Consider the following 92,342-nt stretch of genomic DNA (forward strand, 5'->3'; position numbering starts at 1 on the left):
TGCGGGCGGTTTACGCAGCAGGACCCGATAGGGCTGGCGGGGGGAATAAACCTTTACCAGTATGCGCCGAATGCGCTGGGGTGGGTGGATCCGTGGGGGTTGTCGAGATGTAAAGCACCGAACGGATATAAAACTGGTGATGTTGATCCACATGGTAATCTTTCGCCTGGTGTAAACAGAGCATCGGGTCATACAAATAGTAAAAATGATGGGTTTGTACAAAGTCACCACCCAATACAGGACGCTTGGGCTAAGAAAAGAATAAACGGTTACCAGAGAAATACTGCACCTGCTACGTTACTTAAGTCCGCATCAGGCAGTCCGCACGCGAATATAAGTTCTGCTCAACGAACTCGTAGAGCTTTGCCGGGAGGTTGGGATACAACATTGAAACAAGAGTTTCATATCAGTTACAAAGAAATGATTGATGCAGGTGTTCCAAAGCAGCAGGCTAGGAAATCGATAAGTGACTCTTATAAATATTTTGACCAGTTAAGAGAGTTAAATAGTAGTAATGTTTATTTTGATATATAACTTATTAATCTATAGGTAATCCGATATGGAAAAACAAGATTTAATCGATCAGTTAAATGAAATTGAAAAATTCATGCACATGCCTTTACCTTCTAAATATAAGCGCTTTATGATTGAGAACGTCAAGGACACTGACTCGTATGAAATTCAACGAGCGAATGGTGATCAGCTTTATGTTTTCAATTGTTTTGGTTTACTTGAAAGAAATAATACCTATGCAATTCAAGAAGTTGAGCCCGACGTTTTATTGATTGGTCAAGATGGTGATCTTGGGTACTTCTTAAATTTGCGCAAAGGTTCTGATGAGATTTATTCTTTAGATCTTGGAGCGTTAGGAAGCCTAGACATGGATAAAGAAAGTGATTGCATATTTATGCTATAATGTTTTTTTTAAACTAGATCAATGTTTTGGGAAAATCCACACCAAATCGTGAATATTTTCTTTCAAAAGAAATTAAACATAAAAAGAAGTTCATCATATTGCAATTTTTAATGATGTAATCTTTACATTCCGCCCCAGCACTGCGCCGCTGGTCTCTCCGCTCGCATTACGACTACCGCAACAACCTGGTGCGGGAAGAGCGGGACGATAACCCCTTCAGCTGGTACCGCTGGCAGTACGACAGCGCCGGGCGCCTGCTCGTTCAGGACGGCACGCTGCCCGGTCAGGAGCAGTGGCGCTGGGACGCTGCCGGTAACCCGCTCGAAGGTTCCGCTGAGAAGGTCACGCACAACCGCCTGACGCAGCTGAACGGCATTCGCTGGCGCTATGACATCCACGGCCGCACCGTGGAAAAAGATAACGGCCAGACCCGCTGGCACTACCGCTACGACGGTGAACACCGCCTGACGGAAGTCATCAGCCAGCCGCGGGACGGCAACAAGCCGCAGACGCAGGTCAGCTTCCGCTACGATCCGCTCGGGCGACGCATCAGCAAAACGCGACGCCAGATACTGGGCGGACAGCCAACCGGCAAGCCGGTCACCACCCGGTTTGTCTGGGAAGGGTTCCGTCTGCTGCAGGAGGTGCAAGGGGATGTGCCGCTGACCTACGTCTACAGCGAACAGGACAGCTACGATCCGCTGGCGCGTATCGATGGCGTTGATTCCCCGGAGATTTTCTGGTTCCACTGCCAGCCCAACGGCACGCCGGAGCGGATGACGGATATCGAAGGGCAGGTGCGCTGGGAAGGGGTGAACAGCGCCTGGGGCAAGCTGCTGCGGGAAAGCGAGACGCAGGTATCAGGATATTCTCAGAACCTGCGCATGCAGGGGCAATACCTGGACCGTGAGACAGGCCTGCACTACAATCTCTTCCGGTATTACGACCCGGACTGCGGGCGGTTTACGCAGCAGGACCCGATAGGGCTGGCGGGGGGAATAAACCTTTACCAGTATGCGCCGAATGCGCTGGGGTGGGTGGATCCGTGGGGGCTATCTAATAGCGGTATATTAGATAAAGCTATGGCTGGTAAAGTTGGTGATAGACTTTCTGCTCACCATGTTATACCCGTTGAGGTGTGGAAAGAGAACCAATCATTCTTCAATAATATTGGTATCGGAAAAGACATGAACTCTGCATTTAATGGTATTCATGTTCCAGGTAGTGCATCAGCGATGAAACAAGATGCAGGGAAAGGTATGGATGTTTTCCATAGTAGTAATCATCATAACTATAGTGACATTGTCCGTCAGCGCATTGCTCGTGTTGAGCAACGATATAATTCTGGAAGATTGGATGCTAAAGGGGCGAGGATAGCTATAAGGCGGATCCAGATTGATATGAAGAATAAAATTTGGATGGGTCATGTTCCCACAACAAAATGCAGGAGAATGAATTAATGTCCTATTATGTGATCATGAATGACTTTGAATCATCACTCATGCCAAGAAATTTACAGGGCATGGTTGATGAAAGATTACAGATCAATGAAAACTGGGAAATAGAAGGCTCTGCATTTTCCTTCCCTTATCGAATAACAGACGATGCATGCCCAGACCGTATTTATTTGTTGTGCAATAAAAATGTTGGGGCTTTGAAATTTGACTATTATAAAAAAGACTTTGGACACTTGATGGATAAGTCTTTATTTTCAATTTTTGAAAATTATAAGCACAATGTTTTTTTTGGCCGAGATTTAACACCAGTTTCGATTGGGAATGGTCAAGTTCTTCGGGATGATTTTAAATATGTATATTTTCCAGGCGGCGATGTTATAGATGAGGATAAATCTATTCTCGAAGAGGATAAGTTCGGAGATATCATACCTTTTAAAATTGAATTCAATGATTATGCGCTTGAATATGATATACTTTCGTTGAACGACACATTGTTAGGTTGTTTTATCATTGTTAAACAAGAGGTCAAGGAAGTTATAGAAAGTAAAGGCTTCCGGGGGTTGAAACTTGTTCCACTGGAAAATGCTTTAGACGTTTTCTGTGAAGATTATTTCTACGAAATAGACTCAAATCGTAAAAGAAAGGGCAATAAACTACCTTAATATTAAAGGATGTCGTTCCATTATTGATTCTTTGTTTTTCTTTTTTAATGGCGCGAAGAAGTTCTTTGGATTATGGGTACATTTTTCAACTATGGGTCTTAGTAATTTTAAGAGTAGCCAATAATGTTAACTCTTAAAGAGGAATAATGCATATAAAAAATACTATCCAAGACTTTGTTAACAAATTCAAAATGAATGATTTAAATATGGGAGAGATAGACTATACAGACGATGAAAATGAAACTTCTTTTCCAGTGAGTTTAAATGGCGAAATTCGTTTTTTTTATAGCCATTTGATTTTAAATGACCACCCAACATTTGATGGTACTTTCTTTATACAGATTGTTGAGCCCCAAGAGCTTAATGAAATGTTATCAGGCTGGCGAGTTCAAAATGACACGACCTGGCGCGATGAATATATAATCTTTGCTGAAAGAAATGGAGATGTTCTTTTTTGTGATACCCAAAATATTACATCTCCTGTTTATGGTAGTATTCAAAAAAGAAATTTCATTATTTCCAATTCGTTAGCAGACTTTTTGGATGCTTTTTGTTCTGCCATTGAGATAGAACAAAGTAAATATGATGGTGATGCTACAGATGATGATTTTAATTTCAGAGAGGACTTTCTGGAAGATATCGATTTAATGCTAAAAAGCAAGCTTAAGGATGTTGAGGCAGAAGCTTTTAAATATTTCTTTTTTGGTTAGTAACAATAAAAACTTACTCTTTTAGAGACCTCCATGCTTCTGAAGGCATTTATTGCTTATATCCCTTTTATATAGGCAAGGAGGTCTCTTTTCGAATGATAATGAATAAATATATGAAAAACGTATGCTATAAATTCGATGAAAAAAGAGTTACATCTCTTGTAGAAAAAGGAAACGAGTTTCACGACAACCAAAAATACGCCGAAGCTTTAGAGCAATACCAAAAAGCCTGGCAAGCTCTTCCTGAGCCAAAGTTTGAATCGGAATTTGCTAACTGGATCGCTGCGTGCATGTACAGCGCTTACTTTGATCTTGAGGATTACGATGAGGCGAAGAAATGGGGAGAGACGACTTTGCGCACACGTGGATCGGATATAGACACCGCACCATCAATCGACCTCGGCATGGTCTGTTACGAGTTGAATCAATTCGATGAAGCATATAAATATTTCAACGATGCTTATAACTACGGCAAAGAGCGTGCGTTTCAGGATAGACCTAAAAAATACCTTGAGTTCTATCTGCGCAAGAAGGCGTAAAATCGGTAATTTATGAAAAAAAATCCACGCCAAAGCGTGGATTTTTTTCATTCAAAACAACTCAAACGTTAAACAAGAAGTTCATCACATCGCCATCTTTAACGATGTAATCTTTCCCTTCTGCACGCATCTTGCCTGCTTCTTTCGCGCCTTGCTCACCCTTGTAGGTGATAAAGTCTTCAAACGCGATAGTCTGCGCACGAATAAAGCCTTTCTCGAAGTCGGTATGGATTTTACCGGCCGCCTGAGGCGCAGTCGCACCCACAGGGATGGTCCAGGCACGCACTTCCTTCACGCCAGCGGTGAAGTAGGTCTGCAGGTTCAGCAGCTCATAGCCCGCGCGGATCACGCGGTTCAGGCCCGGCTCTTCCAGACCCAGCTCGGCCATGAACTCTTCACGGTCGGCATCGTCCAGCTCGGCGATGTCGGATTCAACGGCAGCGCACACGGCAACAACCACAGAACCTTCCGCCGCGGCGATTTCACGCACTTTGTCGAGGTAAGGGTTGTTCTCGAAACCGTCTTCGTTAACGTTGGCGATGTACATGGTTGGCTTCAGGGTCAGGAAGCTCAGGTATTTGATCGCCGCTTTGTCTTCGTCAGTCAGGTTTTTCAGCGCGCGCAGCATGCCGGCGTTTTCCAGCTGTGGCAGACATTTTTCCAGCGCAGCCAGTTCCGCTTTCGCGTCCTTGTCGCCGCCTTTGGCTTTCTTCTGCACGCGGTGAATCGCGCGTTCGCAGGTGTCGAGGTCAGAGAGCGCCAGCTCGGTGTTGATGACGTCGATGTCGTCAGCCGGATCCACTTTGTTGTTAACGTGGATGATATTGTCGTTCTCGAAGCAGCGCACAACGTGGCCGATCGCTTCGGTTTCACGAATGTTGGTCAGAAACTGGTTACCCAGGCCTTCACCTTTGGACGCGCCTTTTACCAGGCCCGCGATGTCCACGAATTCCATGGTGGTTGGCAGAATGCGCTGCGGCTTCACGATTTCCGCAAGCTGGTCCAGACGCGGGTCCGGCATTGGCACAACGCCGGTGTTTGGTTCGATGGTACAGAACGGGAAGTTCGCCGCTTCGATACCCGCTTTGGTAAGCGCGTTAAACAGGGTGGATTTGCCCACGTTTGGCAGACCGACGATACCGCATTTGAATCCCATTTCTAAATCACCTTAATATCTTGATAATCAATCCGTTAACGATAACCGACTGATGAAAAGTAAATAACTACGCCTATTATACACGTAACCCGCATGACGCGCGGTAAAAAAGCCGGATCGGGCGGATTATTGCGCTTTGAAAGCGTGTAAGCGGTTTGTCGCTTTGGTTAACCCATCTTTCAGCCAGATTTCGGTGCAGCGCGCCGCTTCGTCTACCGCCTCGTCAATCAGTTTCTGTTCGGAAACCGGGGGCTTACCGAGCACGAAACCGACAACTTTGTTTTTATCGCCCGGATGGCCGATTCCCACGCGCAAACGGTGGAAATTCGTGTTATTGCCCAGCTTGCTGATGATGTCTTTAAGGCCGTTGTGACCGCCGTGCCCGCCGCCCAGCTTGAATTTTGCCACGCCGGGCGGGAGATCCAGCTCATCGTGTGCGACCAGAATTTCATCCGGATTGATGCGATAAAACGTTGCCATTGCTGCCACCGCTTTACCGCTCAGGTTCATAAAGGTGGTGGGCACCAGTAAGCGAACATCCGCGCCAGCAAGGTTGATACGTGAGGTATACCCGAAGAATTTAGGTTCTTCACGCAGGGGAGCACGTAACCGCTCGGCCAGCAGATCGACGTACCATGCCCCGGCGTTATGGCGGGTGGCCGCATATTCTGCGCCCGGGTTGGCGAGGCCGACAATTAGTTTAATCGTCACGATTCAATTCCTAATGGGTTCCAGATCTGGCGCGTAGTTTACTGTCTGGCGCGCCGCTTGACAAAATTCTGCGATCTTCTCAGCGAAATACGAATAATTTCTGATTTGAACAATTAGAATTTCAAGCTGTTCAAAGCCTTATTTGTAAACTTTTGTTTGGGACTTATCTGTAATTGTGATCATTCACGCAACTCATAAAAGAGGCGTTGTCTATACTTTACACACAAGGATTAGGGGCTTTTCTCCTGACAACCCAAAGTTCCGGAGGTGACACATGAAACGCAAAAACGCTTCGTTACTCGGTAACGTGCTGATGGGGTTGGGGCTGTTCGTGATGGTAGCCGGCGTAGGTTATTCCATTTTAAACCAGTTACCTCAGATTGACCTCCCGCAATACTTCGCGCACGGCGCGATATTGAGCATCTTCGTTGGTGCGGTATTGTGGCTCGCCGGGGCGCGCGTGAGCGGACATGAGGAGGTCTGCGATAAATACTGGTGGGTGCGCCACTACGACAAACGCTGTCGTCGCGATCAGCATAAGCACAGCTAGTGCCTGATAAAGAACGCCGAAACGGCTCCCGTGGGAGTCGTTTTTTTTTGCATCAAGGGTTGACCCTCACGTAACGTAAGGCTCCAGAGTGGCGCCACTGGCAAAGAAAAAGGAGCAGTTATGTTGATTCAGGTGGGTGAGCTGGCGAAACGCGCCGGGATCACCGTGCGGACATTGCACCACTATGAGCAAACAGGGTTGTTGCTGCCTTCAGCCAGAAGCGCGGCAGGTTACCGGCTTTACAACCTGGCGGATGTCCAGCGTCTGCACATGATCCAGACGCTGGCAAAAGCGGGGCTGGAACTTGCTGAAATCAGGGATTTCCTGGAACAGGAGTCGCTGTCGTTAACCGAGCTACTCGATGCGCAAATCACGCTGCTGGATAAACAGCTGCGCAGCATACATACGCTGCGCGACCGGCTGGTGGATCTGCGGACCGGGCTTCTCGACGATGCGACGCCGGATCTGGAATCCTGGCTACAGACTCTGGAGTTAATGAATATGTACGATCGCTGGTTTAGCAAAGAAGAGTTACAGCAGCTGCCGTTTGCGGTGCAGAAGGATGCGCTGGCGGCTATCTGGTCAGGGCTGGTTGCAGAGGCTAAGACGCTTCTGGAGCAACATATACCCGCGACTGACGCGCGGGCGATGGATCTGGCGACGCGCTGGATGGAACGCCTGGAGCAGGACACGGCGGGCAAGCCGGAGTTTCTCACCCGGCTGAACGAGATGCACAGCGTTGAACCGCAGATGCAGGCGCAGACCGGCATCACGCCGGAGATGACGGATTACATCACGCGCGCGTTTGCTGAGTCTAAGCTCTGCATATGGGAGAAGTATCTCACTGCCGAAGAGATGGCCTTTACCCGGGCACACTACTTTGACCGCATGATGGAGTGGCCGCCGCTGGTGGCGAAACTGCATCAGGCGCAGCGGGAAAATATCGATCCGGCCTCGGAGGAGGCGCAAAAGCTGGCTGAAAACTGGCTGGCATTGTTCCAGTCTTACGCGGGCACCAGCCCGGAAACTCAGCAAAAGTTTCGCGCAGCCATGCAGCAGGAGCCGCACCTGATGAAAGGAACCTGGATGACGCCTGCCGTGCTTGCATGGCTCCAGCAGGCGATCGGGGTGATGATGCAGAGACGTTTCTCTGCATCATGAGACTCACAGATCCGCTAACGCGGCTTCACGGTTAGGGTAGAAGGAGAGTCGGCCAGGGATAGGCTGCACGCCCGCGCGCGCCATGGTGCGCAGCGGCTGAAACTCCAGGTTACTCACCCGCAGCTCACAGCCTTCCGGCAGACGTGCCACAAAGCGCTGGAAGGCATCCAGGCCGCCTGCATCCAGCACCGGTACGGCATCCCATTTCAGCACCACAACCCGTTTGCCCGCGATGCGGGACTCCAGATCGCTGAACAGACCTTCCGCCGCGGCGAAGAACAGCGGGCCAATCACGCGCAGCACCAGCACATCGTCAGGCACCTCGACGTTAACCGGGGAAAGGCGCGTCATCTGCGCAATACGGCGCATAAACAGCAGGGAAGCCAGCACGATCCCGACGCTGATGGCGATAACCATATCGAACAGCACGGTCAGCGACATACAGATCAGCATCACGATGATGTCGTCTTTCGGCGCGCGACGAAGCAGGTTCACCACCTTGTGCGCCTCGCTCATGTTCCATGCCACCATCAGCAGCAGGGCGGCCATGGCGGAAAGCGGTAGCCAGGAGAGCAGCGGGGCGAGGATCAGCAGGGCGAGGATCACCAGCACGGAGTGGATAACCGCCGAAACCGGTGAGGTTGCACCCGCGCGCACGTTGGCCGCAGAACGGGCGATGGCTGCCGTTGCGGTAATACCGCCGAAGAACGGCGCGACGAGGTTGCCTAATCCCTGACCAACCAGCTCGCTGTTGGCTTTGTGTTTGGTGCCGGTCATGCCGTCCAGAACGACGGCGCAGAGCAGGGATTCAATCGCCCCCAGCATTGCCATAGAGAACGCGGCGGGAAGCAGGGCTCGCAGGGAATCCCAGCTTAGGGTGAAGCTGGAGCCGGGCATGTCCCACGGCAGCACCAGCTGCGGTAGCAGTTGCGGAATACCGCTACCCTGTGAACCGTCCGCCAGAACATAGTGGAACTGCGAGCCGATAGTCGCGACGTGACCACCGAGCATATTGACGATCGCCATCACCGCGCAGCCCAGCAGCAGCGCGGGCAGATGGCCCGGCAGACGAATACCGAGGCGAGGCCAGACGATCAGCGTGCCCAGCGTCACAATCCCGATGGCGGCGTCGCCCAGATTGGCCGTCGGCAGCGCCATAAACAGCGCCCCCACTTTTTGCAGATAGTGCTCCGGTACGTGGGGCATCTGCAGGCCGAGGAAATCTTTGATCTGCATGGTTCCGATGGTAATACCAATCCCCGAGGTGAACCCCAGCGTCACGGAAAGGGGAATATATTCAATCAGGCGACCAAAGCGGGCCAGACCAAACAAAATCAAAAATACGCCCGACATCAGGGTGGCTACCAGCAGGCCTGCCAGACCAAACTGCTGCGAAACCGGGTAGAGGATCACCACGAAGGCGGCGGTCGGGCCGGAGACGCTGAAGCGCGAACCGCCCGTCAGGGCAATGACGATCCCGGCAACGGCCGAGGTGTACAGACCGTACTGCGGCGCAACGCCGCTGCCAATCGCCAGCGCCATCGCCAGCGGGATGGCGATGATGCCGACGGTGATCCCGGCAATCAGGTCACGGACAAAGCGTGACGAGGTGTACTTCTCTTTCCAGCAGGCGTCGATGAGGGCGCGAAAGGGCAGAACATGTGAGGAGGCTACGTTTTTCACAATTATCTATCATCCGTATGCGCATCATCTGTCATATGAATGGCAGGTGAAGGAGGCATTAATCATACAAATAAAACCCGGAGACAAAAAAACCCGCCGCAGCGGGTTTTTCGGCCGTGTTCGATTAGTGTTCGAACATTGCTGAGATGGATTCTTCGTTGCTGATACGACGAATCGCTTCGGCCAGCATCCCGGACAGGGTCAACGTACGCACGTTTGGCAGTGCTTTGATCTCGTCGCTCAGTGGGATGGTATCGCATACCACCACTTCGTCAATGACGGAGTTGCGCAGGTTGTTTACCGCATTACCGGAGAAGATCGGGTGAGTCGCGTAAGCGAACACGCGCTTGGCACCACGCTCTTTCAGCGCTTCAGCTGCTTTACACAGCGTACCGCCGGTATCGATCATGTCGTCAACCAGCACGCAGTCTCGGCCAGCAACGTCACCGATGATGTGCATCACCTGAGAAACGTTTGCGCGCGGACGGCGTTTGTCGATGATCGCCATGTCGGTATCGTTCAGCAGCTTAGCGATAGCACGGGCACGTACCACGCCGCCGATGTCCGGAGAAACCACGATTGGGTTATCCAGGTTCAGCTGCAGCATGTCTTCCAGCAGGATTGGGCTGCCGAATACGTTATCAACCGGAACGTCGAAGAAGCCCTGGATCTGCTCTGCGTGCAGGTCAACAGTCAGTACGCGGTCAACGCCGACGCTGGACAGGAAGTCAGCGACAACTTTAGCGGTAATTGGCACACGCGCGGAACGGACGCGACGGTCCTGACGGGCATAGCCGAAGTAAGGGATTACAGCAGTGATACGGCCTGCGGAAGCGCGACGCAGGGCGTCGACCATAACAACCAGTTCCATCAGGTTGTCGTTCGTTGGAGCACAGGTGGACTGGATGATGAAAATATCACCACCGCGTACATTTTCGTTAATTTGTACGCTGACTTCGCCGTCGCTAAAGCGACCTACGGCGGCGTCGCCGAGGGAAGTGTACAGGCGGTTGGCAATACGTTGTGCTAGTTCCGGGGTGGCGTTACCAGCAAAAAGCTTCATATCAGGCACGAGAAGAACCTCAGGCATGCGTCCAGTGGTGGATAGCGTTCGCCGCAAACTGTGCGGGCCAGGCGAAGGCTATCCAGGCGGTGTATTAAAGAGCGCGATGCAACGTCTGGAACAGGGTGACGTTGTCACCGAAACTCAGTCTGCGCCAGAATGGTCTGCTGTAGGGGGGAGGTGTTCATCCCACGTGCTACAAAACCATGCAGCCAAACCGGCGCTTGCTCAAGCACCTGACGAGCGGCGGATTCGGTGTCAAATTCAGCAAAGACACAGGCCCCTGTACCAGTCAGGCGCGACGGCGCGTATTCTAACAGCCAGGAAAGCACCGCATCAACCTCGCGAAAACGTTTTCTTGCGATATCCTCGCAATCGTTGCTGAATTCACAATTTAATAAGGTTTCTATTGACCGAACCGGGGTATTCCTTTTCAGGTCAGGATCTTTAAAGATGACCGGGGTCGGAATACTCACGCCAGGGTGGGCAACCAGATACCACTTCTCCGGCGGTTCAGCCGGGGAGAGAATCTCACCCACGCCTTCAGCAAAGGCCGCATGACCGCGCACAAACACCGGGACATCCGCCCCCAGCGCCAGGCCCAGGACTGCCAGTTCGTCCTTTGACAGCCCGCAGCCCCAGAGGTGATTCAGCGCAACCAGCACGGTGGCGGCGTTGGATGATCCACCGCCCAGACCGCCGCCCATCGGCAGGCGTTTTTCGATACGGATATCCGCACCGCTTCCCGCGGGCAGACGGCCCGATTCCGCCGCGGCTTTCATCAGCAGACGCGCGGCGCGCACGATCAGGTTGTCCTCATGCGCCACGCCTTCGACCGGCGTTAGCAGGCAAATCTGCCCGTCCTGGCGCAGTTCAATGGAGATCGTGTCGCCATAGTCAATAAACTGAAACAGCGTCTGCAGGGTGTGGTACCCGTCAGCACGCTGGCCGGTAATGTATAAAAACAGGTTCAGCTTTGCCGGAGAGGGCCAGTGGGTCATCATTTAACGATCCAGTTGTCCATTTTCAGCTTGATACGCTGGCTGCCCTGGGTCAGTTCCATGTTTGATGGCAGCGACGGTTTACTCTTGCTGTCATAGGCGCTGTACACCACTTTCCAGGTTTTGCCGTTCTGGGTGTAGTTCACCTGGCTCAGACGGTACTGGTCGTCAAGGGTGTAGTCAGTTGCCTCACCCGGCAGGCCAAGGATCCACTGGCGCAGGCTGTTGAGCGGGATTGGCATCCCTGTCAGCTTGCCAATCATCTCTTCGGCATCGGTCGCGGTATAGTGCTGGCCTTTGTTATCGGTGATCTGCGCTTCGCCCGGCTTGGCGATAAGCTCCAGCTCGGTGCTGCCCAGCGGGTTCAGCAGCAGCAGGCGGTAGTTGTCCTGCCCCGTCTGCTGCCAGAAGAAGCGGGCATAAACCTTTTGTTCGTCAGAGAGATAAGCGAAAGCGCCGCGGGTCTGGTACTGGTTCAAATTACGGACGTCCTGCTGGTGCTGACGCCACTGCGGTGAATCAGGGCTTTTGCCCGGGCCTTTTGGTTGGGTGACGGTACACGCGGTCAGAACCAGTGCTGCCAGCGGCAGCAGGCGAATCAGTCGGGTCATAATGAGGACAAATCCTTGAGATACGTTGCAGTTATAACTGTTAATGCTAGCGTCGAAGGGGGCTACCGTCTACGTTCAAATTATCTCAAAGGGTTGTGTAACCTATTACTCCGAAAGGGGGCAGTCCCTTTTATTGATCTCGCGCATCCTGTATGATGCGTTCTGCTAACCTTATTAACGCTGGTACTACTCCCGCTCAACATGACCCTATTAGCACTCGGCATCAACCACAAAACGGCTCCGGTTTCGCTGCGAGAACGCGTGACGTTTTCGCCGGATACGCTTGACCTGGCGCTGGACAGCCTGCTTGCACAGCCTATGGTGCAGGGTGGCGTGGTGCTCTCGACGTGCAACCGTACCGAGCTGTATTTAAGCGTGGAAGAGCAGGACAACCTGCACGAAGCGCTGATCCGCTGGCTATGCGACTACCACAATCTCAATGAAGACGAGCTGCGCAACAGCCTGTACTGGCATCAGGACAACGATGCCGTCAGCCATCTGATGCGCGTCGCCAGCGGGCTGGATTCACTGGTGCTGGGCGAGCCGCAAATTCTGGGACAGGTGAAAAAAGCGTTTGCGGATTCGCAAAAAGGGCATCTGAAGGCCAGCGAGCTGGAGCGCATGTTCCAGAAGTCGTTCTCCGTGGCGAAGCGTGTGCGAACCGAAACCGACATTGGTGCCAGTGCGGTTTCTGTTGCTTTCGCGGCCTGCACCCTTGCACGCCAAATCTTTGAATCCCTGTCTACCGTCACCGTGATGCTGGTGGGCGCGGGCGAAACCATCGAACTTGTGGCGCGCCATCTGCGCGAGCATAAAGTGAAAAAGATGATTATCGCAAACCGCACCCGCGAACGCGCGCAGGTGCTGGCGGATGAAGTGGGTGCAGAGGTGGTTGCCCTGAGCGACATCGATGAACGCCTGAAAGAGGCGGACATTATCATCAGCTCAACCGCCAGCCCGCTGCCGATTATCGGAAAAGGGATGGTGGAGCGTGCGCTGAAGTCCCGCCGTAATCAGCCGATGCTGCTGGTGGATATCGCCGTCCCGCGCGATGTTGAGCCGGAAGTGGGTAAGCTGCCTAACGCCTATCTCTACAGTGTGGATGACCTGCAAAGCATCATTTCGCACAACCTTGCCCAGCGTAAAGCGGCGGCGGTTCAGGCGGAAACCATCGTCGAGCAGGAAACCAGTGAGTTTATGGCCTGGCTGCGCGCGCAAAGCGCCAGCGAGACCATCCGCGAGTACCGCGGGCAGGCGGAGCAGGTGCGTGATGACCTGACTGCCAAAGCGTTAGCGGCCCTTGAACAGGGCGGCGACGCAAATGCGATTATGCAGGATCTGGCGTGGAAACTGACCAACCGCCTGATCCATGCACCAACCAAATCTCTTCAGCAGGCTGCCCGTGACGGGGATGATGAACGCCTGACTATTCTGCGCAACAGCCTCGGGCTGGAATAGCGCCCTATACCCATTTTCTAAGACAAGGTGCACTTACGCCTATGAAGCCTTCTATCGTCGCTAAACTGGAAGCTCTGCACGAGCGCCATGAAGAAGTACAGGCGCTGCTCGGGGATGCCGGGACCATTGCGGACCAGGAACGTTTTCGCGCGCTCTCGCGTGAATACGCGCAGTTAAGTGATGTTTCTAAATGCTTTACCGACTGGCGACAGGTTCAGGAAGATATCGAAACCGCGCAGATGATGCTCGACGATCCTGAAATGCGCGAGATGGCGCAGGAAGAGTTGCAGGATGCGAAAGCGCGTTCTGAAGAGATGGAGCAGCAGCTTCAGGTGCTTCTGCTGCCGAAAGATCCGGACGATGAGCGTAACGCGTTTGTGGAAGTGCGCGCCGGTACCGGCGGTGACGAAGCGGCTCTGTTTGCCGGGGATCTGTTCCGCATGTACAGCCGCTACGCCGAATCGCGTCGCTGGCGAGTGGAGATCATGAGCGCCAACGAAGGCGAACATGGGGGCTACAAAGAGGTTATCGCCAAGATCAGCGGCGACGGCGTGTACGGTCGTCTCAAGTTTGAATCCGGCGGTCACCGCGTGCAGCGCGTACCGGCCACCGAATCTCAGGGCCGCATTCACACCTCCGCCTGTACGGTTGCGGTGATGCCGGAGCTGCCGGAGGCTGAACTGCCGGATATCAATCCGGCGGACCTGCGTATTGATACGTTCCGCTCCTCTGGCGCGGGCGGTCAGCACGTTAACACCACCGATTCCGCCATCCGTATTACCCACCTGCCGACCGGCATCGTCGTTGAATGTCAGGACGAGCGTTCACAGCACAAAAACAAAGCCAAAGCGTTGTCCGTGCTGGGCGCGCGTATCCACGCAGCCGAAATGGCGAAACGCCAGCAGGCGGAAGCCTCTACGCGCCGTAACCTTCTGGGCAGCGGCGATCGCAGCGACCGTAACCGCACCTATAACTTCCCTCAGGGGCGCGTAACCGACCACCGCATCAACCTGACGCTGTACCGTCTGGACGAGGTGATGGAAGGGAAGCTGGATATGCTGATCGAGCCTATCGTGCAGGAATACCAGGCCGACCAGCTGGCGGCGCTGTCCGAGCAGGAATAATGGATTTTCAGCGCTGGTTACGTGAGGCTGCCGGTGAGCTTTCAGAAAGCGAAAGCCCGAAACGCGACGCCGAAATTTTGCTTGAGCATGTGACGGGTAAAGCCCGCACGTATCTGCTGGCTTTTGGCGAAACCGAACTGACCGCGGAACAGGAAGCGCAGCTCGCCGCGCTGCTTGCCCGCCGTAAAACCGGCGAGCCGGTGGCGCACCTTGTCGGTGAGCGTGAGTTCTGGTCGTTACCGCTTTACGTCTCGGCGGCGACGCTGATCCCGCGTCCGGACACCGAGTGTCTTGTAGAGCAGGCGCTGGCGCGTTTACCGGCGGCGGCCTGCAGCATTCTCGATCTCGGTACCGGGACAGGGGCTATCGCGCTGGCGCTCGCTACCGAGCGGCGCGACTGCGCGGTGACGGCGGTGGATGTAATGCCCGATGCGGTGGCGCTGGCGCAGCGTAACGTGGAACGTCACGGGCTTCGCAACGTGACGGTGCTGCAAAGCAGCTGGTTTGAGGCGCTGGAGAATCGCTCATTTGCTATGGTTGTCAGCAATCCTCCCTACATCGACGAACATGACCCGCACCTTGCGCAGGGAGACGTGCGCTTCGAACCGCTGACGGCGCTCGTGGCCGGCAACGCGGGATTAGCCGATCTCGATCACATTGTGACAACGTCACGAAAACATTTGCTTTCCGGCGGCTGGCTGCTCGTGGAACATGGCTGGACGCAGGGAGAGGACGTTCGGGCACTGTTTACGCAAGCTGGCTACGCCGCTGTCGAAACCTGCCGCGACTACGGCGGCAACGAACGTCTGACGCTGGGGCAGTGGCTATGAGCCTCTTTACCGTGCTCATTACCGTCCACCTCATTTCCGTTGCGCTGACCATCAGCTTTTTCATCGTCCGTTACTGGTGGCGCTACAGCAACAATCCGCTGACGGATGCCCGCTGGGTGCGTATCGCGCCGCACTGCATCGACACGCTATTGCTCCTTTCCGGTGCCGGGCTCATGTGGAAGACCGGCTATCTGCCATTTACTGATAAAGGTGCATGGCTGACTGAAAAGCTGTTTGGCGTTATCATCTACATCGTTTTGGGTTTTATCGCGCTTGGGCGTCGTCGTCCGCGCAGCCAGCAGGTCGGGTTTATCGCCTTTCTGCTGGGTCTGGTGGTGCTGTACATCATCATTAAACTCGCCACCACAAGAATACCGTTACTGGGGTAAGTCATGAGGTCCTTAGCCGATTTCGAATTTAATAAAGTGCCGCTTTGCGATGGCATGATCCTGATTTCTGAGATGATTCGCGACGATTTTACGTCGCAGTTTGTCTACGATGAGCTGGAGAATCTGGTCAGCCTGGCGCGTGAAGAGATTAATCAGGCTCGCCCGCAAGACTGGCAATTAGAGAAGCTGCTGGAGCTTTTCTACGGCGAATGGGGTTTCTGCGACACGCGGGGCGTGTATCGCCTGTCTGACGCATTATGGCTGGACCAGGTCTTAAAAAATCGTCAGGGCAGCGCCGTGGCGCTGGGTTCTATTTTGCTGTGGGTCGCGCACCGTCTGGATATTCCGCTAGTCCCGGTCATTTTCCCGACGCAGATGATCCTGCGCGCTGAGTGGCTGGACGGTGAAATGTGGCTCATTAATCCCTTCAACGGCGACACGCTGGATGAACATACGCTGGACGTGTGGCTGAAAGGCAATATCAGCCCGGTGGCTGAACTCTTCAACGAAGATCTCGACGAGGCGGATAACGCAGAAGTGATCCGCAAGCTGCTGGATACGCTGAAGTCTGCGTTAATGGAAGAGCGTCAGATGGAGCTGGCGTTGCGAGCCAGCGAAGTGCTGCTGCAGTTCAACCCGGAAGATCCGTACGAAATTCGCGATCGCGGGCTGATCTACGCGCAGCTCGACTGTGAACACGTGGCGCTGAATGATTTGAATTATTTCGTCGAGCAGTGTCCGGAAGACCCCATTAGCGAAATGATTCGTGCGCAGATCAACGCGATCTCGCACAAACAAATTACACTGCATTAATCTTAATTCCGATTCACACCTGAATAAGGCGATCCTATGAAACAAAAAGTGGTTAGCATTGGTGATATCAAGGTAGCAAACGACCTGCCGTTCGTACTGTTTGGCGGCATGAACGTGCTGGAATCCCGCGATCTCGCCATGCGTATCTGCGAACACTACGTGACCGTGACCCAGAAGCTGGGTATCCCGTACGTGTTTAAGGCCTCTTTTGACAAAGCCAACCGCTCCTCCATCAACTCTTACCGTGGCCCGGGCCTGGAAGAGGGAATGAAAATTTTCCAGGAGCTGAAGCAGACCTTTGGCGTAAAAGTGATCACCGACGTGCATGAAGCCTCTCAGGCGCAGCCGGTGGCAGACGTGGTGGATGTGATTCAGCTCCCGGCATTCCTGGCTCGCCAGACCGACCTGGTTGCGGCGATGGCGAAAACCGGTGCCGTTATCAACGTGAAGAAACCACAGTTCGTCAGCCCTGGGCAGATGGGCAATATCGTCGATAAATTTATCGAAGGCGGCAACGATCAGGTCATTCTGTGTGACCGTGGCGCAAACTTCGGCTACGACAACCTGGTTGTCGACATGCTGGGCTTCAGCGTGATGAAAAATGTCTCCGGCCAGTCTCCGGTGATTTTCGACGTGACCCACGCCCTGCAGTGCCGCGACCCGTTCGGCGCCGCGTCCGGCGGCCGTCGTGCCCAGGTGACCGAGCTGGCGCGCGCCGGCATGGCAACCGGTCTGGCCGGCCTGTTCATTGAAGCGCACCCGGATCCGGATAACGCAAAATGCGACGGCCCATCCGCGCTGCCGCTGGACAAGCTGGAGCCGTTCCTGAAGCAGATCAAAGCGATTGACGATCTGGTGAAGAGCTTCGACGAGCTGGATACCAGCAAATAATAAAAAAACCCGCTTCGGCGGGTTTTTTTTATGCTTTCTCCCTCTCCCTGGGGAGAGGGTTGGGGTGAGGGCATCAGCCCGCACCGGATAAAATTACGCAAATATCGTCATCAGATACGCAATAAACAAGGCCATATGCGCCGCGCCGTTCAGCACGTTGGTACGCCCGGTTGAGAACGAAATCTGGCACAGCAGCAACGAGGCGACCATCACAATCATCTCCGGCGCGCCCAGCGCAAACTGCAGCTCGTTACCGGTCATAAAGGCAATCAGCGTCACCACCGGTACGGTGAGTGAAATCGTCGCCAGTACGGAGCCGAAGAACAGGTTCATTGCGCGCTGCACCTGATTATTCAACACCGCTTTCAGCGCGCCCAGCCCTTCCGGCGACAGGATCAGCAGCGCCACCAGGAAGCCGGTAAACGCCACCGGCGCGTTCAGCTCGGTTAACAGCGTCTCCAGCGGGTTAGCGTTCATCTTGGTGACGGCAATCACCGCAATCAGATGCACGATCAGCCAAACCGTATGCCACGCGCTGCTGTGGGCAGACGGCTTGCCGTGGTGCGGGTCATCATCGTCTCCGTCATCTTCATGCTCGTACACAAACAGGCTCTGGTGCGTTTTGGTCTGAATCAACAGGAACACGCCGTACATGGCGGCGGAAATCAGTGCGACCAGCAGCGCCTGCCCGGTGGAAAAATTTGCGCCCGGCAGCGCCATCGGGAAGACCAGCACGATAATCGCCAGCGGGAAGAGGGCGATCAAATACTGTTTAATGCCGAACAGGTTCATATACTGGGTCGCAAATTTGCGCCCGCCCAGCAGCAGAGAGAAGCCTACCAGGCCGCCCGTCACTATCATAATGATCGAATAGAGCGTGTCGCGCATCAGCGTCGGCGCGGCATCGCCGGTCGCCATAAGAGCGGAAATCAGGCTGACTTCGAGAATAACAACGGAAAGGCTGAGAATTAACGATCCGTAAGGCTCGCCCAGACGGTGGGCCAGTACGTCCGCATGGCGAACAACGCTAAATGCGCTGGTTAAGATGCCGACGAGGGCAAGAATATTGATACCAACCACCACTGGCAGTGACTGACTGCTTCCCCAGAAGAGCAGCACAGCCAGTGCCAGAACCGGGAAAATGAGTGACGTCTCCTTGTGGCGGGTCTTTACCGCCTCGTGTGTTGCTGTCATGTGCTTCTCCATCAATGCAGGTGCTTGTAATTATAGATAGATTTTTGAGGTCATTAAATTAACAGAACTCTGTTAAATACCCTTTGTTTTTTACTTAATTTTACCCTTTTTCATTATTTGCATTTCTGATGTCCATAATGCCGTGTTTTTGTCGAATACTCATTAAATAACAGTCAATTAAAAATATAATGCAGTCATAAATTATTGTCGGGTGGCACCATGGCATATCGTCGTCCACACTTATCTCTTTAACCAAAAGAGAGGTTAGTGATGCCCTATAAAGCGAAACGTGAATTACCGGATAACGTGCAAAACGTGCTGCCCGCCCACGCGCAGGATATCTACAAAGAGGCGTTCAACAGCGCCTGGGATCAGTACAAAGACAAGGACGATCGCCGGGATGATGCCAGCCGTGAAGAGACGGCCCACAAAGTCGCCTGGGCCGCAGTAAAACATGAATATGAGAAAGGAGACGACGATAAATGGCATAAAAAGAAATAGTCGTGAAATGATTCGCTGCCTTCATTTTGACTTTTCAGGCGGTTGAACTTCCGTTGTATTGCAACTGGTCCGCTAATTGCTTATCGTTATTCGACTGCTGGCAAAATGACCAGCACAGAATGCCGGGAAGGCGAATTACAGATGTCGCAAGGAAGCATGCAGTGGCGGAGGTGGAAAGTGTTAACGCGTGATTTCTTAATGAAGGCAGATTGTAAGACGGCATTTGGTGCTATTGAGGAATCGCTTCTCTGGTCAGCTGAACAACGTGCGGCGTCACTCGCTGCCACGCTTGCCTGCCGCCCGGATGATGGCCCGGTATGGATTTTTGGCTACGGCTCCCTGATGTGGAACCCGGCTCTGGAATTTGTCGAATCGGCAACGGGAACGCTGCCTGGCTGGCATCGCGCGTTTTGCCTGCGCCTGACGGCCGGACGCGGCAGCGCGTGCCAGCCCGGGCGCATGCTTGCACTGAAAGAGGGCGGGCGCACCACGGGCGTGGCGTATCGCCTGCCGGATGCCACGCTGGAAGAGGAGCTCACGCTGCTCTGGAAGCGCGAGATGATCACCGGCTGCTATATGCCGAGCTGGTGCAAGCTGGAACTGGACGACGGACGCACCGTCAACGCGCTGGTGTTTATTATGGATCCGCGCCATCCGCTGTATGAAGCGGATACCCGCACGCAGGTGATTGCCCCGTTGATTGCCGCCGCCAGCGGGCCGCTGGGCACCAACGCGCAGTATCTGTTCTCCCTCGATCAGGAGCTGACACGCCTCGGCATGAAGGACGATTGTCTGAATGAGCTGGTGGTGAAGGTGAAGGCGCTGCTGGAAGGGAACCCGCTCAACAGCACGCTGCGACAGGGTTTTGCCTGACAATACGCCCGGCTTGCCGGGCGTTTAAACTTATGCTGCCACGTAGCTGACGGAATGCTCCAGCGACTGGCTGTGGCTATCGATCAGCACATCCCACGTGCCGGTGTACGGCACGGTAAGCCAGGCCTTATCGTCCTGTACGGTGAGAATATCCGCCTGGGACTGTTTTTGTGCTTTCGAACTCATCAGATGAATACGACAGCGTTCTGAGCAACGCACCACTACCGTATCCCCGCCAAACAGTTTCAAACTTGTTTTTACCAGTGCCATTTTTTTACCCCGTAGTCTTAAACAACGCTCTCCCTGCTGCCATATCCGAGCGTGATGTTGTTCACAATTCACTCATGGCATAACACCAAAGGGGAGGGGGTGGGATGCTGATTTTGATCAAAAAATGGCATAACGATTAAACAAAAATGACAAAATTCCTCAAAATTTAGGCTGGCGCGCGTTTTACCCGCTAAACGCGCTCCGGAAGAAGATTAAATGCGGAAATGCCCGGCTGTTTCAGCAAGGTCGCCCGCCTGGCTCTGCAGGGCACCCGCGGCGGCGGCGGATTCCACCACCAGTTCGGCGTTCTGCTGAACCATTCTGTCGAGATGGGTCACCGCGTGGTTTATCTCATGAATCCCTTTCATCTGCTCGCTGGTGGCGATGGAGATTTCGCGCATGATGCCAGAGACGCTGCCGATGCTGGAGCGGATCTCATCCATGCTTTCCCCCGCCAGATGTACGTAGCGGGAGCCTGTTGCCACGCTGTCGGTGGTGGAGTCAATCAGGGATTTGATCTCTTTCGCCGCCTGAGCGCTACGGCTCGCCAGGTTACGCACTTCGCCTGCTACGACGGCAAACCCGCGCCCCTGCTCACCCGCACGCGCCGCCTCGACGGAGGCGTTCAGCGCCAGAATGTTGGTCTGGAAAGCAATGCCGTCAATCACGCTGGTGATATCGCCAATTTTTGCCGACGCGACTTCAATAGACTGCATGGTGCTGATCGCCTGCGATACCACCTCGCCGCCGCGCGCCGCGGCCGCTGAGGCCTTGCTCGCCTGATCGTTCGCTTCTGCCGCCGATTCATTCGACTGCGTCACGGAGGCGGTGATCTGCTCCACGGCGCTGGCCGTCTCGCGCAGGCTGGATGCCGCCTGCTCGGTACGTCCGGAGAGATCCTGGTTACCTGCGGCAATCTCCTGCGCCGCGTTTTTCACCGATTCACTGGCATCCCGGAGCTGCACCATCACCACCGACAGTTTATCGCTGAAGGCGTTAAAGGCCTGGGCAATTTGCGCGACCTCGTCCTCGCCGCTGTCCGGCAGGCGCTGGGACAGATCGTTAGTGCCGTTAGCAATGTTGTGCATCGCGTCGCGAATGTCGGACAAACGCTTGAGCAGGCGGGCAATCAGGAAATGCACAATGGCGGCGCTCAGCAGTGCGAGGATCACCAGCGAAATCCCCGAGGCTTTAAGCAGGGAACGCATGCCGGAGGTGGCGTCACCGCTGTCGAGCGCGACGACTAACAGCCAGTTTGTGCCCGGCACGGCTGTCGCCACGAAGGTTTTTTCAGCGTCGTTTAGCGTTCCGTCGACGGGGTTACCGCTTTTCAGCGCAGCAAAATCAATGCCCTTGATTGTCTCAGCAAACGGTTTCAGCGTGAGGGCAGGATCGTTAGCGGCAATCACGCTGCCGTCACTGTTCAGAAGCAACCCGCTGCTGGCCGGGGTTGGATGGATCCCGCGCACGTTAGCTACCACGCTGTCCATCGCTACATCGCCCGCCACGACCGCTTTGAGCGTGCCATTTTCTTTCACCGGCACGGCGAAGGTAACCACCAGTTTACCGGTCCCCGCGTCAACGTAGGGCGCGGTGACAACCGGACCGTCCGTGCTGACCACCTGCTGATACCACGGGCGAATAGTCGGGTCATAGTCCGCCGGAACGCCCGCCGGTTCAGAGAATTTCGCCGTTTTGCTGGCGTAGCCAACATAGACGTTGGTGAATCCACCCGCCTGAGCAAGCTGTTTAAACACCGGAACCGGGTCGTCACTCAGCGCAACGGTCTGCGCGGAGGCGATCACCGTCATCTTGCTTTTTACCCAGTCGGCAATCGCCATGTTATGGCTGGCGCTGGTGCTGGTCAGGATATCGCGCTGGGACTGCTGGTTATCCTGGCGCGTGACCTGGAAGTTGATAACGGTATTAAGGAGAAGGGCGACGACCAGACAGCCTGCCGTCGCCGCGATGATGCGTGCACGAATCGATCTGAACATAAGTGAAATACCTGCTGTGTTGTTTCCATGCCTATCGGCAACCCCGCAGGTAAACTTGATGCTGAAACCGCGTCCATAAGAAAATAATATTTTTACGGGTTTATTATTAAAAAGTTAATACTTTATCGGCGGACAGTGTCCACTCGGCCAGCTCAACCAGCGTACCAATCTCTACGCCATCAATCAGCGGCAGACCGGTAATGCCGCGGCCGTCGGTGCAGGTCTTGCACAGCTTCACCGGCACGTTTTGCGCGGTGAGGATCTCCAGCATCTGCTGAATGTTATAGCCCTCTGCCGGTTTTTGACCCTTCAGCCCCGCGGTGACCGCGTCCGACATTAAAAAGAGTCGTAACGCCAGGTCGCTCACTTTTTCACGCAGCGCAATCGCCAGGCGCAGACTGTTGAAAAGGGATTCGCTGCCATAAGCCGCACCGTTGGCGACGATCACAATCTTTTGCATGTTGACTCCTGTTCTTATAAAGGCACGAATATTGCTTAGCTTTCCCGAGTTTCGCTGTTCTGGAGAGTAAGCATGACATTAATGGCTGGCATTTCGCCAGGCGCTGGCGAATGGCTCGAGCGCGCAAGGATGATGCGCCGGGAGCAGCTCAGCAAGCTGGCACAGCTTGGCGAGCTTGTGCACGGCATTAGCCAACTGGTGCACATGTTACAGTGCGAGCGTGGGGCGTCCAACGTCTGGCTCTGTTCACAGGGTAAGCTCTACGCTCCTGAATGCAAAGCCAGCCGGGCGCTGGTGGATGAAAACCTCGCTGCACTTTATGACATTCTTGAAAAACAGTCGCCGATCCCGGGAAGTGCCGTCTGTGAACGCATCGGCGGCGCGCTCCTGAGCCTTGATATGCTTCCCGCGCTGCGCGACGGTGTTATTCAGCAAACGGTAACGGCGCCGCAGGCGATGGAACACTACTCCCGCATGCTTCGCCATCTGCTCAGTATCGTACCGCAGCTCAATGACAGCATTGACGATCCGCAAATCGCCGGGCGTTTTGTTGCCCTTTATAGCCTGATGCAGGGGAAAGAGCTGGCGGGACAGGAACGGGCCCTGGGAGCGATTGGCTTCACGCAGGGCTTTTTCGATGATGTGACTCGCCAGAGGCTGGTTGACCGCATCGACGGGCAGCAGGCCTGCTTTGAAATTTTTCTCTCACACAGCTCTGCTGACGTCCAGACCACCTTTTCCCTGCACTGTCAGCCCGATCGTGAAACGGAGCAGCTACGAAGGGTGGCCTGCACCCGCCAGCCCGCCGCCGATAACGGCCTTACCGCTCTGGCCTGGTTTGCGCTGCAAACCGCGCGCCTTGAGCATCTGCGCGCGCTGGAGGAGACGCTCATCGCCGATCTGATGACGGCGGTGGACGAGCGTATTTACCGTAACGATGAGTACGTGCCTCCCGCCGATGAGCAGGACGATCCACTGATACAGTACCCGGAAAAACCGTTGCTCACCCTGGTACGCCAGCAGGCGCGTGAGATAGAACAGCTCTCGCGCCAGCTTGCGTCGCTGCGCGATACGCTTGAAGAGCGCAAAGTCATAGATAAAGCGAAAAGCGTTTTGATGACCCAACAGAATATGAGTGAGGAACAGGCCTGGACGGCGCTGCGCAAAATGGCGATGGATAAGAACCAAAGGATGGTGGATATCGCCCGCGCGCTGCTCATGGTGAAGAATTTGTGGCAGGTAATACCAAAGGAGTAGCTGCACGGTTAGCGGGCATTTTGTGCCTGATTGAGGTGCGTAAACCTGAGGGTAAAGCGGGATACACCGCGAAAACCGCGTGTTAAAACCTGGCATTCGCTTTGCATTATCGGATTAACCATTTTTGACGATGCGCCAACGGCGGTGCATTCGTCTTCGGGATAAAGGCGTCCACTGGTGCTTCGGCATCGTGGGCGCTTTTTTTTGGTTTTTATTCAGGAGTGGTCATGGCGGATTTGTCGAGACGGCGTTTTTTGCAGGCCAGCATGCTGGCCAGTGGCGCAATGCTGTTACCGGGTATCATGCAGGCCGCATGGGCGGCAGGCTCGGATAAACCGGAGCAGGAAACGGTGCGCATCGGGTTTATCCCGCTGACCGACTGCGCCCCGGTGGTTATCGCAGCGCTGAAAGGCTTTGATAAAAAATACGGTATTACCATCGTGCCCACCAAAGAGGCGAGCTGGGCGGCGGTGCGCGACAAGCTGGTGGCGGGCGAGCTTGATGCCGCGCACATTCTCTACGGCCTGCTGTACGGCCTGGAGCTGGGCATCGCCGGCAAGCCGCAGCAGATGGCTAACCTGATGACCCTCAACCAGAACGGTCAGGCCATCACGCTCTCCAGCGATCTGGCGGAGAAGGGCGTTCGAGACCTTGACGGGCTGAAAAAGCTGATTGGTCAGCAGGCGCCCGGCACCTACACCTTCGCGCACACCTTCCCGACCGGGACGCACGCCATGTGGCTGTACTACTGGCTGGCCAGCGCGGGCATTAACCCCTTTGACGACGTGCGCACGGTAGTGGTGCCGCCGCCGCAGATGGTGATGAACATGCGCATTGGCAACATGGTCGGCTTTTGCGTCGGCGAGCCGTGGAACGCACGTGCCATCAACGACCGCATCGGTTTTACCGCCGCCACGTCGCAGTCCATCTGGGCCGATCATCCGGAAAAAATCCTCGGCACGCGTCGCGACTGGGTGGAGAAAAACCCGCACACCGCGCGGGCGCTGGTGAGCGCGGTACTGGAGGCGGCGCGCTGGATCGAAGCCTCCCCGGAAAACAAACGCGAGACCGCGCAGATCCTCTCCCGCCGGGCGTGGCTCAACTGCAAGGAACAGTATCTCACCGGACGCATGCTCGGCGAGTACGACAACGGCCTGGGCCAGCGCTGGCAGGACGCGCACCCGATCCGCTTCTTCAACGAGGGGGCCGTCAGCTACCCATATCTCTCAGACGGCATGTGGTTCTTAACCCAGTTCCGCCGCTGGGGCTTGCTCAAATCCGCGCCGGACTACGCGGGTATTGCACAGCGCATTAACCAGACCGCGGTCTGGCAGGATGCCGCCACGGCGGTGGGGGGCATCAGCACACCGACTTCACCATTACGCAGCAGCACATTGATGGACGGCACCGTCTGGAACGGTACCGATCCGGAAGGATACGCCAGCCGTTTCGCTATTCACCGTAAAGGGGCCTGATTATGCAGCATCTGCAAAAGACGAATTCACACGAGACGCCGGAGAGTGGAGAGGTGTTTCTCCTGCCTCCGGTGCAGGTTCGCCGCCGTACGCCGACGTTTGCGCGTCGGATTAATGCGATCCTTCAGCGCATCATCCCGGCGTTTCTCGGTCTGGGACTGCTGGTGGTGCTCTGGCAGCTGGCGGCGATTAACAGCAAAGGTTTCCCAACGCCGCTCAGCACGCTCGATTCCGCCATCACCCTGTTTGCCGATCCGTTTTATCGCGACGGGCCAAACGACATGGGCATCGGTTGGAACGTGCTCGCCTCATTACAGCGCGTGGCGGTGGGGTTTGGCCTGGCCGCGCTCGCCGGGATCCCGCTCGGCTTCCTGATTGGTCGCTTCACCTTTTTCTCTCGCATGTTCGGCCCGCTGATCGCGCTGTTACGCCCGGTTAGCCCGCTGGCCTGGCTTCCCATCGGCCTGCTGCTGTTTCAGAAAGCGGAGCCCGCGTCGAGCTGGACCATTTTTATCTGCTCCATCTGGCCGATGGTGATCAACACCGCCGAAGGCGTGCGCCGCATTCCGCAGGACTACCTTAACGTCGCCCGGGTGCTGCAGCTTTCCGAGTGGACCATCATGCGCCGCATTCTCTTCCCGGCGGTGCTGCCCGCGGTGCTGACCGGGGTGCGCCTCTCCATCGGCATCGCCTGGCTGGTGATTGTCGCCGCCGAGATGCTGACCGGCGGTTTAGGGATCGGCTTCTGGATCTGGAACGAGTGGAACAACCTCAACGTCGAAAACATTCTCATCGCCATCGTCATCATTGGCGTGGTCGGGCTGCTGCTGGAGCAGGGGCTGATGCTGATCGCCCGTCGCTTTAGCTGGCAGGAAAAATAAGGAGCGAACATGAAACCATTAATCCAGGTCCAGGCCGTGAGCCAGCGTTTTTCCACCGCCAGCGGTGAATTTCTGGCGCTGCAGAACGTCTTCTTTGATATCCATGAGGGCGAAACCGTCAGCCTGATTGGGCACTCCGGCTGCGGTAAATCGACGCTGCTTAACCTTATCGCTGGGATCACGCTGCCGACGGAAGGCGGGCTGATTTGCGACAACCGCGAAATTGCCGGGCCGGGTCCGGAGCGCGCGGTGGTATTCCAGAACCATTCGCTGCTGCCGTGGCTCACCTGCTTCGACAACGTGGCCCTGGCGGTCGATCACGTTTTTCGCCACAGCATGAGCAAGGCGGAGCGCCGGGAGTGGATTGAGCACAACCTCGACCGCGTGCAGATGGGGCACGCCCTGCACAAGCGCCCGGGGGAGATCTCCGGCGGCATGAAGCAGCGCGTCGGGATTGCCCGGGCGCTGGCGATGAAGCCGAAAGTCCTGCTGATGGATGAACCCTTCGGCGCGCTGGATGCGCTGACGCGCGCCCATCTGCAGGACTCGGTGATGCAGATCCAGCAGGCGCTGAACACCACCATTGTGCTGATTACCCACGACGTGGACGAGGCGGTGCTGCTCTCCGATCGCGTGCTGATGATGACCAACGGCCCGGCGGCGACCGTCGGGGAGATCCTGCACGTTGACCTGCCGCGCCCGCGTAACCGGGTGCAGCTGGCTGACGACAGCCGCTATCACCACATGCGCCAGCAGATCCTGCATTTCCTCTATGAAAAGCAGCCGAAAGCGGCGTAGCGAGGGGGCTTTGATGCGACTGGTCATTATCGGAAATGGCATGGCGGCCACGCGGCTGATTGCCTCGCTCACCGGGCGTGCTGCCGATCGTTTCGCAATTACCGTCATCGGTGACGAGCCGGAGCATGCCTATAACCGCATCCAGCTTTCGCCGGTGCTGGGCGGTGAAAAAACGGCGGTGGGCATCAGTCTTCAGAATGACGACTGGTACCAGGAACGGGGCGTGACGGTGCTGCGGGGCGAAAAGGCGCTCGCCGTTAACGTGGACGCGCGGGAAGTGCAAACCACCGCCCGCACGCTGGGCTGGGATGCGCTGGTGTTTGCCACCGGATCAACGCCCTTTGTTCCGCCAATTCGCGGCTGCGATGCGCCGCATGTGTTCACGTTCCGTACCCTGGCAGATACCCGGGCCATTCAGGCGATCGCCGGTCCGGCGGTGGTGCTGGGCGGCGGCGTGCTCGGGGTTGAGGCGGCGGCTGCGCTGGCGCGTTCAGGTGACGAGGTCACGCTTGTTCATCGCGGTCCGTGGCTGATGGAGCAGCAGCTGGATCGGCAGGCGGGAATGCTGCTGGAAGAGGCGCTGGCGGCGCGGGGCGTGCGCTGTGAGCTCGTCTCTGGCATCGCAGCGGTGAACGGAGATAGCGTGACGCTGCTTAACGGACGCAGTATCGCCGCCGCGCGCGTGGTGCTAGCGACCGGCGTGCAGCCCAGCGTCACGCTGGCGCAGGCCAGCGGCATTCGCTGCGCGCGCGGCATCGTGGTGGATCGCCAGATGCAAACCTCCGAGCCGGACGTCTACGCCATTGGCGAGTGCTGCGAAATTGACGGCCAGACGTTTGGCCTGGTCGCCCCCTGTCTGGCGCAGGCGGATATCCTTGCCGCCCGGCTGGCCGGAGACGTCACCGCGCCGTTTACCCTGACCGACAGCGGGATGCGCCTCAAGGTGACCGGCGTGGAGCTGTTCAGTCTCGGTCGCGCGGCAGAGCAGGAGGGCGACGTGGTCTGGAGCGCATGGGATCCGCTGACCCGTCACTATCGCCGTTTACTGATCAATCAAGGGGCGCTGGCTGGCGTACTGCTGATGGGCGGCTGCCGCAGCGCGGCAACATTTACCGATTTACTGGCAACGGCTGCGCCCGCCCACGCGGACTGGCTGTTCGATCGTTTCACTACGCAACCGCAGGTTGCAGGACACAATGCTATGACAAAACCTACTCTGGTGGTGGTTGGGCACGGTATGGTCGGCCATCATTTTCTCGAAGACTGCGTTAACCGCAATCTGCATCAGCAGTATCAGATCGTTGTCTTTGGCGAGGAGCGCTATGCCGCCTACGACCGCGTGCATCTGTCGGAATATTTTGGCGGCCGCAGCGCGGCGTCGCTTTCGCTGGTGGAGGGGGATTTCTTTGTCAACAAAGGCATTGAGCTGCGCCTGTCGCAGCAGGTCGTCGCTATCGATCGCGACGCGCGCGTGGTGCGCACCGCCAGCGGGCACGAAACCCACTGGGACAAGCTGGTGCTGGCGACCGGCTCATACCCGTTCGTGCCGCCCGTGCCGGGCAAAGATTTGCCGGGCTGTTTTGTCTACCGCACCCTTGACGACCTGGACAACATTGCTGCACATGCGGCGGGCTCGCGCCGCGGCGTGGTGATTGGCGGCGGCCTGCTCGGGCTGGAGGCGGCGAATGCCCTGAAGCAGCTCGGGCTGGAAACCCACGTGGTTGAGTTTGCGCCCAACCTGATGGCGGTCCAGCTCGACAACGACGGCGCGGCGATGCTGCGCAAGAAAATTGAGGCGCTGGGCGTCGGCGTTCACACCAGTAAAGCGACAACGGAGATCGCCACGGCGGACAGCGGGCTGGTGCTGCGCTTTGCCGATGGCGAACAGCTGGAAACGGACATGGTGGTCTTTTCTGCCGGCATTCGTCCGCAGGACGCGCTGGCGCGCAGCAGCGGGCTGGCTATCGGCGAACGCGGCGGGATCTGCATTGACGACGGCTGTCGCACCTCCGATCCGGACGTGCTGGCCATTGGTGAATGCGCCCTGTGGGAGGGGAAAATCTTCGGGCTGGTTGCGCCCGGCTATCAAATGGCGCGGGTGGCCGCCGCCGCGCTGGCGGGAGAGGATAAAACCTTCACCGGCGCGGATATGAGCACCAAACTCAAGCTACTCGGCGTGGATGTGGCCTCGTTCGGCGACGCCCACGGGCGCACCCCGGGGGCGCTGAGCTACCAGTGGACGCACGGTCTGCAGCAAATTTACAAGAAAATCGTGGTCAGCCACGACGGCAAAACGCTGCTCGGCGGCGTGCTGGTGGGTGACGCCAGCGAATACGCCACGCTGGTGCAGATGATGCTTAACGGCATCAGCCTGCCGAAAGAGCCGGAAACGCTCATTTTACCCGCGTCGTCAGGCAGCGCGCCAAAAGCGCTCGGCGTGGCGGCGCTGCCGGAAAGCGCGCAGATCTGTTCGTGTCATAACGTCAGCAAAGGCGATATCTGCCGGGCGGTGAGCGCGGGCGCGACGGATATCGGCGCCGTTAAGCAGTGCACCAAAGCGGCGACCGGCTGCGGGGGATGTAGCGCGCTGGTGAAGCAGGTGATGGAGTTCCAGCTGGCGGAGCAGGGCGTGGAGGTGAAAAAGGACATCTGCGAGCACTTCCCGTACTCGCGCCAAGAGATTTACCACCTCGTGCGCGTCAACCATATCCGCACCTTTGACCAGCTTATCAGCCGCTACGGACAGGGGCACGGATGTGAGATCTGCAAGCCGCTGGTGGGATCGGTGCTCGCCTCCTGCTGGAACGAGTATCTGCTGAAACCGGCACACCTGCCGCTGCAGGACACCAACGACCGCTACTTCGCCAACATCCAGAAGGACGGCACCTACTCCATCGTGCCGCGCATGCCGGCGGGGGAAGTGACCGCCGACGGGCTGATCGCCATCGGCCAGATTGCGAAACGCTACAGCCTGTACAGCAAAATTACCGGCGGACAGCGAATCGACCTTTTCGGCGCCACTCTGGAACAGCTGCCTGAGATCTGGCAGGCGCTGGTGGAGGCCGGTTTTGAAACCGGACACGCCTACGGGAAATCCCTGCGCACGGTGAAATCCTGCGTCGGCTCGACCTGGTGCCGCTACGGGGTGCAGGACTCCACCGGCCTCGCGGTCAGGCTTGAGCACCGCTACAAGGGGCTGCGCGCGCCGCACAAAATCAAAATGGCGGTCTCCGGCTGCACCCGCGAGTGCGCGGAGGCGCAGAGCAAAGACGTGGGGGTGATTGCCACCGATAAAGGCTGGAACCTCTATCTGTGCGGCAACGGCGGGATGAAGCCGCGCCACGCGGATCTCTTCGCCAGCGATCTGGACGACGAAACGCTGATCCGCACCGTCGACCGTTTCCTGATGTTTTACATCCGCACGGCGGATCGCCTGCAGCGCACCAGCACCTGGATGGACAACCTTGAGGGCGGCCTCGACTATCTGCGCGAGGTGATCCTCAACGACAGCCTTGGCATCGCCCACGAGCTGGAGCAGGAGATGGCCCGGGTGGTGGAAACCTACCAGTGCGAATGGCAAACCACGCTTAACGATCCCAACCGGCTCGCGCTGTTCCGCACGACGGTGAACGAGACCGCGCCGGATGAAAGCAAGCGCTGGCAGGAAATCTGCGGCATCGACGATATCCCCGAGCAGGCGGGCATCGGCGCGCGGCTTGGACATAAGCCGATTGCGCTCTTCCGCTTTGGCAAAACCGTTTACGCCCTCGACGATCGGGAACCGGGCGGTAATGCGAACGTGCTTTCACGCGGCATTCTTGGCGATGCGGCGGGCGAGCCGGTGGTGATTTCACCGCTCTACAAGCAGCGCATTCGCCTGCGCGACGGCTGTCAGGCAGAGAACGGCGAACCCGCGGTGCGCGCCTGGCCGGTGAAAATTGAAAACGGCAAGGTGTGGGTTGGCAGCGACGCCCTGGTAATGCGTGCGGAGGCCTCATGACGGAAACCCGGACAACGTGCCCCTACTGCGGGGTCGGCTGCGGCGTGGTCGCGCGCATGGAAGGTGAAGCGGTTAGCGTTCGGGGAGATGAAACCCATCCAGCGAACCTGGGTCGCCTGTGCGTGAAAGGATCGGCCCTGGGGGAAACGACGGGCTTACAGGGGCGGCTTTTGCGCCCGGTCGTTGACGGCCTTGAGGTGGACTGGGCGCAGGCGCTGAACGCGGCGGGGGAGCGTCTGCGGGAGATTATCGACACATGGGGATCGCAGGCGGTGGCGTTTTACGCCTCCGGCCAGCTGTTGACCGAGGATTACTATGCCGCCAACAAGCTGATGAAAGGATTTATCGGTGCGGCAAACATCGATACCAACTCCCGGCTCTGCATGTCTTCGGCGGTGGTGGGCTACAAGCGCGCCTTTGGCGAAGACGTGGTGCCGTGCAGCTATGAGGATGTGGAAAACAGCGATCTGGTGGTGCTGGCTGGCTCGAACGCGGCCTGGACGCATCCGGTGCTCTATCAGCGGCTGGTGCAGGCGAAGCGCAACAACCCGCAGATGAAGGTGGTGGTAATCGATCCCCGTAGAACCGCCACCTGTGATATTGCTGACCTGCATCTGGCGCTCGCCCCCGGCAGCGACTCCGGGCTGTTTGTCGGTCTGCTTAATGTGATTCAGGGAACGGATGAGTGGCCCGTTGAGCGCGTGGCGGCGTTTTGCGGCCTCTCGCCGCAGGATATTGGCACCTTTTACGACTGGTTTATCACCGCGCCTCGCGCAATTACGCTCTACACCATGGGTATCAACCAGTCCGCCAGCGGCAGCGACAAGTGTAACGCTATCATTAACGTTCATCTTGCCAGCGGGAAGTTCAACCGTCCGGGCTGCGGCCCGTTTTCGCTGACCGGACAGCCAAACGCGATGGGCGGACGGGAAGTTGGCGGACTGGCGAACCAGCTGGCGGCGCACATGAACTTTGAGCCGGACGATCTTTCGCGGGTGGCGCGTTTCTGGGGAACGGAACGGCTGGCGCAGACGCCGGGGCTGATGGCGGTGGAGCTGTTTGACGCCATTGCCCGCGGTGAGGTGAAGGCGGTGTGGATTATGGGCACCAACCCTGCCGTGTCGCTGCCGGACAGCCACGCGGTGTGTCAGGCGCTGGCGGGCTGCCCGCTGGTGATGGTCTCTGAGGTGATGAACGATACAGATACCAGCCGGTTCGCCCATATCCGTTTTCCGGCGCTGGGCTGGGGAGAGAAGGACGGGACGGTGACCAATTCCGAGCGTCGCATTTCGCGCCAGCGCGCGTTTCTGCCCGCGCCGGGCGAAGCGAAGCCGGACTGGTGGATCGTCGCGCAGGTAGCGAAGCGGCTGGGCTACGGCGAGGCCTTTGCCTGGCAACATCCGCACGAGATTTTTTGCGAACATGCGGCGTTGACGGCCTTTGAAAATGACGGCGCGCGGGCATTTAATCTTCATGAACTGGCTGCGCTAACCCGTGAGGAGTGGGATCAGCTTGAGCCTTATCAGTGGCCGACGGGGAATTTTCCGCGCCGAAACTTCGTTCCCGTTAACCCTCTGTCGCACGGTGCGACGGTCAGCGCGTTGTACCCGCTGATTCTCAATTCGGGGCGCATACGCGATCAGTGGCATACCATGACCCGAACGGGATACGTGGCCAGACTGATGCAGCATATCGCCGAACCGTTTGTTGAGGTTTGCCCCGCAGACGCGGTTCGGTTTTCCCTGTGCGACGGCCAGCTGGCGCGCATCAGCTCGCCGCGCGGCGTGATGGTCGTCAGAGTACGAATCAATGACGGGATACGGGAAGGCGAGGCGTTTGCTCCGATGCACTGGAACGCTGAGTTTTCCCGCCAGGGAAAGGTGAATGCGCTGGTGGAAGGGCGCTGCGATCCGGTTTCTGGCCAGCCGGAGAGTAAACAAACCGCGGTCAGAATTCTGCCGTGGCAGCCTGCCTGGCAGGGGGAACTCTATGCCCGGGAATGGCCGGAAATGCCCTCTTCGGCTTACTGGTGGCGTAAAGCCTCACGCCTGACGGTGGCGTGCGATAAACCTTTGCTGTCGTGGGTAATGGATTACGCCGGCGTCCGGGGCTGGCAGCTGCAGGTTGCGCAAACCGGCGAACGCAGCAGCGTGCTGGCCTGGCATGAAGGCCAGCTGATGCTGGGCTTCTGGGAGGGCACCGCGTTACCGGCGCTGGCGCATACGGTGATTGAAGCCGCTTTTCAATCCCCACCCGTGCTGGCCTCTGAACGTCACGCCTTGCTGAACGGACAGAGCGTCGGGAAGGAAGCGGATCCGGGACGCATCATCTGCAGCTGTTTCAGCGTCGGGGAGAATACGATACGGGAGGCGATCGTTGGCGGGTGTGATTCCGTCACCGCGCTGGGGGCGAAGCTGCGCTGTGGTACGAACTGTGGCTCCTGCGTGCCGGAGCTGAAAGGGCTGTTTCAGGATAATCCTGAAATGTCCGCCAGGACTGCATTTCAGGGCTTATCGCGTTAACATAATAAGAGTTTATTCATAAACACAGGTTCTTATTGACGACGTTGATGGCTGTATCGTCCCGCATTCGTTTGCTGTTTTTACTCCCCCTTCTTACGGTCGGAGCCGTTCACGGTGCGCCGAATTCCTTTATGCATCAGGCGCAAAATCCCTTTGATAATAACGGGGATAGTTTGCCCGACCTCGGCATGGCGGCGCCAACGGGCGAGGGGGAAAAACACCTGGCCGAAATGGCGAAAGCCTTCGGTGAGGCCAGCATGACCGACAACGGCCTGACAACGGGCGAGCAGGCGCGTCAGTTTGCGTTTGGCCAGGTGCGCGACGCGGTGAGCGGCGAAGTGAATCAGCAGATTGAGTCCTGGCTTTCGCCCTGGGGGAACGCCAGCGTGAACCTACTGGTGGATAACGATGGCAAATTTAACGGCAGCAGCGGGAGCTGGTTTATCCCCTGGAACGATAACAACCGTTACCTGAGCTGGAGCCAGCTTGGCCTGACCCAGCAGACGGATGGCCTGGTCAGTAACGCAGGAATCGGTCAGCGCTGGATCGCCGGGAAATGGCTGCTGGGTTACAACACCTTTTACGATAACCTCCTGGATGAAAACCTGCAGCGTGCCGGGCTGGGCGCGGAAGTGTGGGGGGAAAATCTGCGCCTGTCAGCCAACTATTATCAGCCCTTTGCCGGCTGGCGTGAGCGCTCTGACGTCCGGGAGCAGCGCATGGCGCGCGGATATGACGTCACCGCTAAAGCCTGGCTGCCGTGGTTCCATCACCTGAACACCAGCATCAGCTTCGAGCAATACTTTGGCGATAACGTCGATCTCTTCAACAGCGGAACCGGCTACCACAATCCGGTAGCGGTGAATCTGGGGCTTAACTACACCCCCGTCCCGCTGGTCACGTTGACTGCCGGGCATAAGCAGGGCGAAAGCGGCGAGAGCCAGAATAACCTCGGGCTGAAGCTCAACTATCGCTTTGGCGTGCCGCTGGTGAAACAGCTTTCCGCCGGTGAAGTCGCCGCTACGCGATCCCTGCGCGGAAGCCGCTACGACTCGCCGGAGCGCAATAGCCTGCCGGTGATGGAGTTCCGTCAGCGCAAAACGCTGTCCGTGTGGCTGGCAACGCCGCCGTGGGACCTGAAAGGGGGCGAGACCGTCATGCTGAAGCTCCAGGTCCGCAGTACGCACGGCATTCGTCAGATCCACTGGCAGGGGGATACGCAGGCATTGAGCCTGACGTCACCGGCGAAAAGCAACAGCACAGACGGCTGGAGCGTGATTATGCCTGCCTGGGATGACCGTGAAGGGGCGACAAACCGCTGGCACCTGTCGGCGGTGGTGGAAGATGAGAAAGGCCAGCGCGTCTCGTCCAATGAGATCGCGCTTGCTGTGGTGCAGCCGCTGGTCGCATTGCCTGACGACGACCCGCGCTGGAAGCTTCTGCCGGAGGAGTAATCCTTAAAAAATGCGTTCCTGATGCACCCACACCGCGGCTTCAACGCGGGATTTAAGCTTCATTTTCTTCAGCATATGCTTCACGTGCACTTTGACCGTGCTTTCGGTGATGTCCAGGCGGCGGGCGATCATCTTATTTGGCAGCCCCTGGGCAATGAGTTTGAGAATATCGCGCTCGCGCGGGGTTAACTGGCTGACGTCGCGGTCAGAGGTGGCGCGATTGGCGCGCAGGCTGGCGGCCAGCACCGGCGTTAAGGCTTCGCTGAGAACCATCTCGCCCGCCGCGGCCTGCTGCAGCGCCTTAAGCAAGTCTTCCGGCTCCATATCTTTGAGCAGATAACCATCCGCCCCGCGCTTCAGCGCCGTGACCACATCCTCTTCATGGTTCGACACGCTAAAGACGACGATGCGCCCGGAAAGCGATTTTTCCCGCAGCTTGTCGAGGGTTTCGAGACCGTTCATGCCGGGCATATTCAGATCGAGCAGGATCAGATCGGGATCGAGGGATTCGGCAAGCTCAATGCCCTGTTCACCGCTGCTGGCTTCGCCCACCACGGTGATATCGGGCGCCATGCTGACCAGCTGTTTCACGCCAGTACGCAGCATCGGATGGTCGTCGATCAGCAGGATGGATGCCGGTTCCTGATTAGTCATGGGTTTCTCCTTGAGCAGTTGTAAGCGGTTTCTCGGGAATAAAGGTGACGACAACTTCCGTGCCGCCCGTCTCTCTCCGGCGAACCTGGCAATCACCGCGCAGGCTTTGGGCGCGGTCTCGCATAATAATTAAACCATAGTGGTTTGTGCGTTCGGCATTTTCCGGCACGCCGCGGCCGTTGTCGTGAACCGTAAGCTTCACCTGGTTGTTGTGCTGGCTGACGGTGACCGTTACCGCCGTCGCGCCGGAGTGCTTGAGCACGTTGCTCAGCGCTTCACGGGCGATCTGCAGTAAATGTATGGCCTGATGGGAGGGGACAAACCGCGGCGGCAGCTGGTAGTCAAGCTTCACCGGGAACCCCAGCCGGGCGCTAAATTCATGACAGCTGGCCTCCAGCGCCGGACGCAGGCCCGGCTCGGTCAGCTGCAGGCGGAAGGTGGTCAGCAGCTCGCGAAGCTGCACCCAGGAGGTGTTCAGCTCGTTGCGGATCTGGCTAAGCAGCTGCTTATTGCTTTCCGGCATCTCTGCATCCTGCATCTGCAGGCAGCTCACCTGCATTTTCATACAGGAGAGCGACTGGGCAATCGAGTCGTGAAGCTCGCGGGCGATGGTCGCGCGCTCTTCCATGACGATCAGCTGCTGCTGCTTTTCCTGATGCCTGTCGAGCGCCAGCGTGGCCGTTAACTGTTCGACCAGCGTATCAACCAGCTGCTGCTGGTCGTGGCTCAGGTGACGCCCGGCTGGCAGCGTTGCCAGCAGAATACCGTACTGGGTGTGGCTGTCGGTCAGACGCCACTTGAGGGTGGTGCCGCCGGACGTCAGAGGCGGCAGGCCGCGAGGGCAAAGATGGCAGCCTTTGTCATCGCACGACATATCCGACTGGCAGGTAAATTCCTGATGGTTATCTTCGTCTTCCACGTCGTAGACGCGCAGCTCAAGGTCTTGCAGCAGGGTCAGATTTTGCAGGCCGTTCAGCACCGGAGAGAGGCGCTCGCATAGCGGCACCTGCATGTGCAGACGGCGGTTGGCTTGCCACAGGAAGGAGAGGATCTCGTTTTTCTGCTCCAGTCCCGCCGTTTTTTCCTGAACGCGCTGTTCCAGTACCGCGTAGCTCTCGGAGAGCTCTGCCGACATGGTGTTGAGCGCCTGGCCAAGCATGGCCATCTCGTTGCGCCCGCTGATGTGCGTGCGCTGGGTAAAATCGCGTGCGGTGACCGCGCGGGCCATCGCCAGCAGCTGTTTCCACGGGTTCAGCAGCCGCGCGCGGAGCCAGACGATGGTGAAGATCAGCAGCAGCCCCATAAACAGCGCCATTGCGCGGTGCACCATCACCACCCGGTCGATGCGTAATTCGGTTGTCTGGTCAAAAGCGGAGACCAGCGCATCAATACGTGAGACGAACCCCGCCACGTCCTGCGCAACGGTTTCTGTGCTTCGCGCCTGTTTCAGCCCGGGCTGCAGTTGGGTGTGCCAGTAGCCCTGAAGGGCGTTAAGCTGGGATTGCTGACCGGCGCGGATGGCGGCGTTTTCCAGCTCGGGGCTGAAGACCGTGCGCTCCATCTCATCAATCAGGGGCCGATCGTCCTGCGTCAGGGGGACCGACGCCAGCAGGCGATAACTCTGCATGCGTAGCGAGCCTGCCTCATTGATGGCATGCGCATTACCCTGTACGCCCTGTACCAGCCAGCCGGAGATCGCCATGCCGGTCACGCCGATGGCGGTGGACAGCAAAACAATCAGAGCGAGCTGATTCACGAGCGTCAGCGGAGATAAACATCTTTTTAACATAGAGGTGGCGTGCTCCTGACGTGGCCTGCTTGCAGGAATGGCGCTATTCTGGTGCATACCCTGGAGTATACCCATACCAATAAAGGATTACCCCTAAATTGCCAACGGAGTAGGGGGAAGGAGGTGGGGGTAGCTAGGAACCGTCAGTGCCGTGAAAAACCACGTCTTTTTTACCGAATTAGCCTACTCACTAAGGATGAGGCCTTATTTTGCGCCGCAAATCCTCCCACTTTTCCTTTGATTTATATCAACTTACCGCCGCCCTAAAACCCTAATGTTTGCAGCATCATTCGAGAATCAGAGGTGTCTATGAGTCACTCATCCGCTCCCGAAAGGGAAAATGGTGCCGTTATTACTGACTGGCGTCCAGAGGATCCGGCGTTCTGGCAACAGCGCGGCCATCGTGTAGCCAGCCGGAATCTATGGATTTCCGTGCCGTGTTTGTTATTAGCGTTTTGCGTATGGATGTTGTTTAGCGCGGTAGCGGTCAACCTGCCAAAAGTTGGGTTTACGTTTACGACCGATCAGCTGTTCATGCTGACCGCGCTGCCGTCGCTGTCAGGCGCGCTGCTGCGTGTGCCTTACGCGTTTATGGTGCCGGTGTTTGGCGGTCGTCGCTGGACGGCGTTCAGCACGGGCATCATGATCGTCCCCTGCGTCTGGCTCGGCTTCGCGGTGCAGGATACCTCTACGCCGTTCAGCGTATTTGTGATTATCTCCCTGCTGTGCGGTTTTGCGGGCGCGAACTTCGCCTCCAGCATGGCGAACATCAGCTTCTTCTTCCCGAAAGCGAAGCAGGGCGGCGCGCTGGGTATTAACGGCGGTCTGGGGAATATGGGCGTTAGCGTGATGCAGCTCATTGCCCCGCTGGCGATCTCGGTCTCCATTTTTGCGGCCTTTGGCGGCGGTGGCGTTGAGCAGGCGAATGGTGCTTATCTGTACCTGCAAAACGCAGCGTGGATTTGGGTGCCGTTCCTGGTGATCTTCACCCTCGCAGCCTGGTTCTTTATGAATGACCTGTCCGCGTCGAAAGCGTCTCTGAGCGAGCAGCTTCCGGTGCTGAAGCGTGGACACCTCTGGGTGATGGCGCTGCTGTATCTGGCCACCTTCGGTTCGTTTATCGGCTTCTCGGCGGGCTTCGCGATGCTGTCGAAAACGCAGTTCCCGGACGTGCAGATCCTGCAGTTCGCCTTCTTCGGTCCATTTATTGGCGCCCTTGCTCGCTCGTTGGGCGGCATGGTCTCTGACCGCCTGGGCGGTACCCGCGTGACGCTGGTCAACTTCGTCGTGATGGCAGTCTTCTGTGCGCTGCTGTTCCTGACGCTGCCCGCCGACGGACAGGGTGGTAACTTCATCGCCTTCTTCGGCGTATTTATGGTGCTGTTCCTGACGGCCGGGCTGGGGAGTGCATCCACCTTCCAGATGATCTCCGTGATCTTCCGTAAGCTGACCATGGATCGCGTGAAGGCGCAGGGCGGGAGCGAAGAGCAGGCCATGCGCGAAGCGGCGACGGATACGGCCGCAGCGCTGGGCTTTATCTCTGCCATCGGCGCGATTGGCGGCTTCTTTATCCCGAAAGCGTTCGGTATCTCTCTGGATCTGACCGGCTCACCGGCCGGCGCCATGAAAGTTTTCCTCGTCTTCTATATCGCCTGCGTCGTGATTACGTGGCTGGTATATGGCCGTAATACCAAGAAAAATAAGTAAGTGTGATTATCCGTTTACGCGGCCTTCGGGCCGCGTTTTTTTTCAGCATAATAGTTACAACATACTTACGGCTTTTACGGCAGACGCCTGCGGCGGCACTGTGATCGCCATCGCTTTGCAGGTGGGTCTACCCCTTAATACCTGAGATGTTAAATTTTGACTGGCTTTTTGTACGATAAAATAAAAATAACTCTATATTTCATGATGATATGAAATTTTTGTAGATACCGCTTTGGTGGTATTTGGTATAACCCCTCCCCGAAAAGTCCCTCCTCGTCTTGATCGTTATCAATTCTCCCCCTCTTTCAGGGCGTTACCTTCGCTGCAAATCAGCAATGTCGATTTAGAGAGCCACAGGCTCCATACAGGAGATACCCGATGAGCAAATTTTTGGACCGGTTTCGCTACTTCAAACAGAAGGGTGAAACTTTTGCCGATGGGCACGGCCAGGTTCTGGATACCAACCGGAACTGGGAAGACGGTTACCGCCAGCGCTGGCAGCATGACAAAGTCGTCCGTTCGACCCACGGCGTGAACTGTACCGGTTCATGCAGCTGGAAGATTTTCGTTAAAAACGGTCTGGTGACCTGGGAAATGCAGCAGACCGACTATCCGCGCACCCGCCCGGATATGCCAAACCATGAACCGCGCGGCTGCCCGCGCGGTGCCAGCTACTCCTGGTATCTCTACAGCGCTAACCGCCTGAAATACCCGCTGATGCGCAAACGCCTGATGAAAATGTGGCGCGAGGCGAAAGTGCAGCACAGCGATCCGGTGGATGCCTGGGCGTCTATTATCGAAGACGCTGATAAAGCGAAAAGCTTCAAGCAGGCTCGCGGCCGCGGCGGCTTTGTGCGTTCCTCATGGAAAGAAGTGAACGAGCTGATTGCCGCCTCCAACGTCTACACCGTTAAAACCTACGGTCCTGACCGCGTGGCTGGCTTCTCGCCGATCCCGGCGATGTCGATGGTCTCTTACGCTTCCGGCGCGCGCTATCTGTCACTTATCGGCGGGACCTGCCTGAGCTTCTACGACTGGTACTGCGACCTGCCGCCGGCGTCTCCGCAGACCTGGGGCGAGCAGACCGACGTGCCGGAATCCGCGGACTGGTACAACTCCAGCTACATCATCGCCTGGGGTTCAAACGTTCCTCAGACCCGTACGCCGGACGCGCACTTCTTTACTGAAGTCCGTTACAAAGGCACCAAAACCGTGGCGGTAACCCCTGACTACGCGGAAATCGCCAAGCTCTGCGATCTGTGGCTGGCACCGAAACAGGGTACCGATGCCGCGATGGCGATGGCGATGGGGCACGTCATGCTGCGCGAATTCCATCTTGATAAGCCAAGCCAGTACTTCACCGACTACGTTCGCCGCTACACCGACATGCCGATGCTGGTCATGCTGGAAGAGCGTGAGGGCTATTATGCCGCTGGCCGCACGCTGCGCGCAGCCGATCTGGTGGATTCGCTGGGCCAGGAAAATAATCCTGAGTGGAAAACCGTTGCGTATAACAGCAACGGCGAGCTGGTGGCGCCAAACGGCTCTATCGGCTTCCGCTGGGGCGAGAAGGGCAAGTGGAACCTTGAGCAACGTAACGGCACCACCGGCGAAGAGACTGAGCTGCGCCTCAGCATGCTGGGCAGCCAGGACGAGATCGCCGAGGTCGGGTTCCCGTACTTCGGCGGCGAAGGTTCCGAGCACTTCAACAAGGTTGAACTGAAAAACGTACTGATGCACAAGCTGCCGGTTAAGCGCCTGCAGTTGGCCGACGGCTCTACCGCGCTGGTCACCACCGTTTATGACCTGACCATGGCGAACTACGGTCTGGAGCGCGGCCTGGGCGATGAAAACTGTGCAACCGGCTATGACGACGTGAAGGCCTACACCCCGGCCTGGGCGGAACAGATTACCGGAGTTCCTCGCTCGCACATTACCCGTATCGCACGCGAGTTCGCAGAAAACGCGGACAAAACGCACGGCCGTTCGATGATCATCGTCGGTGCCGGTCTGAACCACTGGTATCACCTCGATATGAACTACCGTGGCCTGATCAACATGCTGATCTTCTGCGGCTGCGTCGGTCAGAGCGGCGGCGGCTGGGCGCACTACGTCGGCCAGGAGAAACTGCGTCCGCAGACCGGCTGGCAGCCTCTGGCGTTTGCCCTCGACTGGCAGCGTCCGGCACGCCATATGAACAGCACCTCCTACTTCTATAACCACTCCAGCCAGTGGCGCTACGAAACGGTCACCGCGCAGGAGCTGCTGTCGCCGATGGCGGATAAATCCCGCTACAGCGGCCACCTTATTGACTTCAACGTGCGTGCTGAACGCATGGGCTGGCTGCCGTCGGCGCCGCAGCTGGGCACTAACCCGCTGCGCATTGCGGAAGCGGCGAAGCAGGCGGGCATGTCACCGGTGGATTATACCGTGAAATCTCTGAAGGATGGCTCAATCCGCTTCGCGGCAGAACAGCCGGAGAACGGTAAAAACCATCCGCGTAACCTGTTCATCTGGCGCTCCAACCTGCTGGGGTCGTCCGGTAAAGGCCACGAGTACATGCTGAAATACCTGCTCGGTACCGAAAACGGTATCCAGGGGAAAGATCTCGGCAAGCAGGGCGGCGTGAAGCCGGAAGAGGTGGAGTGGAAAGACAACGGTCTCGACGGCAAGCTGGATCTGGTGGTGACGCTCGACTTCCGTCTGTCCAGCACCTGCCTGTACTCCGACATCGTGCTGCCAACCGCGACCTGGTACGAAAAAGACGACATGAATACCTCGGATATGCATCCGTTTATTCATCCGCTGTCTGCGGCCGTTGACCCTGCGTGGGAATCAAAAAGCGACTGGGATATCTACAAAGACATCGCGAAGAAATTCTCCGAAGTCTGCGTAGGGCACCTCGGCAAAGAGACCGACGTGGTGACGCTGCCAATCCAGCACGACTCTGCCGCCGAACTTGCGCAACCGCTGGACGTGAAGGACTGGAAAAAAGGCGAATGCGACCTGATCCCGGGCGTAACCGCGCCGCACATTATTCCGGTTGAACGCGACTATCCGGCAACCTACGAGCGCTTTACCTCTATCGGCCCGCTGATGGAGAAAATCGGTAACGGCGGGAAGGGGATCGCCTGGAACACCCAGAGCGAAATGGATCTGCTGCGCAAGCTCAACTACACCAAAGCGGACGGCCCGGCGAAAGGCCAGCCTATGCTGAACACGGCGATTGATGCGGCAGAGATGATCCTGACCCTGGCCCCGGAAACCAACGGCCACGTGGCGGTGAAAGCCTGGGCAGCGCTGAGCGAGTTCACCGGCCGCGACCATACGCACCTGGCGACGAATAAAGAGGAAGAGAAAATCCGCTTCCGCGATATTCAGGCCCAGCCGCGCAAGATTATCTCCAGCCCGACCTGGTCAGGCCTGGAAGATGAGCACGTGTCCTATAACGCTGGCTATACCAACGTTCACGAGCTGATCCCATGGCGCACCCTGTCCGGCCGTCAGTCGCTCTATCAGGATCACCAGTGGATGCGCGACTTCGGTGAAAGCCTGCTGGTTTACCGTCCGCCAATCGACACCCGCTCCGTAACCGCAGTTATGGGCGCGAAATCGAACGGTAACCCAGAGAAGGCGCTGAACTTCCTGACGCCGCACCAGAAGTGGGGTATCCACTCCACCTACAGCGACAACCTGCTGATGCTGACGCTGTCGCGCGGCGGTCCGATTGTCTGGATGAGCGAAACGGACGCCAAAGATCTGGGTATCGAAGATAACGACTGGATCGAAGTGTTCAACAGCAACGGTGCCCTGACGGCGCGTGCGGTGGTGAGCCAGCGCGTACCGGCCGGGATGACCATGATGTATCACGCGCAGGAACGTATCGTTAACCTGCCGGGGTCAGAAATTACCGAGCAGCGCGGCGGGATCCACAACTCCGTGACCCGTATTACGCCGAAGCCGACCCACATGATCGGTGGCTATGCGCAGCTGGCCTACGGCTTTAACTACTACGGCACCGTAGGATCGAACCGCGATGAGTTCGTAGTGGTTCGTAAGATGAAGAATATTAACTGGTTAGACGGCGAAGGTAATGACCAGGTACAGGAGAGCGTAAAATGAAAATTCGTTCACAAGTCGGCATGGTGCTGAATCTGGATAAATGCATCGGCTGCCATACCTGCTCGGTCACCTGTAAAAACGTCTGGACCAGCCGCGAAGGTATGGAGTACGCCTGGTTCAACAACGTGGAAAGCAAGCCGGGCACCGGCTTCCCGACCGACTGGGAAAACCAGGAGAAGTGGAAGGGCGGCTGGATCCGTAAAATCAACGGCAAGCTGCAGCCGCGCATGGGTAACCGCGCGATGCTGCTGGGAAAAATCTTCGCTAACCCGCACCTGCCGGGCATCGACGATTACTACGAGCCGTTTGACTACGACTACCAGAACCTGCACAACGCGCCGGAAAGCAAGCACCAGCCGATCGCCCGTCCTCGCTCGCTGATCACCGGTCAGCGCATGGACAAAATTACCAGCGGTCCAAACTGGGAAGAGATTCTGGGCGGCGAGTTCGAGAAACGCGCCAAAGACCAGAACTTCGAGAATATGCAGAAGGCGATGTACGGCCAATTCGAAAACACCTTCATGATGTATCTGCCGCGCCTGTGCGAGCACTGCCTCAACCCGGCGTGCGTGGCGACCTGCCCGAGCGGCGCCATCTACAAGCGTGAAGAAGACGGCATCGTGCTGATCGACCAGGACAAGTGCCGCGGCTGGCGCATGTGCATCACCGGCTGCCCGTACAAAAAAATCTACTTCAACTGGAAGAGCGGTAAATCTGAGAAGTGCATCTTCTGCTACCCGCGTATTGAAGCCGGAATGCCGACCGTCTGCTCAGAAAGCTGCGTAGGCCGTATTCGCTACCTCGGCGTGCTGCTGTATGACGCGGACGCGATTGAAAACGCCGCGAGCACCGAGCACGAGAAAGATCTTTATCAGCGTCAGCTGGACGTGTTCCTCGATCCGAACGATCCGAAGGTGATTGAGCAGGCGCTGAAGGACGGCGTGCCGCAGAGCGTGATTGACGCGGCGCAGCAGTCACCGGTGTACAAAATGGCGATGGACTGGAAGCTCGCGCTGCCGCTGCACCCGGAATACCGCACCCTGCCGATGGTCTGGTACGTGCCGCCGCTGTCGCCGATTCAGTCCGCGGCTGACGCGGGCGAGCTGGGCAGCAACGGCATCCTGCCGGACGTGGAAAGCCTGCGTATTCCGGTTCAGTACCTGGCGAACCTGTTGACCGCAGGGGATACCCAGCCGGTCCTGCTCGCGCTGAAGCGTATGCTGGCGATGCGTCACTTCAAACGTGCGGAAACCGTAGACGGCGTGACCGATACCCGCGCGCTGGAAGAGGTCGGTCTGACCGAAGCGCAGGCGCAGGAGATGTACCGCTATCTGGCGATTGCCAACTACGAAGACCGTTTCGTGGTGCCGAGCAGCCACCGCGAGCTGGCCCGAGAAGCCTTCCCGGAAAAAAATGGCTGTGGCTTTACCTTTGGCGACGCTTGCCACGGGTCAGACAGCAAATTTAACCTCTTCAACAGCCGCCGCATCGATGCCATGGATGTGACCAGCAAAACGGAGCCGCACCAATGATTGAACTCGTCATTGTTTCGCGTCTGCTCGAGTACCCGGATGCTGCGCTTGCGCAGCATCAGCAGGAACTCTTTGATGCACTCGCGTCATCTGAAAACCTGGATAAAGACGATGCCCAGCGGCTTGGTGTTTTCCTCCGCGATCTGCTGGCGCGCGACCTTCTGGATGCCCAGTCGGACTACAGCCAGCTGTTTGACCGGGGTCGTGCGACCTCGCTGCTGCTGTTTGAACACGTTCACGGTGAATCCCGTGACCGCGGTCAGGCGATGGTGGACCTGATGGCCCAGTACGAACAGCACGGCCTGCAGCTCGACAGCCGCGAGCTGCCGGATCATCTCCCGCTGTATCTGGAGTACCTGGCGCAGCTGCCGAAAGAAGAGGCGCTGGGCGGTCTGCAGGACATCGCGCCGATCCTGGCGCTGCTCGGGGCGCGTCTTCAGCAGCGGGAGAGCCGCTATGCGGTGCTGTTCGATCTGCTGGTGAAGCTGGCCAACGCCTCGGTCGACAGTGAAAAAGTGGCGGAGAAAATTGCGGATGAAGCCCGCGATGATACGCCACAAGCGCTGGATGCGGTCTGGGAAGAAGAGCAGGTGAAATTCTTTGCTGACCAGAACTGCGGCGAGTCTGAAATCTCCGCTCACCAGCGTCGTTTTGCCGGCGCGGTTGCCCCGCAATATTTGAATATCTCTAACGGAGGACGGCACTAATGCACTTCCTGAATATGTTCTTCTTTGACATTTACCCGTATATCGCGGGCACCGTGTTCCTGGTGGGAAGCTGGCTGCGTTACGACTACGGCCAGTACACCTGGCGTGCGGCCTCCAGCCAGATGCTGGATCGCAAAGGGATGCATGTGGGCTCTAACCTGTTCCACATCGGTATTCTGGGGATTTTTGCCGGTCACTTCCTGGGGATGCTGACGCCGCACTGGATGTATGAAGCGTGGCTGCCGATTGAGGTGAAGCAGAAGATGGCGATGATCGCTGGCGGTGCCTGCGGCGTGATGACTCTGGTCGGTGGCCTGCTGCTGCTGAAACGTCGTCTGTTCAGCCCGCGCGTGCGTGCTACTACCACCGCAGCGGACATCCTGATCCTCTCCCTGCTGATGGTGCAGTGCGCGCTGGGCCTGCTGACCATTCCATTCTCGGCGCAGCACATGGACGGCAGCGAAATGATGAAGCTGGTCGGCTGGGCGCAGTCCGTGGTGACCTTCCACGGCGGAGCATCCGCGCACCTGGACGGCGTGGCGTTTATCTTCCGCGTTCACCTGGTGCTGGGGATGACGCTGTTTGTGCTGTTCCCGTTCTCTCGTCTGGTGCATATCTGGAGCGCGCCGGTGGAGTACCTGACGCGCAAATACCAGATTGTGCGCGCCCGTCGCTAATTCGCCGTTTTAATACCAACCCCGCACTCGCGGGGTTTTTTTTCGCCCCAGCCCAGGTTATTGCCCGCGGCAGCTAACAGGATCAGCGCGCCGCCCGCGAGCTGCGTCAGGTTCAGCGAGTGTCCGAACACCAGATTATCGACAACGATCGCCACCACCGGATAGATAAACGACAGGGAGCCGGTAATGGGCGTAGGCAACTTCTGGATCGCGCTGTAGAGCAGCTGGTACATAATGCCGGTATGGACGATGCCCAGCGTCAGCAGGATCGACCAGGGGAAATCACCGGAAAATGACGGCATGCTGGCAAACGGCAAAAGCATCACGACGCCCGTCAGCACCTGGATAAAGGCAATATGCTGCGGTGCAACGGATCTGAGCTTACGGGCAATAATGGCCGTGACCGCATAGAAGAAAGCCGCGGCCATCGCCAGGCCGATTCCGGCGAGCCATTCACCGCCGTGCGCGTCGGTCAGCTCGCTGGAGAGCAAGATCACCACGCCGCCAAAGGCGAGGAGCAGCCAGCCCCATTTCACCAGGCTGACGCGCTCGCCTAAAAACATCCCCATTAAGACCAGCATAAACGGCTGGGTGTTATAGACCACGGTAGAAAGACCAATCGAGATCCGTTCATAGGCTGCGAAGAGCAGCAGCCAGTTCACCACGAGGGCTACGCCGCCGAGAATAGTCAGCAGCAGCGTAGTACGGGTGAGGGGGCTAAAGGGCTTTTGACTCACCCGGATAAAAATAAAAAGCGCCATTGCCCCGATAAGACAGCGCCAGAACACCACTTCCGTTACCGGCAGACCGCTGAGTAAAACAAACGCACCGATAGAGCCGGAAATTAACATCGCCAGGCTCATTTGCCAGACGCCTTTATGGAAATCACGCATCATCCACCTCCTGATTGTATGACGCTATTGTCGAAAATAGCTGTCGGGTTTTACAGGGATGAGATAAGGTGAAATGCAGTGATGGCTTTTTAAAATTAGGTGAAAAGGATGGAATACCTTCTCGATGATATCGACCGACAAATTTTAGCCTGCCTTGTCGAGGATGCGCGCATGTCTTTGAAGGTGCTCAGCGGACGCATCGGTCTGACGTCCCCCAGCACGGCAGAACGCCTGAAAAGGCTGGAAGAGCGCGGTGTGATTCAGGGGTATGGCGCACGGGTGAATCTGGCGGCGCTGGGGTATACGCTGCAGGCTCTGGTGCGCGTGCGGCCTTTGCCGGGGTTGTTGCATAAGGTGGATAAATACATTCAGGCGATGCCGGAGTGTATTGAGAGCGACAAAGTCACCGGGGAAGATTGCTTTGTGATTAGGCTGGTGGTGCGATCGATAGAGCAGCTGGATGGGTTGCTGGACGGCCTGGCGGAGCATGCCCAGTGCAATACGTCGATTGTGAAGAGTTCGCCGGTGAAGCGTCGTTTGCCGCCGATGTAGGCTTCTGGCTTCTGTCGCCGGGTGGCGGCTGCGCCTTACCCGGCCTACAAAGGCTTCCCCGTTACGGAAATGCATGATGCGTGGTGCGAACAGAAAGTTTGGAGTTATTTGAAAGTGATGGTGGTGGGGGAAGGATTACTCGGCGCGTTGCGCCTCGCCCTTCGGGTCGTTGCCTGCGGCAACGCTTTCTCGCTACGCTCGAATCGAACCTTAATCGAAGCTTCTCATCCTTCCCCGTTACGGAAATGCATGATGCCCAGTGCGAACTGAAGGTTTGGAGTTATTTGAAAGCGATGGTGGTGGGGGAAGGATTCGAACCTTCGAAGTCGATGACGGCAGATTTACAGTCTGCTCCCTTTGGCCGCTCGGGAACCCCACCAGGGGTAATTCAAATTTTGAGGTCGTGCTGAGAGATGGTGGTGGGGGAAGGATTCGAACCTTCGAAGTCGATGACGGCAGATTTACAGTCTGCTCCCTTTGGCCGCTCGGGAACCCCACCACGGGGTAATACTTTTTACTGGCCTGCTTCCTGCTGGAAGCGGGGCGCATCATATCAAATGAGGCGCCCCTGTAAAGCATTCCTTTAGGGAAATGAAGCTGTTTGCCTGCTTTTTATCCGTAAAGGCGCAAAGCTAATCAATTCATTTTCCGAAAGATTAAAGAATGATGGTTCTGTTGCCGTAGACAAAGACACGCTGCGCCAGTACCTGATACAGCGCACGGCTCAGCACGTTCTTCTCAACGTCACGCCCTGCACGCATCATGTCCTCGGCCGTGTAGGTGTGATCCACGTGAATCACGTCCTGCATGATGATTGGACCTTCGTCCAGGTTGTCATTCACGTAGTGTGCGGTTGCACCGATGATCTTCACGCCGCGCTCGTACGCCTGGTGGTAGGGACGCGCGCCAATAAAGGCCGGCAGGAACGAGTGGTGAATGTTGATGATCTTGTTCGGGAAACGCGCCACGAAGGATGGCGTTAACACGCGCATGTATTTCGCCAGCACCACGTAGTCCGGGTTATGCGCTTCAATGGCCTGGGCCATCAGATCGTCGTGTTCTTCACGGGTATGGCCTTCGTGGCTAACCAGCTCAAACGGAACATCAAAACGCTCGACCAGCGTGCGCAGCGTCTCATGGTTGCCAATGACGGCAGCTATTTCCACGTCCAGACCGCCGTAGTTTGCTTTCATCAGCAGGTCGCCCAGACAGTGTGCTTCTTTTGTCACCAGGATCACGATGCGGCGTCGACCGGCTGGGGTCAGCTCGCGTACGGAACCTTCCGGAAGCGCGCTGTCGAGATCGGCAAGTAGGGTGGTGTCGTTGAAAATACCTTCGAGTTCGGTACGCATAAAGAAGCGGCCGGTACGGTGGTCAACGAACTCGTTGTTCTGCACGATATTCAGTTCATGTTTGTAGCAAATGTTGGTAATTCGTGCGATCAGTCCTTTTTGATCGGGACAGATGGTGCGCAGAACTTTACGTTGTAATGATTGCATCGCCGGGAAATCCTGTTTGTATTTGCGAAGTCTGGGTTGTCAGGCATTACTGCCCGCAACACTTTTTAAATTTTTTACCTGAACCACACGGGCAGGGATCGTTACGACCAAACTGTGGGCGCGTTCCGTCAATATAATACCACTGCCCGCTTTCCTTTAAGAACCGGGAACGCTCGATAATGGCACCAGGTTTATTATTCTCGGTAAAACGAGCAACAAAGCTGACGTAACCTTCATCAACATGGCTGCCCGTTGAGGATTCATAGACGGTAAGGCCGAGCCACTGCGTGTTCGCGAAGCCGGCTTCGATGTCCTGTCTGAATTCGTCAGCGTGGCAGGAGGGATGCCAGGTTTTAATCAGGTAGTCTGCGTCTTTGATCACAAAAGCAGTGTAACGTGAACGCATGAGGTGTGACGGGTCTGGTGCAACCTGATCGCCAGACAGATATCGCTGGCAACATAGGCTATACTCCAGAGCGCTACCACAAGGGCAGAGTTGAGACACGATTCTCTTCCTGGAACAAATAATAAAGGCGTAAAACGCTTCGGGTTGCACTATGTTAACTGAGCTGTTGCGTTGACGCTATGTCAGGAATCCAGGGGAAGTAAAACAGGGCTAATGAGAAAGGTTAAAATTGGACTGGCGCTGGGCTCAGGTGCAGCCCGGGGATGGTCGCACATCGGCGTGATTAATGCCTTAAACAAGATGGGCATTAACGTAGATATTGTCGCAGGTTGTTCAATAGGATCGCTTGTCGGCTCCGCTTACGCGTGCGGGAAGCTTCCGGAACTCGAGACCTGGGTGCGCTCCTTCAGCTACTGGGACGTCCTGCGCCTGATGGACCTCTCGTGGCAGCGTGGTGGGCTGTTGCGCGGCGAACGCGTCTTTAACCAGTTCCGCCAGGTGATGCCTCTCGAAAACTTTACTGATTGTCAGATGCCCTTCGGCGCCGTCGCGACGAACCTCAGCACGGGTCGCGAACTGTGGCTAACCGAAGGGGATATCCATCTTGCCGTGCGCGCCTCCTGCAGCATGCCGGGGCTCATGGCGCCTGTCCCACACAACGGTTACTGGCTTGTCGACGGTGGCGTCGTGAATCCGGTTCCCATCTCTCTGACCCGTGCAATGGGGGCGGATATCGTAATTGCCGTCGACCTGCAGCACGACGCCCACCTGATGCAACAGGACCTCATGCCGGTCAATCTCCAGAGCGAAGATGCCGAGGGCGAGAAACTGGCCTGGCATGAGCGCCTGCGCGGCAGAATCGGGCGCATGGCCGCGCGACGCTCGGTTGCCGCGCCGACGGCGATAGAAATCATGACCACGTCAATCCAGGTTCTGGAGAACCGCCTTAAGCGCAATCGTATGGCAGGCGACCCGCCAGATATTCTTATTCAGCCTTACTGTCCGCAAATCTCTACTCTTGATTTCCATCGGGCTGAGGCCGCCATCGCAGCGGGCTCGTTAGCCGTCGAAAAGAAAATGGACGAATTGTTGCCTTTTGTGCAAACAGCACGTTAAGCACCTTTTTTTGACTACTTCAGCAAAATCTGACAGGCGATAGTGCCGATCGCATGCCACTATTTAGTTACTGTCAGCCAGGGGAGGAACCATGACGCAGCCATTGGCCGGAAAACACATTTTGATTGTAGAAGACGAGCCCGTTTTCCGATCGCTACTGGATTCGTGGTTATCCTCGCTGGGAGCAATCACTTCACTCGCTGAAGATGGTATCGACGCCCTGGAAAAAATGATCGGCATTACGCCCGATTTGATGATTTGCGACATTGAGATGCCGCGCATGAATGGACTGAAGCTGGTTGAACATCTGCGTAACGAAGGCAACCAGACGCCGATTCTGGTGATCTCTGCCACAGAGAATATGGCGGATATCGCCAAAGCATTGCGTCTTGGCGTCCAGGATATTCTGCTCAAGCCGGTCAAGGATCTGAACCGGCTGCGAGAAACGGTCTTAGCGTGCCTTTATCCGAATATGTTTAATTCCCGGGTAGAGGAAGAGGAGCGTCTTTTCCAGGACTGGGATGCACTGGTGAGTGATCCTCCTGCTGCGGCGAAACTGTTGCAAGAACTTCAGCCGCCTGTACAGCAAACTATTTCACACTGCCGCGTAAATTATCGCCAGCTGGTGGCGGCTGATCAGCCGGGACTGGTACTGGATATTGCACCATTATCTGATTCCGACCTTGCGTTTTATTCTCTGGATGTCACTCGTGCGGGGGATAATGGCGTATTAGCCGCGTTGCTTCTTCGCGCGCTATTTAATGGTTTGCTGCAGGAACAGTTATCGCATCAGGGACAACGACTGCCGGAGTTAGGCAGTTTGCTCAAACAGGTAAACCAGCTTTTTCGTCAGGCTAATTTGCCCGGACAGTTCCCGCTGCTGGTCGGCTATTACCACAGCGGTTTAAAGAATCTGATCCTCGTCTCAGCGGGTCTCAACGCTTCACTGAATACCGGTGAGCATCATATTGAGGTGAGTAACGGTGTGCCGCTTGGGACATTGGGTACGGCGTATCTTAATCAAATTAGCCACCGCTGTTCCTCCTGGCAGTGCCAAATTTGGGGCGCCGGGGGACGGCTACGCTTAATGTTGTCCACGGAATAAGCAATTGGATCTTAATTTTAAGATTGCTTTACCTGTGTTTTACGGGGAGTGCTACTATCGCTGCCCAGTTTCATGCGTATTTATCCTAATTGATCGGCAACGCGTTCTTTTCAGACCCGAACTGCGGGGCGAGGCTGATATACTCAACGCGTTATTTATTGCATAAAAGTTCAAAACTTGAACAGCTCAGGAGAATTTGAATGGCTGCCCTAAATTCGAAAGTCAGAAAGGCCGTCATCCCGGTAGCGGGATTGGGGACCAGGATGTTACCAGCAACTAAGGCAATTCCTAAAGAGATGCTGCCTCTGGTTGATAAGCCATTAATCCAGTATGTCGTTAATGAATGTATCGCAGCCGGCATCACTGAAATTGTGCTGGTTACGCATTCATCAAAAAACTCTATCGAAAACCATTTCGATACAAGCTTTGAACTTGAAGCCATGCTGGAAAAGCGTGTTAAGCGTCAGCTGTTAGAAGAAGTTCAGTCTATTTGCCCGCCGCACGTTACCATTATGCAGGTTCGTCAGGGCCTGGCTAAAGGTCTGGGCCACGCTGTGATGTGTGCACATCCTGTTGTAGGTGATGAGCCTGTAGCGGTAATTCTGCCTGACGTAATTCTGGACGAATACGAATCCGATCTTTCTCAGGATAATCTTGCTGAGATGATCAAACGTTTCGACGAAACCGGCAGCAGCCAGATCATGGTTGAGCCTGTTGAAGACGTGACGGCATACGGTGTGGTTGACTGCAAAGGCGTTAACCTTGAACCGGGCGAAAGCGTGCCAATGGTTGGCGTGGTAGAGAAGCCTAAAGCCGACGTAGCGCCTTCAAACCTGGCCGTTGTAGGTCGCTATGTCCTGAGCGCTGAAATCTGGCCTCTGCTGGCGAAAACGCCTCCAGGAGCGGGGGATGAGATTCAGCTGACGGATGCCATTGATATGCTGATCGAGAAAGAGACCGTTGAGGCTTACCATATGAAAGGTAAGAGCCATGACTGCGGTAATAAGCTAGGTTATATGCAGGCGTTCGTTGAATATGGTATTCGCCACAATACTCTTGGTGAAGAATTTAAAACCTGGCTCAAAGAGAGCGTAGGTATTAAGAAATAAGCCACGGTTACATATGTCCGAAACCGGTGAGGCGATGCCCACCGGTTTTTTTATGCCCTAAACACTTCTGAAACCTGTCTCTAAGTACAGTTATTAAAATTGCCAAATAATGCTTTATGACAGAGTGTAAGGGGTTGTTTGCGACAAATTTAGGTTAAAAAAAATCCCGCATTACGCGGGATTTTTCTGAATACGGTTGGATTAATCCTTGATCAGGAAGTCGTCCAGCTGTTTACCTTGTTCGTCCATGGCTTTCTTGATAACAGCAGGAGTGCGGCCCTGGCCAGTCCAGGTTTTAGTTTCGCCGTTCTCGTCAACGTAGCTATATTTAGCAGGACGAGCGGCACGCTTGGCTTTAGTACCGGTTTTAGCTGCAGCCATGCTGTTCAGCAATTCATTTGGATCGATACCATCAGCAATCAGCATTTCACGATATTGCTGCAGTTTACGAGTACGTTCTTCGATTTCAGCAGCAGCTGCGCTTTCTTCTTCACGACGTTCATTAACTACAACTTCTAATTTTTCCAGCATTTCTTCAAGCGTTTCGAGGGTGCATTCTCTTGCCTGCGCACGAAGAGTACGGATGTTGTTCAGAATTTTAAGTGCTTCGCTCATTGTAGTAATCTCAAACTTATAATGGGGGGTGGTTTGTTGACCTAATAATAGAGCCATAAATTCAGTTGTGCAATAGCCAGGAATGTAAGGAATTCAAAAAATACTAAATAATGCCGCTATTATTAATTACGCTAACTTAAATTTCATCACCCAACAGTCTCGTTTGTTATCAGCTAACCCGGCTGGACCCGGTCGATTGCATCTTTTTTTTGTGACATTTACCGCAGGAATTATAGTTGCGGCGGAGAAATATCAGCCTTTTGTATTAGTTCCCCACCGTGATGTTAAGACTGTAATAGTTAATAAATAGTGAATTTTAAAGAACGGGGATTCCACTATAAAAAGCAGTGTTATGTTTGGCTGAACATATAACATATTGGCCGGGTAGAAGGAGTTTACTTCATGTTTTAACGGGCTATTTTCATGAAAAGAAGGTCGTGAACTCCACGCTGAAACGCTTCTTCTGTGTGCTGCATCGCTGATGACCAGACAAATTATGGTACAATGAATCATCGGGAATATTACACATTGATTAGGGTTTTACGGCCAATGGCACAACTTTATTTCTACTATTCGGCAATGAATGCCGGGAAATCCACCGCGTTGCTGCAATCCTCGTACAATTACCAGGAGCGCGGGATGCGTACCGTTGTTTATACGGCTGAAATTGACGATCGCTTTGGCGCAGGGAAGGTGAGTTCCAGAATAGGGCTCTCGTCGCCTGCCAGACTGTTTAACCCGAAAACCGATCTGTTTGAGGACATTCGTACAGAACATGCTTTGCAGCCCATTCACTGTGTTCTGGTAGATGAAAGCCAGTTTCTGACGCGTGAACAGGTTCATGCCCTTTCAGAGGTGGTCGATGAGCTTGATATTCCCGTGCTGTGTTATGGCCTGCGTACGGATTTCCGCGGTGAACTCTTTGCTGGTAGCCAATATTTGCTCGCCTGGTCGGATAAGCTTGTCGAATTGAAAACAATCTGCTTCTGCGGTCGCAAAGCCAGCATGGTGCTTCGTCTCGACCAGGCTGGGAAACCTTATGCAGATGGCGAGCAGGTGGTGATAGGCGGTAATGAACGCTATGTTTCAGTCTGTCGTAAGCATTATAAAGAAGCGTTGTCTGTAGGCTCGCTGACGGCGATTCAGCACGACAACAGGAAATAACGCCGGCCTTGTTATACAGACATAAAAAAACCCGCCATAAAGGCGGGTTTCTTCTTCTACTTTCAATTAAGCGCTTTTCTTCGCTTTCTTGTCAGCTTTGATGACAGGAGCTTCTGTTTTCACAGCGGCAACGTCACCTTCTTTGAACTCACGACCGTAGAAGGTATCCAGCAGAATCTGTTTCAGCTCGGAGATCAGTGGGTAGCGCGGGTTAGCACCAGTACACTGGTCATCGAATGCATCTTCAGACAGCTTATCTACATGAGCGAGGAAGTCAGCTTCCTGAACGCCTGCTTCACGGATAGATTTAGGAATACCCAGCTCAGCTTTCAGGCTTTCCAGCCATGCCAGCAGTTTCTCAATCTTCGCAGCAGTACGGTCACCCGGTGCGCTCAGACCAAGGTGGTCTGCGATTTCAGCGTAACGACGGCGCGCTTGCGGACGGTCGTACTGGCTGAAAGCAGTCTGCTTGGTCGGGTTGTCGTTTGCGTTGTAACGGATAACGTTGCTGATCAACAGGGCGTTCGCCAGACCGTGAGGAATGTGGAACTGTGAACCCAGCTTGTGCGCCATAGAGTGGCAAACACCCAGGAAGGCGTTCGCAAACGCGATACCGGCGATGGTAGCTGCACTGTGAACGCGTTCACGTGCTACCGGGTTTTTAGACCCTTCGTTGTAGGACGCTGGCAGGTTTTCCTTCAGCAGTTTCAGAGCCTGAAGAGCCTGACCGTCAGAGAACTCAGATGCCAGCACAGAAACGTAAGCTTCCAGGGCGTGAGTTACCGCATCCAGACCACCGAACGCACACAGTGATTTCGGCATCTCCATGACCAGGTTCGCATCAACGATAGCCATGTCTGGGGTCAGTGCATAGTCAGCCAGTGGATATTTCTGACCTGTTGCATCGTCCGTTACTACTGCGAATGGCGTAACTTCTGAACCGGTACCGGAAGTGGTGGTTACCGCGATCATTTTCGCTTTTACGCCCATTTTCGGGAACTTGTAGATACGTTTACGGATGTCCATAAAGCGCAGCGCCAGTTCTTCGAAGTGGGTTTCAGGATGCTCGTACATGACCCACATGATTTTCGCGGCATCCATTGGGGAACCACCACCCAGTGCGATAATCACATCTGGTTTGAAGGAGTTAGCCAGTTCAGCACCTTTACGCACAACGCTCAGGGTAGGGTCAGCTTCAACTTCAAAGAACACTTCAGTTTCAACGCCAGCCGCTTTCAGTACAGAGGTGATCTGGTCAGCGTAGCCGTTGTTGAACAGGAAACGGTCAGTCACGATGAGCGCACGTTTGTGGCCATCAGTAATCACTTCATCCAGCGCGATTGGCAGTGAGCCACGGCGGAAGTAGATAGATTTCGGAAGTTTGTGCCACAACATGTTTTCAGCTCGCTTAGCAACGGTTTTCTTGTTGATCAGGTGTTTTGGACCAACGTTTTCAGAGATGGAGTTACCACCCCAGGAACCACAACCCAGAGTCAGGGAAGGTGCGAGTTTAAAGTTGTACAGATCACCGATACCACCCTGAGAAGCAGGGGTGTTAATCAGGATACGTGCAGTTTTCATCATCTGACCGAAGTGGGCAACGCGTTCTGGCTGGTTGTCCTGGTCGGTGTACAGACAAGAAGTGTGACCGATACCGCCCATGGCAACCAGTTTCTCGGCTTTCTCTACCGCGTCTTCGAAATCTTTCGCACGGTACATGGCAAGCGTTGGAGACAGTTTTTCATGTGCAAACGGCTCGCTTTCGTCGACAACTTTCACTTCACCGATCAGGATTTTGGTTGTTGCCGGAACGGTAAAGCCTGCGAGTTCAGCAATTTTGTAAGCCGGCTGACCCACGATGGCAGCGTTCAACGCGCCATTTTTCAGGATAATGTCCTGAACGGCTTTCAGCTCTTTGCCCTGCAGCAGGTAGCCGCCGTGGCTGGCGAAACGTTCACGAACAGCGTCGTACACGGAATCGACAACAACAACAGATTGTTCAGATGCACAGATCACGCCGTTATCGAAGGTTTTAGACATCAGTACAGACGCAACGGCACGTTTGATGTCAGCGGTTTCGTCGATAACAACAGGGGTGTTACCCGCGCCCACACCGATAGCTGGTTTACCGGAGCTGTATGCGGCTTTAACCATGCCAGGACCACCGGTCGCCAGGATCAGGTTAATGTCCGGGTGATGCATCAGCGCATTGGAGAGCTCAACGGAAGGTTGGTCGATCCAGCCAATCAGATCTTTTGGTGCGCCAGCAGCAATCGCCGCCTGCAGGACAATATCTGCCGCTTTGTTGGTCGCGTCTTTCGCACGTGGGTGTGGAGAGAAGATGATTGCGTTACGAGTCTTCAGGCTAATCAGTGATTTGAAGATAGCTGTAGACGTTGGGTTAGTTGTCGGAACAATTCCGCAGATGATGCCGATAGGTTCAGCGATGGTGATGGTACCGAAGGTGTCGTCTTCGGACAGCACGCCACAGGTTTTCTCATCTTTATAGGCGTTGTAGATATACTCGGAAGCAAAGTGGTTTTTAATCACTTTATCTTCCACGATACCCATGCCGGATTCGGCAACGGCCATTTTAGCGAGAGGGATTCGAGCATCTGCAGCAGCCAGTGCGGCCGCGCGGAAGATTTTATCAACCTGTTCTTGGGTGAAATTGGCATATTCACGCTGGGCTTTTTTAACGCGCTCGACGAGGGCGTTCAGTTCAGCGATATTAGTAACAGCCATAATGCTCTCCTGATAATGTTTAAACTCTTTTAGTAAACCAGCGCTCGATACGTCACACAGTATAGACAGAGCCGATACGACTTGCGTAACACAAAGTAAAACAAAGAGTTACTTTATGCGTTAGCACACTAATTTACTAAAAGAGCCTTACCTTAGCATCATCCCTTTTTGTCAGGTGATCTCCCTGGGGGCGTAACCAAGATTACTCACTTCTGAGTACGGAAATCATGATCTGCGTCAATTTTCCCCCAAGCTGATACCTTTCAGCAGGGTTATTTCGTTGAGGTTTTTCAAGTGTTAAATAATTACGTAAGTAATGGAAGTGGCGCTGCCATTGATTATACATATATTTAACATCCTGAAATGGTAACGTTTTGCCGCAGATTTCGAGTGAAGTATGCTAATAAAAAGGGTATCTTCAGCGCGATTTCTCATGACAAATTGTCAGTCCCGGGCATGTGCATAAGCGGAGCAAAACGTGATTCAAACGCTCTTTGATTTTCCAACGTATTTTAAATTTTTTATTGGTTTGTTTGCCCTGGTCAACCCGGTGGGGATCATTCCTGTCTTCATTAGTATGACGAGTTATCAGACGGCGGCGGCCAGGAATAAGACCAACCTCACCGCTAACCTGTCAGTAGCTATCATCTTGCTCACCTCCCTTTTCCTGGGTGACGCCATTCTCCAGCTCTTCGGGATTTCTATTGACTCGTTCCGCATCGCGGGTGGGATCCTGGTCGTGACTATCGCCATGTCAATGATCAGCGGTAAGCTGGGCGAGGATAAACAAAACAAGCAGGAGAAGTCAGAAACTGCCATCCGCGAAAGTATTGGCGTGGTGCCGCTGGCCTTGCCGCTCATGGCTGGCCCTGGCGCCATCAGTTCAACCATTGTCTGGGGCACGCGTTACCATAGCCTGATGCACCTGATTGGCTTTTCCGTTGCCATTGCACTTTTCGCGCTCTGTTGTTGGGGAGTATTCCGCATGGCGCCCTGGCTGGTGCGACTGTTGGGGCAGACGGGCATTAACGTCATAACGCGTATTATGGGCCTGCTGTTGATGGCGCTAGGGATTGAATTCATCGTTACAGGAATTAAAAGCATTTTCCCCGGTTTGCTGCACTGATATTTCGTATGAAAGAACGGAGCCACGGCTCCGTTTTTTACGTCATTATCAGTAAATCCTATAACTAAAGTTGAAATGCTCACATATCATAATAAATTCTACTAATAATGTTCATTGGTTGTATTTCAATGAGTTATTAATTCCCTCCAAACCCGCCTGCGCAGAAAACCTTCGATCGATCTGTTATTTTACTCACATGATACTCTGGGGCTTGCTGAGAGATAACCGAAATGATATTAGTAAATTCAACATTCCCTTAGATGAATGTGCTAAATAATAACCAGTTGTTAAGTTTTTGTACAAAATCACTCGATGATAGCGCAGCGACGCGCTTGTAGAGAAAATTTTCTCTATCCTATTGAATATCATGTTTTTTTAGTGACATTCGATGTCCGGCAAGGCTGCCCTCAACGATGCGGTACTCACCGTAAAAGAGAATTGCTTAACAAATTTGCAAAATGTATTGGCGCGCGTTTACGCCATTTGATACTTTCCGGCCTAATATTTTGCAGCATAAAACAAGCAGATGAGAATTATTTTCATATGGTTCTCTTCTCGGATATCCAGCGCAGGTCTCAAACAGGGGAGGCCTGTAACGAATCGACGCAAGACGGCCATACGAGCGGTCAGTAATAAAAAAGTCGGTGATAGCAAGCAGTAAAAGAAGAACCTGACAGCAGCAAAAAAAACTCCTGCGCTGTACAGGCCCCAACAGGGGATTACACAGCTGGCGAAGGCCAGTCATTATAATGAGTGGAGTACCAACACAATGTCCATCATCACAAAAAAAAATCTGGTAGCGGCGGGGATTTTAACTGCGCTAATCGCGGGCAACGCTGCAATGGCTGCGGACGTTCCTGCAGGTGTTCAACTGGCGGAGAAACAGACGCTGGTGCGTAACAACGGTGCGGAAGTTCAGTCTCTTGACCCGCACAAAATTGAAGGTGTCCCTGAGTCTAACGTTAACCGCGACCTGTTCGAAGGCCTGCTGGTGACAGACGTAGACGGCCACCCGGCACCGGGTGTAGCAGAAAAATGGGAAAACAAAGATTTCAAAGTCTGGACATTCCATCTGCGTAAAGATGCGAAATGGTCCGACGGTACACCGGTTACGGCCGAAGATTTCGTTTATAGCTGGCAGCGTCTGGCGAATCCAAATACCGCCTCTCCGTATGCGAGCTACCTGCAATATGGCCATATTGCCAATATTGATGACATCATCGCGGGCAAAAAACCTGTTACCGACCTGGGCGTAAAAGCGATCGATGCCAATACCTTTGAAGTGACGTTGAGCGAACCTGTTCCGTACTTCTATAAGCTGCTGGTTCACCCGTCCGTTTCTCCGGTACCAAAATCCGCCGTGGAAAAATTTGGTGAGAAATGGACGCAGCCTGCCAATATCGTCACCAATGGTGCCTATAAGCTGAAAGACTGGGTGGTCAACGAACGTATGGTGCTTGACCGTAACCCGCAGTATTGGGATAACGCGAAAACCGTAATTGACCAGGTGACCTACCTGCCAATCTCTTCCGAAGTGACTGACGTTAACCGCTACCGCAGCGGTGAAATCGACATGACCTATAACAACATGCCGATTGAACTGTTCCAGAAACTGAAAAAAGAGATCCCTAAAGAAGTTCACGTCGATCCGTACCTGTGCACCTATTACTATGAAATCAACAACCAGAAAGCACCGTTTACCGACGTACGTGTTCGTACCGCGCTGAAGCTGGCTCTGGATCGCGATATCATCGTGAACAAAGTGAAAAACCAGGGCGATCTGCCGGCGTACAGCTATACCCCTCCATACACCGATGGCGCAAAACTGACCGAGCCAGAGTGGTTCAAACAGACTCAGGAACAGCGTAACGCGGAAGCGAAGAAACTGCTGGCCGAAGCGGGCTACACCGCAGATAAGCCGCTGACCTTCAGCCTGCTCTACAACACTTCCGATCTGCACAAAAAACTGGCTATCGCCGTTGCCTCAATCTGGAAAAAGAACCTGGGCGCGAACGTCAAGCTGGAGAACCAGGAGTGGAAAACCTTCCTCGACAGCCGTCATCAGGGCACCTTTGATGTAGCTCGTGCTGGCTGGTGTGCGGACTATAACGAACCGACCTCCTTCCTGAACACCATGCTGAGCGACAGCTCAAACAACACCGCGCACTATAAGAGCCCGGCGTTTGACAAGCTGATCGCCGACACGCTGAAAACCACTGACGAAGCACAGCGTACTGAACTGTACTCTAAAGCCGAGCAGCAGCTGGATAAAGATTCCGCGATCGTTCCGGTTTACTACTACGTTAACGCCCGTCTGGTGAAACCGTGGGTAGGTGGGTACACCGGTAAAGACCCGATGGATAATATCTACGTTAAAAACTTGTATATTATCAAGCATTAATGGCAATGAGTGGGGCGGGCGTGCTCGCCCCACGGTGTCTAACCAACGTCACATTATATAGGCACACGCCAGAAGGTACGGGCAATGTTGAAATTTATCCTACGTCGCTGTCTTGAAGCGATTCCAACGCTATTTATTCTCATCACGATTTCCTTCTTCATGATGCGCCTCGCGCCGGGAAGTCCATTTACCGGTGAGCGTACGCTGCCGCCAGAAGTCATGGCGAATATCGAAGCGAAATACCACTTAAACGATCCTATCTCTACCCAGTACTTCAATTACCTGAAGCAGCTGGCCCACGGTGATTTTGGACCGTCATTTAAATATAAAGACTATTCCGTTAACGACCTGGTGGCCTCCAGCTTCCCGGTTTCGGCGAAATTGGGTGCTGCGGCATTCATTCTGGCGATCGTTTTTGGAGTCACCGCAGGCGTTATCGCCGCGCTCAGACAAAATACCAAATGGGATTATGCAGTAATGGGGGTGGCGATGACCGGGGTAGTCATACCCAGCTTCGTTGTTGCGCCATTACTGGTGATGATATTTGCCATTACGCTGAAGTGGCTGCCTGGCGGCGGCTGGAACGGCGGGGCATTGAAGTTCATGATTTTGCCGATGGTGGCATTATCTCTGGCGTACATCGCCAGTATCGCGCGTATCACCCGTGGTTCAATGATCGAAGTGCTGCACTCGAACTTCATTCGTACCGCGCGTGCTAAAGGGCTGCCGATGCGTCGGATTATCTTCCGCCACGCGCTTAAGCCGGCACTGTTGCCCGTGCTCTCCTACATGGGACCGGCATTCGTCGGGATCATTACCGGCTCGATGGTTATCGAAACAATTTACGGCCTGCCGGGCATCGGCCAGCTGTTTGTTAACGGCGCGCTTAACCGCGACTATTCGCTGGTACTGAGCCTGACTATTCTCGTCGGTGCGCTGACCATTCTCTTTAACGCTATCGTTGATGTGCTGTATGCCGTCATCGACCCGAAAATCCGTTACTAACTGGAGCACGCCATGATGTTGAGTAAGAAAAACAGCGAGGCGCTGGAAAACTTCAGTGAAAAACTGGAAGTAGAAGGTCGTAGCCTCTGGCAGGACGCGCGCCGTCGCTTTATGCACAACCGCGCGGCGGTTGCGAGTCTGGTGGTTCTGGTGATCATCGCGCTGTTTGTGACCCTGGCGCCGATGCTGTCGCAATTTACCTATTTCGACACCGACTGGGGCATGATGTCCAGCGCGCCGGATATGGAATCAGGCCACTATTTTGGCACGGATTCATCCGGACGCGATCTGCTGGTGCGTGTCGCTATCGGTGGCCGTATCTCTCTGATGGTCGGTATTGCTGCCGCTCTGGTGGCGGTGATCGTGGGGACGCTCTACGGCTCACTGTCCGGCTACCTTGGCGGTAAAGTGGACTCGGTGATGATGCGTCTGCTGGAAATCCTGAACTCCTTCCCGTTTATGTTCTTCGTCATCCTGCTGGTGACCTTCTTCGGTCAGAATATCCTGTTGATCTTCGTGGCCATCGGGATGGTTTCCTGGCTGGATATGGCGCGTATCGTCCGCGGCCAGACGCTGAGCCTCAAACGCAAAGAGTTTATCGAAGCGGCGCAGGTAGGCGGTGTCTCTACCGGTAATATCGTGGTTCGCCATATCGTTCCTAATGTGCTGGGTGTGGTGGTGGTCTATGCCTCACTGCTGGTGCCAAGCATGATCCTGTTTGAATCTTTCCTGAGCTTCTTGGGTCTCGGTACACAAGAGCCGCTGAGCAGCTGGGGCGCGCTGCTCAGCGATGGCGCAAACTCAATGGAAGTGTCTCCGTGGCTGCTGCTTTATCCGGCGGGTTTCCTGGTCGTTACCCTGTTTTGTTTTAACTTTATCGGCGATGGCCTGCGTGATGCCCTCGACCCGAAAGACCGTTAAGGAGCGCCGTCATGACAATTATTGAAACGGCAACCGCGCCACAGGCGCAGCAGCGGAGCGACCTTCTGCTGGACGTAAAAGATCTTCGCGTCACCTTTAAGACTCCGGACGGGGATGTCACCGCCGTGAACGATCTCAACTTCAACCTGCGCGCGGGTGAAACGCTCGGCATCGTCGGTGAATCCGGTTCCGGGAAATCTCAGACCGCCTTTGCGTTAATGGGCCTGCTGGCTGCTAACGGCGTGATTGGGGGTTCCGCGAAATTCAACGGGCGTGAAATCCTTAACCTGCCGGAGCACGAGCTGAACAAGCTGCGCGCCGAACAGATCTCGATGATTTTCCAGGATCCGATGACTTCGCTGAACCCGTACATGCGCGTTGGTGAGCAGCTGATGGAAGTCCTGATGCTGCACAAAGGTCTGGGCAAAGCCGAAGCCTTTGAAGAGTCGGTCAAAATGCTCGATGCGGTGAAAATGCCGGAGGCACGCAAGCGCATGCGCATGTTCCCGCACGAGTTCTCTGGCGGTATGCGTCAGCGCGTGATGATTGCGATGGCGCTGCTCTGCCGGCCTAAGCTGCTGATTGCCGACGAACCTACTACCGCGCTGGACGTTACCGTTCAGGCGCAAATCATGACCCTGTTGAACGAGCTGAAGCGTGAGTTCAACACGGCGATTATCATGATTACCCACGACCTGGGCGTGGTGGCGGGCATCTGTGACAAAGTGCTGGTAATGTACGCCGGGCGAACGATGGAATATGGCAAAGCGCGCGATGTCTTCTATCAGCCAGCTCACCCGTACTCCATTGGCCTGCTGAACGCGGTGCCGCGTCTTGATGCGGAAGGGGAATCCCTGCTCACCATTCCTGGCAACCCGCCAAACCTGCTGCGCCTGCCGAAAGGCTGTCCGTTCCAGCCGCGCTGCCCGCACGCGATGGAAATCTGCAACAGCGCTCCGCCGCTGGAAGAGTTTGCACCAGGCCGTCTGCGCGCCTGCTTTAAGCCGCAGGAGGAACTGGTATGAACGCATTAGATGAAAAACGCAACGTGCTGCTCGAAATTGCTGACCTTAAGGTGCATTTCGACATTAAAGACGGAAAACAGTGGTTCTGGCAGCCGTCGAAGACCTTGAAAGCGGTGGATGGCGTTACGCTGCGCCTGTACGAAGGGGAAACCCTGGGCGTGGTCGGAGAGTCCGGCTGCGGTAAATCGACCTTTGCGCGCGCCATTATCGGTCTGGTAAAAGCGACCGACGGCAAAGTGGCCTGGCTGGGTAAAGATCTGCTGGGCATGAAACCCGACGAGTGGCGTGAGGTGCGCAGCGATATCCAGATGATTTTCCAGGATCCGCTGGCGTCGTTAAACCCGCGTATGACCATCGGCGAGATTATTGCCGAGCCGCTGCGGACCTATCATCCGAAGATGTCTCGTCAGGAAGTGCGCGATCGCGTTAAGGCGATGATGATGAAAGTCGGCCTGTTGCCTAACCTCATCAACCGCTACCCGCACGAATTCTCCGGCGGCCAGTGCCAGCGTATTGGTATCGCCCGTGCGCTGATCCTCGAGCCGAAGCTGATTATCTGCGACGAGCCGGTTTCCGCGCTGGACGTGTCCATTCAGGCACAGGTGGTAAACCTGCTGCAGAAGCTGCAGCGTGAAATGGGGCTGTCGCTGATCTTCATCGCGCATGACCTGGCCGTAGTGAAACACATTTCAGACCGCGTGCTGGTGATGTATCTGGGTCACGCCGTGGAGCTGGGTACCTATGACGAGGTGTACCACAATCCGCTGCACCCTTACACCAAAGCGCTGATGTCCGCTGTGCCAATCCCCGATCCGGATCTGGAAAAGAATAAGACCATCCAGCTGCTGGAAGGTGAATTGCCCTCACCGATTAACCCGCCGTCGGGCTGCGTCTTCCGCACGCGCTGCCCAATGGCCGGGCCGGAATGCGCGAAAACGCGTCCGGTTCTGGAAGGCAGTTTCCGACATGCGGTTTCCTGCCTGAAAGTAGACCCGTTATAATCGCAAGGGCTGACATGATGTCAGCCCTTATTTTTTGCGAGGTAATCGTGTCGCGTTTATTCACGTCAGCCCGTCGGCGGCTTTATCATTTTTTATTCGATCCTGAAACGGTATCCGGACGACGCTTCGAAGGTCTTTGCGGTTTATTTGCGCTTCTCAGCGTGGTCGTCATCTTTATTGAATCGGGTGCCGGGACGCAATATCACCTGACGTTTGACGAATGGCACATCTTTGTCTGGCTTGAGCTGGCGATTACCCTGGTTTTTACCGCTGAATATCTCCTCCGGGTAATAGCCTGGCCCAACCCGGCCCGATATGTTTTCAGCTTCTGGGGATTTATTGATTTAGCCACCATTTTGCCGCTCTACGTCATGTGGCTGTGGCCGGAAATCAGCCTGAGCTATGTCTTTGCCTGGCGAGCGATGCGCGTTATTCGCGTATTACGTATTCTGAAATTACTGCGTTTTATGCCCTCATTACGCGTGTTCTGGAGTGCAATCGTCAGCGCACGGCATCAGCTCATTCTGTTCTACTCGTTTATCGCCATCGTCATGATTGTTTTTGGCGCGCTGATGTATTTAATAGAAGGACCCAAATATGGCTTTACGACGCTCAATGCCTCCGTCTACTGGGCCATTGTGACCGTCACCACCGTGGGTTATGGTGATATTACTCCCCACACGCCGCTGGGCCGCATTGTGGCGTCAGTGCTGATTTTGATTGGCTATTCGGTGATTGCCATTCCGACTGGACTTATTACCACACACATGAGCAGCGCGTTTCAGAGCCGCAAGCAGCAGCGCAAGTGTCCTCATTGCGAGCAGGGTGAACATGATCACGACGCGCGGTTTTGTCATCGCTGTGGCAATAAATTGCCGGAGTAAATAAAAAAGGCTGCAATCGCAGCCTTTTTTATTATTCGCGCCAGAGTATATGGCACAGCTTATGGTCTTTCTCTCGACACAGCAGGACGCGAGCGAAAATATCGTTAATTTCACCACCGTCTTCATCTGCCAGCCCAATTACCACTTCGGCAAAAAAGTCAGGGTTCAGGTCGAAATCCACATGCTCAGCCCAGTCTTCTGAAGGGTCAAACAGCTCGGCACCGCCGCGCTCTTCGAACTGCAGATTAAAAAGGATCACGTCTGCGGGATCGAGGTTATCAACCGCCAGTTCGAGAAAAATGTCATAGGCCTGCTCGAGCGTTTCGTCTTCGGTCAGGCGATTGTTCAGATCCATTTCCATGATGACTACCTGTTTAACATCGTTGGGCACGTTTTACAGCAACGGACTAAAGAAGTAAAACAGTCGTTCGGCAATTCTCTGCCACAGCGGACGTTTTACCCACAGTCTGGCATCCAGCAGACGCGAGCGGGAGATATAATCATCCTGCACCGCCGCGAGATCGCCGCCAAAGCCGGCATCATCAATGACCAGCGTGATTTCAAAGTTGAGCCACAGGCTGCGCATATCCAGGTTGACCGTGCCCACCAGGCTCAGCTCACCGTCGACGAGCACGCTCTTGGTGTGGAGCAATCCGCCTTCAAACTGGTAAATTTTCACCCCGGCGGCCAGCAGTTCGCTAAAGAATGCCCGGCTGGCCCAGCCCACCAGGAGAGAGTCATTTTTGCGCGGCAAAATGATGCTCACATCGACACCGCGCTGCGCGGCTGTACAGATGGCGTGCAGGAGGTCGTCGCTGGGGACAAAGTAGGGCGTCGTCATGATCAGATATTCACGCGCCGAGTAGGTTGCCGTCAGCAGCGCCTGATGGATCAAGTCCTCCGGGAAGCCCGGCCCGGAAGCAATGGTATGAATGGTATGACCGCTGGCCTCCTCAAACGGCATAATATTGCCGTCCGGCGGCGGCGGCAGGATACGCTTGCCGGTTTCAATCTCCCAGTCGCAGGAATAAACGATGCCCATCGAGGTGGCAATCGGCCCCTCCATTCGCGCCATCAAATCAACCCATTGACCTACTCCTGAGTCCTGTTTGAAGAAGCGCGGGTCGACCATGTTCATGCTGCCGGTGTAGGCAATATAGTTATCGATCATGATCATTTTGCGATGCTGGCGGAGATCCATCCGGCGCAGAAACACGCGCAGGAGATTCACTTTCAACGCCTCAACCACTTCGATCCCGGCATTACGCATCATGCCCGCCCAGGGGCTACGGAAAAATGCCACGCTACCCGCGGAGTCAAGCATCAGGCGGCAATGAATGCCGCGCCGCGCGGCGGCCATCAGCGACTCAGCGACCTGGTCAGCCATCCCGCCGGGCTGCCAGATATAAAAAACCATCTCGATATTATGACGCGCCAGCTGAATATCGCGGATTAACGCCTGCATGACGTCGTCGGAGGAGGTCAGCAGCTGCAGTTGGTTGCCCTTAACGCCGCCAATCCCCTGGCGGCGCTCGCACAGCTTAAACAGTGAGGAGGCGACGCTGCTGTTCTCCTCGGCAAAAATATGTTTGCAGGCTTTAAGATCGTTCAGCCACTTCGCGGTGGAGGGCCACATGGCACGGGCGCGCTCGGCACGGCGTTTACCCAGATGAAGCTCACCAAAAGAGAGATAGGCAATAATTCCCACCAGCGGGAGGATGTAAATGATCAGAAGCCAGGCCATGGCAGAGGGTACGGCTCTGCGCTTCATCAGGATGCGTAATGTCACACCCGCGATTAACAGCCAGTATCCCAAAATGACCAGCCAACTCACCACGGTGTAGAAGGTTGTCATAGGTAAAAAAATCCTTTTGAAAGCGTATTGTTATGAGTGTACGCATCAGGATTCATCTGGCAAATAAAAACGCCAGGTAAAAGCGCTGGTTTGCTGCCGGGTTGGGTTTATAATGGCGACTCTGTTAGTTAAAGAGTTGTAGACATGAAGCGCAGTAGAACAGAAGTAGGGCGCTGGCGCATGTTGCGACAGGTGAGTCGTCGCAAGGCTCGTTGGCTGGAAGCTCAATCCCGCCGCAATATGCGTATTCACGCCATCAGAAAATGTGGATTGACCAGGCACCGCAACGCGTTGCTGTTCGCAGTCCAGGATATCTGAAACCATGAGGGCACCGTAACGGGTGCCCGCTGATTTTATAGCGTCTGATTTTTAGGAATAGCGTATTTGCAGCGATATTCCTGTTGTGTTTAGCAAAAGGAGGGAGAAGTGTTTGCGGAGTTTGGCGTACTGAATTTCTGGACGTATGTTGTCGGCGCATTTTTTATCGTGCTGGTGCCAGGGCCGAATACCCTGTTTGTGCTAAAAACCGGGATCGGTCACGGCGTTAAAAAAGGGTATCTTGCCGCCACGGGCGTATTTATCGGCGATGCGGTGCTGATGTTTCTGGCCTGGGCGGGCGTCGCGGCATTAATCCAGACCACGCCGGTACTGTTTAATATCGTGCGCTATCTCGGGGCTTTCTATCTGCTCTGGCTGGGGGGCAAAATGCTCTGGTCGGTGGTAAACCGTCAAAAAAACGCGCATGAGAGCGGCCCCGAACCTGCCAGTATGATCATGAAACGTTCCCTGGTGTTAAGCCTGACCAACCCCAAAGCGATTCTGTTCTACGTATCGTTCTTCGTTCAGTTCATTGACGTGAATGCGAAGAGTACCGGCACTTCTTTCCTGATCCTTGCGACGACGCTGGAGTTGATAAGCTTTATGTACATGAGCTTCCTGATCTTCTCCGGTGCGTTTGTCACGCGTTATCTGAAAACAAAAAAGAAGCTGGCAAAGCTGGGGAACGGGCTAATAGGGCTGCTGTTTGTCGGGTTTGCGGCGAGATTAGCGTCGCTGCATTGATGATTTGAAAGGCTCCTGCGGGAGCCTTTTTAATGTCTGGCGTAGCTGGAAAGCCGCGCCAGACAAGGCTTCACGTTTTACTACTAGCAGTCAAAAGCCATAAAAAGCGGCTAGGGTGTGGACACATTGTGGACACTCTGACCACCATTAGCACCCTTCAACGGATTAAGCGAAATCGCGTCCTGCAGGTACTGAGGAGCGAAGTGCGCATAGACCATTGTCTGCGCAATTTTCGTATGACCTAAGATCCTCTGCAGTGTGATGATGTTGCCCCCGTTAATCATAAAATGCGTGGCGAAAGAGTGTCGTAGCGCATGTGTTGCTTGTCCGGCCGGTAAATCGGGCTTAACCTCTTTGAGGGTTCGCCTGAAGTCAGCATAACTGGCCTCAGGAAACAAAAAGCCTCGTGTTTTGCCGACTACGTAAGCCGCAACGTCATCAGAGATCGGGACCGTGCGCGGTGTGTTGGTTTTCGTCTTAACGAAAGACACCCGGTTATGAATCACGTTCTCCGCCTTTAACCGTGCCGCTTCTCCCCATCTTGCCCCGGTGCTCAAGCATAAAACCGCAATTTTACGATTATCACCTGAGAGCGCAGCTAGTAAGGCGTCAATTTCCTCAAGAGTGAGATAGCCCGTTTCGGCTGTCTGCTCTTTCAGTTTTTTGAATCCCCTGAATGGATGTTCACCGTTATAGAGCTCTGACTCAATCAGGGTAGTAAACATCCCACCTAGTGTGATCAGGTCGCGGTTGATGGTTGTTGGCTTAATACCTTCACCCCGGCGTTGAGCACAATATTGCGTTATCAGGCTCTTGGTAATCTGGAAAGCGCACGGGTTTCCGGTCATCGTTTCGAAACGCTCAATTTTCCTGAGATACGATTGACCGTGCTCCTCATGTTTACCTTTCAGCTTCCACCATAATTCTTTCAGTTCCGACAATTGGCGTTTGTCCGTTGGTTTTGAAAGCCATTCCTTTGAGTGATGGTTATATTGAGTATGCTTTTCAAAAGCCATCGCCTCGCTTTTCTTGTCGAACTTCCGACGGATGCGTTTTCCGTTACGCCCGCTCGGTCTAATGTCCACTTCATATCGACCATCATCGAGCTTTTTAACAGACATAAAGCCTCCCGATGATGTTACTGCGTACTTCAATTTCCTGATTTAAATAGCAAAAACTCACTGTGCATTTGCTGCACAAAAAAGCGCCGTAAATGGTTAGCCAGTTTTCTGGTCTGAGTGGGGTGACGTTGTTGTCTGCTGCCCAAAGTGCGCGAGAGCCGGTGCAATTTGCCCAGCTTCAGGTGCTATTTGATCAGTCATAAACCACATCGTGTATTTCGTGAAACGAGGGTGCTGGAGAATTTTCATTATGGATTCTACACCTGCATTTTTGGAGCGGCTTTCATAGCTCGAAAGTGAACTATAAGGAACGCCAGTCAAGTCACTGACTTCCCTACGGTTTAGCCTCTCTGACTCCCGCATGAGTTTTAGCTTCTCTGAAACGTGTATTGACATGATTACTCCTATTGCGTAATTTTGTGTTCATGGTATCCATTGTTTTGCATTCGTAGTTACACTAAAGGCAATTATAAGCCATTAAGAGCAATTAAAACGCTAACGGAGAAGTGTACCAGATGAAGAAGACGTTAGAGAGCGCAACTGACGCAGTTCCATATCAGGAGTTTGCACGCCTGATAGGTAAAACCCCGGCGGCCGTAAAAGGGATGATTGAGAAAGGCAAATTACCAATCATTGAAATGACCGACCCACAATCTGCTACTGGAAGAGCTGGGGAGTATTGGGTCTACCTTCCGGCATGGAACAACGGTATGAAGATGGCATATGAAAGCCGTCCTAGAGAGATTCGCGATGGTTGGTTGATGTGGCTCGGCTTAGGGCAACCTTCACGGTAATTAGATTCATCTATTTCATTCAAATTCAATCGAGAAATTGCATGTCAAAACCAATAAAGCATGGCTGCATTCGTCATATCACTAATGGTATGCGGGTGCTGATCGACTTAAAAAGCGTGGCCGCTATCCGTGAGCGCACTGAAACAGCCGACAAAGTTGAGGTGCATCTGACGTCGGGAGAAGTTTTTGAACTTGATGTTGCCTATGAGGAGATTGCAGGTCTGTATCTAGAATTTTTAGCAAAAGAACGTGGGGTTATGGCAAACCCCACCAGTATTTGAGCTTAGTTGATATCTAAAAAGCTTTTATGCGTGACAGGCATTTTAGATTGAACTGCCTCTCTCAACTGGATTGACAGTTTGTTGATTTCCTCAGCCTTCTCACGATTAGAGATCGCATCAGAGGAAGAATTAACCAATGCAATGGCTGATTTTAGAGTGGCAATTAATTCATCATTTTGTTGATTAGTCATGAAATACCTCATGTGATTGGCTTGTTTTTGGCGATGCGATCCTATCACAAGGCCATGTGTCGGGCATGGTTAAAACCCGACTCCCTAAGGAGAATTTATGAAAGAGCCTCGCTGTATTGCACAGTTGCTTCGAAGAGAAAACCCTAATCCGATCAACTTCACCATCACTCACGGTCGCGGCCGCAAGGGCATAATCATCCGGACCCGTAAGCCGGGCGTTTTCGAGAAGGTTCGCCGTCTGGTCAAAAAGAGAGGACTGTGGTTATGACGGTAATGACACTGGACGTGATCCAGAAACAACCAACAGCGCTTCGCGGTCTGGTCTGCAAGTATTTGGCTCAGCCTCGCTGGCAGGACACTTGCGATTTTTACAATCAGATGATGGAGCGGGAGCGTCTTACGGTTTGTTTCCACGCTCAATTAAAACAGCGCCACTCTGTCATGCGCTTAGAGGAAATGACCGAAGCCGATCGTGAGCGTCTTGTTTGCGCGCTTGATGAATTGAGAAATGCATTCGCCCGGCACCGCCAACTTGGCGTGTCGAAAGCAACTTTCATCAGCCGCCTGACCGTTAGCCAAAGGCGATCACTGTTTCTTCATGCGGGGCTGACAGAGCAGGAATTTATGATGCCGCACTGGCGTTTGAACGAAGAGGGCTGTTATTGGCGCGACAAACTTTTCCGCGCTCTGCGAGAGCTGTTCAGCCTTTTTGAGTACGCACCAACCATTTTAACCTCGGTAAAACCTGAGCAGTATTTACATTAATTAATCTGGATTCGATTTATTACGCGCCTTACAGCGTGGGGACTCCTTTTGTCCGGAGATAGGCAAATGCAAAAGCAAAATACAGCGCAGCGGGGGATGTATTCGGCACTTCTAGCGCAGGCAGTAAGCGAGGCACAGCGCGACTTGGCGACCCGTTTCTCTTCTCAGTTTGATGGGCTTATCGCGTACATCAGTAAGTCAGAACTTAATCGCACCGAGATTATCGAGTTATTAGGCCAGGAGTCGGAAAAGTTACACAACTCAATTTTCGGTAGAGCTGGTTAACCACTGTTAACAGGAAGCAAAAATGAGCATACACATCGAGATTAATAACCAATACGTCATCACCAGTGACCGCTATCAATTCATTTTGCAGGAGAAGAAGACCGCAACATCCGGGAAGAACAAAGGCAAGGATTGGCTGGACGTTGTGGGTTACTACCCAACTATCCCTAAGCTTATCTCAGGCCTGGTATTGCATGATCTTTTGACCAGCGATCTTATTGGCTTCTCAGCTTTGGAAGCTCGAATTGAACGCCTGGGGAAGCAATGTCTGGACGCCTTTAAATAGTATGTCCATCGAATCTCGGGGGCGTATTGCCCCCTCGCCACCACCACCATTTTTGAAGGGCACCAGTGATTCATTCGTTGGTGCTTATCCCTGGAATAACGTCAACAAAGAGGCTATTGGCCGCGACAGACCCCTTACACGTGCCGAACTCCGTCAGGTGCAAGGTGTTTTAAACCGTATTGACCGTCTGCCATTTTTCCTGCAAACGCTGTTTACATCGCGTTATAACTTCATCCGCCGTAAAAAGAGCCCTTTGGGTGGGCTGTATTTTCTTAAAAACACGTTTGAGCGCAAGCTGCTGCCACGTCTTGAGCGTGTTAATGAGCTGTGCGGGATGAATGAATCCGCCTCGATTGGTTTTCTGTCCGAGCGCGACCAGTATGCGCGCTTACCAGATATGAATGACAAAGAGCTCAGGAAATTTGCGGCCAGAATTGCCTCTCAGCTCTGGAGCAAATACGAGGAGTTAAGCGACGCCTGGGCGGAGGCTCACGGCGGGAAAGAGACACTTTTCACCGATGAAGCTCAGTCGCACCTATATGGGAAAGTGGCCGGTATTGCTCGCGCATTTAACATCACCCCGATGTACTGGAAAAAATACCGTAAGGGGCAGATGACGATCCGCATGGCATTTTCCACTATTTCCCGCCTGATTAAAGACGAGTGGTGGTTCAACCAGCTCAAAGCACAGCGGATGCGCTGGCGCGAGGCGCTGCTCATCGCTGCCGGTGAGGTCAACAAAGACCGTTCACCTTACGCAAGCAAAATGGCGATCCGCGATGTTCACTCGCGCCGCCTGGCTAATCTCGAATACCTGAAATCCTGTGAACTGGAAAACAAAGTCACCGGTGAACGTATCGACCTCATCAGTAAGGTCATGGGGAGTATTTCTAACCCTGAAATACGCCGCATGGAGCTGATGAACACTATCGCCGGGATTGAACGTTACGCGACCAGCGTTGGTGACGTGGGAATGTTTATCACGCTGACCACGCCATCGAAGTATCACCCGACCCGTCAGGTTGGCAAAGGTGAAAGCAAAACGGTGCAGCTCAATCACGGCTGGAACGAAACAGCATTCACACCCAAAGATGGCCAGCGCTATCTATGCCGAATCTGGAGCCTGATGCGTACAGCTTTCAAAGATAACGATTTAGAGGTTTACGGGATGCGCGTTGTCGAACCGCACCACGACGGCACGCCACACTGGCACATGATGCTGTTTTGCAAACCCGGTCAGCGTAAAGCCATTAACGAAATTATGCGTCGTTATGCCCTCAAAGAGGACGGACACGAAAAGGGCGCGGCAAAACAGCGCTTTGAGTCACGCCATCTTAATCAGGGCGGGGCGGCGGGTTATATCGCTAAATACATTGCAAAAAATATCGACGGTTACGCGCTTGACGGCCAGCTCGATCACGACACCGGCAAGCCTCTGAAAGATACGGCCGCAGCCGTCGCCGCATGGGCGTCAACATGGCGTATCCCTCAGTTTAAACCGATTGGTCTCCCGACTATGGGCGCTTACCGCGAACTGCGCAAATTGCCGCGTGGGGTGAGTATTGCCTGCGAGTTTGACGACAGGGTCGAGGCCGCGCGAGCAGCTGCAGATGAGGGGGATTTTGAGCGGTACATCATCGCGCAGGGTGGGGCAAATATGCCGCGTGATGCTCAGGCCGTCAGGGTCGCCCGTAAGCTTACGGATGAGGTTAACGAGTTCGAGGAAGATATCGAGAGGGTGGTCGGTATTTATGCCCCTCACCTCGGGGCTCACCATGTCCATGTAACCCGTACAGCCGAATGGCGAATCGTTCCAAAGGTTTTGGCCGTTGAGCCTTTGACCTTAAAAAGCGGCTCTGCCGCGCCTCGGAGTCCTGTCAATAACTGTAGAAAGCTCACCGGCGGTGGCGATTCAGTTATGAACCCCACACCGTCTGAGCAAGCCGCAGCGGTGTTAAATCTGATTGAACGCGGGGTTCTCGGCTGGAATGAGCCAGACGTCGTGAAGGTGCTTAACGGCGCGTTAAGAGCTGGCGCGCCGTGCAAAAATCGCCAGCAAGGAAGCAATGCGCCGCTTAAAACGAGAGAGCAAGCACCATCAGCCAGGATGACAAAACCCGAAAGGGATCACGTCCCAAAAATTCGTCACGATTTGACTCAGGAGGGCATTACTCCGGAACGGTGGGAACTCGACGTGCTCGCGCGTGGGGCAACGGTTATCTTTGGTGATAAAAAGTTCAAATATGAGATCAAAGACGACTGGGCGGTATTTTTTCTTGTGGAAAATTTGAGTAAGTAATTAGGTGATTTTATGACAAATTGTATGTTCATTATCACCTTGCAGTGAAAGTATACAACATGGCCAGCATGTAAACTTGCTATTAGTTTTAGCAGAGATTGACAATCTTGCTTTAAAAGTTAAATCTTCACTCGATTTTAAAAAAAAGCTAATGTAATTCATAATTGCATTAGCCATTGATCTCGAAAGTGTGTTTTTTGTCTATTTGTTTCTGAAGTTGATTATTTTTATTATCAACCATATAAAAAATATTGATGTAAAAAAATAAATTGCATCTTCATAGTTTTTTAACGCGCCACTTTTAATTGGGGCTGACAGCTTAAATGTTTCAAATAATGGCTTCACAATAACTGGTGATAATGATGTGGACGCAATCAAACCAAATGCCATTGTTATTTTATTATTTCCTTTCTCACTGCGATCTGCATCGATGAGTTTGATCACTTGCATCCTAGATTTTATTATTTCAATAACGCTTTTGCGGGCGATTTTTATATCCTCTGAATTTTTCGTTTTAAGGACGAAATCTTGTATTTCACCGTATTTTCTTGAGAAAATCCTAAGCCACTCTTCAAATAAAAGTATGTCCTCTTGAATTTTTGCAAGGCCAAGGTGAGTTTTTTCATTTTCAATTTTGTTTATTTTGGATTCATAGAAAAAGGAAATGTAATCTCTTAGCTCACTTTTAATTTGGTTGTCCCATTTTAAATTTTCCTCTGTATATTCTTTCTTAAAATACTCATTATTAATCCCGCTGGAAAGTAAAGTTAGCGCTAAACCCTGCTCCGAGTAAAAATTATAATCATCAAAGGCTCGATGGTCTATGTATTCCTTAGACTGTTTTTTGTTTGCTAAGAGATGGCTTTTCCCTAGCAATAAGAAGACTAATTTTTCGTTTTCCTTAGCATTTTCGGAAGCGCTGTTCTTTTGATTTTCATGCTCAAAAATATATACATTTGGTTTTCCTTGCCAAAAGTTGTAAAAATCAGAAGTATTGTTGCCAAAGAGGAGGCTCTTTAGATTTTTCTTGTTTATTGTATTAAATATAATAGCTATAAGGTATCTGGCAATGTCGCTAAGATTATGTTGTATTTGCAGCGAGTTTGCATAGTCAACATATTTTCCGGTTATTATTGAACCATTAATTTCCATTTCCTTTGAGTTGCCAATTAATAATCTCATGCTATTTTTTATGTGATCTTTTAGCTTATGTCTATTGAGTAATGACATTCCTGAATAATCAAGCAATAATGATTGCACCGCGAACTCAATACTAGTGGTAATTGAATGGTTTAATTCAAACGGAAGACTTAAGACGTTTTTAATAAAAGCCTCTAAATCAATAGAGCGTTCTTCAGCGTCAATAAATGTCACATGAGATATACCATTTTTATATAATCGTATGATGGGGTAAATAAATAATTCAATGTTGTTATTTTTAACGATAATGGGCTTTAGGCAACATATTATATTTTCATAATAATCATTATTTAATGTGTGGAATAGTTTTCTCTCTGAAAGTCTTATGTTAATGCATTGATTTAAGGCATTGGCAGTAAGGACGCAAGTGCCTGAGTTCTGGATTTTATCAAATCCTATAACACTTACGCCGTTATCATTGTTTTCATACCTTAATTCTATTTTTGTTGAGGTTGGGATAGAGTTTGCAATATAACTAAAAGTGTTGTCTGGCGTTAGGATTGAAAGAAATAAGCCAGTATTGATCAACTCGGTTCCAAATTTCTCAGTGTCTGTATACTCAGGCGATTGTGTTGTGTATGTATGCCAAATAGTGCCTCTATTAATTTGCATGTAATGTTCCATAAATATGATTAGGTGTATTTTCTTGGTAACTGTACTCGATAGTAACATTAGGCAAGGTATCAGTTAACTACAGCCAAGTTAACAGCAGTCCTAAGACTATGGGGCTGGTTAAGTGGTGCTGCCTCATCGCGAAGCATTAGCTACGATGATGAAGTTATCAAATTAACGGAAACAATCAATAGGTTCTTAATGTGCCGTGAAAGATGACACATTGAGTTTCATCTTTCACGACACACTAGATTATCACTCATCTTGCGCGGTCAATTGCATGATACAGGGCGCACCAAACAGGCACTCTTAATACTTTTAGGATTTTCCCCCACGGACTGGACCATATTTTAGTAATGCATGCATGAGGTGCATGAGTTTGCATCCGTTTCTTAATCCAGTTTTTGCCAGCCTGCGCAAGTGCTGGCGCGGCTCAATGCTGCTGATGCACTTGCATCAAAAGCGCTCCGTTAAGCGCGCAGGCGAGGCGGGGATAGCACTGCGCGCCAGACGTGATAACAGCATTTATTTTGCGCGTCTGTGCGCGTCGTGGTAGCGCGCTGTGCTTTCGGTTGGGTGACGAGGTGAGCAAGGGATTACGGGGCGTGTGAGACGTCTGGTGCGCTCTGTGTAAGTGCCGCCCGGAGGCGGCATTTTGGGCGGGTTTAGTCGGTCTCTATGCTGTAATCCTTAAAGCGGATCACCTCCATTCCTAACCAATCGTTAATCTCTTTGAAACGCTCCTGCAGCGGCGTCAGCTCGTTACGCACAAATACCCGCGCCACCTTCTCAATATCCCCCATCGAGCCGATATTTTCAGGCTTGCCGCCCATGAGCTGGAACGGTACGCGGTGCCGGAGCCCGTCACCCGGCCAAAAGAGCTTTATATCAACGGCGAACTGGTGAGCAAATGGGATGAGTGAATTTAAGCCCTTTGACGACAGACTCAATGGTCTGATTGCTGCCCTGTCACCGGCTTCACGCCGTAAGCTGGCCGGAGAGATAGCAAAGGAGCTGCGCAAGTCGCAACAGCAACGCATCAAGCTGCAGAAAGCCCCGGACGGCTCGCCGTATCAGGCGAGAAAGCGTCAGCCGCTCAGGGCTAAGACCGGGCGGATTAAGCGGGCGATGTTCCAGAAGCTCCGCACGAGCCGGTACATGAAAGCCACTGGCCGTGAAAACAGTGCCGTGGTTGAGTTTACCGGCAAAGTGCAGCGCATCGCCCAGATTCATCATTACGGCCTTAAAGACCGGCCAAATCGATATGTTTCAGATTTAAAGTACCCAGAACGAAAATTGTTGGGTGTTAATCCTAGCGATAAAGAGCTTATAGAAGAGATAATATACAAAGTATGTTTTTTGAGGTGACATACAGGGGGCTTTAATTTCTTATGATTTTTGGAGGTTTAATCAAATTTGATCAATATGATTACCTAGCATAACGCACTCTAATCACTTAAGATTATGTGTCTGGGTCTTTTAATGGTCAAGTTGAGGTCTTTTGGGTATGTTTGAGTTGTCTGCGGAAAAATTTAATCAGATGCGTCGAGAGATTGATTATCCTCCTTTATTCGAATTATTCAAAAAGGAGTTGCCTCGTTTTGAAAAATGGATGAAGCAACAAGGGATTACCAAAGAGATCATGTTTGAACATGGTTTGGCAAGATTTTTAATAAGTGATGTTATTCTTTATCTATGCAAGCAACACGGTAAGGTTTATTTATGGGATGACGGGGTTATGGATTTCGAGGAAAAGAAAAAAAGTGCATGGATAGAAGATTTTATTGTGTTAACCCCTTACTTCCTCTGGTTAAGGGGTGAAGTCGGTGATGACGAGTGCAATGTGGCGAGAAATAAATTTTCTATTAATGCATTTATGAAGGGGCACCATTATTTTATGGGTAAAGTTCCTTTGAGAAATTTAGGTGATGGAATTTTAAAAGGTACAAATCTTTCAAGCAAGTTATTAGATTTTGTATCGCTAGATAACCTAAACCTTATACAGCCAATGAATAATAGTCACCTCTACATATATTGTTCCTCTGCTGTTAATCTCATGATAGATGGTAGTGTCGCATTTCTTAAGTTTAAAGAATGTAAGTTATCGGAAATTCAAATAAAGCATAATGGGATAATTTTACAAAATGGAAGTTTTCAAGAATTTTCTTTTAATAGATGTCATATTGATTTGAAACTCAGTTCGGCAAATATCATGCACATGAAAGTTAATGGTTGTAATTTTAATGCGGTTTGTGATTTTGCTCGTTTTGATAGCCAATGTGAGTTCACCTATGATCGAAAAAGGAAGTTTTCATATCAATCAGAAAGTGATTTTTTCGATGTTGTTACAAAGTTGTTTAGTAATGCAAATGATTATTCAAAAGCAGGTGAGTATTACTATAAGAAAAGAAAAGCATTGATGTTAGAGTCGCTTTGTTCATGGCAAAATTTTAGAGATCATACGTTTAGAATGACCAAGAGGCAAAGGTTCAGGTTTAAGGTGAAAATGTTTTTGAAAAGTTTTCCTGATGCATTTAACTATTTTGCTTGGGGTTTTGGGGAGAGGCCATTAAGAGCTCTTGGTACATCTTTATTGATCGTTTGTCTCTCTACTATTGTTTATTACTTTAGTGCGAAGTCCAATACTCAAACATTTGTTGAGGCACTTTATTTTAGTATTGTTACATTTACCACGCTAGGCTTTGGTGATATTACTCAAGAAAGCGATTTTTTGCGCTTATTTTCAGCGGTTGAATCATTTTCCGGGTTGGTTCTTATGGGGTTATTTCTTGCTGGTTATGCCTCTAAGACCAAACGATATTAGTTTTTATATAATAATTTGTTGAGCAGAAACAGTCTCTGTCATCATTGAACACCCTGCAGCAGTAGTTGTTCTATTCATCATACAGCTCCATTGAATTGCCGTCGTCATCCACTGGCGGCATCCTTTCCCCATGAATAATCTAAATTCTCTGCAGGAAATCGCACGCGCGATCCGCAACCTTATCCGCACCGGCATCGTGACCGACGTCGACCACGACGAGGGGCTTTGTCGTGTCCAGACCGGCGGCATGGAAACCACCTGGCTGAACTGGCTAACCTGCCGCGCCGGTCGCTCGCGCGTATGGTGGGCTCCATCCGTTGGCGAGCAGGTGCTTTTGCTGGCGATCGGCGGCGAGCTCGATACGGCGTTTGTGCTGCCCGGCATTTTCTCGGATGACCATCCCGCGCCGTCTACCTCCCCTGATGCGCTTCATGTTTCCTTTCCTGACGGGGCGGTTATTGAGTACGAGCCCGAAAACGGCGCGCTCACCGTGTCAGGCATCAAAACCGCAGACGTCACCGCGTCTGAGTCCATTACGGCCACCGTGCCGGTGTTGCTGGTTAAAGCGTCGAGCCACATCACGCTCGATACGCCGGAGGTGGTGTGCACCAACAAGCTGACAACCGGCACGCTCGAAGTGAAGAACGGCGGGAAGATGAGCGGGGACATCGAGCACACCGGCGGGACACTGAAATCAAACGGCGTGCAGGTGGATAACCACGCGCACGGCAACGTACAGAGCGGCGGAAGCTGGACTAAGGGGACGCAATGACGGTGCGTTATCTGGGAATGAACAGCCAGACCGGCCTCAGTATCTCTGAGGTTGAGCATATCCGGCAAAGCGTACGCGACATTCTGGTCACGCCGGTTGGCTCGCGCGTCATGCGCCGTGAATACGGCTCGCTCCTGTCGCAGATGATTGACCAGCCGCAGACCCCGGCGCTGCGCCTGCAGATTATGGCCGCGTGCTATTCCGCGATCCAGAAGTGGGAGCCCCGCGTAAATCTCTCGACCATCACCTTTGAACGGTCGGAGATCCGCGCTGATAAAAAAAGGGACGTTCACGGTCGACGAAATCGAGCACAGGGGCGCACCTGATACGCTGACCATCCGGGGGCGAAGCGCCGATTTTCGCGGGACGCTGAACTCGCGCCGGGAACAGTCTTGGCATGACACCACGCTCGGGCAAATTGTGGAGACGATTGCGGCACGCAATAAGCTGACGGCCAGCGTGGCCGACACGCTGAAAGCCGTCGCCGTGCCTCACATTGACCAGTCGCAGGAATCGGACGCGGTGTTTCTGTCCCGCCTGGCTGAACGGAACGGGGCGTCGGTTTCGGTAAAAGCGGGGAAACTGTTATTCCTGAAAGCGGGGAGCGGTAAAACTGCCAGCGGTAAGCCCATTCCGCAGATGACGCTTGAGCGCGGCGACGGCGATCGTCATCAGTTTGCCATTGCTGACCGGGAAGCCTACACCGGCGTGACGGCAAAATGGCTGCACACCAAAGACCCCAAGCCGCAAAAGCAAAAGGTGAAGCTCAAACGTAAGCCCAAAGAGAAGCACCTCCGCGCACTGCAGCACCCGAAAGCGACCAAAGCCCCGGGAAAGGCCAAAGCCAAAAAAGAGCAGGAAGCGCGCGAGGGTGAGTATATGGCCGGTGAGGCTGACAACGTGCTGGAACTGACGACCATCTACGCGACTAAGGCGCAGGCCATGCGCGCCGCGCAGGCGAAGTGGGACAAACTGCAGCGCGGCGTTGCGGAGTTTTCAATCTTGCTGGCGATTGGCCGGGCAGATTTATTTCCTGAAACGCCCATCGCGGTGAAAGGGTTTAAGCGCGTCATAGACGATCAGGCGTGGATAATCAGCCGGGTGGTGCATAACCTCAACAGCAACGGCTACACGACGGGCTTAGAGCTTGAGGTTAGGGTTTTGGATGTGGAGTATGAAAGCGAAGAATTAACGCAGTGACTTACTTTTAACTATTTGTTATATAGGGATAAAGTGAGTAAAATTAACTCATCGGAAATTAAATGAGGTGCTCGCTATGTTTCACTGTCCAAAATGCCATTTCGCCGCTCACGCCCGCACAAGCCGCTACTTTACTGATACGACCAAAGAGCGGTATCACCAGTGCACAAACATCAACTGCAGCTGTACATTTGTCACCACTGAGACGGTGGAGCGTTTTATCGTTTCGCCGGGTGAGGTAGTGCCAGCGCCGCCGCATCCGACTACTTCGGGTCAGCAACAAATCCATTGGATGTGACCGATGAAAGAACCCCGAATGCGGGGCTTTTTCATTTGGAATTTACTCTTGTTATCTAAGCTAATGTAACGAACAATAAAGATATTGCCACTGAAGAGACTTTATCTTTCAGTTTTTTTGTTTGGAGTTTAAATCATTTTTCTTTATTTGCTCAAAAGGAATAAGAGGCAAATCAACATCAACAAGACCTGCTGATAAACCAATTTCTTTTCGATAATTTTCTATATCATGAGGTTCAAACCCGTCGTACAAGAATTTTCCCCAACGCAACCAATCACCAAACAGTTGAGAGTAAGGTTCAGGGTCGAAGTACTCTGTACCGTCCGTAGATAATTCACATGGATGATCAACATACCCCATAAAGCGAGGAGGCAAAATCGGTACTATATCGACTGGTCGCCGAGTTTGAACTGGTGGGAGCTGTTCGCGATGGAAATAAGCCGGTAGATCTGCATATCTTGGCGCACCGAAAATATAGGCTGGATGGCTATTAAATCGTAGCAATTCCTGCAGTATAGCTGCCACAGCTCCTCCTAATGAATGTCCACAAATGTATATCTCTTTATTTTGATAATCCAGTGAGTTGAGAGTTTTCTTAATCAGCGGAAATAAGCGTATGGCTTCATAAGCAAAGCCTCCGTGGAATCGAACGATGTGAGCTCTGTTGTACGGTATAAACCAGTGGTCTTCAATTATGCCCATGTCAACAGCGACAGGACTGGCCCGAAAGTTTAATCTCCAGTCATACAGAAATGCAGTACCGCGTACACTAATGAAAAGTTTGTCCTGTACAACTCGTCCTACGGCCACGACACTTCGAGTGGAAACTTCGAATCCAGGCAAATCGAGGGACTGTGTTACTGCACTTAAGTCAATTGTTTCGCCTCCATCCTTTATCCATGAGCGATAACCTTGGCAAGGAATTAATTTGACTCGTTTCTGTGCATCGATTTCCCATTTCGGGATGTGATAGTAAGCGAGTTCTGCAAACATGGAGCATATATATCTTAATGTATTGTTTTTCTTGGTTTCTTCAGTTTTTGGGTCGTCTAAAATTCGAACAAGATTGTAAATATCATTGAGTGCATATTCAGACAATTTATAACTCCTTATGAATTACTAAAGACGTCTGTGTAGTATTCAAAAATATCATGTGAATGATTTTAATATCAAGGGGTTATATGCATAACACTCTTTCCTGAGGAAAAGTTTTATCTGTAATCAGTTTGATATCGTCTTGATGAGCACTTATGCCATTTTCAACGAGTCACAAAGTAATGTTAACTTCTCGGTCAAAGTTGGGGTTTACGACTTGAGTTGTTGGCATTGGCACTCACATTCACTATCTCTTATTGGATTGCCAAAACAAAGCCCCCGTTTTTGAGAGGGCTTCTTGTATCGATGTGGCCAATATGTGGACGTGACCTAAAATAAATCCTTTTATTTCATTGTGTTGAGTCGTTTTAAAAAGCTCCTGAGGGAGCCTTTTTATTATGTTTGACAACACCTCAACTGTTAGTTGTATAGTGCAACTAACCGATGAGGGCACAACATGCACAGCGAAACTCCACTAGTCAGTGTTATTCGACGTTCCTCGCGCCTGATGGTGCGAGAGTTAGGTTTTATGGGGTCTACCCTGGCCTCAACGAATTACTCGCCTTCGGCCGTCCATACTCTGGTCGAAATTGCTCTGCGTAAGGAGATGACGGCGAGTCAGCTGGTGCAACTGCTGGGCCTGGAAAAGTCCAGCGTCAGCCGGATGCTGGCTCGCCTGATTGCCGCGGGCGAACTTGAGGAGGTCATTTCTACTGAGGATGCGAGAGCAAAGAGCCTCAGGCTGACCGCGAAAGGTCACGAGACGGTCAGCAAAATTAATGCCTTCAGCAACGAGCGCGTGGTCACAGCAATAAAGGGTCTTGCTCCAGCGCAGCAGCAGACCATTTCTGAGGGGCTCTCCCTTTATGCCAACGCGCTGCTGGCATGCCGCGAGGCGGGCAACGATATGCAGCCCGACGAGCTGAAGATAGTGCAGGGGTACATCCCCGGCATGATTGGCCGTATTGCGGAGATGCATGGCAGTTATTATTCGCGGGAGCATAACTTTGGTCGCTTCTTCGAGGCCAAAGTGGCTTCAGGACTGGCCGAGTTCAGTGAAAGACTGGAGAAGCCCTGTAACCAGATTTGGCTGGCAGTACTCAACGACAAAATTGTCGGCTCGGTGGCGATCGATGGCGAGGATCTGGCGCCGGGTGAAGCCCATCTTCGCTGGTTTATTCTTGATGATGGCTGTCGGGGACACGGCGTGGGGAAAAAACTGCTGAATGAAGCGATGCGCTTTTGTGACAGCGTTGGTTTTTCTGCCGTGCATCTCTGGACATTCAATAAGCTGAGCGCCGCACGACGTCTGTACGAGTCGTTTGGGTTTACGCTGGTAAAAGAGTGGGAAGGCGACCAGTGGGGGAGCCTGATTACAGAACAGCAGTTTACCCGGCACAGAGACGCGTAATCGCCACCATAAAAAAGGCTCCTTTCGGAGCCGCTTCGGTATCAGAACACTTTTTTGTACGGCCTCACCGTCACTTTTGCATACACACCCGCTGCAACGTACGGGTCTGCATCAGCCCAGGCCTGAGCGGCTTCCTGGGATTCAAATTCAGCAATAACCGTGGAGCCGGCAAAACCGGCAGCACCCGGATCGTTGCTGTCGACTGCGGGCATGGGGCCAGCGGTCAGTAATCGGCCTTCATCCTGGAGCAGCTGCAAACGTGCCAGATGCGCAGGGCGTACAGACTGGCGTTTTTCGAGCGAATCAGCAACATCTTCAGAGTAAATTACGTAAAACACGGCGAAGCTCCTTAACCGGTAAAAGTGTCAGTTACGTTATGTGAAAGGGCAAACGACTGCAATGTAAAATAAAAACAATGTTAATACCCTGATCTGAATGCGCCTTTTTTGGCCTCTCAGGCGCTAAAGTTGCGCCAGAGCATAGTGTCTTATTGAATATGATTGCTATTTGCATTTAAAATCATGGTTCGGTTTTTTAACGTTGATGAATATGACTTCGATGACCCTTGATTTACCTCGCCGCTTTCCCTGGCCGACGCTGCTTTCTGTCGTGATTCACGGTGCCGTTGTGGCGGGTTTGCTGTATACCTCGGTTCATCAGGTTATTGAAATGCCCGCGCCCGCGCAGCCGATTTCCGTGACGATGGTATCGCCAGCGGATCTCGAGCCGCCGCAGGTTGCCCCTCCGCCGCCGCAGCCGGTGGCAGAGCCTGAGCCAGAACCCGAGCCCGTTCCGGAGCCACCGAAGGAAGCCCCGGTAGTGATCCACAAACCTGAACCGAAGCCAAAACCTAAGCCGAAGCCAAAGCCGGTGAAGAAGGTCGAGGAGCGTCCGAAACGCGAGGAACGTCCGGTTGAACCGCGCGCGACCCAGACGGTGGAGAATGCGGCGCCTTCGCGTCCGGTGATGAATAACACCGCAGCCGCGCCTAAGCCGACAATCAGTGCCCCTGCGGGTCCGCGCGCGCTGAGTCGCAACCAGCCTCAGTATCCGGCGCGAGCGCAGGCCTTGCGTATTGAAGGCCGCGTAAGGGTTAAATTTGACGTTACTGCCGATGGCCGCGTGGATAACGTGGAAATCTTGTCCGCTCAGCCTTCTAATATGTTTGAGCGCGAAGTGAAATCGGCGATGCGCAGATGGCGCTATGAGGCCGGGAAACCGGGCAACGGACTGATTGTGAATATAGTTTTCCGCCTGAACGGCGGGGCGCAAATGGAATAAAAAAAGCCTCCTGATGGAGGCTTTTTTTTGCCTGTCAATCAGGCCTGCGGAAGTTGACGAGGTTTGCCCTCGCTGTCCACTGCAACATAAATAAACAGCGCTTCGGTGGCCTTATAACGCTGCCCAATAGGTTCAGAAGAGACTTTCTTAACCCATACTTCGATGTTGATTGAAATAGAGGTGTTGCCGCGTTTGACGCAGCGCGCGTAGCAGCAAACCACATCTCCCACCGCAACCGGGCGCAGGAAGGTCATGCCGTCCACTCGCACCGTCACCACGCGCCCGTGGGCAATCTCTTTTGCCAGAATTGCGCCGCCCATATCCATCTGCGACATCAGCCAGCCGCCAAAAATATCGCCATTGGCATTGGTGTCAGCGGGCATTGCCAGTGTGCGTAAAACCAGTTCGCCCTGCGGGGCGTTAGTTGTTGTCATTGTTTTAACTCGTAACGGAAGACTTCAGGCGGGATGCTACTATGATTTTACAGTGGAGAGAATAGACCAGAACGCCTGTCGTTGACGTTCTGGTCAGTCATTAATCAGTGCTTGTCGTCTTGCGGCATGTGGCGATAGATGTATACGCCGCTTAACAGCGTGAAGATAAGGGTCAGCGCAGTCAGGCCAAAGACCTTGAAGTTGACCCAGATATTCTGCGGCAGCCAGAAAGCAATATAGATGTTAGCGAGACCGCAGAGAATAAAGAAGACCGCCCAGGCGATATTCAGACGGGACCAGACTTCCTGAGGCAGCGTCAGCTCTTTGCCCAGCATGCGTTGGATCAGCGGTTTTTTCATCACCCACTGGCTGATTAATAATGCGCCCGCAAACAGGGCGTAAATCACGGTCACTTTCCACTTGATAAATTCATCGTTATGGAAGAACAGAGTCAGTCCGCCGAATACGGCGACCAGGACGAAGGTGACCAGCGCCATTTTTTCGACTTTACGATAGCGAACCCAGCTGTAGATCAGAACAACTGCCGTTGCAACGATCAGCGCAGTGGTCGCGGCATAAATATCGTACAGCTTATAAAAAGCAAAAAAGACCACGAGCGGTAAAAAATCAAGAAACTGCTTCATTCTGTGATTCCATCTTCTGAGCGGGGCGGGAGGCTGCGATGCCTCCCGCCTCTGGATTACTGACGAATTAACATATACAGGCGGAACAGATAGACCAGCAGTACCGCTGAAATCAGGTTGCTCAGCGTATTCGCCACTACCGCGCCAACGTTCGGCGTTAATACCGCAAAATTCGGTGCAAACAACAGCAGGAGCGTTTTGGCGAGCAGCCAGCCGATCACGGCGGGAGCCACCAGACGCATATTAGCCCATGCCAGTCGGATGCTGCTGCGCATCGCGGTAAAAATACCCATCTTATCCTGCACGACCATCACCGGGGCAAACGAGAGCACGATAGCCAGCAGTACGCCCGGCACCACGACCAGCATTATCCCCATCTGCACCAGCAGGGTGGTCAAAAAGATCAGGATAAACAGCTTAGGTAAGACCGGCGCGCTGGCACCAATCGCCCGTAAGGCGCTGACCCGGTGACCCGCCGATACAAGCTGAATCATCAGCAAAACGCCGCCCGCCAGAACTGCATTACCAATCAGGCCCGAGAAGGTGGACGCGGCAGAAGCGCGCAGCAGAATTTGCTGCTGCTCCGGCGTCATGTTTTGCACCAGCTCAAACAACCCCACGCTACCCGCAAGATGGTCGCCCTGGCTCAGGCTGGCAATCTGTTCTTCACTCGGTGAGAACGCATGACCCAGCACCACCGTGATAAAGGCGCAAAGCAACGCGATCAGTAAAAAGGTAATGAACTGATTGCGGAAAAAGTTTCCCGTGTCACGGTAGACAGACTTCGCCGTGATAGACATGCACTCTCCTTGAGTATTGCAGGTGTTAATTAGCCGGCAATTGTACACCGGATGCACCTGCTGTGGCAGCATCAAGGCTTGTATGGAAAAGCATATCTTTGTAAAGCGGCGGTAATCCAACGCGGGCGCGGGCGCGGTTACAGGCTTCGTTGACCTGCCCATCTTCCCCCGACATGGCAAATTCCCGGCACGGGCTGGGCCGATCCTCATAGATGGAACACCTGGTAGAGACCCCGGGCTCGCCCTGTAGCGCCACGCAGCGGGCCTGCTTTTGGTTTGTGCCGCTCATGCAGCGCAGAAAAGGCGTTAGCGGCTCTGTGAGATGAACCGGAACGGTACCGCCGCCATCGCTGGCTTCGGCCCAGTAGAAAGAGACTCGAAAATACGCACAACAGGCTCCGCACGTCATGCACGGGTTGATATCACTCATGGCACACCTGCTAAAGAAGAACGCATCAAATCAACTTGTGAGAGCGATAAATTATCCAGCCGCCAGAGGAAGAGCAAGAGGGGGAAAAGGGAAAATTTTGTAACCGTGAAATGCCAAAAATTGACATGGAAACAACTTATCACTTTTGGATGCGTAACAAAAAATTAATCCAGATCAATGAATGTTAAGTTACTGGTTTTAATGTGATCTGTAGCAGATCACTTATTACTCATTTGTGAGTATATTCTCATCCGCGATTAAAACCACAACGATGGAGCGGATATGAAAAAATTAGCGGTGGCAGCCCTTGTATTAAGCAGTCTCTCTGGCGGCGCGTATGCGCATGAAGCAGGCGAATTCTTTATTCGTGCCGGTTCGGCTACGGTTCGCCCGACTGAAGGATCGGATAACGTGCTGGGTATGGGCGGTTTTAACGTCAGTAATAACACCCAGTTAGGGTTAACGTTCACCTATATGGCGACGGAAAACGTTGGTGTTGAGCTTCTGGCTGCAACGCCGTTCCGTCATCGCGTAGGTCTGGGCGCAACCGGTGATATCGCTACGGTTCACCATTTACCGCCAACGCTGATGGCGCAATGGTACTTTGGTGATGCCAGCAGCAAGGTGCGTCCTTATATTGGCGCCGGTGTGAACTACACCACTTTCTTCGACGAGAAGTTTAACGATACCGGTAAAGAGGCCGGTCTGACTGACCTCAGCCTGAAAGATTCATGGGGTATGGCGGGGCAGGTCGGTCTGGATTATCTGATTAACCGCGACTGGCTGATTAACGCCTCGGTCTGGTACATGGATATTGATACGGATGTACGCTTCAAAGCGGGCGGTCAGCAGCAAAGTATCAATACTCGCCTGGATCCGTGGGTGTTTATGTTCTCTGCGGGTTATCGTTTCTAATCCCCCGTCAAACTGGCCACAGGGTGGCCAGTTTGCTTTGCTCACTTCAAAACGACGGATAAACCGGCCGCTCATCAAGCTTTACGCAGTGCCTCAGGATATTTTCTCCATCATATAAATAGCTGAAAGCGTCGCTGGACAGGGAATGAAAGAGAATATCGCCGTTGGCAAACGGGATGATTTCGGTATCACCTGCACGTTTATGTCCCGCGCCGGTTTCAAAATGGCCGTGCCATCGTTCCTGGGTATGGTCATAAACGTGCAGAATGACCTCGACAAGTCCTCTTTGCGGACAATTAAGGCGCAGGAAGGTAGAAGAGAAATTCAGGGACAGCGCATGGAAGGGAATCAATAAGGCGAAAACCAGTAAAGCTCGTAAATACATCAAACCGCGAAAACCTCCTTCAAAAGGGAAGTGAGATTTTACTTAAGTCAAAAAACGCGTTTTTGCCGTGGATCAAGATGTCTTATAATTCAATACGATAAAGGCCCCTCGCGAGGCCCTTAGCGATCATTTTTGAATCAAATAGCGAATGGTCGGGCCATCCTGCTGGATATCCAGCACCGTGTAGCCGTGGTTTTTCGCATCCAGCGGAATGTTGTTGATGGATTGCGGACAGTCGCTGACCACTTCCAGAATTTCCCCTCTTTTGAGCTGCGGTAGGGCTTCAAGCGTGGCAAAAGCCGGATAAGGGCAGGGTTCACCGACCATATCCAGACGGTAATCGGGCACGATCTCTTTCATGCAGCATTCTCCTGGGTTTCTGTTTTAACACTCGCGCGACGGAAGAAGCGTTTCTCCTGCGCGACAACCAGTAAAAAAGCGACCAGCAGCAGGGCGTAGGTGACCAGCAGGCCGCCGAGAGGCCCGAAGGTGTTCAACAGGTTTACCTTGTCCCAACTCGTGGCAAGCGCCGGAGACAGATCGTCCCAGAAGTAAGCCAGGATCGTCGAGCCGATAACATTTCCCAGTCCCACCCACCAGTAATGCACCTGACCTTCAACGGCTCGGTACATCCAGCCGGTTTCACACCCGCCAGCCAGCACGATCCCGAAGCCAAACAGCAGGCCGCCAATGACCGCGTTAGGACCGGTCCACATGATTTTCGGTTCGACGCCGAGCTGAACATAGCTGAAGATACCGATGGCGCTGACCGCCATCCCGGCGATAATCGCCTTTGCCATCATCGTCCGGCCGGTGATCCACATATCGCGAAACGCGGAGGTAAAGCAGATCTGCGCGCGTTCAATGAGCAGACCAAAACCCACGCCGAACAGCATCGCCAGGCCGAGTTTGGGCTGATTCATCGCAGTGCAAAGCGCCCAGGCGACCATAGCAAAAAAGATCAGCATACCGAGGCGGAAACGGCGACGCGCCTGGTCTGGCTTCTGGGTTAACGGAGACGCTGCGCTGACTTTTGTCATTTTCACCGGAATGCGGAACAGCGGCAGCAGGGTGAATTTTGCGCCAAAGTAAGAGCCGATGGCCGTGGCGACAGCAAAGAACCAGGCGTGAAGCGAAAACTGAGGAATCCCCGTAAAGAAAGCGGCCAGGTTACAGCCCATCGCCAGACGGGCGCCAAACCCGGCAATGATACCGCCGACCACCGCCTGCATTATGCGAATACGGCTTTTGGGCATCCGCAACTTAACGTTGTTTGCCCACAGCGCCGCCGCGAAACAGCCGCCGAACATGCCGACGATCATCATCCCGTCGATGCGGGTAAGCGGCGTGCCGTCCAGATGAATGAGTTGAAAGTAACCCCACTCTTCGGTATGCACGCCAGCGAGCTGTAGCAATTGACCACCCCAGCGGGTGAACTCGCCGGTCACGGCCCAGAAGGTGCCGGTGATGCCGAAATAGTAGGTAGAGAGAATGCCTGCCGCGATAACGGCCGGAACAGGTGACCAGAACTTAACCAGGTAAGTCTGTTTGAAGGCGTGCCATGACATGAATAAGCCTCTGAACTCAGAAGGTGTAAGTGAATTTAACGGACTGGAATATATATCTTTTTCGTTTGCCTCAAAACCTCTCCAAACCTTTTCTGCAAAATACCGCCTCTTTTTATGACCTCAGTCATTAAACCGTGCTGCGTTTGGATTCTCGGCACGGCTGCGGAATTCAGAGACGCAAGAGCCGTTGATATACCTGATGTTCTGACAGAGACTCTGGCTGGAGTGCGGGTGGATCCTGAATCGGCGTTAACACCAAAAACGCACTCTTATTCAGCTAACCACCTGGCAGATATAAAAACTGCACCTTAAAACGACAGGGCTAAGATAATTCCCGCGATATGAGTCAAATATATACAAAAGGGTTTGCTTGAAAGCTGAGTTTTAACAGTACCGCTGCTCAAAAACGACTTTTATATGTGTCTTTTTTTCAGAATATCCTCATGCTAATTACCTTTGCTAAATTAGAATATTCGCATATGGACTGTTAGTCTTTGATTTTGTTACTTCCGGTTATAAAACGATATCAGACATAGAAGCTGGCAATTCTAAAATTTTTTGTGAATGGACGCCTCCGTTCGTATTATGTACGTCGAAGGCCTGGTGAGGAGAGAGTGATATGGAAGATGTTGTTTATGTTATCGATGATGATGATGATGCATATAGGCTGTTTGTGGTTAAATTGTTAATGGCGAAAGGTTATCAAACTTTTGACTTCAAAAATGCCGAAGAATTTCTCTCCTGCCCCATAGTTGATCATCCCTCATGCTTAATACTTGAAATTAACACGCCAGACACTAACGGTTTCGATGTGATAGATGCCCTGAAGGAACGTGGCTGTACAATACCGATAATTATCCTGACTATGACAAGCTCAATCCCACTCTGCGTACAAGCGATGAAAGCAGGTGTTCGGGACTTTTTGACTAAGCCAGTCGAACCGGAACAATTTATCAATGTCGTGAAAGATGTGCTAATCGAAGCGACTAATAATTTTTTAGAGCAGCAAAGAATATTCGAGCTTTGTAAAAACTATCAGGCATTGACACGGCGCGAGAAGCAGACCTTTGAGTTGGCGATTAACGGCCTGCAAAACAAACAAATTGCGTCTGAACTGGGCATATCAGAAATTACCGTGAAGGTCCACCGACGCAGAGTTATGGATAAAATGCAGGTGCGTACTTTAGCTGATTTGGTCCATGCTGCCGGTACGTTACAAATTGGTAAGTCCCGATGCCCGCCCCGGAAACGTTATTAATAAAGCATAATTGAGGCTGACCTGCCCCCACGATTAGATACAACACTCAGTTAGTAACGTCGGAATCTTCATTCTCAGAATGACCCTTTCTCCAGCCCGCTGCAAATTCAGACG

90 protein-coding genes, 2 tRNA genes, 1 other RNA gene and 3 pseudogenes are annotated in these 92,342 nt (G+C 53.6%); 60 read left to right on the forward strand and 36 right to left on the reverse strand.

The window, feature by feature from the left end; all coding sequences use genetic code 11:
* The 6 genes and pseudogenes from ACMWLG_RS18890 to ACMWLG_RS18915 form a co-directional block, all read left to right on the forward strand.
* On the forward strand, positions 1-534 hold a 534-nt coding region (locus tag ACMWLG_RS18890; RefSeq protein ID WP_414763020.1), incomplete at its 5' end, for an RHS repeat-associated core domain-containing protein.
* Positions 535-559: 25 nt separating this feature from the next.
* The gene (locus ACMWLG_RS18895) at positions 560-916 is read left to right on the forward strand and encodes a hypothetical protein (RefSeq protein WP_045405465.1); all 357 of its coding nucleotides are present in this window, start codon (positions 560-562) and stop codon (positions 914-916) included.
* A 134-nt stretch (positions 917-1,050) separates the two neighbouring features.
* Positions 1,051-2,376: pseudogene (locus tag ACMWLG_RS18900) on the forward strand (RHS repeat-associated core domain-containing protein); the annotation flags it as partial.
* The gene (locus tag ACMWLG_RS18905; RefSeq protein WP_045405478.1) at positions 2,376-3,035 is read left to right on the forward strand and encodes an Imm43 family immunity protein; all 660 of its coding nucleotides are present in this window, start codon (positions 2,376-2,378) and stop codon (positions 3,033-3,035) included. The pseudogene ACMWLG_RS18900 and the gene ACMWLG_RS18905, both read left to right, overlap by 1 nt.
* A 146-nt stretch (positions 3,036-3,181) precedes the next feature.
* Positions 3,182-3,745, forward strand: coding sequence for a hypothetical protein (locus ACMWLG_RS18910; RefSeq protein WP_045404996.1), 564 nt, complete (start codon positions 3,182-3,184; stop codon positions 3,743-3,745).
* 95 nt (positions 3,746-3,840) lie between these two features.
* Positions 3,841-4,284 carry a hypothetical protein gene (locus tag ACMWLG_RS18915; RefSeq protein ID WP_373873243.1) on the forward strand — a complete coding sequence of 148 codons (444 nt, stop codon included), beginning with the start codon at positions 3,841-3,843 and terminating at the stop codon, positions 4,282-4,284.
* A gap of 61 nt (positions 4,285-4,345) precedes the next feature.
* Here the strand turns inward: ACMWLG_RS18915 and ychF are convergent, their stop codons facing one another.
* Both ychF and pth read right to left on the reverse strand, forming a co-directional pair.
* Positions 4,346-5,440: a redox-regulated ATPase YchF gene (ychF, locus tag ACMWLG_RS18920; protein WP_003856650.1), complete on the reverse strand. Its 1,095-nt coding sequence runs from the start codon at positions 5,438-5,440 to the stop codon at positions 4,346-4,348.
* 126 nt (positions 5,441-5,566) lie between these two features.
* The gene (gene pth / locus ACMWLG_RS18925; RefSeq protein WP_045404994.1) at positions 5,567-6,151 is read right to left on the reverse strand and encodes an aminoacyl-tRNA hydrolase; all 585 of its coding nucleotides are present in this window, start codon (positions 6,149-6,151) and stop codon (positions 5,567-5,569) included.
* A 274-nt stretch (positions 6,152-6,425) separates the two neighbouring features.
* On the opposite strand from pth, the gene ychH reads away from it, so the two are divergent.
* Positions 6,426-6,701 (forward strand): stress-induced protein YchH, encoded by a 276-nt coding sequence (gene ychH / locus ACMWLG_RS18930; protein WP_023312132.1) that lies wholly within the window; start codon positions 6,426-6,428, stop codon positions 6,699-6,701.
* Positions 6,702-6,821: 120 nt separating this feature from the next.
* A complete protein-coding gene (locus ACMWLG_RS18935) occupies positions 6,822-7,862 on the forward strand; it encodes a MerR family transcriptional regulator (RefSeq protein WP_045404991.1) in 1,041 nt (346 codons plus the stop codon).
* Positions 7,863-7,865: 3 nt separating this feature from the next.
* Here the strand turns inward: ACMWLG_RS18935 and dauA are convergent, their stop codons facing one another.
* The 4 genes from dauA to lolB all read right to left on the reverse strand — a co-directional run bounded on the left by dauA (position 7,866) and on the right by lolB (position 12,220).
* Positions 7,866-9,545, reverse strand: a complete 1,680-nt coding sequence (dauA, locus tag ACMWLG_RS18940) for a C4-dicarboxylic acid transporter DauA (protein ID WP_023312130.1) — start codon at positions 9,543-9,545, stop codon at positions 7,866-7,868.
* 124 nt (positions 9,546-9,669) lie between these two features.
* Positions 9,670-10,617: a ribose-phosphate diphosphokinase gene (gene prs, locus ACMWLG_RS18945; RefSeq protein WP_003856663.1), complete on the reverse strand. Its 948-nt coding sequence runs from the start codon at positions 10,615-10,617 to the stop codon at positions 9,670-9,672.
* Between the two features lie 125 nt (positions 10,618-10,742).
* Positions 10,743-11,612 carry a 4-(cytidine 5'-diphospho)-2-C-methyl-D-erythritol kinase gene (ispE, locus tag ACMWLG_RS18950; RefSeq protein WP_045620618.1) on the reverse strand — a complete coding sequence of 290 codons (870 nt, stop codon included), beginning with the start codon at positions 11,610-11,612 and terminating at the stop codon, positions 10,743-10,745.
* The gene (gene lolB, locus ACMWLG_RS18955) at positions 11,609-12,220 is read right to left on the reverse strand and encodes a lipoprotein insertase outer membrane protein LolB (RefSeq protein ID WP_023312128.1); all 612 of its coding nucleotides are present in this window, start codon (positions 12,218-12,220) and stop codon (positions 11,609-11,611) included. The genes ispE and lolB overlap by 4 nt, the downstream gene beginning before the upstream one ends.
* Positions 12,221-12,421: 201 nt before the next feature.
* Here lolB and hemA point away from each other — a divergent pair, with 201 nt between their 5' ends.
* The 6 genes from hemA to kdsA are packed head-to-tail and all read left to right on the forward strand — an operon-like array spanning position 12,422 to position 17,725.
* The gene (gene hemA / locus ACMWLG_RS18960) at positions 12,422-13,678 is read left to right on the forward strand and encodes a glutamyl-tRNA reductase (protein ID WP_023312127.1); all 1,257 of its coding nucleotides are present in this window, start codon (positions 12,422-12,424) and stop codon (positions 13,676-13,678) included.
* Between the two features lie 41 nt (positions 13,679-13,719).
* Complete coding sequence (gene prfA, locus ACMWLG_RS18965; RefSeq protein WP_021240360.1) at positions 13,720-14,802, forward strand: peptide chain release factor 1; 1,083 nt, start codon at positions 13,720-13,722, stop codon at positions 14,800-14,802.
* Complete coding sequence (prmC, locus tag ACMWLG_RS18970) at positions 14,802-15,632, forward strand: peptide chain release factor N(5)-glutamine methyltransferase (protein ID WP_045404986.1); 831 nt, start codon at positions 14,802-14,804, stop codon at positions 15,630-15,632. The genes prfA and prmC overlap by 1 nt, the downstream gene beginning before the upstream one ends.
* Complete coding sequence (gene sirB2, locus ACMWLG_RS18975) at positions 15,629-16,021, forward strand: invasion regulator SirB2 (protein WP_023312125.1); 393 nt, start codon at positions 15,629-15,631, stop codon at positions 16,019-16,021. Before prmC ends, sirB2 begins: the two co-directional genes overlap by 4 nt.
* A gap of 3 nt (positions 16,022-16,024) precedes the next feature.
* Complete coding sequence (gene sirB1, locus ACMWLG_RS18980) at positions 16,025-16,834, forward strand: invasion regulator SirB1 (RefSeq protein ID WP_023312124.1); 810 nt, start codon at positions 16,025-16,027, stop codon at positions 16,832-16,834.
* A gap of 36 nt (positions 16,835-16,870) precedes the next feature.
* Positions 16,871-17,725, forward strand: coding sequence for a 3-deoxy-8-phosphooctulonate synthase (gene kdsA, locus ACMWLG_RS18985; RefSeq protein WP_023312123.1), 855 nt, complete (start codon positions 16,871-16,873; stop codon positions 17,723-17,725).
* Positions 17,726-17,818: 93 nt separating this feature from the next.
* Here kdsA and chaA read toward each other — a convergent pair whose 3' ends face one another.
* The gene (gene chaA / locus ACMWLG_RS18990) at positions 17,819-18,919 is read right to left on the reverse strand and encodes a sodium-potassium/proton antiporter ChaA (protein ID WP_023312122.1); all 1,101 of its coding nucleotides are present in this window, start codon (positions 18,917-18,919) and stop codon (positions 17,819-17,821) included.
* A 270-nt stretch (positions 18,920-19,189) separates the two neighbouring features.
* Here chaA and chaB point away from each other — a divergent pair, with 270 nt between their 5' ends.
* Positions 19,190-19,420, forward strand: a complete 231-nt coding sequence (gene chaB / locus ACMWLG_RS18995) for a putative cation transport regulator ChaB (RefSeq protein WP_023312121.1) — start codon at positions 19,190-19,192, stop codon at positions 19,418-19,420.
* A 177-nt stretch (positions 19,421-19,597) separates the two neighbouring features.
* Entirely contained in the window at positions 19,598-20,293 is a 696-nt protein-coding gene (locus ACMWLG_RS19000) for a gamma-glutamylcyclotransferase (protein WP_023312120.1), read from the forward strand.
* A 30-nt stretch (positions 20,294-20,323) separates the two neighbouring features.
* Here ACMWLG_RS19000 and ACMWLG_RS19005 read toward each other — a convergent pair whose 3' ends face one another.
* From ACMWLG_RS19005 to ACMWLG_RS19015, 3 genes are all read right to left on the reverse strand, one after another.
* Positions 20,324-20,563: a DUF1883 domain-containing protein gene (locus ACMWLG_RS19005; protein ID WP_010432930.1), complete on the reverse strand. Its 240-nt coding sequence runs from the start codon at positions 20,561-20,563 to the stop codon at positions 20,324-20,326.
* Between the two features lie 212 nt (positions 20,564-20,775).
* Entirely contained in the window at positions 20,776-22,560 is a 1,785-nt protein-coding gene (locus tag ACMWLG_RS19010; RefSeq protein WP_023312119.1) for a methyl-accepting chemotaxis protein, read from the reverse strand.
* Positions 22,561-22,666: 106 nt separating this feature from the next.
* On the reverse strand, positions 22,667-23,020 hold the full coding sequence (locus ACMWLG_RS19015; protein WP_045404981.1) for a DsrE/DsrF/TusD sulfur relay family protein: 354 nt from the start codon (positions 23,018-23,020) through the stop codon (positions 22,667-22,669).
* A gap of 72 nt (positions 23,021-23,092) precedes the next feature.
* Here ACMWLG_RS19015 and nasR point away from each other — a divergent pair, with 72 nt between their 5' ends.
* From nasR to ACMWLG_RS19050, 7 genes are all read left to right on the forward strand, one after another.
* A complete protein-coding gene (nasR, locus tag ACMWLG_RS19020; protein WP_045404978.1) occupies positions 23,093-24,277 on the forward strand; it encodes a nitrate regulatory protein NasR in 1,185 nt (394 codons plus the stop codon).
* A gap of 227 nt (positions 24,278-24,504) precedes the next feature.
* On the forward strand, positions 24,505-25,752 hold the full coding sequence (locus ACMWLG_RS19025; RefSeq protein WP_045404976.1) for a CmpA/NrtA family ABC transporter substrate-binding protein: 1,248 nt from the start codon (positions 24,505-24,507) through the stop codon (positions 25,750-25,752).
* Positions 25,753-25,754: 2 nt separating this feature from the next.
* A complete protein-coding gene (gene ntrB, locus ACMWLG_RS19030; RefSeq protein WP_045404973.1) occupies positions 25,755-26,633 on the forward strand; it encodes a nitrate ABC transporter permease in 879 nt (292 codons plus the stop codon).
* A 9-nt stretch (positions 26,634-26,642) separates the two neighbouring features.
* Positions 26,643-27,431 carry an ABC transporter ATP-binding protein gene (locus ACMWLG_RS19035; RefSeq protein WP_045404971.1) on the forward strand — a complete coding sequence of 263 codons (789 nt, stop codon included), beginning with the start codon at positions 26,643-26,645 and terminating at the stop codon, positions 27,429-27,431.
* Between the two features lie 13 nt (positions 27,432-27,444).
* Positions 27,445-31,431 carry a nitrite reductase large subunit NirB gene (gene nirB / locus ACMWLG_RS19040; RefSeq protein ID WP_414763021.1) on the forward strand — a complete coding sequence of 1,329 codons (3,987 nt, stop codon included), beginning with the start codon at positions 27,445-27,447 and terminating at the stop codon, positions 31,429-31,431.
* Positions 31,428-33,953, forward strand: coding sequence for a nitrate reductase (locus tag ACMWLG_RS19045; protein ID WP_045404968.1), 2,526 nt, complete (start codon positions 31,428-31,430; stop codon positions 33,951-33,953). Before nirB ends, ACMWLG_RS19045 begins: the two co-directional genes overlap by 4 nt.
* 47 nt (positions 33,954-34,000) lie before the next feature.
* Positions 34,001-35,407: a YchO/YchP family invasin gene (locus ACMWLG_RS19050; protein WP_045404965.1), complete on the forward strand. Its 1,407-nt coding sequence runs from the start codon at positions 34,001-34,003 to the stop codon at positions 35,405-35,407.
* A 3-nt stretch (positions 35,408-35,410) separates the two neighbouring features.
* Here ACMWLG_RS19050 and narL read toward each other — a convergent pair whose 3' ends face one another.
* Positions 35,411-36,061, reverse strand: a complete 651-nt coding sequence (narL, locus tag ACMWLG_RS19055; protein ID WP_045404962.1) for a two-component system response regulator NarL — start codon at positions 36,059-36,061, stop codon at positions 35,411-35,413.
* Positions 36,054-37,850, reverse strand: a complete 1,797-nt coding sequence (gene narX / locus ACMWLG_RS19060; protein ID WP_045404960.1) for a nitrate/nitrite two-component system sensor histidine kinase NarX — start codon at positions 37,848-37,850, stop codon at positions 36,054-36,056. Before narX ends, narL begins: the two co-directional genes overlap by 8 nt.
* Positions 37,851-38,159: 309 nt before the next feature.
* Between narX and ACMWLG_RS19065 the strand changes: the two genes are divergently transcribed.
* From ACMWLG_RS19065 to narI, 5 genes are all read left to right on the forward strand, one after another.
* Entirely contained in the window at positions 38,160-39,557 is a 1,398-nt protein-coding gene (locus ACMWLG_RS19065; RefSeq protein WP_045404957.1) for a NarK family nitrate/nitrite MFS transporter, read from the forward strand.
* Positions 39,558-39,935: 378 nt separating this feature from the next.
* Complete coding sequence (locus ACMWLG_RS19070) at positions 39,936-43,679, forward strand: nitrate reductase subunit alpha (protein ID WP_045620620.1); 3,744 nt, start codon at positions 39,936-39,938, stop codon at positions 43,677-43,679.
* Positions 43,676-45,211, forward strand: a complete 1,536-nt coding sequence (narH, locus tag ACMWLG_RS19075; protein ID WP_045404954.1) for a nitrate reductase subunit beta — start codon at positions 43,676-43,678, stop codon at positions 45,209-45,211. Before ACMWLG_RS19070 ends, narH begins: the two co-directional genes overlap by 4 nt.
* Positions 45,208-45,918, forward strand: coding sequence for a nitrate reductase molybdenum cofactor assembly chaperone (gene narJ / locus ACMWLG_RS19080; protein ID WP_045404951.1), 711 nt, complete (start codon positions 45,208-45,210; stop codon positions 45,916-45,918). The genes narH and narJ overlap by 4 nt, the downstream gene beginning before the upstream one ends.
* Positions 45,918-46,595 (forward strand): respiratory nitrate reductase subunit gamma, encoded by a 678-nt coding sequence (gene narI, locus ACMWLG_RS19085; protein WP_023312107.1) that lies wholly within the window; start codon positions 45,918-45,920, stop codon positions 46,593-46,595. The genes narJ and narI overlap by 1 nt, the downstream gene beginning before the upstream one ends.
* On the opposite strand, the gene ACMWLG_RS19090 is transcribed toward narI, so the two are convergent.
* A complete protein-coding gene (locus ACMWLG_RS19090; RefSeq protein ID WP_045404947.1) occupies positions 46,592-47,488 on the reverse strand; it encodes a DMT family transporter in 897 nt (298 codons plus the stop codon). The two genes, narI and ACMWLG_RS19090, sit on opposite strands and share 4 nt — an antisense overlap.
* 108 nt (positions 47,489-47,596) lie before the next feature.
* On the opposite strand from ACMWLG_RS19090, the gene ACMWLG_RS19095 reads away from it, so the two are divergent.
* On the forward strand, positions 47,597-48,040 hold the full coding sequence (locus ACMWLG_RS19095) for an Lrp/AsnC family transcriptional regulator (protein ID WP_023312105.1): 444 nt from the start codon (positions 47,597-47,599) through the stop codon (positions 48,038-48,040).
* A 118-nt stretch (positions 48,041-48,158) separates the two neighbouring features.
* Here ACMWLG_RS19095 and ACMWLG_RS19100 read toward each other — a convergent pair.
* From ACMWLG_RS19100 to ACMWLG_RS19120, 5 genes are all read right to left on the reverse strand, one after another.
* Positions 48,159-48,289: non-coding RNA, RtT sRNA (locus ACMWLG_RS19100), on the reverse strand.
* Positions 48,290-48,334: 45 nt separating this feature from the next.
* Positions 48,335-48,419, reverse strand: a tRNA-Tyr gene (locus ACMWLG_RS19105).
* A 35-nt stretch (positions 48,420-48,454) separates the two neighbouring features.
* A tRNA-Tyr gene (locus tag ACMWLG_RS19110) sits at positions 48,455-48,539 on the reverse strand.
* 157 nt (positions 48,540-48,696) lie between these two features.
* Positions 48,697-49,539 carry a formyltetrahydrofolate deformylase gene (gene purU / locus ACMWLG_RS19115; protein ID WP_045404945.1) on the reverse strand — a complete coding sequence of 281 codons (843 nt, stop codon included), beginning with the start codon at positions 49,537-49,539 and terminating at the stop codon, positions 48,697-48,699.
* 46 nt (positions 49,540-49,585) lie between these two features.
* A complete protein-coding gene (locus ACMWLG_RS19120) occupies positions 49,586-50,044 on the reverse strand; it encodes a YchJ family protein (protein WP_045404942.1) in 459 nt (152 codons plus the stop codon).
* A 114-nt stretch (positions 50,045-50,158) separates the two neighbouring features.
* On the opposite strand from ACMWLG_RS19120, the gene rssA reads away from it, so the two are divergent.
* From rssA to galU, 3 genes are all read left to right on the forward strand, one after another.
* Complete coding sequence (gene rssA, locus ACMWLG_RS19125; RefSeq protein ID WP_045404939.1) at positions 50,159-51,061, forward strand: patatin-like phospholipase RssA; 903 nt, start codon at positions 50,159-50,161, stop codon at positions 51,059-51,061.
* Between the two features lie 91 nt (positions 51,062-51,152).
* Complete coding sequence (rssB, locus tag ACMWLG_RS19130) at positions 51,153-52,166, forward strand: two-component system response regulator RssB (protein ID WP_045404936.1); 1,014 nt, start codon at positions 51,153-51,155, stop codon at positions 52,164-52,166.
* 200 nt (positions 52,167-52,366) lie between these two features.
* Complete coding sequence (galU, locus tag ACMWLG_RS19135; protein WP_008502780.1) at positions 52,367-53,275, forward strand: UTP--glucose-1-phosphate uridylyltransferase GalU; 909 nt, start codon at positions 52,367-52,369, stop codon at positions 53,273-53,275.
* Between the two features lie 201 nt (positions 53,276-53,476).
* Here the strand turns inward: galU and hns are convergent, their stop codons facing one another.
* Positions 53,477-53,890 (reverse strand): histone-like nucleoid-structuring protein H-NS, encoded by a 414-nt coding sequence (gene hns, locus ACMWLG_RS19140; protein WP_008502781.1) that lies wholly within the window; start codon positions 53,888-53,890, stop codon positions 53,477-53,479.
* A gap of 549 nt (positions 53,891-54,439) precedes the next feature.
* On the opposite strand from hns, the gene tdk reads away from it, so the two are divergent.
* On the forward strand, positions 54,440-55,054 hold the full coding sequence (gene tdk, locus ACMWLG_RS19145; protein ID WP_045355905.1) for a thymidine kinase: 615 nt from the start codon (positions 54,440-54,442) through the stop codon (positions 55,052-55,054).
* 66 nt (positions 55,055-55,120) lie between these two features.
* Here tdk and adhE read toward each other — a convergent pair whose 3' ends face one another.
* Positions 55,121-57,799 (reverse strand): bifunctional acetaldehyde-CoA/alcohol dehydrogenase, encoded by a 2,679-nt coding sequence (gene adhE / locus ACMWLG_RS19150; protein ID WP_045355904.1) that lies wholly within the window; start codon positions 57,797-57,799, stop codon positions 55,121-55,123.
* Between the two features lie 478 nt (positions 57,800-58,277).
* On the opposite strand from adhE, the gene ACMWLG_RS19155 reads away from it, so the two are divergent.
* The 7 genes from ACMWLG_RS19155 to ACMWLG_RS19185 all read left to right on the forward strand — a co-directional run bounded on the left by ACMWLG_RS19155 (position 58,278) and on the right by ACMWLG_RS19185 (position 66,162).
* Positions 58,278-58,925, forward strand: coding sequence for a YchE family NAAT transporter (locus tag ACMWLG_RS19155; protein WP_023312098.1), 648 nt, complete (start codon positions 58,278-58,280; stop codon positions 58,923-58,925).
* Between the two features lie 769 nt (positions 58,926-59,694).
* Positions 59,695-61,326, forward strand: coding sequence for an oligopeptide ABC transporter substrate-binding protein OppA (gene oppA, locus ACMWLG_RS19160; protein ID WP_045404933.1), 1,632 nt, complete (start codon positions 59,695-59,697; stop codon positions 61,324-61,326).
* 84 nt (positions 61,327-61,410) lie between these two features.
* Positions 61,411-62,331, forward strand: a complete 921-nt coding sequence (gene oppB / locus ACMWLG_RS19165) for an oligopeptide ABC transporter permease OppB (RefSeq protein ID WP_008502786.1) — start codon at positions 61,411-61,413, stop codon at positions 62,329-62,331.
* 12 nt (positions 62,332-62,343) lie between these two features.
* Positions 62,344-63,252 carry an oligopeptide ABC transporter permease OppC gene (oppC, locus tag ACMWLG_RS19170; RefSeq protein WP_008502787.1) on the forward strand — a complete coding sequence of 303 codons (909 nt, stop codon included), beginning with the start codon at positions 62,344-62,346 and terminating at the stop codon, positions 63,250-63,252.
* Positions 63,253-63,263: 11 nt separating this feature from the next.
* A complete protein-coding gene (locus ACMWLG_RS19175; RefSeq protein ID WP_045404931.1) occupies positions 63,264-64,277 on the forward strand; it encodes an ABC transporter ATP-binding protein in 1,014 nt (337 codons plus the stop codon).
* Positions 64,274-65,278, forward strand: coding sequence for a murein tripeptide/oligopeptide ABC transporter ATP-binding protein OppF (oppF, locus tag ACMWLG_RS19180; RefSeq protein ID WP_045404928.1), 1,005 nt, complete (start codon positions 64,274-64,276; stop codon positions 65,276-65,278). The genes ACMWLG_RS19175 and oppF overlap by 4 nt, the downstream gene beginning before the upstream one ends.
* Before the next feature lie 14 nt (positions 65,279-65,292).
* Positions 65,293-66,162 (forward strand): ion transporter, encoded by an 870-nt coding sequence (locus ACMWLG_RS19185; RefSeq protein ID WP_045404926.1) that lies wholly within the window; start codon positions 65,293-65,295, stop codon positions 66,160-66,162.
* Between the two features lie 31 nt (positions 66,163-66,193).
* On the opposite strand, the gene ACMWLG_RS19190 is transcribed toward ACMWLG_RS19185, so the two are convergent.
* Both ACMWLG_RS19190 and cls read right to left on the reverse strand, forming a co-directional pair.
* On the reverse strand, positions 66,194-66,523 hold the full coding sequence (locus tag ACMWLG_RS19190) for an HI1450 family dsDNA-mimic protein (RefSeq protein WP_006810881.1): 330 nt from the start codon (positions 66,521-66,523) through the stop codon (positions 66,194-66,196).
* Between the two features lie 33 nt (positions 66,524-66,556).
* Positions 66,557-68,017: a cardiolipin synthase gene (gene cls, locus ACMWLG_RS19195; protein WP_008502791.1), complete on the reverse strand. Its 1,461-nt coding sequence runs from the start codon at positions 68,015-68,017 to the stop codon at positions 66,557-66,559.
* Positions 68,018-68,161: 144 nt separating this feature from the next.
* On the opposite strand from cls, the gene ACMWLG_RS19200 reads away from it, so the two are divergent.
* Both ACMWLG_RS19200 and leuE read left to right on the forward strand, forming a co-directional pair.
* A complete protein-coding gene (locus ACMWLG_RS19200; protein WP_086379783.1) occupies positions 68,162-68,335 on the forward strand; it encodes a YciY family protein in 174 nt (57 codons plus the stop codon).
* A 108-nt stretch (positions 68,336-68,443) separates the two neighbouring features.
* The gene (leuE, locus tag ACMWLG_RS19205) at positions 68,444-69,079 is read left to right on the forward strand and encodes a leucine efflux protein LeuE (protein ID WP_045404924.1); all 636 of its coding nucleotides are present in this window, start codon (positions 68,444-68,446) and stop codon (positions 69,077-69,079) included.
* Between the two features lie 110 nt (positions 69,080-69,189).
* Here the strand turns inward: leuE and ACMWLG_RS19210 are convergent, their stop codons facing one another.
* Together ACMWLG_RS19210 and ACMWLG_RS19215 are read right to left on the reverse strand one after the other, a co-directional pair.
* A complete protein-coding gene (locus ACMWLG_RS19210; RefSeq protein ID WP_032667446.1) occupies positions 69,190-70,200 on the reverse strand; it encodes a tyrosine-type recombinase/integrase in 1,011 nt (336 codons plus the stop codon).
* A 96-nt stretch (positions 70,201-70,296) separates the two neighbouring features.
* The gene (locus tag ACMWLG_RS19215; protein ID WP_032665606.1) at positions 70,297-70,596 is read right to left on the reverse strand and encodes a helix-turn-helix domain-containing protein; all 300 of its coding nucleotides are present in this window, start codon (positions 70,594-70,596) and stop codon (positions 70,297-70,299) included.
* Positions 70,597-70,715: 119 nt separating this feature from the next.
* On the opposite strand from ACMWLG_RS19215, the gene ACMWLG_RS19220 reads away from it, so the two are divergent.
* Together ACMWLG_RS19220 and ACMWLG_RS19225 are read left to right on the forward strand one after the other, a co-directional pair.
* Positions 70,716-70,994: a regulatory phage cox family protein gene (locus ACMWLG_RS19220; RefSeq protein WP_032665605.1), complete on the forward strand. Its 279-nt coding sequence runs from the start codon at positions 70,716-70,718 to the stop codon at positions 70,992-70,994.
* Between the two features lie 41 nt (positions 70,995-71,035).
* Positions 71,036-71,275, forward strand: coding sequence for a hypothetical protein (locus ACMWLG_RS19225; protein WP_000042568.1), 240 nt, complete (start codon positions 71,036-71,038; stop codon positions 71,273-71,275).
* Positions 71,276-71,277: 2 nt separating this feature from the next.
* Here ACMWLG_RS19225 and ACMWLG_RS19230 read toward each other — a convergent pair whose 3' ends face one another.
* Positions 71,278-71,466 carry a hypothetical protein gene (locus ACMWLG_RS19230; RefSeq protein ID WP_000184654.1) on the reverse strand — a complete coding sequence of 63 codons (189 nt, stop codon included), beginning with the start codon at positions 71,464-71,466 and terminating at the stop codon, positions 71,278-71,280.
* Positions 71,467-71,563: 97 nt separating this feature from the next.
* Here ACMWLG_RS19230 and ACMWLG_RS19235 point away from each other — a divergent pair, with 97 nt between their 5' ends.
* The 5 genes from ACMWLG_RS19235 (at position 71,564) to ACMWLG_RS19255 (ending at position 75,101) form a co-directional block, all read left to right on the forward strand.
* Positions 71,564-71,734 (forward strand): hypothetical protein, encoded by a 171-nt coding sequence (locus tag ACMWLG_RS19235; protein WP_181014053.1) that lies wholly within the window; start codon positions 71,564-71,566, stop codon positions 71,732-71,734.
* Positions 71,731-72,231: a hypothetical protein gene (locus tag ACMWLG_RS19240; protein ID WP_029883441.1), complete on the forward strand. Its 501-nt coding sequence runs from the start codon at positions 71,731-71,733 to the stop codon at positions 72,229-72,231. Before ACMWLG_RS19235 ends, ACMWLG_RS19240 begins: the two co-directional genes overlap by 4 nt.
* A gap of 66 nt (positions 72,232-72,297) precedes the next feature.
* Positions 72,298-72,516 carry a DUF2732 family protein gene (locus ACMWLG_RS19245; protein WP_014884152.1) on the forward strand — a complete coding sequence of 73 codons (219 nt, stop codon included), beginning with the start codon at positions 72,298-72,300 and terminating at the stop codon, positions 72,514-72,516.
* Positions 72,517-72,538: 22 nt separating this feature from the next.
* On the forward strand, positions 72,539-72,802 hold the full coding sequence (locus ACMWLG_RS19250; protein WP_038419815.1) for a DUF5405 family protein: 264 nt from the start codon (positions 72,539-72,541) through the stop codon (positions 72,800-72,802).
* Between the two features lies 1 nt (position 72,803).
* The gene (locus ACMWLG_RS19255; RefSeq protein WP_047063725.1) at positions 72,804-75,101 is read left to right on the forward strand and encodes a replication endonuclease; all 2,298 of its coding nucleotides are present in this window, start codon (positions 72,804-72,806) and stop codon (positions 75,099-75,101) included.
* A gap of 201 nt (positions 75,102-75,302) precedes the next feature.
* Here the strand turns inward: ACMWLG_RS19255 and ACMWLG_RS19260 are convergent, their stop codons facing one another.
* Both ACMWLG_RS19260 and ACMWLG_RS19265 read right to left on the reverse strand, forming a co-directional pair.
* Positions 75,303-76,913 carry a hypothetical protein gene (locus tag ACMWLG_RS19260; protein ID WP_047063723.1) on the reverse strand — a complete coding sequence of 537 codons (1,611 nt, stop codon included), beginning with the start codon at positions 76,911-76,913 and terminating at the stop codon, positions 75,303-75,305.
* 665 nt (positions 76,914-77,578) lie between these two features.
* Positions 77,579-77,767 (reverse strand): annotated as a pseudogene (locus ACMWLG_RS19265) (Presumed portal vertex protein); the annotation flags it as partial.
* Here ACMWLG_RS19265 and ACMWLG_RS19270 point away from each other — a divergent pair.
* The 7 genes and pseudogenes from ACMWLG_RS19270 to ACMWLG_RS19300 all read left to right on the forward strand — a co-directional run.
* A pseudogene (locus ACMWLG_RS19270) lies at positions 77,768-77,836 on the forward strand (phage tail protein); the annotation flags it as partial.
* Positions 77,829-78,281, forward strand: coding sequence for a phage virion morphogenesis protein (locus ACMWLG_RS19275; RefSeq protein WP_047063720.1), 453 nt, complete (start codon positions 77,829-77,831; stop codon positions 78,279-78,281). The pseudogene ACMWLG_RS19270 and the gene ACMWLG_RS19275, both read left to right, overlap by 8 nt.
* A gap of 139 nt (positions 78,282-78,420) precedes the next feature.
* A complete protein-coding gene (locus ACMWLG_RS19280) occupies positions 78,421-79,737 on the forward strand; it encodes a potassium channel family protein (RefSeq protein WP_047634922.1) in 1,317 nt (438 codons plus the stop codon).
* A 130-nt stretch (positions 79,738-79,867) separates the two neighbouring features.
* Positions 79,868-80,509: a phage baseplate assembly protein V gene (locus ACMWLG_RS19285; protein ID WP_047063715.1), complete on the forward strand. Its 642-nt coding sequence runs from the start codon at positions 79,868-79,870 to the stop codon at positions 80,507-80,509.
* A complete protein-coding gene (locus ACMWLG_RS19290) occupies positions 80,506-80,835 on the forward strand; it encodes a GPW/gp25 family protein (RefSeq protein WP_047063714.1) in 330 nt (109 codons plus the stop codon). Before ACMWLG_RS19285 ends, ACMWLG_RS19290 begins: the two co-directional genes overlap by 4 nt.
* Positions 80,759-81,709 carry a contractile injection system protein, VgrG/Pvc8 family gene (locus ACMWLG_RS19295; protein WP_229218519.1) on the forward strand — a complete coding sequence of 317 codons (951 nt, stop codon included), beginning with the start codon at positions 80,759-80,761 and terminating at the stop codon, positions 81,707-81,709. The genes ACMWLG_RS19290 and ACMWLG_RS19295 overlap by 77 nt, the downstream gene beginning before the upstream one ends.
* 76 nt (positions 81,710-81,785) lie before the next feature.
* Positions 81,786-82,007, forward strand: a complete 222-nt coding sequence (locus tag ACMWLG_RS19300; protein WP_047063712.1) for a DNA-binding transcriptional regulator — start codon at positions 81,786-81,788, stop codon at positions 82,005-82,007.
* 108 nt (positions 82,008-82,115) lie between these two features.
* Here ACMWLG_RS19300 and ACMWLG_RS19305 read toward each other — a convergent pair whose 3' ends face one another.
* Entirely contained in the window at positions 82,116-83,105 is a 990-nt protein-coding gene (locus ACMWLG_RS19305; RefSeq protein WP_047063710.1) for a lipase family protein, read from the reverse strand.
* Positions 83,106-83,559: 454 nt separating this feature from the next.
* Between ACMWLG_RS19305 and ACMWLG_RS19310 the strand changes: the two genes are divergently transcribed.
* Positions 83,560-84,513: a helix-turn-helix domain-containing GNAT family N-acetyltransferase gene (locus ACMWLG_RS19310; RefSeq protein ID WP_045404908.1), complete on the forward strand. Its 954-nt coding sequence runs from the start codon at positions 83,560-83,562 to the stop codon at positions 84,511-84,513.
* A gap of 41 nt (positions 84,514-84,554) precedes the next feature.
* Here the strand turns inward: ACMWLG_RS19310 and ACMWLG_RS19315 are convergent, their stop codons facing one another.
* Positions 84,555-84,851 (reverse strand): YciI family protein, encoded by a 297-nt coding sequence (locus ACMWLG_RS19315; RefSeq protein WP_023327637.1) that lies wholly within the window; start codon positions 84,849-84,851, stop codon positions 84,555-84,557.
* A 220-nt stretch (positions 84,852-85,071) separates the two neighbouring features.
* Between ACMWLG_RS19315 and tonB the strand changes: the two genes are divergently transcribed.
* Positions 85,072-85,794: a TonB system transport protein TonB gene (gene tonB / locus ACMWLG_RS19320; protein ID WP_045404905.1), complete on the forward strand. Its 723-nt coding sequence runs from the start codon at positions 85,072-85,074 to the stop codon at positions 85,792-85,794.
* 38 nt (positions 85,795-85,832) lie between these two features.
* Here the strand turns inward: tonB and yciA are convergent, their stop codons facing one another.
* From yciA to ACMWLG_RS19340, 4 genes are all read right to left on the reverse strand, one after another.
* On the reverse strand, positions 85,833-86,228 hold the full coding sequence (yciA, locus tag ACMWLG_RS19325; protein WP_008502796.1) for an acyl-CoA thioester hydrolase YciA: 396 nt from the start codon (positions 86,226-86,228) through the stop codon (positions 85,833-85,835).
* A 104-nt stretch (positions 86,229-86,332) separates the two neighbouring features.
* Positions 86,333-86,872 (reverse strand): septation protein A, encoded by a 540-nt coding sequence (locus ACMWLG_RS19330; RefSeq protein ID WP_025756566.1) that lies wholly within the window; start codon positions 86,870-86,872, stop codon positions 86,333-86,335.
* A gap of 56 nt (positions 86,873-86,928) precedes the next feature.
* A complete protein-coding gene (locus ACMWLG_RS19335; protein ID WP_033145752.1) occupies positions 86,929-87,672 on the reverse strand; it encodes a YciC family protein in 744 nt (247 codons plus the stop codon).
* 25 nt (positions 87,673-87,697) lie between these two features.
* Positions 87,698-88,102 carry a YkgJ family cysteine cluster protein gene (locus ACMWLG_RS19340; RefSeq protein ID WP_021240310.1) on the reverse strand — a complete coding sequence of 135 codons (405 nt, stop codon included), beginning with the start codon at positions 88,100-88,102 and terminating at the stop codon, positions 87,698-87,700.
* Between the two features lie 282 nt (positions 88,103-88,384).
* Between ACMWLG_RS19340 and ompW the strand changes: the two genes are divergently transcribed.
* A complete protein-coding gene (gene ompW / locus ACMWLG_RS19345; RefSeq protein ID WP_023312086.1) occupies positions 88,385-89,017 on the forward strand; it encodes an outer membrane protein OmpW in 633 nt (210 codons plus the stop codon).
* Positions 89,018-89,063: 46 nt separating this feature from the next.
* On the opposite strand, the gene ACMWLG_RS19350 is transcribed toward ompW, so the two are convergent.
* The 3 genes from ACMWLG_RS19350 to yedE all read right to left on the reverse strand — a co-directional run bounded on the left by ACMWLG_RS19350 (position 89,064) and on the right by yedE (position 90,970).
* Positions 89,064-89,402, reverse strand: a complete 339-nt coding sequence (locus ACMWLG_RS19350) for a hypothetical protein (RefSeq protein WP_047174179.1) — start codon at positions 89,400-89,402, stop codon at positions 89,064-89,066.
* Positions 89,403-89,528: 126 nt separating this feature from the next.
* Entirely contained in the window at positions 89,529-89,762 is a 234-nt protein-coding gene (yedF, locus tag ACMWLG_RS19355; RefSeq protein ID WP_045404898.1) for a sulfurtransferase-like selenium metabolism protein YedF, read from the reverse strand.
* On the reverse strand, positions 89,759-90,970 hold the full coding sequence (gene yedE, locus ACMWLG_RS19360; RefSeq protein ID WP_045404896.1) for a selenium metabolism membrane protein YedE/FdhT: 1,212 nt from the start codon (positions 90,968-90,970) through the stop codon (positions 89,759-89,761). The genes yedF and yedE overlap by 4 nt, the downstream gene beginning before the upstream one ends.
* 619 nt (positions 90,971-91,589) lie before the next feature.
* Here yedE and ACMWLG_RS19365 point away from each other — a divergent pair.
* Positions 91,590-92,228 carry a response regulator transcription factor gene (locus tag ACMWLG_RS19365; RefSeq protein ID WP_045404894.1) on the forward strand — a complete coding sequence of 213 codons (639 nt, stop codon included), beginning with the start codon at positions 91,590-91,592 and terminating at the stop codon, positions 92,226-92,228.
* Positions 92,229-92,342 lie beyond the last annotated feature (114 nt).

The organism is Enterobacter sp. 01-M-02-SI-ECC, assembly GCF_047530595.1.
Classification (GTDB): Bacteria; Pseudomonadota; Gammaproteobacteria; order Enterobacterales; family Enterobacteriaceae; genus Enterobacter; species Enterobacter cloacae_M.

Bases quoted from the DNA above. Each gene is read 5' to 3' on its own strand.
- ACMWLG_RS19045 (WP_045404968.1), top strand. From the start codon at position 31,428: ATGACGGAAACCCGGACAACGTGCCCCTACTGCGGGGTCGGCTGCGGC.
- ACMWLG_RS19200 (WP_086379783.1), top strand. From the start codon at position 68,162: ATGAAGCGCAGTAGAACAGAAGTAGGGCGCTGGCGCATGTTGCGACAG.
- ACMWLG_RS19050 (WP_045404965.1), top strand. From the start codon at position 34,001: ATGGCTGTATCGTCCCGCATTCGTTTGCTGTTTTTACTCCCCCTTCTT.
- ACMWLG_RS19235 (WP_181014053.1), top strand. From the start codon at position 71,564: ATGAAAGAGCCTCGCTGTATTGCACAGTTGCTTCGAAGAGAAAACCCT.
- chaA (WP_023312122.1), bottom strand. From the start codon at position 18,919: ATGACAGCAACACACGAGGCGGTAAAGACCCGCCACAAGGAGACGTCA.
- ACMWLG_RS19185 (WP_045404926.1), top strand. From the start codon at position 65,293: ATGATGTCAGCCCTTATTTTTTGCGAGGTAATCGTGTCGCGTTTATTC.
- galU (WP_008502780.1), top strand. From the start codon at position 52,367: ATGGCTGCCCTAAATTCGAAAGTCAGAAAGGCCGTCATCCCGGTAGCG.
- yedF (WP_045404898.1), bottom strand. From the start codon at position 89,762: ATGAAAGAGATCGTGCCCGATTACCGTCTGGATATGGTCGGTGAACCC.
- narJ (WP_045404951.1), top strand. From the start codon at position 45,208: ATGATTGAACTCGTCATTGTTTCGCGTCTGCTCGAGTACCCGGATGCT.
- ACMWLG_RS19095 (WP_023312105.1), top strand. From the start codon at position 47,597: ATGGAATACCTTCTCGATGATATCGACCGACAAATTTTAGCCTGCCTT.
- cls (WP_008502791.1), bottom strand. From the start codon at position 68,017: ATGACAACCTTCTACACCGTGGTGAGTTGGCTGGTCATTTTGGGATAC.
- ACMWLG_RS18895 (WP_045405465.1), top strand. From the start codon at position 560: ATGGAAAAACAAGATTTAATCGATCAGTTAAATGAAATTGAAAAATTC.
- ACMWLG_RS19335 (WP_033145752.1), bottom strand. From the start codon at position 87,672: ATGTCTATCACGGCGAAGTCTGTCTACCGTGACACGGGAAACTTTTTC.
- ompW (WP_023312086.1), top strand. From the start codon at position 88,385: ATGAAAAAATTAGCGGTGGCAGCCCTTGTATTAAGCAGTCTCTCTGGC.
- narH (WP_045404954.1), top strand. From the start codon at position 43,676: ATGAAAATTCGTTCACAAGTCGGCATGGTGCTGAATCTGGATAAATGC.
- ACMWLG_RS19065 (WP_045404957.1), top strand. From the start codon at position 38,160: ATGAGTCACTCATCCGCTCCCGAAAGGGAAAATGGTGCCGTTATTACT.
- narX (WP_045404960.1), bottom strand. From the start codon at position 37,850: ATGTTAAAAAGATGTTTATCTCCGCTGACGCTCGTGAATCAGCTCGCT.
- ychF (WP_003856650.1), bottom strand. From the start codon at position 5,440: ATGGGATTCAAATGCGGTATCGTCGGTCTGCCAAACGTGGGCAAATCC.
- ACMWLG_RS19290 (WP_047063714.1), top strand. From the start codon at position 80,506: ATGACGGTGCGTTATCTGGGAATGAACAGCCAGACCGGCCTCAGTATC.
- sirB1 (WP_023312124.1), top strand. From the start codon at position 16,025: ATGAGGTCCTTAGCCGATTTCGAATTTAATAAAGTGCCGCTTTGCGAT.
- ACMWLG_RS18905 (WP_045405478.1), top strand. From the start codon at position 2,376: ATGTCCTATTATGTGATCATGAATGACTTTGAATCATCACTCATGCCA.
- prmC (WP_045404986.1), top strand. From the start codon at position 14,802: ATGGATTTTCAGCGCTGGTTACGTGAGGCTGCCGGTGAGCTTTCAGAA.
- ACMWLG_RS19015 (WP_045404981.1), bottom strand. From the start codon at position 23,020: ATGCAAAAGATTGTGATCGTCGCCAACGGTGCGGCTTATGGCAGCGAA.
- narL (WP_045404962.1), bottom strand. From the start codon at position 36,061: ATGACTAATCAGGAACCGGCATCCATCCTGCTGATCGACGACCATCCG.
- ACMWLG_RS19245 (WP_014884152.1), top strand. From the start codon at position 72,298: ATGCAAAAGCAAAATACAGCGCAGCGGGGGATGTATTCGGCACTTCTA.
- chaB (WP_023312121.1), top strand. From the start codon at position 19,190: ATGCCCTATAAAGCGAAACGTGAATTACCGGATAACGTGCAAAACGTG.
- adhE (WP_045355904.1), bottom strand. From the start codon at position 57,799: ATGGCTGTTACTAATATCGCTGAACTGAACGCCCTCGTCGAGCGCGTT.
- ACMWLG_RS19300 (WP_047063712.1), top strand. From the start codon at position 81,786: ATGTTTCACTGTCCAAAATGCCATTTCGCCGCTCACGCCCGCACAAGC.
- yedE (WP_045404896.1), bottom strand. From the start codon at position 90,970: ATGTCATGGCACGCCTTCAAACAGACTTACCTGGTTAAGTTCTGGTCA.
- ACMWLG_RS19255 (WP_047063725.1), top strand. From the start codon at position 72,804: ATGTCCATCGAATCTCGGGGGCGTATTGCCCCCTCGCCACCACCACCA.
- sirB2 (WP_023312125.1), top strand. From the start codon at position 15,629: ATGAGCCTCTTTACCGTGCTCATTACCGTCCACCTCATTTCCGTTGCG.
- kdsA (WP_023312123.1), top strand. From the start codon at position 16,871: ATGAAACAAAAAGTGGTTAGCATTGGTGATATCAAGGTAGCAAACGAC.
- oppA (WP_045404933.1), top strand. From the start codon at position 59,695: ATGTCCATCATCACAAAAAAAAATCTGGTAGCGGCGGGGATTTTAACT.
- ACMWLG_RS19070 (WP_045620620.1), top strand. From the start codon at position 39,936: ATGAGCAAATTTTTGGACCGGTTTCGCTACTTCAAACAGAAGGGTGAA.
- ACMWLG_RS19035 (WP_045404971.1), top strand. From the start codon at position 26,643: ATGAAACCATTAATCCAGGTCCAGGCCGTGAGCCAGCGTTTTTCCACC.
- ACMWLG_RS19175 (WP_045404931.1), top strand. From the start codon at position 63,264: ATGACAATTATTGAAACGGCAACCGCGCCACAGGCGCAGCAGCGGAGC.
- ACMWLG_RS19215 (WP_032665606.1), bottom strand. From the start codon at position 70,596: ATGTCAATACACGTTTCAGAGAAGCTAAAACTCATGCGGGAGTCAGAG.
- ACMWLG_RS19090 (WP_045404947.1), bottom strand. From the start codon at position 47,488: ATGCGTGATTTCCATAAAGGCGTCTGGCAAATGAGCCTGGCGATGTTA.
- ACMWLG_RS18915 (WP_373873243.1), top strand. From the start codon at position 3,841: ATGATAATGAATAAATATATGAAAAACGTATGCTATAAATTCGATGAA.
- ACMWLG_RS19240 (WP_029883441.1), top strand. From the start codon at position 71,731: ATGACGGTAATGACACTGGACGTGATCCAGAAACAACCAACAGCGCTT.
- oppF (WP_045404928.1), top strand. From the start codon at position 64,274: ATGAACGCATTAGATGAAAAACGCAACGTGCTGCTCGAAATTGCTGAC.
- ACMWLG_RS19260 (WP_047063723.1), bottom strand. From the start codon at position 76,913: ATGCAAATTAATAGAGGCACTATTTGGCATACATACACAACACAATCG.
- nasR (WP_045404978.1), top strand. From the start codon at position 23,093: ATGACATTAATGGCTGGCATTTCGCCAGGCGCTGGCGAATGGCTCGAG.
- ACMWLG_RS19190 (WP_006810881.1), bottom strand. From the start codon at position 66,523: ATGGAAATGGATCTGAACAATCGCCTGACCGAAGACGAAACGCTCGAG.
- tdk (WP_045355905.1), top strand. From the start codon at position 54,440: ATGGCACAACTTTATTTCTACTATTCGGCAATGAATGCCGGGAAATCC.
- hns (WP_008502781.1), bottom strand. From the start codon at position 53,890: ATGAGCGAAGCACTTAAAATTCTGAACAACATCCGTACTCTTCGTGCG.
- oppB (WP_008502786.1), top strand. From the start codon at position 61,411: ATGTTGAAATTTATCCTACGTCGCTGTCTTGAAGCGATTCCAACGCTA.
- tonB (WP_045404905.1), top strand. From the start codon at position 85,072: ATGACCCTTGATTTACCTCGCCGCTTTCCCTGGCCGACGCTGCTTTCT.
- lolB (WP_023312128.1), bottom strand. From the start codon at position 12,220: ATGACCCGACTGATTCGCCTGCTGCCGCTGGCAGCACTGGTTCTGACC.
- ACMWLG_RS19230 (WP_000184654.1), bottom strand. From the start codon at position 71,466: ATGACTAATCAACAAAATGATGAATTAATTGCCACTCTAAAATCAGCC.
- oppC (WP_008502787.1), top strand. From the start codon at position 62,344: ATGATGTTGAGTAAGAAAAACAGCGAGGCGCTGGAAAACTTCAGTGAA.
- ACMWLG_RS19310 (WP_045404908.1), top strand. From the start codon at position 83,560: ATGCACAGCGAAACTCCACTAGTCAGTGTTATTCGACGTTCCTCGCGC.
- narI (WP_023312107.1), top strand. From the start codon at position 45,918: ATGCACTTCCTGAATATGTTCTTCTTTGACATTTACCCGTATATCGCG.
- ispE (WP_045620618.1), bottom strand. From the start codon at position 11,612: ATGATGACCCACTGGCCCTCTCCGGCAAAGCTGAACCTGTTTTTATAC.
- yciA (WP_008502796.1), bottom strand. From the start codon at position 86,228: ATGACAACAACTAACGCCCCGCAGGGCGAACTGGTTTTACGCACACTG.
- ntrB (WP_045404973.1), top strand. From the start codon at position 25,755: ATGCAGCATCTGCAAAAGACGAATTCACACGAGACGCCGGAGAGTGGA.
- ACMWLG_RS19280 (WP_047634922.1), top strand. From the start codon at position 78,421: ATGTTTGAGTTGTCTGCGGAAAAATTTAATCAGATGCGTCGAGAGATT.
- ACMWLG_RS19220 (WP_032665605.1), top strand. From the start codon at position 70,716: ATGAAGAAGACGTTAGAGAGCGCAACTGACGCAGTTCCATATCAGGAG.
- ACMWLG_RS19225 (WP_000042568.1), top strand. From the start codon at position 71,036: ATGTCAAAACCAATAAAGCATGGCTGCATTCGTCATATCACTAATGGT.
- hemA (WP_023312127.1), top strand. From the start codon at position 12,422: ATGACCCTATTAGCACTCGGCATCAACCACAAAACGGCTCCGGTTTCG.
- ACMWLG_RS19350 (WP_047174179.1), bottom strand. From the start codon at position 89,402: ATGTATTTACGAGCTTTACTGGTTTTCGCCTTATTGATTCCCTTCCAT.
- ACMWLG_RS19210 (WP_032667446.1), bottom strand. From the start codon at position 70,200: ATGTCTGTTAAAAAGCTCGATGATGGTCGATATGAAGTGGACATTAGA.
- ACMWLG_RS19005 (WP_010432930.1), bottom strand. From the start codon at position 20,563: ATGGCACTGGTAAAAACAAGTTTGAAACTGTTTGGCGGGGATACGGTA.
- ACMWLG_RS18935 (WP_045404991.1), top strand. From the start codon at position 6,822: ATGTTGATTCAGGTGGGTGAGCTGGCGAAACGCGCCGGGATCACCGTG.
- ACMWLG_RS19275 (WP_047063720.1), top strand. From the start codon at position 77,829: ATGAGTGAATTTAAGCCCTTTGACGACAGACTCAATGGTCTGATTGCT.
- ACMWLG_RS19330 (WP_025756566.1), bottom strand. From the start codon at position 86,872: ATGAAGCAGTTTCTTGATTTTTTACCGCTCGTGGTCTTTTTTGCTTTT.
- ACMWLG_RS19250 (WP_038419815.1), top strand. From the start codon at position 72,539: ATGAGCATACACATCGAGATTAATAACCAATACGTCATCACCAGTGAC.
- ychH (WP_023312132.1), top strand. From the start codon at position 6,426: ATGAAACGCAAAAACGCTTCGTTACTCGGTAACGTGCTGATGGGGTTG.
- ACMWLG_RS19340 (WP_021240310.1), bottom strand. From the start codon at position 88,102: ATGAGTGATATCAACCCGTGCATGACGTGCGGAGCCTGTTGTGCGTAT.
- ACMWLG_RS19365 (WP_045404894.1), top strand. From the start codon at position 91,590: ATGGAAGATGTTGTTTATGTTATCGATGATGATGATGATGCATATAGG.
- ACMWLG_RS19010 (WP_023312119.1), bottom strand. From the start codon at position 22,560: ATGTTCAGATCGATTCGTGCACGCATCATCGCGGCGACGGCAGGCTGT.
- rssA (WP_045404939.1), top strand. From the start codon at position 50,159: ATGAGAAAGGTTAAAATTGGACTGGCGCTGGGCTCAGGTGCAGCCCGG.
- prfA (WP_021240360.1), top strand. From the start codon at position 13,720: ATGAAGCCTTCTATCGTCGCTAAACTGGAAGCTCTGCACGAGCGCCAT.
- ACMWLG_RS19285 (WP_047063715.1), top strand. From the start codon at position 79,868: ATGAATAATCTAAATTCTCTGCAGGAAATCGCACGCGCGATCCGCAAC.
- ACMWLG_RS18910 (WP_045404996.1), top strand. From the start codon at position 3,182: ATGCATATAAAAAATACTATCCAAGACTTTGTTAACAAATTCAAAATG.
- nirB (WP_414763021.1), top strand. From the start codon at position 27,445: ATGCGACTGGTCATTATCGGAAATGGCATGGCGGCCACGCGGCTGATT.
- ACMWLG_RS19025 (WP_045404976.1), top strand. From the start codon at position 24,505: ATGGCGGATTTGTCGAGACGGCGTTTTTTGCAGGCCAGCATGCTGGCC.
- purU (WP_045404945.1), bottom strand. From the start codon at position 49,539: ATGCAATCATTACAACGTAAAGTTCTGCGCACCATCTGTCCCGATCAA.
- rssB (WP_045404936.1), top strand. From the start codon at position 51,153: ATGACGCAGCCATTGGCCGGAAAACACATTTTGATTGTAGAAGACGAG.